At 70.4% G+C, this 115343-nt stretch carries 90 protein-coding genes (2 of these 90 cut by a window edge); 35 read left to right on the top strand and 55 right to left on the bottom strand.

Features of this window, described 5'->3' with window-relative positions; all coding sequences use genetic code 11:
- The 3 genes in view from ACGFJ2_RS44435 to ACGFJ2_RS44425 are tightly spaced (at most 60 nt apart) and all read right to left on the bottom strand, a layout consistent with a single transcriptional unit that may run on beyond the window.
- Window positions 1-7 carry the beginning of a DUF488 family protein gene (locus tag ACGFJ2_RS44435; RefSeq protein WP_357958888.1) on the bottom strand. It extends 356 nt beyond the left edge of the window, so the window shows 7 of its 363 coding nt (coding positions 1-7); the start codon lies at window positions 5-7; the stop codon falls past the left edge of the window.
- Window positions 8-67: 60 nt separating this feature from the next.
- Entirely contained in the window at window positions 68-1309 is a 1242-nt protein-coding gene (locus ACGFJ2_RS44430; protein ID WP_393478868.1) for an NAD(P)/FAD-dependent oxidoreductase, read from the bottom strand.
- The gene (locus ACGFJ2_RS44425; RefSeq protein WP_393479279.1) at window positions 1299-1433 is read right to left on the bottom strand and encodes a hypothetical protein; all 135 of its coding nucleotides are present in this window, start codon (window positions 1431-1433) and stop codon (window positions 1299-1301) included. The genes ACGFJ2_RS44430 and ACGFJ2_RS44425 overlap by 11 nt, the downstream gene beginning before the upstream one ends.
- A gap of 674 nt (window positions 1434-2107) precedes the next feature.
- On the opposite strand from ACGFJ2_RS44425, the gene ACGFJ2_RS44420 reads away from it, so the two are divergent.
- Together ACGFJ2_RS44420 and ACGFJ2_RS44415 are read left to right on the top strand one after the other, a co-directional pair.
- The gene (locus ACGFJ2_RS44420; protein ID WP_393478865.1) at window positions 2108-3220 is read left to right on the top strand and encodes a helix-turn-helix domain-containing protein; all 1113 of its coding nucleotides are present in this window, start codon (window positions 2108-2110) and stop codon (window positions 3218-3220) included.
- A gap of 89 nt (window positions 3221-3309) precedes the next feature.
- Complete coding sequence (locus tag ACGFJ2_RS44415; protein ID WP_393478863.1) at window positions 3310-3870, top strand: GNAT family N-acetyltransferase; 561 nt, start codon at window positions 3310-3312, stop codon at window positions 3868-3870.
- 56 nt (window positions 3871-3926) lie between these two features.
- Here the strand turns inward: ACGFJ2_RS44415 and ACGFJ2_RS44410 are convergent, their stop codons facing one another.
- The 5 genes from ACGFJ2_RS44410 to ACGFJ2_RS44390 form a co-directional block, all read right to left on the bottom strand.
- Complete coding sequence (locus ACGFJ2_RS44410; RefSeq protein WP_393478860.1) at window positions 3927-5966, bottom strand: hypothetical protein; 2040 nt, start codon at window positions 5964-5966, stop codon at window positions 3927-3929.
- A gap of 82 nt (window positions 5967-6048) precedes the next feature.
- Entirely contained in the window at window positions 6049-9132 is a 3084-nt protein-coding gene (locus tag ACGFJ2_RS44405) for a hypothetical protein (protein ID WP_393478858.1), read from the bottom strand.
- Between the two features lie 172 nt (window positions 9133-9304).
- Window positions 9305-10081 carry an ABC transporter permease gene (locus tag ACGFJ2_RS44400; RefSeq protein WP_393478855.1) on the bottom strand — a complete coding sequence of 259 codons (777 nt, stop codon included), beginning with the start codon at window positions 10079-10081 and terminating at the stop codon, window positions 9305-9307.
- On the bottom strand, window positions 10078-11619 hold the full coding sequence (locus ACGFJ2_RS44395; RefSeq protein ID WP_393478852.1) for an ABC transporter permease subunit: 1542 nt from the start codon (window positions 11617-11619) through the stop codon (window positions 10078-10080). Before ACGFJ2_RS44395 ends, ACGFJ2_RS44400 begins: the two co-directional genes overlap by 4 nt.
- On the bottom strand, window positions 11616-12545 hold the full coding sequence (locus ACGFJ2_RS44390) for an ATP-binding cassette domain-containing protein (protein WP_393478850.1): 930 nt from the start codon (window positions 12543-12545) through the stop codon (window positions 11616-11618). Before ACGFJ2_RS44390 ends, ACGFJ2_RS44395 begins: the two co-directional genes overlap by 4 nt.
- A gap of 86 nt (window positions 12546-12631) precedes the next feature.
- Here ACGFJ2_RS44390 and ACGFJ2_RS44385 point away from each other — a divergent pair, with 86 nt between their 5' ends.
- From ACGFJ2_RS44385 to ACGFJ2_RS44375, 3 genes are all read left to right on the top strand, one after another.
- Window positions 12632-13828: a sensor histidine kinase gene (locus tag ACGFJ2_RS44385; RefSeq protein WP_393478847.1), complete on the top strand. Its 1197-nt coding sequence runs from the start codon at window positions 12632-12634 to the stop codon at window positions 13826-13828.
- A gap of 419 nt (window positions 13829-14247) precedes the next feature.
- Window positions 14248-14826 (top strand): hypothetical protein, encoded by a 579-nt coding sequence (locus tag ACGFJ2_RS44380; RefSeq protein ID WP_393478844.1) that lies wholly within the window; start codon window positions 14248-14250, stop codon window positions 14824-14826.
- A gap of 5 nt (window positions 14827-14831) precedes the next feature.
- Window positions 14832-15875, top strand: coding sequence for a hypothetical protein (locus tag ACGFJ2_RS44375; protein WP_393478842.1), 1044 nt, complete (start codon window positions 14832-14834; stop codon window positions 15873-15875).
- Window positions 15876-15919: 44 nt separating this feature from the next.
- On the opposite strand, the gene ACGFJ2_RS44370 is transcribed toward ACGFJ2_RS44375, so the two are convergent.
- From ACGFJ2_RS44370 to ACGFJ2_RS44350, 5 genes are all read right to left on the bottom strand, one after another.
- Entirely contained in the window at window positions 15920-16453 is a 534-nt protein-coding gene (locus tag ACGFJ2_RS44370; RefSeq protein WP_393478839.1) for a hypothetical protein, read from the bottom strand.
- A gap of 294 nt (window positions 16454-16747) precedes the next feature.
- A complete protein-coding gene (locus tag ACGFJ2_RS44365) occupies window positions 16748-17380 on the bottom strand; it encodes a TetR/AcrR family transcriptional regulator (RefSeq protein WP_358196721.1) in 633 nt (210 codons plus the stop codon).
- Window positions 17381-17402: 22 nt separating this feature from the next.
- The gene (locus ACGFJ2_RS44360) at window positions 17403-18773 is read right to left on the bottom strand and encodes an MFS transporter (protein WP_393478837.1); all 1371 of its coding nucleotides are present in this window, start codon (window positions 18771-18773) and stop codon (window positions 17403-17405) included.
- On the bottom strand, window positions 18770-19840 hold the full coding sequence (locus ACGFJ2_RS44355) for a MerR family transcriptional regulator (RefSeq protein WP_393478834.1): 1071 nt from the start codon (window positions 19838-19840) through the stop codon (window positions 18770-18772). The genes ACGFJ2_RS44360 and ACGFJ2_RS44355 overlap by 4 nt, the downstream gene beginning before the upstream one ends.
- Window positions 19841-20019: 179 nt before the next feature.
- Window positions 20020-21033, bottom strand: coding sequence for an alpha/beta fold hydrolase (locus tag ACGFJ2_RS44350; RefSeq protein ID WP_393478832.1), 1014 nt, complete (start codon window positions 21031-21033; stop codon window positions 20020-20022).
- A gap of 221 nt (window positions 21034-21254) precedes the next feature.
- Here ACGFJ2_RS44350 and ACGFJ2_RS44345 point away from each other — a divergent pair, with 221 nt between their 5' ends.
- Window positions 21255-23390, top strand: coding sequence for a BTAD domain-containing putative transcriptional regulator (locus tag ACGFJ2_RS44345; RefSeq protein WP_393479277.1), 2136 nt, complete (start codon window positions 21255-21257; stop codon window positions 23388-23390).
- A gap of 158 nt (window positions 23391-23548) precedes the next feature.
- Here ACGFJ2_RS44345 and ACGFJ2_RS44340 read toward each other — a convergent pair whose 3' ends face one another.
- The 5 genes from ACGFJ2_RS44340 to ACGFJ2_RS44320 form a co-directional block, all read right to left on the bottom strand.
- Complete coding sequence (locus ACGFJ2_RS44340; RefSeq protein ID WP_393478829.1) at window positions 23549-24709, bottom strand: RNA polymerase sigma factor; 1161 nt, start codon at window positions 24707-24709, stop codon at window positions 23549-23551.
- Window positions 24710-24712: 3 nt separating this feature from the next.
- Entirely contained in the window at window positions 24713-25051 is a 339-nt protein-coding gene (locus ACGFJ2_RS44335; protein ID WP_357953957.1) for a YciI family protein, read from the bottom strand.
- Window positions 25048-25620, bottom strand: a complete 573-nt coding sequence (locus tag ACGFJ2_RS44330) for a dihydrofolate reductase family protein (RefSeq protein WP_393478825.1) — start codon at window positions 25618-25620, stop codon at window positions 25048-25050. The genes ACGFJ2_RS44335 and ACGFJ2_RS44330 overlap by 4 nt, the downstream gene beginning before the upstream one ends.
- An 84-nt stretch (window positions 25621-25704) precedes the next feature.
- Window positions 25705-26949: a methyltransferase family protein gene (locus tag ACGFJ2_RS44325; RefSeq protein ID WP_393478822.1), complete on the bottom strand. Its 1245-nt coding sequence runs from the start codon at window positions 26947-26949 to the stop codon at window positions 25705-25707.
- The gene (locus ACGFJ2_RS44320; protein WP_393478820.1) at window positions 26946-27851 is read right to left on the bottom strand and encodes a hypothetical protein; all 906 of its coding nucleotides are present in this window, start codon (window positions 27849-27851) and stop codon (window positions 26946-26948) included. Before ACGFJ2_RS44320 ends, ACGFJ2_RS44325 begins: the two co-directional genes overlap by 4 nt.
- Before the next feature lie 68 nt (window positions 27852-27919).
- On the opposite strand from ACGFJ2_RS44320, the gene ACGFJ2_RS44315 reads away from it, so the two are divergent.
- Window positions 27920-28570 (top strand): TetR/AcrR family transcriptional regulator, encoded by a 651-nt coding sequence (locus tag ACGFJ2_RS44315; RefSeq protein WP_393478817.1) that lies wholly within the window; start codon window positions 27920-27922, stop codon window positions 28568-28570.
- 1 nt (window position 28571) lies between these two features.
- Here ACGFJ2_RS44315 and ACGFJ2_RS44310 read toward each other — a convergent pair whose 3' ends face one another.
- The 7 genes from ACGFJ2_RS44310 to ACGFJ2_RS44280 all read right to left on the bottom strand — a co-directional run bounded on the left by ACGFJ2_RS44310 (window position 28572) and on the right by ACGFJ2_RS44280 (window position 37895).
- Window positions 28572-31148, bottom strand: coding sequence for a DUF4118 domain-containing protein (locus ACGFJ2_RS44310; protein ID WP_393478815.1), 2577 nt, complete (start codon window positions 31146-31148; stop codon window positions 28572-28574).
- A complete protein-coding gene (locus ACGFJ2_RS44305) occupies window positions 31145-31981 on the bottom strand; it encodes a potassium-transporting ATPase subunit C (protein WP_393478812.1) in 837 nt (278 codons plus the stop codon). Before ACGFJ2_RS44305 ends, ACGFJ2_RS44310 begins: the two co-directional genes overlap by 4 nt.
- Window positions 31982-34096, bottom strand: a complete 2115-nt coding sequence (gene kdpB, locus ACGFJ2_RS44300; RefSeq protein ID WP_393478810.1) for a potassium-transporting ATPase subunit KdpB — start codon at window positions 34094-34096, stop codon at window positions 31982-31984. It abuts the gene before it with no gap.
- Window positions 34097-35746, bottom strand: coding sequence for a potassium-transporting ATPase subunit KdpA (gene kdpA, locus ACGFJ2_RS44295; RefSeq protein WP_393478807.1), 1650 nt, complete (start codon window positions 35744-35746; stop codon window positions 34097-34099).
- The gene (gene kdpF / locus ACGFJ2_RS44290; RefSeq protein WP_357953972.1) at window positions 35746-35835 is read right to left on the bottom strand and encodes a K(+)-transporting ATPase subunit F; all 90 of its coding nucleotides are present in this window, start codon (window positions 35833-35835) and stop codon (window positions 35746-35748) included. Before kdpF ends, kdpA begins: the two co-directional genes overlap by 1 nt.
- 235 nt (window positions 35836-36070) lie before the next feature.
- On the bottom strand, window positions 36071-36538 hold the full coding sequence (locus tag ACGFJ2_RS44285; RefSeq protein ID WP_357953974.1) for a cupin domain-containing protein: 468 nt from the start codon (window positions 36536-36538) through the stop codon (window positions 36071-36073).
- A gap of 136 nt (window positions 36539-36674) precedes the next feature.
- Window positions 36675-37895 (bottom strand): NAD(P)/FAD-dependent oxidoreductase, encoded by a 1221-nt coding sequence (locus ACGFJ2_RS44280; protein ID WP_358184405.1) that lies wholly within the window; start codon window positions 37893-37895, stop codon window positions 36675-36677.
- 56 nt (window positions 37896-37951) lie between these two features.
- Here ACGFJ2_RS44280 and ACGFJ2_RS44275 point away from each other — a divergent pair, with 56 nt between their 5' ends.
- Both ACGFJ2_RS44275 and ACGFJ2_RS44270 read left to right on the top strand, forming a co-directional pair.
- Window positions 37952-38494: a TetR/AcrR family transcriptional regulator C-terminal domain-containing protein gene (locus ACGFJ2_RS44275; protein ID WP_393478802.1), complete on the top strand. Its 543-nt coding sequence runs from the start codon at window positions 37952-37954 to the stop codon at window positions 38492-38494.
- A gap of 173 nt (window positions 38495-38667) precedes the next feature.
- A complete protein-coding gene (locus ACGFJ2_RS44270; protein WP_357953980.1) occupies window positions 38668-39138 on the top strand; it encodes a VOC family protein in 471 nt (156 codons plus the stop codon).
- Between the two features lie 36 nt (window positions 39139-39174).
- On the opposite strand, the gene ACGFJ2_RS44265 is transcribed toward ACGFJ2_RS44270, so the two are convergent.
- Both ACGFJ2_RS44265 and ACGFJ2_RS44260 read right to left on the bottom strand, forming a co-directional pair.
- Entirely contained in the window at window positions 39175-39840 is a 666-nt protein-coding gene (locus ACGFJ2_RS44265; protein ID WP_393478799.1) for a M15 family metallopeptidase, read from the bottom strand.
- A gap of 85 nt (window positions 39841-39925) precedes the next feature.
- Window positions 39926-42922 (bottom strand): BTAD domain-containing putative transcriptional regulator, encoded by a 2997-nt coding sequence (locus ACGFJ2_RS44260; protein WP_393478795.1) that lies wholly within the window; start codon window positions 42920-42922, stop codon window positions 39926-39928.
- 175 nt (window positions 42923-43097) lie between these two features.
- On the opposite strand from ACGFJ2_RS44260, the gene ACGFJ2_RS44255 reads away from it, so the two are divergent.
- The gene (locus ACGFJ2_RS44255) at window positions 43098-44828 is read left to right on the top strand and encodes a CHAP domain-containing protein (RefSeq protein ID WP_393478792.1); all 1731 of its coding nucleotides are present in this window, start codon (window positions 43098-43100) and stop codon (window positions 44826-44828) included.
- A 71-nt stretch (window positions 44829-44899) separates the two neighbouring features.
- Here the strand turns inward: ACGFJ2_RS44255 and ACGFJ2_RS44250 are convergent, their stop codons facing one another.
- Window positions 44900-45625, bottom strand: coding sequence for a TetR/AcrR family transcriptional regulator (locus ACGFJ2_RS44250; protein WP_393478789.1), 726 nt, complete (start codon window positions 45623-45625; stop codon window positions 44900-44902).
- A 72-nt stretch (window positions 45626-45697) separates the two neighbouring features.
- Between ACGFJ2_RS44250 and ACGFJ2_RS44245 the strand changes: the two genes are divergently transcribed.
- Complete coding sequence (locus tag ACGFJ2_RS44245; protein WP_393478787.1) at window positions 45698-46540, top strand: NAD-dependent protein deacetylase; 843 nt, start codon at window positions 45698-45700, stop codon at window positions 46538-46540.
- A 21-nt stretch (window positions 46541-46561) separates the two neighbouring features.
- On the opposite strand, the gene ACGFJ2_RS44240 is transcribed toward ACGFJ2_RS44245, so the two are convergent.
- The gene (locus ACGFJ2_RS44240; RefSeq protein ID WP_358184390.1) at window positions 46562-46699 is read right to left on the bottom strand and encodes a hypothetical protein; all 138 of its coding nucleotides are present in this window, start codon (window positions 46697-46699) and stop codon (window positions 46562-46564) included.
- Window positions 46700-46707: 8 nt separating this feature from the next.
- Complete coding sequence (locus ACGFJ2_RS44235; RefSeq protein WP_393478783.1) at window positions 46708-47508, bottom strand: GntR family transcriptional regulator; 801 nt, start codon at window positions 47506-47508, stop codon at window positions 46708-46710.
- A gap of 304 nt (window positions 47509-47812) precedes the next feature.
- On the opposite strand from ACGFJ2_RS44235, the gene ACGFJ2_RS44230 reads away from it, so the two are divergent.
- Together ACGFJ2_RS44230 and ACGFJ2_RS44225 are read left to right on the top strand one after the other, a co-directional pair.
- Window positions 47813-48781, top strand: a complete 969-nt coding sequence (locus ACGFJ2_RS44230; RefSeq protein ID WP_393478780.1) for a nucleoside hydrolase — start codon at window positions 47813-47815, stop codon at window positions 48779-48781.
- Between the two features lie 297 nt (window positions 48782-49078).
- Window positions 49079-50317, top strand: a complete 1239-nt coding sequence (locus ACGFJ2_RS44225; protein WP_393478778.1) for a cytochrome P450 — start codon at window positions 49079-49081, stop codon at window positions 50315-50317.
- 3 nt (window positions 50318-50320) lie between these two features.
- Here ACGFJ2_RS44225 and ACGFJ2_RS44220 read toward each other — a convergent pair whose 3' ends face one another.
- The gene (locus tag ACGFJ2_RS44220; protein WP_393478775.1) at window positions 50321-50734 is read right to left on the bottom strand and encodes an organic hydroperoxide resistance protein; all 414 of its coding nucleotides are present in this window, start codon (window positions 50732-50734) and stop codon (window positions 50321-50323) included.
- A 79-nt stretch (window positions 50735-50813) separates the two neighbouring features.
- On the opposite strand from ACGFJ2_RS44220, the gene ACGFJ2_RS44215 reads away from it, so the two are divergent.
- Complete coding sequence (locus ACGFJ2_RS44215) at window positions 50814-51245, top strand: MarR family winged helix-turn-helix transcriptional regulator (RefSeq protein ID WP_393478773.1); 432 nt, start codon at window positions 50814-50816, stop codon at window positions 51243-51245.
- Window positions 51246-51338: 93 nt separating this feature from the next.
- Window positions 51339-52565, top strand: a complete 1227-nt coding sequence (locus ACGFJ2_RS44210) for an MFS transporter (protein ID WP_393478771.1) — start codon at window positions 51339-51341, stop codon at window positions 52563-52565.
- 58 nt (window positions 52566-52623) lie between these two features.
- Here ACGFJ2_RS44210 and ACGFJ2_RS44205 read toward each other — a convergent pair whose 3' ends face one another.
- Window positions 52624-55983, bottom strand: coding sequence for a S8 family serine peptidase (locus ACGFJ2_RS44205; RefSeq protein WP_393478768.1), 3360 nt, complete (start codon window positions 55981-55983; stop codon window positions 52624-52626).
- 90 nt (window positions 55984-56073) lie between these two features.
- Between ACGFJ2_RS44205 and ACGFJ2_RS44200 the strand changes: the two genes are divergently transcribed.
- Entirely contained in the window at window positions 56074-57105 is a 1032-nt protein-coding gene (locus ACGFJ2_RS44200) for a hypothetical protein (RefSeq protein WP_357954012.1), read from the top strand.
- Between the two features lie 55 nt (window positions 57106-57160).
- Here ACGFJ2_RS44200 and ACGFJ2_RS44195 read toward each other — a convergent pair whose 3' ends face one another.
- From ACGFJ2_RS44195 to ACGFJ2_RS44175, 5 genes are all read right to left on the bottom strand, one after another.
- On the bottom strand, window positions 57161-58330 hold the full coding sequence (locus tag ACGFJ2_RS44195; protein WP_393478764.1) for an MFS transporter: 1170 nt from the start codon (window positions 58328-58330) through the stop codon (window positions 57161-57163).
- 75 nt (window positions 58331-58405) lie between these two features.
- Window positions 58406-58984, bottom strand: a complete 579-nt coding sequence (locus ACGFJ2_RS44190) for a TetR/AcrR family transcriptional regulator (protein WP_358184373.1) — start codon at window positions 58982-58984, stop codon at window positions 58406-58408.
- A gap of 76 nt (window positions 58985-59060) precedes the next feature.
- The gene (locus tag ACGFJ2_RS44185; RefSeq protein ID WP_357954420.1) at window positions 59061-59258 is read right to left on the bottom strand and encodes a hypothetical protein; all 198 of its coding nucleotides are present in this window, start codon (window positions 59256-59258) and stop codon (window positions 59061-59063) included.
- Window positions 59165-59809 (bottom strand): sugar-binding domain-containing protein, encoded by a 645-nt coding sequence (locus tag ACGFJ2_RS44180; RefSeq protein ID WP_393478760.1) that lies wholly within the window; start codon window positions 59807-59809, stop codon window positions 59165-59167. The genes ACGFJ2_RS44185 and ACGFJ2_RS44180 overlap by 94 nt, the downstream gene beginning before the upstream one ends.
- A 32-nt stretch (window positions 59810-59841) precedes the next feature.
- Entirely contained in the window at window positions 59842-60828 is a 987-nt protein-coding gene (locus ACGFJ2_RS44175; RefSeq protein ID WP_393478758.1) for a LacI family DNA-binding transcriptional regulator, read from the bottom strand.
- Window positions 60829-61069: 241 nt separating this feature from the next.
- Here ACGFJ2_RS44175 and ACGFJ2_RS44170 point away from each other — a divergent pair, with 241 nt between their 5' ends.
- The 5 genes from ACGFJ2_RS44170 to ACGFJ2_RS44150 are packed head-to-tail and all read left to right on the top strand — an operon-like array spanning window position 61070 to window position 67576.
- Complete coding sequence (locus ACGFJ2_RS44170; protein ID WP_393478755.1) at window positions 61070-62302, top strand: family 1 glycosylhydrolase; 1233 nt, start codon at window positions 61070-61072, stop codon at window positions 62300-62302.
- A 2-nt stretch (window positions 62303-62304) separates the two neighbouring features.
- Complete coding sequence (locus ACGFJ2_RS44165; RefSeq protein WP_393478752.1) at window positions 62305-64446, top strand: hypothetical protein; 2142 nt, start codon at window positions 62305-62307, stop codon at window positions 64444-64446.
- A 30-nt stretch (window positions 64447-64476) separates the two neighbouring features.
- Window positions 64477-65772, top strand: a complete 1296-nt coding sequence (locus tag ACGFJ2_RS44160) for an ABC transporter substrate-binding protein (RefSeq protein WP_393478750.1) — start codon at window positions 64477-64479, stop codon at window positions 65770-65772.
- Window positions 65769-66701, top strand: a complete 933-nt coding sequence (locus tag ACGFJ2_RS44155) for a sugar ABC transporter permease (RefSeq protein ID WP_358184362.1) — start codon at window positions 65769-65771, stop codon at window positions 66699-66701. The genes ACGFJ2_RS44160 and ACGFJ2_RS44155 overlap by 4 nt, the downstream gene beginning before the upstream one ends.
- A 59-nt stretch (window positions 66702-66760) precedes the next feature.
- Window positions 66761-67576: a carbohydrate ABC transporter permease gene (locus tag ACGFJ2_RS44150; protein WP_357954030.1), complete on the top strand. Its 816-nt coding sequence runs from the start codon at window positions 66761-66763 to the stop codon at window positions 67574-67576.
- A gap of 28 nt (window positions 67577-67604) precedes the next feature.
- Here the strand turns inward: ACGFJ2_RS44150 and ACGFJ2_RS44145 are convergent, their stop codons facing one another.
- The gene (locus ACGFJ2_RS44145; RefSeq protein ID WP_357954032.1) at window positions 67605-68006 is read right to left on the bottom strand and encodes a DUF6223 family protein; all 402 of its coding nucleotides are present in this window, start codon (window positions 68004-68006) and stop codon (window positions 67605-67607) included.
- 274 nt (window positions 68007-68280) lie between these two features.
- On the opposite strand from ACGFJ2_RS44145, the gene ACGFJ2_RS44140 reads away from it, so the two are divergent.
- The 5 genes from ACGFJ2_RS44140 to ACGFJ2_RS44120 all read left to right on the top strand — a co-directional run bounded on the left by ACGFJ2_RS44140 (window position 68281) and on the right by ACGFJ2_RS44120 (window position 77101).
- Window positions 68281-69549 (top strand): sensor histidine kinase, encoded by a 1269-nt coding sequence (locus ACGFJ2_RS44140; protein WP_358184359.1) that lies wholly within the window; start codon window positions 68281-68283, stop codon window positions 69547-69549.
- 35 nt (window positions 69550-69584) lie between these two features.
- Window positions 69585-70244, top strand: coding sequence for a response regulator (locus ACGFJ2_RS44135; protein ID WP_393479274.1), 660 nt, complete (start codon window positions 69585-69587; stop codon window positions 70242-70244).
- Between the two features lie 474 nt (window positions 70245-70718).
- On the top strand, window positions 70719-71777 hold the full coding sequence (locus tag ACGFJ2_RS44130; protein WP_393478744.1) for a lectin: 1059 nt from the start codon (window positions 70719-70721) through the stop codon (window positions 71775-71777).
- A 104-nt stretch (window positions 71778-71881) separates the two neighbouring features.
- A complete protein-coding gene (locus ACGFJ2_RS44125; RefSeq protein ID WP_393478741.1) occupies window positions 71882-73459 on the top strand; it encodes a ricin-type beta-trefoil lectin domain protein in 1578 nt (525 codons plus the stop codon).
- Window positions 73460-73537: 78 nt separating this feature from the next.
- Complete coding sequence (locus ACGFJ2_RS44120; protein WP_393478738.1) at window positions 73538-77101, top strand: protein kinase; 3564 nt, start codon at window positions 73538-73540, stop codon at window positions 77099-77101.
- Window positions 77102-77133: 32 nt separating this feature from the next.
- Here ACGFJ2_RS44120 and ACGFJ2_RS44115 read toward each other — a convergent pair whose 3' ends face one another.
- From ACGFJ2_RS44115 to ACGFJ2_RS44100, 4 genes are all read right to left on the bottom strand, one after another.
- The gene (locus ACGFJ2_RS44115) at window positions 77134-78627 is read right to left on the bottom strand and encodes an MDR family MFS transporter (protein WP_393478735.1); all 1494 of its coding nucleotides are present in this window, start codon (window positions 78625-78627) and stop codon (window positions 77134-77136) included.
- On the bottom strand, window positions 78624-80225 hold the full coding sequence (locus tag ACGFJ2_RS44110; RefSeq protein WP_393478732.1) for a hypothetical protein: 1602 nt from the start codon (window positions 80223-80225) through the stop codon (window positions 78624-78626). Before ACGFJ2_RS44110 ends, ACGFJ2_RS44115 begins: the two co-directional genes overlap by 4 nt.
- Window positions 80222-82042 carry a flavin-containing monooxygenase gene (locus ACGFJ2_RS44105; protein WP_393478729.1) on the bottom strand — a complete coding sequence of 607 codons (1821 nt, stop codon included), beginning with the start codon at window positions 82040-82042 and terminating at the stop codon, window positions 80222-80224. The genes ACGFJ2_RS44110 and ACGFJ2_RS44105 overlap by 4 nt, the downstream gene beginning before the upstream one ends.
- Before the next feature lie 161 nt (window positions 82043-82203).
- Window positions 82204-83472 carry a TetR family transcriptional regulator gene (locus tag ACGFJ2_RS44100; protein ID WP_393478726.1) on the bottom strand — a complete coding sequence of 423 codons (1269 nt, stop codon included), beginning with the start codon at window positions 83470-83472 and terminating at the stop codon, window positions 82204-82206.
- Between the two features lie 185 nt (window positions 83473-83657).
- Here ACGFJ2_RS44100 and ACGFJ2_RS44095 point away from each other — a divergent pair, with 185 nt between their 5' ends.
- On the top strand, window positions 83658-84164 hold the full coding sequence (locus ACGFJ2_RS44095; RefSeq protein ID WP_393478723.1) for a GNAT family N-acetyltransferase: 507 nt from the start codon (window positions 83658-83660) through the stop codon (window positions 84162-84164).
- A 226-nt stretch (window positions 84165-84390) separates the two neighbouring features.
- On the opposite strand, the gene ACGFJ2_RS44090 is transcribed toward ACGFJ2_RS44095, so the two are convergent.
- Window positions 84391-84885 carry a helix-turn-helix domain-containing protein gene (locus tag ACGFJ2_RS44090; protein WP_357954057.1) on the bottom strand — a complete coding sequence of 165 codons (495 nt, stop codon included), beginning with the start codon at window positions 84883-84885 and terminating at the stop codon, window positions 84391-84393.
- Window positions 84886-84985: 100 nt separating this feature from the next.
- Here ACGFJ2_RS44090 and ACGFJ2_RS44085 point away from each other — a divergent pair, with 100 nt between their 5' ends.
- Both ACGFJ2_RS44085 and ACGFJ2_RS44080 read left to right on the top strand, forming a co-directional pair.
- Window positions 84986-86440, top strand: a complete 1455-nt coding sequence (locus tag ACGFJ2_RS44085) for an MFS transporter (protein ID WP_393478720.1) — start codon at window positions 84986-84988, stop codon at window positions 86438-86440.
- 7 nt (window positions 86441-86447) lie between these two features.
- Window positions 86448-86963 (top strand): pyridoxamine 5'-phosphate oxidase family protein, encoded by a 516-nt coding sequence (locus ACGFJ2_RS44080; protein ID WP_357954061.1) that lies wholly within the window; start codon window positions 86448-86450, stop codon window positions 86961-86963.
- A 155-nt stretch (window positions 86964-87118) separates the two neighbouring features.
- On the opposite strand, the gene ACGFJ2_RS44075 is transcribed toward ACGFJ2_RS44080, so the two are convergent.
- The 6 genes from ACGFJ2_RS44075 to ACGFJ2_RS44050 form a co-directional block, all read right to left on the bottom strand.
- Window positions 87119-89338, bottom strand: coding sequence for an NADP-dependent isocitrate dehydrogenase (locus ACGFJ2_RS44075; protein WP_393478718.1), 2220 nt, complete (start codon window positions 89336-89338; stop codon window positions 87119-87121).
- Window positions 89339-89889: 551 nt separating this feature from the next.
- On the bottom strand, window positions 89890-92142 hold the full coding sequence (locus ACGFJ2_RS44070; protein WP_393478715.1) for an SWIM zinc finger family protein: 2253 nt from the start codon (window positions 92140-92142) through the stop codon (window positions 89890-89892).
- On the bottom strand, window positions 92139-96329 hold the full coding sequence (locus ACGFJ2_RS44065; RefSeq protein WP_393478713.1) for a DUF5682 family protein: 4191 nt from the start codon (window positions 96327-96329) through the stop codon (window positions 92139-92141). Before ACGFJ2_RS44065 ends, ACGFJ2_RS44070 begins: the two co-directional genes overlap by 4 nt.
- Window positions 96326-97462, bottom strand: a complete 1137-nt coding sequence (locus ACGFJ2_RS44060; RefSeq protein ID WP_358184328.1) for an AAA family ATPase — start codon at window positions 97460-97462, stop codon at window positions 96326-96328. The genes ACGFJ2_RS44065 and ACGFJ2_RS44060 overlap by 4 nt, the downstream gene beginning before the upstream one ends.
- 38 nt (window positions 97463-97500) lie before the next feature.
- Entirely contained in the window at window positions 97501-102465 is a 4965-nt protein-coding gene (locus ACGFJ2_RS44055; RefSeq protein ID WP_393478709.1) for a DNA-binding protein, read from the bottom strand.
- Between the two features lie 47 nt (window positions 102466-102512).
- Window positions 102513-103379, bottom strand: coding sequence for a DUF4132 domain-containing protein (locus tag ACGFJ2_RS44050; RefSeq protein WP_358184323.1), 867 nt, complete (start codon window positions 103377-103379; stop codon window positions 102513-102515).
- A gap of 331 nt (window positions 103380-103710) precedes the next feature.
- On the opposite strand from ACGFJ2_RS44050, the gene ACGFJ2_RS44045 reads away from it, so the two are divergent.
- Complete coding sequence (locus ACGFJ2_RS44045; RefSeq protein ID WP_357954075.1) at window positions 103711-104034, top strand: hypothetical protein; 324 nt, start codon at window positions 103711-103713, stop codon at window positions 104032-104034.
- Window positions 104035-104226: 192 nt separating this feature from the next.
- Window positions 104227-105540, top strand: a complete 1314-nt coding sequence (locus ACGFJ2_RS44040; protein WP_357954077.1) for a hypothetical protein — start codon at window positions 104227-104229, stop codon at window positions 105538-105540.
- A gap of 141 nt (window positions 105541-105681) precedes the next feature.
- Here the strand turns inward: ACGFJ2_RS44040 and ACGFJ2_RS44035 are convergent, their stop codons facing one another.
- The 6 genes from ACGFJ2_RS44035 to ACGFJ2_RS44010 are packed head-to-tail and all read right to left on the bottom strand — an operon-like array spanning window position 105682 to window position 111339.
- Window positions 105682-106062, bottom strand: a complete 381-nt coding sequence (locus tag ACGFJ2_RS44035; protein WP_393478705.1) for a universal stress protein — start codon at window positions 106060-106062, stop codon at window positions 105682-105684.
- Window positions 106059-107558 carry a tripartite tricarboxylate transporter permease gene (locus ACGFJ2_RS44030; RefSeq protein WP_357954081.1) on the bottom strand — a complete coding sequence of 500 codons (1500 nt, stop codon included), beginning with the start codon at window positions 107556-107558 and terminating at the stop codon, window positions 106059-106061. Before ACGFJ2_RS44030 ends, ACGFJ2_RS44035 begins: the two co-directional genes overlap by 4 nt.
- Before the next feature lie 16 nt (window positions 107559-107574).
- A complete protein-coding gene (locus tag ACGFJ2_RS44025) occupies window positions 107575-108084 on the bottom strand; it encodes a tripartite tricarboxylate transporter TctB family protein (protein ID WP_357954083.1) in 510 nt (169 codons plus the stop codon).
- Entirely contained in the window at window positions 108081-109070 is a 990-nt protein-coding gene (locus ACGFJ2_RS44020) for a tripartite tricarboxylate transporter substrate binding protein (protein WP_357954085.1), read from the bottom strand. Before ACGFJ2_RS44020 ends, ACGFJ2_RS44025 begins: the two co-directional genes overlap by 4 nt.
- 22 nt (window positions 109071-109092) lie before the next feature.
- Window positions 109093-110385: a glucarate dehydratase family protein gene (locus ACGFJ2_RS44015; RefSeq protein ID WP_357954086.1), complete on the bottom strand. Its 1293-nt coding sequence runs from the start codon at window positions 110383-110385 to the stop codon at window positions 109093-109095.
- 15 nt (window positions 110386-110400) lie between these two features.
- The gene (locus tag ACGFJ2_RS44010; RefSeq protein WP_357954088.1) at window positions 110401-111339 is read right to left on the bottom strand and encodes a 5-dehydro-4-deoxyglucarate dehydratase; all 939 of its coding nucleotides are present in this window, start codon (window positions 111337-111339) and stop codon (window positions 110401-110403) included.
- 95 nt (window positions 111340-111434) lie between these two features.
- Between ACGFJ2_RS44010 and ACGFJ2_RS44005 the strand changes: the two genes are divergently transcribed.
- The 4 genes in view from ACGFJ2_RS44005 to ACGFJ2_RS43990 are tightly spaced (at most 47 nt apart) and all read left to right on the top strand, a layout consistent with a single transcriptional unit that may run on beyond the window.
- Complete coding sequence (locus ACGFJ2_RS44005; RefSeq protein ID WP_357954090.1) at window positions 111435-112253, top strand: IclR family transcriptional regulator; 819 nt, start codon at window positions 111435-111437, stop codon at window positions 112251-112253.
- Window positions 112254-112300: 47 nt separating this feature from the next.
- A complete protein-coding gene (locus ACGFJ2_RS44000) occupies window positions 112301-113437 on the top strand; it encodes a mandelate racemase/muconate lactonizing enzyme family protein (protein WP_357954092.1) in 1137 nt (378 codons plus the stop codon).
- Between the two features lie 7 nt (window positions 113438-113444).
- Window positions 113445-114122 carry a FadR/GntR family transcriptional regulator gene (locus tag ACGFJ2_RS43995; protein ID WP_393478698.1) on the top strand — a complete coding sequence of 226 codons (678 nt, stop codon included), beginning with the start codon at window positions 113445-113447 and terminating at the stop codon, window positions 114120-114122.
- Between the two features lie 21 nt (window positions 114123-114143).
- A protein-coding gene (locus ACGFJ2_RS43990; protein WP_393478696.1) for an aminotransferase class I/II-fold pyridoxal phosphate-dependent enzyme crosses the window boundary here: on the top strand, window positions 114144-115343 show its 5' portion. The gene runs 585 nt beyond the window's last position; only the first 1200 of its 1785 coding nucleotides appear in the window; its start codon is at window positions 114144-114146; the stop codon falls past the right edge of the window.

The raw sequence follows: 115343 nt of genomic DNA, 5'->3' as shown, positions 1-115343 counted from the left end.
CTGCCATGGTCGCCTCCTCACGGTCGTGCGCGTCCCTGTATGGCGGGCGCCTTCATCCGTCTCCTGCCTAGGGCGAAGCGCCGACCAGCGAGCCCAGCGGTGTCCTGGGATCGCCCAGCGCGCTGGTGTCCACTCGTTCGCCCGAACGTACGAGATCTTGGATGGCGTCGTTGACGTCCCAGACGTTGACGTTCATACCGGCCAGCACCCGCCCGCCGCGCAGCCAGAACGCGACGAAGTGACGCGTCTGTACGTCACCGCGGAAGATCACCTCGTCATATTCGTCAGGTTCGACGTAGCCGGAATACTCCATTCCGAGGTCGTACTGATCGGTAAAGAAGTACGGCAGCCGGTCGTAGCGGACGTCCTGGCCGAGCATGGCCTTGGCCGCGACCTGCGGTTGGTGCAGCGCGTTGGCCCAGTGTTCGACGCGGATGTGCTTGCCCAGCAGACGGTGGAAGGCGTTGGCCACGTCGCCGGCGGCGTAGATGTCCAGGTCGGAGGTGCGTAGTCGCGCGGTGACCTGGACGCCGTTGTCCACCCTTAGCCCCGCGGAGAGCGCGAGCCCGCTGTTGGGGATGATGCCGATTCCGACGATGATCGCGTCGGCGTCGATCTGGCGGCCGTCGGCCAGCCGGACGCCCACGGCCTGGCCGCCACGGCCGACGATCTCGGCGACCCGCACGCCGCAGCGCAGGTCGACACCGTGCTCGCGGTGCAGCCCGGCGAAGACCTCGGCGACCTCGCGGCCGAGCACCCGCAGCAGCGGCAACTCCGCGCTCTCCAGGACGGTCACCTCGGCTCCGGCGGCGCGGGCGGCGGCCGCGGTCTCCAGCCCGATCCAGCCACCGCCGATGATCGCGACCCGGGACGCGGTTGGGAAGACCGCCTTGAGCCGGTCGCTGTCTTCGACCCTGCGCAAGTAGAGCACACCATCCAGGTCGGCGCCCGGAATCGGTAGCTGCCGCGGGGAGGAGCCGGTGGCCAGCAGCAGCTTGGCGTAGCCGATCCGGCTGCCGTCGGACAGCCTCACCTCGTGCTCGGCGGGGTCGATGCCGGTGACCGCCGTACCGAGGAGCAGATCGACGTCGTGCTCGCCGTACCACGGCTGCGGGTGGACGTAGATCTCCTCCCGCTCGGTTCTGCCCAGCAGGTAGCCCTTCGACAGCGGCGGCCGCTCGTAGGGGCGTTCGCTCTCCTCACCGACCAGCACGATCTGCCCCTGGAAGCCCTCCTCCCGCAGGGTCTGGGCGGCCTTGGCCCCCGCCAGACCGGCTCCGGCGATCAGGTAGGTCATGTCAACGGCCATGTCCAGCACCTCTGTCGGTTGCTCGTGGGGTGGTGGCCAGTTGCTCGCGCAGCCGGTCCCAGCTCGCCTCGAACGCGGCCACTCCCTCGTCTTCGAGCCTTTGCACGACGTCGTCGTAGTCGATGCCCAGCCGTCGCAGCCGCTCGAGTATCTGCTGGGCGTGCTGGTAGTGCCGGACGCTGCGGGCGCGCGCCCGCAGCCTCCAACGCCGTCCAGCGTGGCGAGGCGAGCGCTGACAAATCCCGTCCGGCCCGCAGGGCGCGTTCCATCCCGTCGAGGAAAGCGTTCATCACCGCTTCGTAACGGGACAGGGAGAAGATCAGCGTGACGTTGACGCTGATTCGATCTGCCAGTGGATCGGCCATGGCCTGGCTCCCTTTCCTTTTCGTGCGGTGATGTACATCCACGCCCTTCGTTCAGGACTCCACCAGGGCCGCCATCCCTCTCATGACACCGACGCTACGCCGGGGGACGTCAAGCCGAGTTCTGGTGGTTTCCATGACGATGGAGGCCTTCGTCCACCTCCCGGGAAGCACTGAGGCCTACCGGTCAGCGAGCACTCCGCTGGACGTGACAGGGTCAAGACGTTGGCTGTTCTGCAGAGGTCGCTCGACCGGTATGGATAGCTCCTCCGGTCGCGCGGCAGATGGACGGCGGGGTGGACGTGCCAGTGGTGGCTGTCGCCGGGGCGGCGTCGCGCGTTCCAGGAAGTGGAGCAAATCCACCCCAAGATCAGATGATGTATGCATCCGAATGCCCTTAGTATCCTGTGATCATGGCGGGTACGAAGAGGTCGCGATGGTCAGGCTGACCCGGGCGCAGCAGCAGGAACGCACCAGGGCGGCCGTCCTGGCCGCCGCGCGGGCGGAGTTCGGCGAGCGTGGATACGCCGACGCCAAGGTCGACCGGATCGCGGAGCGGGCGGAGCTGACCCGTGGCGCGGTCTACTCGAACTTCCCGAGCAAGCGCGCGCTCTACCTGGCGGTCCTGGTCGGCTCGATTGAGCACGCGGACGCCCCCGACGACTCGAACGCGCACGCGGACGCCCCTGAGGCGCCGTCGCCACCCGGTCTGGCCGAGGCGATGGGCGCGTTCGCCCGCGGCTGGCTCGAACGCCTGCCGCTGGCCGGCGACACGCCCGCCGACGGGAGCCTGCGGCTGCGCTCGCTGGCCGGGGTCTTCGACGACGAGCCGGGCCGCACCGCGCTGGCGCAGGTCACCCGGCTGGAGGCGCTGCTGCTCGCTCTCGCGCTGGAGTCACGCCCGCCGCACCACACGCGATGCGTACGGCTGGCCGAACTGGTCCTCACACTGCTGAACGGGGCGGGTCACCTGGCCGATACAGCGCCCGGATTCGCCGACCCCTTCGACGTGGCGCGGGCCTGCGAGCACCTGGCCGGCCTCGACCTCGCCGACACGTGGAACCCGCCGCACCTGCCCTTCGTCGCCCCCGCCCGGTCTGTCCAGGAGCGCTGGGAGCCGCCCGCCGAGTTGCCGGATCAGATCACCGGCCGCCGGGCCGGGTTCGGCGCCGACGGTGTGCTCGTGGTCCTCGGGGCCGGCCGGTTGGAGGCGGCGGAGGAAGCCGTCCGCGCCGCCCGGCCGGGCGACCAGATCACCGTGGCGGTGGTGACGGACGACCCCGCCGAGATCGGACGCCTCGTCCGGCTCAGGGTCGGCGACCTCACCGGGTGCCTGCGGCGGGTGTTCGGGCCGGAGGCCCGGCCGGGCCTCCGGCTCGTCCTCGACGACCACGCCACCCTCGCCTCGGCCGTCGGCCTCACGGACATCGGCGACGCCACCGAGGCCGCGGTACGCGTTCAGGCGGGCGAGATCATCGCCCGAGCCCGCGGACGCGGCGCGGCCCACGCTGTCGCGACCGCGACGTCGCCTGACGGTGCCGGGACATGACATCGCCTGACGGTGCCGGGAGATGACGTCGCGCCGCCCGTGAGAGGATCCGTTCACCGTTTGGGCTGTTTCGACCGTTGAGGTGAATTATGTACGCGATATCCCTGGGCGACGACGGCGCGGAGCTGCGGCCGCTGGAGCCGTGGCGGGCGGCGGAGTTCCTTGCCCACATGGACCGGGGGCGGGAGTTCATCGGGCAGCACATCGCGCTGCCGGACGCCGTCACGGACCTGGAGTCGAGCCGCTCGTACCTGCGGGCGTACGCCGAGAAGGCCGCGGCCGACGTGGGCCGGATCTACGGCATCTGGACGGACGGCGAGCTGGTCGGCGGGGTGCTCTTCCGGACGATGGACGTCGAGCAGGGCAACGCCGAGGTGGGCTGCTGGCTGGAGCCGGCCGCGGCGGGCAAGGGCCTGGTGACCAGGGCCGCGCGCGTGATCATCGATTGGGCCGTCGAGGAGCGGGGCATCCACCGCGTGGAGTGGATCGCCTCGGCGGAGAACGCGGCCAGCATCGCGGTGGCCCGGCGCCTCGGGATGACGAAAGACGGCGTGCTACGCGAGAGCTACCCGTATCGAGGCAAGCGGCTCGACATGGAGGTCTGGTCGGTGCTCGCGCCGGAGTGGCGAGCGAGCAAGCAGGCGCCTTAGAGCGGCTGACCTCACTACCCCTCCACGAGCACCGACCACCCGTCCTGCGGCTGATCTCACTGGACTCCCACGAGCACCGGCCAGCCGCCCCGCGGTGTGAAGGTGGCGGCGGACGGCATGCGCAGTTCGAGCCGCTCGCGGCGCGCCCTGGCCAGCAGCCGGAAATCGCCCAGGAGGCGATCCCCCAACGTCACCGAGCGGTCGACCCGCAACGACTCCAGCACCCACATGTGGGCGTCGAAGATCTGCTGGACGGTGAACTCCGCCTCCCGCCCGTTCGGTATCAGCTCGGTGAGCAGGCGGGTCTTGAGGGTGTGCACATAGGCGATGGTCTTTCCCGGCATCTTCGCCGCCACCGCCGGGTTCTTGGGAATCACCATGGCCATGCCCTCGCCCTTCTCGTCGAACGCCGTGCTCACCCGCGGATCGTTGCGCCAGAAACGCTGCTCGAGAATGTGGTCGACCTCGTACAGATCGCCGCGCCCGCGGTTGAGCTTGGACAGCGAGCGGAAGTCCTCCACTCGTCCGGCGAGCCGGTCGTAGTGCGCGATGTCGGCGGTGCTGAGCTGCCTGAGGCGGCTGTCGGTCCGCTTGGCGTGCTTGAGCACCTCGGCCCAGTCCTTGCCCAGCTCGCTCTCCAGTTCCTGGATGAAGCGGGACTTGCCGCGCTGGCTCAGCGCCCACGAGATCGGGTCGAGTGAGCGCACGATGCCCCGGCTCAGCTTCTTGGCGGAGAAGGCGTTGAACCCGGCCGCCAGGCGGGGGTTGCGGAAGGTCTTGAAGTTGGCCGTCAGGAGCCGTTCCACGACGCGCCGGTCCAGCTCCCGCAGATAGGCGTTACCCACGAGGTCGTGGAAGCGCCTGAGCACCTGGTCCATCGACAGCTTGCCCGTGGCGAAGCGGGTCAGCATCCGGGCCAGGTCGGTCGCGCCCTTGACGTCCATGCTGCCCACGGCCTCGAGGAATTCCTGCTCCGCGACGCGGCCCACCTCGCTGATCACGTCCTCTTCGAGGACTCGCGCCAGCTTGGTCGCCTTCAGCTCGGTCCGTACGGACTGCAGGACCGAGCGCGGCAGCGCCTTGGCGAACGGCAGCACCGACGTGATCCCGTAGGCAAGGATCTGCCCCCCGCTCACCTCGTTGCCCCAGAAGTCGCGTCCCGTGGCCAGTTCGAAGGTCAGCTGCGAGAGGTCGTAGAGAACGTTGACGTACGGCACGAACTGGATCGCCAGCTCGAACAGGAAGATCAGGGTCGGATGTTCGGGCGCGAAGTGGACCTCGACCTCCTGCGGCTGGAAGGTCGTGTTGTCGAGCACGGTCCCCTGCGGCGGGAACGACGGTATGAACGAGTCATCCAGTCGCAGGGTCTGCACACTGATGAATCCGGCCATGTCCTGCGCCGCCGTGGCGTGCACGGTCACGTTGTGCGTGTGCACGACGCGTACCGTGACATGGTCTCCGAAGATGTTGTCGTCGTCCTCGCGCGAATCGACGACGATGTCGTAGACGAAGGCCGCCGGTCTCCCGTCCTTCCTGTTGTCGATGTCGATGGTGACCACGTAGCCGTTGAGCACGTTCCGGATGACCACGCCGAGCGGCTTCGTCGTGATGTTGACCGTGGCGGCCTGGGAGAGGAAATCGTCCCGCCGCCCGCGCTCGTCGTCGGTGAAGGGCCCGACCGTGAAGGGCTGGGGCAGCAACCGCCACATCTCGATGACCGACGCGTCGGGCTGCGGGATCAGGTCGTCGTCCTGCGGACGGACGATTTCGATCAAGGGGTTGCGCGGGCCGAGCGCCAGGAGATCGGCCGCGCTCCTCTTGCCCGTGCGCCGGGTGGTCACCGTGACCTGCCGGCCGACCGCGAGCCAGATCTTGGGGAAGGCCCGTTCCGCCGTGGGCGGCAGGTACCTCCAGGTAAAAGGCTGGTGGCCGGTCTCGTTCCAGGGGGGCGCCGTGAGCGTGATCTCCATGGTGGCCCCGAAGACCGGGTCGGCGATGTCGGCGAAGAAGGTCAGCACACCCCGCCCCACCCCCGGCTCGACGTACCCGGTCAGCAGCGGGCCGGTCGCGATGGCCGGCACGACTGGATCTGCCATGTCCGCAATCCTCCATTCATGTCCGCGGACGATCAGGCCGAGGACCGGCGGCGACAGGCCGCCGCCGGTCCATGAGGGGTCGCTAGACCTCCACCCACTCGCCGTCGGCGTCCTGCTCCCAGCGGGGCAGCCGGTCGTCGTCACGCAGCTTCACCAGCGACGTGGGCACGCGCACGATCCACGGGTCCCCCTGCGCCACCTCCGTGCCGGGCCGGTCCAGCCGCTCGGCGATCTCGTCGGCGATGGGCAGGTACAGGGGGTTGGAGATGGTCGGCAGCGGGCCGCCGTTCCAGATCTCGCCGAAGGTGAGGAAGTGGTCGATCGCGCCCTCGAAGCCCGGCCGGGCGGGCACCGAGACCCGGCAGAACCCGGCCCGGAGGAAGTCGGCGAACGCCGGGTCCGGGTCGTCGAAGCCGAGCCGCTCCTCCCACTGGTTCTTGCGCCCCCAGAAGTAGGGGTACGTCACGAACGTCACGTGCTCCCACTCGAAGGCCTGCTCGAAGAAGCGCACGTACGGGCCCTCACCGGCGGCCTCGAACACGTTGATCTCCGGCAGCCCGTTGGCCGGGGAGGTCTCGATGGAGTCGAACAGGTCGTAGTGCTGGTCGGTCAGGATGCTGACGCAGTTCTTCTTCAGCTCCGCCTGCATGAGGGCGAGGTTGGCGGCCGGGTTGCGGCCCTGGATGTCCACCCCGGCCCGTAACTGCAGCGCCGCCAGCTTCTCCTCGTAGTCGGCCACGGCCGCCTTGTGCGCCGTCTCCAGCTTGGCGTGCGTCTCCAGCCGCCACTTGTCCATCGCCCGGTCCGTACGCTGGCACTTGACCTCCACGGCCACCGCGACCTGCGCGACGTGGAAGGTGTCGATGGCCACGGCCACCGTGTCGCGCTCGTCGTCCAGCGTCGTGGTCCACAGCCGGTCACCGCCGGGCATCCGCTGCGTACGCCGCCCGACCACCACCTCCACCGTGTTGTCGCTCTCCCAGATGTTGCGCACCACGCCCACCGAGGCGTAAACGGCCCGATAGCCCTCGTCGATGGCGATCTGGGCCGAGTGGTTGTAGTTGGTGTCGCTGTCGCCGCCACCGGCCTTGAAGTCCAGGGACTTCGTCTTGAACAGCTCGGGCGGCGGCTGCACGTCGGTCGCGCCGGTCTGCTTGACCCAGTACGCGAAATTCATCTCGTTGATCTGGTCCGGGTTGAGGGGAAAGTCCGGGGGCTTGATCAGGTTGCGGGCGGCGGTGTTGGTCTGCTGCATGGAAGCGATGAGGAAGGCCGCCGGCTCGGGCACCATGAAGTCGAACATCGCCCGCAGCCCGTAGTTGAACAACTGGGCCTGGTAGACCTTGTTGACCCACTGGTAGACGCCCGAGATGTTCTCGTTGCCGTGGGTGTTGTCGAGCTCGTGGGTGTTCTTCTCGATCGTCTCGGTCGTGGTCGTCAGCTGGGTGCGGGTCAGCACCCGTTCGGCGATCTTGCGGGAGGTCCGCTCAGTGACGTCCTGCGAGAACCTGGCGGCCGACTTGGTGGCCTCCTGCTTGCTGCGCGCGATGGAGCCCTCGGCGCTGGCGGCGAACTCCACGACCGGGCCGTACCTGCCCGAGATGTTCAGCCCGGCCTTCAGCGCGACGTCCTCCTTGACCGTCTGCTCGGTCTCCCGGGTCATCTCGAACCGGTCGGTGGTCTGCAGGTCGCGGTCCTCGCTGGTGTTGGTCTCCTGCTCGTTGATCGTGATCAGCTCGGTGGTGTCGCGGCGGCTGTGGTCGCGTAACTTGCGCTCGCCGCGCAGCACGCTCTCGATGTGCGCGACGTCGGCCGACTCGTATCCGGTCAGCTGCTGCTTGACCACCAGCAGGTCGGCGATGCCGGCCGGGGCCACCTCGCCCTTGGTGTGCGGGACGCGCCCGTCCAGCGGGAGCGTCGGCAGGGGTACGGAGCCACCCGTGCCGAGCGTTCCCCAGCCGGTCGTCACGGGCGTCCGCACCGTCACGAGGGCGTCGCCGACCCGCAGGAGCGACTGGCGCACCGGATGTCCCGCCACCGCCTCCAGCCGGGCCGCCGTCGCCGCCAGATCCGCCTCCAGCCGGTGGGTGAGCCGGTCGAGCGGCACCGCGGTCAGGTCGAGGCCGCGGTCGGTGAGCAGCGTGCGGGTGGCCGCGGACAGCTGCTCGTTGGCCGTCGGCAGCAGGACGAAGCCGACCTCGGTCAGCGGCGTCGGCTGGAAGTCCGTACGGCCGCGCAGCACCGGGGCGGCCGTCTGCAGCAGCGCCTGGGCCACCGGCGCGTTGATCTCCTCGGTGGTCTCGGCGGCCGTATCGGCCTCCTCCGCGCCTGCGATGGGGATGACCGAGGTCGGGGCGACCCGCTCGCGCAGGTTGCCGTGGAAGGCGCTCAGGGCGGTGGCCACGTTCGTCAGCCGCAGCTGCTCCGGCGGTTGCACCGACCCGCTGCCCGTCTGGGACGTCACGTGGAAGTGCTCGGAGTTCAGCCGGCCCAGCTCCTCCAGCCCGGCCCGCAGGCTCGCGTGCTGGGCCAGCAGTCCGTCGATCTCCTCCTGGCGCGCGGCCACCGCCGCCGCGTGCTGCTCTTGCCGCGCCTGCTCCGCCTCGCGGGTCGACAGCCTGGAGGTCAGGCCGAGGTCGAAGGGCAGGCGGAGCGAACGCCGCAGCCAGCGCCGCAGCTCGTCCAGGTCCTTGGGGAACTTGTCGTCGGCCACGTGGCGGATGATCACCTCGGCGGTACGCAGCTGCCGGGCGAGCTGCTCGATGGGCCGTGAGTGCTCCTCCTGGAGCACCTTGATCGCCACCAGGCTGTCCCGCAGCCTCCTGACCGCGTTCTTGAAGTCCGCCAGCTCGGTCACCTCGTCCGGGTCCATCCCGAACACGTCGATGATGGCCTCGCGCACCATTTCCGGTGAGGTGCTCCCGTCGACCGTCTCCATCTCGTCCAGCCGCGCGGCCAGCTCGTCGAGCTCGGCGCCCAGCGGAGTGTCCGCCGGGTCGCCGATGAACTCCGGTCCCGCCACGAACGCCGTGGCGGCCTCCTCTATGGCAGTACGCCGCTGGGGGGCCTCGACGGCCTCCCGCAGTGACTGCTGAAACGGCGTGTCCTGGCTCAGCGGGATGCTGGGATTATCCGGATCCTGCGCCACGGCCGGCCGTGTGAGCATCAATCGAAAGAGATTCTCCATGGGTTTTTTCCTTCGCCCCGTCCTGAACGTGCCGCTTCCTTGCGGCACATCTCTGTGCTCTTTGGGGCGTTCCACCACGTTCCACGCGGTGTGCGGGCTGGGCGTACGGCGAGGGCCCGAGTCGTGCGGACGGGTGTCGCTCAGGCGTCGTTCAGGCGTCGCGCAGCCGTAGTGACAGCCCGCCGCCCAGGAGCGCCGCGGCGGCCCAGAGGGCCAGGACGCCGAGTCCCGCCCATGGGCTGAGGGGCAGGGTGGACAGATGGGTGGTCGCCTGGATGGCGAGCCCGGCGTTCATCGGGGACAGCTGCCAGAGGAGTTTCTGCCAGTCCGGGTCGGCGATCATGAAGGGCAGGATCGAGAGGACGTAGAGCAGGCCGAGCACGACCCCGATGGCCGTGGCCGAGTCCCGTACGGCGGCGGCGATGCCGAGGCTGAGCAGCGCGATCAGCGCGAGGTACAGGACCGAGCCGAACGCCGCGCGCAGCATCGGCCCCTCCAACAGGGACAGCATCGGGGTGCCCGGACCGCGGGTGAAGCCGTTCTCGAGCAGGACGCGCCGCCCGACCAGCAGGGACGCGAGCACCGCGACGGTCCCCGCGGCCAGCGTCAGCCCGGTGACGACGGCCGCCTTGGCGGCCAGCACGGTGGCCCGGCGCGGCATCGCCGCCAGGGTGGTGCGGATCATGCCGGTGCTGTACTCGCCGCTGATCGCCAGCACGGCCAGGATGGCGACCATCGCCTGGCCCACCTGGACCCCGAACAGGCTGATCTTGGCCGGGTCGTAGGCGCAGCCCGCCGACGTGCAGGACACGGCGGCGGCCGCCACGACGCTCACGGCGACGGTCAGCGCGACGAGCCCGAGCAGCAGCCAGCCGGTGCCGGCCACGGTGCGGAGTTTCGTCCACTCCGCCTGCAGGTGTCGTCTCATGCGTCCCTCCGACGTAGCTGGAAGACGGCCAGGCCGAGCGCGAGCACGGCGTATCCGCAGAGCACGGCGAGCCCGGCCCAGGGTGCCAGCGGGTAGTAGCCGCCCGATGGGGTGTAGTTGCCGAGCACGTGCGCGTACGCCGGAATGCTCTGCTGGATCGCGAAGCCAGCGGCCGGGGTGAGCCGCATCAGCCACTGCGCCGCCCCCGCGGGCAGGACCGAGGCGGTCGCGAGGATGTACGGGACGACGATCAGCACGATGGCGGTGATGACCGCCGCGACGCTGCGCCGGAACAACGTGCCCACGGCCAGGGCGAGGATCGCGGCGGCGGCGAGCAGCACCGCCGTGCCGACGATGACGCGCAGTTCGGTGAACGGCGCCACCGGCAGGACGTAGTTGCCGTTGGCGACCAGGATCCCCTTGCCGAGGGTGACCGCCGCCGTGGCCGCGGCCAGTCCGGCGACGAAGGTGACCGCGCCGATGGCCAGGGCCTTGGCCACGAGCGTCCGGCCGCGTCGCGGGCCGGCGAGCAGGGTGGTGCGGATCAGGCCGCGCCGGTATTCGGTGGTGATGAACATGACCGCCACCACGATCACCACGATGAGCCCGGTCAGCACGCCGGTGAGGGTGTTCTCGATCTGCTGGCCGTCCGAGAGCGGCGCGATGTCGCCGACGCCGGTCACCGTGTACGTGTCGCCGGACTCCTTGAAGCCGCCCGGATGGTGGGCCGACCCGTCGGGGTTCAGGGCGACGCCGACATCGTCTGGGCGCCACGCGCCACCGGCGGCCGAGCCTTGGAGACTGACCTGGTCGAACACGGCCGTGGCCTCGGCGAAGCGGGAGGCCGCGCTGGACCCGCCGAAGTCGCCCGGCGTCACCGTCAGGTCGCCTGGGGAGGCGGCGAAGAGCCCTACCTGCACCGTGTCCGGCAACCCGGCCAGGCGCGCGGTGCCGACGCGGGTCCACTGCCTGCCGTCGGTGGACTCGTACCCGGTGAGGTCCTCACCGGAGCGGGTCAGCCGCAGCCAGCGCGGGGACCGCTGGGAGACGCCGCCGGGCCGGCCGGCCACGTCCTGGGTGAAGTCGTGCTGCATCCGCACCCCGTGCGCACCGGTGACCATCACCGCCGCGTAGGCGGAGCCCTGCTTCATGCTCTCCTTGATCATGACTCCGGCCTTCGCCCAGGGCACGAGACCGGAGACGACGCGCCGGGTCCCCGGCGTGGGGGTGAGGTCGGGCAGGCGCTTCTGGCCCGTCATCGAGGTCACGCGGGCGGTGATGCTGCCGTCTCCGTCCAGCGTCCGGTGGACGAAGTAGAACTTGTCCTCCACCGCCTCGCCGCCCGGACCCACCGGTACGGCGGGACAGGCGCCGCCGCACGAGGTGTGGCTGCCCGAGGCGGACAGCAGCCCCAGCAGCACGGTGACCAGCGCCGCGCCCGCCATGGCGAGCACCCAGCCACGGACCGTCCGGAACTTGGTCCATTCGGCGCGCAGCAGCCGCGCGAAGCCGGAGCGGTGGGCGGCGGTGGCGCTCATCGTGCCGCCTCCTGCCCTGCTGCGCGGAACTCGACGGCGTCGCGGGTCAGCTCCATGTACGCCTCCTCCAGCGTCGCGCGATGCGCCGACACCTCCGAGAACGGCACCGCGGCCCGGTTGAGTACCGCCACGACGTGCTCGCCCGCCAGCCCGGTCACCGTGAGGGTGTCGCGGCCGGTGGCGGCCACGGCGGCGCCGGCGTGTGCCAGCGCCGCCATCGCCTCCGACGGCGCGGTGGTGCGCAGCGCGATCCGGCCGGTGGAGGCGGCGGCGATCAGGCCGGCCACGCTGGTGTCGGCGACGACCCGGCCGCGGCCCACCACCACGAGACGGTCGGCGGTGTCCTCGAGCTCGCTCATCAGATGGCTGGAGACCAGCACGGCCCGGCCCTGGTCGGCCAGCGCCCGCAGGAAGCCGCGCATCCACACGATGCCCTCGGGGTCGAGGCCGTTGGACGGCTCGTCGAGCATGAGCACGGGCGGGTCGCCGAGCAGCGCGGCGGCGATGCCGAGCCGCTGGCGCATGCCCAGGGAGAAACCGCCCGCCCGGCGCCCGGCCGCCGACCCGAGCCCCACCCGCTCGATCACCTCATCGACCCGCCGGGCGCCCAACCCCTGGGAGTGAGCCAGCCACAGCAGGTGGTTGCGGCCGGTGCGGCTGGGCTGCAACGCGGCGGCGTCCAGCAGCGCCCCGACGTGACGCAGCGGGTCGCGCAGGCCCGTGTACGGCCGCCCGCCCACCAGCGCGGTGCCCTCGTCGGCCGCGTCCAGGCCGAGGATCACCCGCATCGTGGTGGACTTACCCGCTCCGTTGGGGCCGACGAAGCCCGTGACCTGCCCCGGCTCCACGGTGAAGGACATCCCGTCCAACGCCATGGTCTGGCCGAACCGCTTACGCAGCCCGGCGACCTCAATGGTTGCTCGCATGGGTTCGGTTCTACGCAAGACGCCATAACGTGGGCCGAACCGAGGCTGTCATGTCGTTGTTAGGTGCGAAACAGCATGCTGGAGTCATGAGGAAACTGCGGGACGGCACCGTACGGCTGCGCTTCACCGCCCTGTACGGCGCCCTGTTCCTCCTGTCCGGCGTCGGACTGCTGGCCATCACCAACCTGGTGAGCCTGGGGACACGGGTCACCTCCCCCGTGGGGACGGCGCCGGTCGAGCGGCTCACGCCCGGCGCCGCCCAGGAGCTCATCGCCCGCCTCCAGAGTCAGCTGTCGGAGGTACAGGCGCTCCAATCACGCCGGCTCCTCATCGGCTCGGCGGTCGCGCTGGCCGTCATGGCCGTGGTGTCGATCGTGCTGGGCCGGATGGTCGCGGGCCGGGTGCTGCGCCCGTTGCGGACGATCACCGCGGCCACCCGGCGGATCTCCGCCGACAACCTGCACGAGCGGCTGGCCGTGCCGGGCCCGGCCGACGAGGTGAAGGATCTCGCCGACACCATCGACGACCTGCTGGAACGCTTGGAGGGCTCCTTCGCCGCGCGGCGCCGGTTCGTCGCCAACGCCTCCCACGAGCTGCGTACCCCGCTGGCGACCATGCGGGCGTCGCTGGACGTGGCCCTGGCCAAGCCGGAACCCGTACCCGCGCAGACGGTCGCGTTGTCCGAGCGGCTCCGCACCGAGCTCGACCGGGTCGACCGGCTTCTGGAAGGCTTCCTCGTGCTCGCCCGCACCCAGCACGGCGCCCTGGCCGACCGGGCGGAAGTCTCGCTCGGCCGTACGGTGTCCGCGGCCCTGGCCGCCCGAGCCGCCGACATCACCGCCAAGAACCTCACCGTCCACGACGGCGACGTCCACGACAGCGCGTGGACGCAGGGCAGCCGGACGCTCCTGGCCCGCCTGGCCGAGAACGTGATCGACAACGCGATCACCCACAACCACGACGGCGGCTGGATCCGCCTGGCCGCCACGGCCGACGGCGCGACCGCGCTGCTCGTCGTGGAGACGGGCGGGCCGGTCCTCGATCAGGAGCAGGTGGCGCGGCTGGCCCAGCCGTTCGAGCGGCTCGGCACCGACCGGACCGGCTCCGGCGACGGCTCCGGGCTCGGACTGTCGATCGTCGCGGCCATCGCCACCGCGCACGGCGGCGGCCTGGAGCTGCGGGCCCGGCCCGGCGGCGGCCTGCGGGTCACCGTCTCGCTGCCGCCGACGTCCGTGCGGGCGGAGGCCCGGCGTGAAGGTGCCGGTGCTGCGGCATCTGCCTGAGCTTGAGGCAGATCTTCACCCAGGGCCATGACCGCGCTCATGTCCGGCGACTGTTCGGCGACTGTTCGGCGACTGTTCGGCGACGCGCGGCAAACCGATGAATCATAGATCACTTGCCGCTGTCTTCGTTCCCCCGCCAGATCCGTGGGCGGCAATTCCCACGTAAGGACAACGACAAGAGCTCTCGGATCCGGGGACGCCGATGCCCTTGTGAACCAGAGTGCAGGGGCAAATCGGCATAACCACCGTTATTCCTCACACATGGCTCCACGCGGTGAATTTCTAATTTCTGATAGTCGTCATCTGATGACCAAAAGTGTGCCAGGTGCCCTCGGGAACGGTTTCCGAAATCTGATCACTGAGGAGAATGTGCTGAGAACGGCCCAGAGAGGGCGGGAAATGCAATGAAGGAGACAGCAGTGCTCAAAAGCCGTCTGGGCCTTCCCCTGATAGGCATCGCCAGCATCATGGCGACCGTGGCGGTGGCCCCGCCCGCACAGGCCGACACCTGTGCCGCGTCCACCACCTGCTCCACCACGGTGACCTTCACCGTGGCCGCCGAGGGCGGGCTGGAGATCACCGTACCCGACACGGCGAACCTCGGTAGCGGCAGCTCGGGAGGCCAGATCAGCGCGCAGCTCGGCTCGGTCACGGTGGCCGACCAGCGCGCCGCGCTCAGCGCCACCTGGGTGGCGTCCGTGGTCGCCGCGGCGGGAGCCTTCACCACGGGCGGCGGCACCGCCGCCGAGACCGTTCCCAACACGGCCGTGCTGTACTGGTCCGGCGCGGCGACCGCTACCACAGGGACCGGGACCTTCGTTCCCGGTCAGGTGAACGCGGCGGCCGCGCAGTCGCTGAGCTCCTCACGCACCGCCTTCAGCAAGACGACCGGCTCCGGCGACAACTCCGCCACCTGGAACCCGACCATCGTCATCAATGTCCCCGACCAAGCGGTGGCGGGCGTCTACACCGGCACGGTGAACCACTCCGTCGCCTAGCCCACATGCCCACTTCACTGTTGCCCCGGCTCGTCCCCGTGACGCTGCTCGCGTACGCGATGCTCAGCGCACCGGCGATCGCGGACTCGAGCCGGGACGCGGCGCGCCCCTCCGGCAAGGACAGCATCGGCATCCGGTTGCTGGAGATCCCCGCCAACCGGATGGACGACCCGCGCGCGCACGCCTTCATCGTCGACCACGTCAATCCCGGCACCACGTTCACCCGGCGCTTCGAGGTGTACAACATCTCGGACAAACCCCAGCACGTGCAGCTGTACACCGCCGGTGCCGGCATCAGCCACGGCCGCTTCACCTTCGAGCCCGAGCGCACGCCGAACGAACTGAGCTCCTGGATCAAGCTCAACCAGGCCGCCACCGACCTGCCTCCGCAGGGCAGGACGTCGGTGAAGGCCACCGTCGGCATTCCCGCATGGGCTCCCAAAGGCGAGCGGTACGCCGTCATCTGGGCACAGATCTCCTCGCCCGGCGCGGGGCAGCAGGAGGGCATCACCCTCGTCAACCGCGTAGGGCTGCGCGCCTACCTCGACGTCGGTCCGGGCGGTGAGCCACCCTCGGACTTCAAGATCGGCGAGATCCTGCCCCAGCGGACCGAGGACGGGCAGCCGAAGATCGTGGCCACCATCGCCAACACCGGCGAACGCGCCATCGACCTCCAAGGGAAGCTGTCGCTCACGGACGGGCCGAGTGCTCTGAGCGCGGGCCCCTTCCCGATCGAGCGGGGCACGACCCTGGCGCCCGGCCAGCAGGGGGATGTCTCCGTACATCTGGGACAGGATCTTCCCGACGGGCCGTGGAAGTTCAGCCTCACGCTCAGGAGCGGGCGGATCGACCGGACGGAGACCGGAACGCTCACCTTTCCGCGCAAGGCTGGGTCGTGGGGTCTGGCCGCCGCGTCGGACTCCCCGCTGGCGCTGATCCTCGTCCTCCCCGGCCTCGCGGCCCTCGCCGCCGGGACGGTCCTGATCATCGCCTTCCGCCGTCTGCGCGCCCGCCGTAAGAGCGCCGCCGGAGCCGATTCGAGCCGCTGAGCGGCGATCGGCTCCGGTACGGCCGGGGGCGGCTGGTCATCGGCTCAGGCGACCGAGTGGCTGATGGTGCCGGTGTAGGTACCGGCCACCGCCTGGGCGGGGACGTCGATCACGATGGTCGGGTTCCAGCTGGCGGAGTTGTCGCCGGCGCCGTTGATCTTGCTGAAGGCCGTGTACACCTCGTCGAGCACCTGCGCGTCGGCGGCGGCGGGCTGGCCGGGCACGAAGGTTCCGGCGCCGGTGGTGGCCGTCGCGGGTCCCGACCAGTAGCTGAGCGCGCTCAGCGGCACGGTCTCGGCGCTCGTACCGCCGCCGGTCGTCAGGGGCGTGCCGTAGACGCTCGCCGTCCAGGTGGCGTTCAGCGCGGCCCGCTGGTCCATGACCGTGACGACGTGGAGCTGCCCGCTGACCTGGTCGCCGGGCTGACCGCTGCCGAGGCTGACCGGCCCGTCGGGCACGCTGATCTCCAGCCCCTCGCCCGCGTTGACGGTGAACGTCACCGTTGTGGAGCAGGTGGTCGACTCCGCGCACGTATCCGCCTGGGCGGAGGTCGCCCAGGCCAGCGCCGTGGTGACCATCGCAGCGGCTGTGCCCGCCCGTATAGCATTAAATCGGCTCATTCCCATGGCCGACCCCCTATCGAATCCGCCCCGCCCCCAGGGCGCCAACATGTCGATCAAATCTTGCTCTGCACGAGACGTCCGGAAACGCCTTCTACAAGCAACTGGCGACTCCTTTGTCATGATCTATTGGCGCTTGGCGGTTACGCTTTACTCGCTCGATAAACAGAACCCGACGGCCCCACTTTCCGCCCGCTAAATGTCGTTATCGGCATTTCTTTAGCGATATGCCCTTTATCGGCATGCCTTTTATCAGTGCGCTTGAGAACGGTCGCCGGACCGCTCTGGGCAGCCGTCGCCCGGCAGGCAGTCCAGCCAAGCGACCAGGCGGGCACCTTGCCGCGTCATGACGTCGGGCTCGCGCAGGGCGTTGGCCAGCAGCGACATGCCCTGATAGGCGCCCACCAGGGTCAGGGCGAGCCCGTCGGGATCAGGCAGCCCGAGGTCGCGAAACTGCCGTTCGACCCAGTCCAGCAGCAGCCGGATGGCCTTGCCCGCCTCCACGTCCAGGCCGCCCTCGTCACGTTTGTCCAGCTCAACGGCCAGCGTTCCGGTCGGGCAACCGTAGCGGGCCGCGAGCTCGCGCTGGCTGACCCACGCCTCCACCAGGCCCTTGAGCCGCTCCAGCGGGCCGCCTAGGCTCTCCAGGTGTTCGGTGAGCATCCCCAGCTGCCGGACGTGCTCGCTGAGCGCCGCCGAGACCAGCTCGTCCTTGGTCTTGAAGTAGTAGTACACATTGCCCACGGGCACGTCGGCGGCGCGGGCGATGTCGGCGATGGTGGTGCGTTCCGCGCCCTGCTGGTGCACGACCCGGGCGGCGGCGATCATCAGCCGCTGCCGCTTGGCGGTCGCCGTCTTCACCCGGGAGCCTTTCGAGTCAGTCACCTAACTAACTATAGGCGCCCGGTCAACCGCCTGGTCCTGCGTCAGGCCCTGGGGCGGCGTAGTGCCACAGCCGAGGCGCCGCTCGTACGATCAGGGCGACGGTCGTCACGGTGAGCAGCCCGCCGACGCAGATCGTCACCCGCGGGCCGAACGCCGCCGCGGCGGTCCCGTGCAGCAGATTGGCCAGCTGGGGGCCACCGATGAGGACGACGGTGAGAGATCCCTGGATCCGGCCGCGCATGGCGTCGTCGGTGTACGCCTGGGAGATGGCGTTGCGGAAGGTGCTGAGCACGAAGTTCACCGCACCGCCGAGCAGGAGGGCCGTCAGCGCGAGCCAGAGCCGCGGCGCCAACCCGAGGACGACGACGGTCCCTCCCCAGGCAGCGGCGGCCGATGCCATCAGGGCACCGTGACGGCGGGCGCGCGTGAACGTCCCCGACATCAGCCCGGCCACGAAGACGCCGGCCGGATAGGCGGCGTAGAGCAGACCCAGCTCCACGCCTCCTCCCACGGGTCCGCCGTAGGTGCGCTGCGCCAGTTCCGGAAGAAGCGCTGACGGCATCCCGAAGACCATCGCGGCGAGGTCCACCGCCAGCACGGCCACGAGCACCCGGCTGCTGAGCAGGTAGCGGAACCCGGCGAACGTCTGCCCGAGAATCGACGACCGCCGCACTGTCGAAGCTTTTGAGCCGCCGTAGGGCTTGGCGGCGCCGTACAGCCCGCCCCCCGACACTGGGCGGGCCGGGTCGGGCAGGATCGGCGGCAACTTGACCACCGCGTATATGACGGCCGACAACGCGACGGCGTCGAACAGGTACAGCGTGCCGAGCCCCACCACCGGAATCAGCACACCCGCCAGGAGCGGCCCCACGACCGATCCGGTGTACCGGGCCAGCGAACTGAGACTGTTGGCCGCCGTCAGCAGCTCGGCGGGCACCAGGCGGGGCACCGCGGCGCCCATAGTCGCCATGATCGCCCCGAAGGCCAGCCCTTGGCACCCCGCCAGCACCAGCAGGACGGCGACGGAGCGATTTCCCAGGCCCGCCTGAGCCCACAAGGCCAGGTAGGTCAGCGCGAGCCCGCAGTGAGCCACCAGCAGCAGCAACCGCCGGTCAACGAGGTCGGCGAGAGTTCCGGCCCCCAGCGAAGCGACGACCAGAGCACCGAACGACACCACGGCCGCACCGCCGACGGCCGCGGACGAGCCGGTCATCGTGAACAGCTGCGTCGGCACCGTGACCACGCTGAACGAGCCACCGACCGCGCAGGCGGCCGCGGCGACCCACAGCCGCCGAAAGGCGGGGATCGCCAGGGGCCGCCGGTCGATCGTGTACGCGCCGAAGGAACGGACCACCGACGCGCCGCCATGGGAGTGAGGGGCCACGCCGGTCACAGCATCACCACATCGGCCACCACGCAGGCGACGTTGTCCGGTGCCCCAGCGGCGTACACCAGCCTGACCAGCTCGTCGAGAACCTGCTCCGGCCCCTCCATACTGCTCAGGACACCGTGCAGTGCCTCTGCCGAGACGACAGTGGACAGACCATCGGAGCACAACAGATAACGGTCGCCGGCGACAGCCGTATGCAGTGAAAGGTCCGGTTGCGCCCCTCCCTTGCCCATGAGCGCACGGGCCAGCAACGAGCGTTGCGGATGCGAGGCGGCCTCCTCCGGGCTGAGACGGCCCTCGTCGACCAGCTCCTGCACATAGGTGTGATCGTGGGTGATCTGGAAGATCTCACCGTCGCGCAGGAGATACGCCCGCGTGTCACCGATGTGCACCAGCGCCAGCTGGGAGCCCGACCACAGCATCGCGGTCAGCGTCGTGATCGCCTCACCGGACAATGTCGACTCGGCGATGCCCTGAAGGGCCCGATCGGCATGGGTCACCGCATCAGCCAGCGCGCCGAGCAGATCCCCGGCGGATACGGCCGCCAGCTCCAGCGGCTTGAGGGCCTCGATCGCCGCCGCGCTCGCCAGGTTCCCGCCCGGCCCGGCTCCGTCGGCCACCGCCAGGAGCCGGGTGCCGGCGTACACGGAGTCATCATTGCTCGTACGAACCAGCCCCGACTCCGACCGGGCCGCATAACGGATCCCGATCATCGCTTCCGCGTCCTCCACGGCGCTGCCCCTTCCCGACAGGTAGTCGACGAGGAAGGTGGCCAGCTGCTCGCGTACGGCGGTGGCGGCCATGACCTGCTCCCAATAGCCGGCGACCTGCTCGGCCGCCGCCTCCGGCTCCAGATCGCACACCTGACGGATGCCGGCCAAGGGCATCCCCAGCCGCCTTAACCACACGATCAACCGAGCCCGCTCCAACTGCGCCGGATCATAGAAGCGGTAACCCGACTCCCCGTCCACCGCGGCCGGGCGGAGCAGCCCGAGCTCGTCGTACAGCCGTAATGCCTTCGGCGACAACCGCGCGGCCCGAGCGAACGCCCCGATCGTCAGCAGCCCCATACCCCGCCCTCCTCGCGCCGGCCAAAGCGACCGGCACCACGATGCTGCCCCTTCACCCAAGGGGAAGGTCCACTCCGGGCGCCAAGACTCTCGCCCCCCAAGCCGACAGGCCAACCGGAACGCACCCAGGCCGTGCCGGACCGGCGGATGCCTTCGGCGGCCCGGCTCTGGCTGGTCGTTCAGCGGGTGAGCAGGTCTCGGAGGGTCTTGGCGATGTCAGCGGGCGCTTCCTCGGCCATGAAGTGGCCGCAGGTGACGGTTTCATGCCGCAGGTCGGGTGCCCACGCGCGCCACAGGGCGGCCGCGTCGAAGCCGAGGGCGGCGCCCCAGTCCTGCTGGAGGACCGTAACCGGCATCCGCAGCCGATTGCCGGCGTCCCGGTCGGCTTGGTCGTGGATGACGTCGATGCCGGCTGAGGCGCGGTAGTCCGCGACGATCGAGGGCACCGCGGCTCGGCAGGCGTCCAGGTAGGCGGTGCGGACATCGGCGGGGATCGCCTGCGGGTCGTTCGTCCAGATGTCGAGGAAGTGGCCGAAGAAGGCGTCCGGGCTCGCGGCGATCATCTGCTCGGGCAGGCCCGGCGGCTGGGCCATCAGGTAGAGGTGGAAGCCGACGGCGGCGCTGGTGCCGCGCATCACCTGCCACATGTCCAGGGTCGGCAGTACGTCCAGGACGGCCAGGTGGGTGATCACCTCAGGGTGATCGAGTGCGGCGCGGAAGGCGACCAGGGCGCCGCGGTCATGGCCGGCCAGCGCGAAACGCTCATGGCCCAGCGCGCGGGCCAGGGCGACGATGTCGGCGGCCATGGTGCGCTTGGCGTATACGGCGTGCTCGGTCTCAGCGGGATCGGTCTCAGCGTGCTCGGTCTCGATGGGACCAGTTCCGGTGTGGTCGGTCCCTGCCCGGTTGGTCCCGGTGTGGCCGGTCCCAGCGCGGTCCGCCCCAGCCCGGCCCGCCCCGGCCCGGTCGGTCTCGGTGGGCTTGTCGCTGGCGCCGTAACCGCGTAGGTCGGGGCAGATCACGGTGTGGTCGGCCGCGAGGTCGGCGGCGACGTGCCGCCACATCAGGTGGGTCTGCGGGAAGCCGTGCAGCAGCACGATGGGCGTGCCCGAGCCCGCGACGGCCGCGTTCAGGGACACGCCGTCGGCGACAGGCACGCGCTGGTAGTCGAAGCCGGCGATGGCAGGCGTCATGGTTCGGTCCTTTCCGATGAGGTGCCTCCAGCCTGCCGGGCGCGGATGAGCATCGGATGAGCGCGCTATAGCGTGAGGCCGGGGTGACGATGACGCGGAAGAGTGGGGTAGTGGTACGGAAGACGTTCGGGGCGCCGGGACCGGTGCCACGGAGGATGGCCGGGGTGCCAGGACCGGTGGAGCGGAAGACGTTCGGGGTGCCGGGACCGGTGGCACAGAGGATGTTCGGGGTGCTGGGGCCGGTGGTGGCCTGGGACGATGCCGGGGGCGCGGTCGCTCTGAAGGGGCCGCGGCACCGCGCGGTGCTGGCCCGGCTGATCGTCGCCCGCCGCCGCGTCGTCCCGGTCTCCCGCCTGGTCGAGGACCTGTGGATCGATCCCCCTCCAGGCGCGGTGGGCGCCGTACGTACCTTCGTGGCCGCCCTGCGCCGCGCGCTGGAGCCCGAGCGCCCGCCCCGCGCCGCAGCCCGGTTGCTGGTCACCGAGGGACCGGGGTACGCGCTGCGCGCGGAGCCGGACGCGGTGGACGCCTGGCGTTTCGAGCAGGCGGTGGCGGCGACGCTGCCGCCCGACGGCGTACTCAAGCGGCTGGAGGAGGCGCTGGGTTGGTGGCGCGGACCCGCCTACGCCGAGTTCGCGGAGGAGGGCTGGGCCAGGGCGGAGCGCTCCCGCCTGGCGGAGCTGCGGCTACAGGCGGTGGAACGTCAGGCCGAGGCACGCCTGACTCTGGGCCTCGCGGCTGAGGCCGTGCCGGATCTGGACGCGCACGTGGCCGAACATCCCTGGCGCGAGGACGCGTGGCGGCTGCTGGCCCTGGCGCTGTATCGCACCGGCCGCCAGGGCGACGCGCTCGCGGTGCTGCGCCGGGCGCGTACGCTCCTGGTCGAGCAGCTGGGAGTGGATCCTGGCCCCGGACTGCGCCGCCTGGAGACGGACATCCTCCACCAAGCCGGCCACCTCGACACGACCGAGACCACAGGCCGGGCGGGCGCGGAAACGACCCAGGCCACAGACCGGGAGCGGGCAGAGACGACCGAGATCACAGGCCGGGAGCGGGCAGAGACTACCGAGGCCACGGGTCGGGTGTGGGCGGCGACGGCCGCCGCCTATGACCGTACTGTGGCGTCCGGCTCGCGAGCGCGGCTGGAGTCGACGGTGGGCCTGCTGCGCAATCTGGCGGTGACCGGGGGCGGCGGTCTGGAGGAGGCCCGCCGCTACCGTGGTGCGGCCGTCGCGGCGGCGGAGGAGCTGGGCGACGCGGAGCTGACCGCACGCGTGATCGGCGCGTACGACGTACCGGCGATTTGGACCCGCTCGGACGACCCGGCACAGGCGGCTCGGATCGTGGCGGCAGCCGAACGCACCCTGACCGCGCTGCCACCCGGCACGCACCAGGCGGCGCGGGCGCGGCTCCTGGCCACGATCGCCCTGGAGTCGCGCGGCACCCGCGCGGCGCGCGGACCCCAGGCCGCCCGGCAGGCGGAGGAGATCGCCCGCCAATTGGACGATCCCGGGCTGCTGGCGTTCGCCCTCAATGGGGTGTTCATGCAGACCTTCCACCGGGCGGGGCTCGCGCCGCGCCGCGACGAGATCGGCGCCGAGCTGGTCGCCCTGTCCGCCCGGCATGGGCTGGTCACCTTCGAGGTGCTCGGCCACCTCATCCGCCTCCAGGCCCGCAGCGCGCTCGCGGACTTCCCCGGCGCCGACGGGCACGCGACCGCCGCCGAACTGCTGGCCCGGCGGCATGAATTGCCGCTGGTGGGGGTGTTTGTCCAGTGGTACCGGGCGCTGCGGCTCGCCGCGACCGGGCAGCCATTCGCCGCAGCTGGACCAGCATCGGTGCCGGAGGCGACCTCCGGACAAGGATCCTGGGCGGCCTCTGTGCAAGCGTCCTTGGTGGAGGCGGCATATCGGGACGCCGCCGCGCGGCTGGACGGCGCGGGCATGCCCGGACTGCGGTCCGGCATACTGCCGCTCGCGCTGCTGTGTCTGCGCCTCCAGTACGCACGGCCCGGCGAGCATCGGCCGCCGGACCTGGTCGACGAGCACGCCGACTGGGGACCCTACGAGCCATGGGCGCGCCCCTGGGTGTCGCTGGCCCAGGATCGCCGCCACGCGGCCGCGGCTGCGCTGCGTCTGACCCCGGACCCGCCCCGCGATCTGCTGTACGAGGCCCTGTGGTGCCTGACCGCGCGGGCGGCCATCGCCGTCGGTGACCGGGAGACGATGGAACGCGCCCACACCGAGCTCACTCCGGCGGCGGCGGAACTGGCCGGGGCGGGCAGCGGGCTGCTCACCCTGGGCCCGGTCGCCACACACCTCGACGACCTCGCCACCGCCCTGCGACGTCGTCCCTGACCTCGCTCCGCGCCTGATAGACGTACTCGCCGCCAACGCACCGCGCGCGATAAACGGCCTCGCCGCTATCGCGCCACACGATCGATGTCCTCACCGACCTCGCATCGGAAGGTAGACGCGCAAGCAGCCGACCACCGCCGTCGAGGTCGCGAGGCGAGTCACAGCTCGGCGAGACGGCGGCCGAGGAAGCGACGCTCGGCCTCGGTGGTGGCGAGGTCGAGTGCTCTGAGGTACGCCGCCCGCGCCGCCACGGTGTCTCCAAGACGCCGCAGGAGTTCGGCCCGGGTGGAGTGGAAGTAGCGGTAGTCGTCAAGGTGGAGCGCGTCGACGATCGCCAGCGCCGCCCGCGGCCCCTCGACCTCGGCGATCGCCACGGCCCGGTTGAGCTCGACGACCGCCGAGCCCGTCAGTTGCCGCAGGCGGTCATAGAGCGCGGCGACGGCCGGCCAGTCGATGCGTTCCTCGGTCTGCAGCTCGGCGATGGCGGCCTGCACCGTATAGGCGCCGGAAGCACCCGACCTGACGGCGCGGTCGAGCAGTGCCCGCCCTTCCTCGAGCTGGGCGGTGTTCCACAGGGTGCGATCCTGGTCGTGGAGCAGGATCATCTCGCCGTCGCGAACACGGGCCGCGCGACGCGAGTCGTGCAGCAGCATCAGGGCCAGCAGCGCCGCCGCCTCGGGCTCGTCGGGCATGAGGTCGAGGAGGGTGCGGCCCAGCCGGATCGCCTCCGCCGCGAGGTCGGCCCGGCCGTCGCCGTACCCCTGGTTGAAGACCAGGTAGAGCACCGCGAGGACCGCGCTCAGGCGGGAGGGCAGCAGGCGTTCGTGCGGAACCGCGAAGGGGATCGCGGCCGCCCGGATCTTGTTGCGCGCCCGGGAGAGCCGGCGCTTCATCGTCTCGTCGTTCACCAGGAACGCACGGGCGATCTCCGGCGTCGACAGGCCGCCGAGCGCGCGCAGTGTGAGCGCGACCTGGGCCTCGGTCGCCAGGGCGGGGTGACAGCACATGAAGAAGAGTTCGAGGCGTTCGTCGGGGATCGTCGTTCCGTCCATCGTGACCTCCTCCGGCATGGGGTGGTCCAGCAGCCGGGTCTTCTCCGCCCGGGTACGGTCGCGGCGAAGGCGGTCGATCGCCCGGTTGCGGCCGGTCACCACGAGCCAGGCCCCCGGATTGTCCGGGAGCCCGTCGCGGGCCCAGCGCTCAGCGGCGATGACGAACGCCTCCTGTGCGGCCTCCTCGGCGAGGTCGACGTCGCCGAGGAAGCTCACCAAGGCCGCGAACACGCGTGCCCACTGGTCGCGGAAGACCTCCTCGAGCACGGCCTACCGCTCCGCCAGCGGCCGTACTTCGACCGAGCCGCCGAAGCGGGCGGCCGGGATCCGGGCGGCGAGCTCCAGCGCGGAGTCGAGATCGTCGGCCTCGACGATGTAGAAGCCGCCGAAGATCTCCTTGGTGTCGGCGAACGGCCCGTCGGTCAGCAGCGGCTCGCCGTTCTGGACGCGGACGGTGGTCGCGGTGTCGGCCGGCTGCAGCCGCTCGCCCCCGAGCATGCGCTCGTCCTTCATGAGGGTGATGTACTCGGCGCTGATGGCGGCGCGCTGGCCCTCGCTCAGGCCGTCGTACGCCCCGGGGCGTTCGTTGATCAGCAGGGCGTATCTCACCGGTGATCCCCATTCGCGGAAGTACGGTCGTAGACGAGACGGACGGCTTGGCCGACCTTTTCGGCGGACGCGAGGTCCAAACCGAGGGGCTGGTCGAACAGGCGCCGGCCCGCGCCGAGCACTATCGGGAAGACCAGCAGCCGGTATTGATCGATCAGGTCGTGGGTCCGCAGCGCATCGACGATGCTAGCGCTGCCGGCGACCACGACATCCTGGCTCTGCCGGCGCTTGGCCACCTCGTCGGCCAGGTCCCCCCGCAGCAGGGTGGAGTTGCGCCATCCCTCGACGTGGTCCAGCGAGCGTGAGGCGACGAGTTTGGGGATGGCGTTCATCTTCTGGGAGAACTCGTCCTCCCTGGGCGCCCAGATGCGCGAGAACAGCTGCCAGGTGACCCGGCCCAGCAGCATGACTCCGGTGTCCAGCACCTCCCCCAGCTCGAACTTGTCGCCGGCCACGCTTTCGGGCCCGTAGCGGAACGCCCACCCTCCCTGCGCCGAGCCGGCCGACCCGTCCGGGTCCTCCATGACCCCGTCGAGGGAGACGAACTGGATGACGATCACCTTGTTCATGACCTTGAACCTCCTCGTAACCGGTTTGTCGGGCATAGGACGAACAGGCCAAGCTTCAGGGGACAGGTGGAAATGTGATCCCGGTCACAGTCGAATACCGGTGGATCGGGGTCGGGCGGGGCCGGCGCCGAAGGCGTCCGCGCACAATTGGGCGAACCACCCCACCCCCGGCAACAGGAGCACCCAGCCGAGCAGCGCCCACCCCAGGTGGAGGTGCTGGGCCGCGTGGGCGAAGGCCGCCACTCCCTGGGCACGCAGCCCGTCTGCACGTTCGTAGGTCATCCGCCGCAAACCCCCCGGATGCCTCTCCGCAGGCAGGATCCGCAGCGAGACGGGCCGACGGCGGACGAACCACCGGCCGACCGCGTCACACCGCTCGCAGGTCGCGGCCACGTGAAGATCGGCGGGCGGCAGGCCGGGATAGGGGCGGATGCGGGGCAGCCAGGCGCGTACCTGATCACGGTAGTCCGTCCACTCCCGGCCGTACCGCGACAGAAGCTGGGTCCCCTCGTGCCAGGCGGCCAGCCCCGCGCCGTAGGCGACGCAGCTCACCGCGGCGGCGGCGAACCGCAGGTCGAGCACCGCGAGCAGCAGGTAGGCGCCCGCCATGGAGGACTGCATGGGATTGCGCAGATAGGCGTACGGACCGCTCGTGACGAGGCGTTTGGGCGGATCGTACGGCACCGGCGTCCCTCCCCCGGCGACGGCGAACTCGCGGACGGCGGCCAGCCCGAACAGCAGCGGCACGGCCACGACCTGCGCCAGCAGCCCGATCACCCACTCGGGCTGCCGCCATACGCCGGTCAGCGCGACGGGCACGCCGAGCATGAGCCCGCCCACGAGGCCCACCTGGAACGACACGCGCCAGGTGAGCCGCCGGTCCGCGGCGGTCCAGCGGGCCAGCAGCAGGCCGGGCAGCAGGCAGAACGCGATCGCGGCGGCCTCCCCGTACAGCCACCCTTGACCCAGCGCCACCACCGGCTCGGCCAGCGGCATCACCCCCAGATCCAGCCAGGCGAACCCCGCCAGGACCAGCGGCAGCGGGTACGCCCGCGCCACGCACGCGGGCAGCGCGCCCCACAGCAACGCCCAGCCCAGCAGAAGGTCGACGGGGACGCCCGCCACCACGGCGCCCTCGGCGGCGAAGCGCCACCAGCCCGCGTACGCGGCGACGGTGTTCACGACCGCGAGGGCTACCAGGTTCCAGGCCGTGGCCAGGATGATCGCGGCGAGGTCCCGCTCCCCCAGCCGCCGTACGGCCGCCGCGATCCAGACGGCGGCCACCGGGACGAAGAGCGCGACGCCCCGGATGAGCGCGGGATCACTCATCCGGCGAACGTCTTGACCAGGTAGCCGGCCGCCTCGGACAGCGCGTAGCTCTGCAGCGGGCCGAAGTACCAGCCCGGATCGAAGGTACGGCGGTATGCCAAGGTCACCGTCAGACGGCCGCTTCGCCAGTCGAACGTTGCCCGGCGCAGGTCCAGCCAGCGGGCGAGCGTGGTGTCCGCCACCACGGCGAACACCACCCGCCCCGGCAGGCGCTCGCTCACCCGCAGGGTCATGGACCGGGGCTCCAAGGGCGCGCCGATGCCCAGCGAACGGCGCGGCGTGAAGATGATCTTGCGGGTGTCGCCGACGGCCAGGCCGGTGCCTTCGGCCCGTAACGGCCGGGGGAAGCCGAGCGACAGGAACCGCGACTCCACGGGCCCGAACCGGGGTTCGGCGGCCAGCGCCCGCTCGACATTCGCCGCCGCCTGTTCGGCATTCGCCGCCGTCGCCCCGGCGGTGACGCTCACCTCGTTGTCCCGGGGCAGCGAGACCGCCGTGCCCTCCAGCGTGGCGGCGACGAGAAGCGGCGCGAGCAGGAGGTTCATCCGGCTCTTGCCCCGGTGGCGCCGGACTTCGTCGACGAGCAATGCGACGAGCAGGCCGACCAGGTAGAACAGCGGCGCGGCCATGAGCAGGCAGACGATCCCCTCCCCGAGCAGCGGACCGGCCAGCGCCAGGGCCACGGTGATGGACGCCATGATCATGCCGATGGTGCCGCGCGGCCGGGCGGTGAGGGCGACGGTGACGGCGATCACCGCCGGGATGCCGACGTAGAACAGCGCCGTCTGCTCCAGATGCCCCTCGTGCAGGACCCTGTCGAGCAACATCGCCGCGAACAGCGCGACCAGCACCCCGGCCAGCGTCCACCGCGCCCTCACCTGCGGCTGGCGTTCAGGCTCCATCCGCCCCCCTTAACCAGTAGATTTAATCAGGCGATTAAACTGTACGATGAGGACGCGGGATTCTGTCAATGGGGGTGCGGGTGGCCGAGAAGCAACAGCAGGGTGCGGAGACCCGAGACCGGCTCATCGACGCCGCGGCCGAGACGATCCGGAGCCAGGGATACGCCGGCACCAGCGCGCGAGCCATCGCCAAGGCGGCGGAGGTCAACTCGGCGCTGGTCTTCTACCATTTCGGCGGCGTCGACGCGCTGCTGCTCGCCGCGCTGGACCGCTCGTCAGAACAACGCATGGCCACCTACCGGCAGGCCGTGGAGCAGGCCAAGAACCTCGAGGAACTCGTCGAGACCGCGAGCGCCATCTACCGGGCCGACCTCGAAGGCGGCCACATCACACTGTTCTCCGAAATGGTCGGCGCGAGCATCGCCCGGCCCGAACTCCGCGCGGAGATCACCGCGCGCTCCGAGCCCTGGATCGACTTCATCGAGCAAGCCCTGGAGCGGGTCATCGGCGGGTCGCCCCTGGCCAGACTGCTGCCGCCGCGTGATCTCGCGTACGCGGCGATCACGTTCTACCTGGGCGTCAACCTCTTCACCCACCTCGACGCCGACCGCACCCGCACCGAGGCCATGTTCAACCTCGCCGAACGGGTCGCGCCCCGCGCGCGGCTGCTCACCATGCGCCTGCCCGGCCGTCGTGGCAGTGACAAGCCCAAAAAATAGCTCACGTCGAGATGGGCAAGGTGAGGGTCATGGTGAGCCCTCCCCCGGGGGTCTCCTCGGGTACGAGGGTGCCGCCCATGGCCTCGGTCAGCCCTCGGGAGAGCGCGAGACCGAGGCCGACACCGGAGTGATTGTCGCGGTCGCCGAGCCGCTGGAACGGCAGGAACACCCGCTCGTGCGCCTCCGCCGGGAGGCCGGGGCCGCGGTCGACGACGCGGATCTCCACGTGCTCGCCGTACGAGCTCGCGGTGATCACCACCTGCTGATCCGATGGGCTGTGGCGGACGGCGTTGGACATGAGGTTGACCAGCACGCGTTCCAGCAGTACCGGATCGGCGACCACCTCGGGCAGGTCGATCGAGATGTCGCCGTCGACGCGGTCGTGCAGCGGCCCGAGATCGTCGACCGCGCGCGGCACGACCTCTTCGAGCGCCACCGGTTGCAGGGTGAGGCCGAGCACGCCGGCCTGCAGGCGGCTCATGTCCAGCAGGTTCACCACCAGGGCGTCGAGCTTGGCCAGCGACTCGTCTGCAGTGGCGAGCAGTTCGGCGCGGTCGGCTTCGGACCAGGCGATCTCGGTGTTGCGCAGGCTCTCGACGGCCGCCTTGGCCGAGGCGAGCGGGGTGCGCAGGTCGTGACTGACGGCGGCGAGCAGGGCGGTACGCATCTTGTCGGCCTCGGCCAGCGGCCTGGCCCGCGCCGCCGCCTCCTCCAGCCGCTGCTGCCGCAGCGCGACGGCCGTCTCGGCGGCGAACGCCTCGACCACGCCGCGGTCGGCGGCGTCGAGCAGCCGGCCGCGCATGGTCAGGACCAGGGCCTCGTCGATGACCACATCGGTGTCGGCGTCCGACGGGCTGGCGCACGGCGTCCCGCCGGAGGTGGCGACGATGCGCCAGGCCGCCGGCCGGAATCGGTCGTCGGGCCCCGGCTCACGCAGCGTGTCGTCCAGACCCGGCTCACGTAGCGTGTCATCCGAACCCGGCTCGCCGACGTGCTCCAGCAGCGTGACCGATGTCAACCCGAACGTCTCACGTAGCCTGGCCAGCAGCGACGGCACGGCGGCCTCTCCCCGCAGGACGTGCCCGGCCAGCGTGGCGAGCACCTCGGCGTCCGCCCGGGCGCGGGCCGCCTCTCTGGTACGGCGGGCCGCGAGGTCCACGATCGTGCTGACCGCGACCGCCACCAGCACGAAGACGACCAGCGCGAAGAAGTTCTCCGGGTCGGCGATCGTGAACGCGCCGAGCGGCGGCGTGAAGAACCAGTTCAGCAGCAGCGATCCGCCGACGGCCGCCGTGACGGCCGGCCACATGCCGCCGACCAGCGCGGCACCGACGGTCATGACCAGGAAGAACAGGATCTCGCTCGGCAGGCTCAGATCCTCACGGAACACGCTCAGGATCGCCGACAACACCGGCATCCCGGCCACCGCCATGGCCCACCCGCTCAGCCGCCGCTCGCGGGTGAGCGCGGCCCGCGAGCGGGCCGGGCGGCGGCCCTTCCTGGCCTCCTCGTGGGTGATCATGTGGACGTCAATCGAGCCGGACCGTGCCGTCGTCTCCATCCCCACGCCCCGCGACAGGATCTGCGCGAACCGGCCCCGCCGCGACGCGCCGAGCACGAGCTGGGTGGCGTTGACCCCCCGGGCGAACTCCAGCAGCGCGCCAGGGATGTCGTCGCCGACGACCTGGTGGTAGCTGCCGCCCATGCTCTCCACCAGCGACCTCTGACGGGCCAGGTGGGCCGGGTCGCCGCCGGCCAGGCCGTCGGAGCTCGTCACGTGGACGGCCAGCAGGTCGGCTCCCGTGGTGCGGGCGGCGATGCGGGCCGCCCGCCGTACCAGCGCGTCGCCTTCGGGGCCGCCCGTCAGCGCGACCACCACGCGTTCGCGCGCCTCCCAGGTGGTGGCGATGCCGTGGTCGGCGCGGTAGCGGTCGAGCTGGTCGTCCACCCTGCCCGCCACCCAGAGCAGGGCCAGCTCGCGCAGCGCGGTCAGGTTGCCCACTCTGAAGTAGTTGGACATGGCGGCGTTGACCTTCTCCGGGCCGTAGACGTTGCCGTGGGCCATGCGCCGGCGCAGCGCCTCGGGCGACATGTCGACCAGCTCGACCTGGTCGGCCCGCCGTACCACCTCGTCCGGCACGGTCTCGCGCTGCGGGACGCCGGTGATCTGCTGGACGACGTCGTTGAGCGACTCCAGGTGCTGGATGTTGACCGTGGAGATGACGTCGATGCCCGCGTCCAGGATGTCGTCGATGTCCTGCCAGCGCTTGGCGTTGCGCGAGCCGGGCACGTTGGTGTGGGCCAGCTCGTCGATCAGCGCCACCTTCGGCGCGCGGTCGATGACCGCCGCCACGTCCAGCTCGGTGAAGGTGGCGCCCCGGTAGACGAGCGTCCTGCGCGGGACCATCTCCAGGCCGTCGAGCAGGGCGGCGGTACGGGGGCGGTCGTGGGTTTCGACGAGGCCCACGACCACGTCCCTGCCGCGTTCCAGCGCCCGGCGGCCCTCGCACAGCATCGCGTACGTCTTGCCGACCCCGGGGGCCGCCCCGAGATAGACCCGCAGGTGTCCCCGGCTCATGGCCCGTCGAGCGCCAGATTGAGCTCCAGGACGTTCACCGCGGGCTCGCCCATGAAGCCGAGCGCCCGGCCGGTGGTGTGCTCCTCGATGAGCCGCTCGACCTCGGCCTGGGCCATCCCGCGCGCCCTGGCCACGCGCGGCGCCTGGAGCTGGGCGTAGGCGGGCGAGATGTGCGGATCGAGCCCGGAGCCGCTGGCCGTCACCGCGTCCGCGGGCACCCGCACCGCGCCCGCGCCACCGCGGATCGGTACGGTCCGGCCCGCCGCGTAGTCCGCACCCGGTGTCGCGCACTCCACCTTGACCCCCTGGTAAGAGGCCACGAAGGGGACAGCCGGGCAGACCTGGTTGACGCTGACGGCCCGGCCGGGGAAGACCTTCAGCACCGCGCCTACCCCGTCCGGCGTGCAGTACGGCCGGGCCCCGCTGACGCCCTCCAGCTCCCCGATCGCCTTGGAGCGGGCGCAGACCTGGGTGAGCAGCGACTGCCTGCCCTTCTGCGAGCCGTTGGGCGGGACGTCCACGATGTCCTCAGGACCCAGGTTGCTCGCGCTCGTCGAGGTCGGGTCGTAGCCGTCGCCGGCCGCCGACGGGCGGGACTGGAAGTACTTCCCGACCGGCTTGCCGTCCGGGCCGGTGAAGCTCTGGCCGATGAGCGCGCTGCCGACGATCCGGCCGTCCCGCTCGATCATCGAGCCGTTGGCCTGGCCGTTGAACAGCGTCTGGGCCACTCCGGCGGCCACCAGCGGATAGAGGACGCCGGTCACCAGGGTCAGCACGAGCAGCGCGCGCAGCGCCGCCACATGCCGTCGGATCCAGCTGGGCAGTCGTTCCATTTACGCCATCCCCGGGAGGAACTGGATGAACAGGTCGATGATCTTGATGCCGACGAACGGCGCGACGATGCCGCCCAGGCCGTACCGGTAGAGGTTGCGGGACAGCAGCTTGGCCGCGCTGGACGGCTTGTACCGCACGCCGCGCAGCGACAGCGGGATCAGCGCGATGATCACCAGGGCGTTGAAGACGACCGCCGACAGGATGGCCGACTGCGGGCTGGCCAGGCGCATGATGTTCAGCGCGTCCAGGCCCGGGTAGACCGCCGCGAACATCGCGGGGATGATCGCGAAATACTTGGCGACGTCGTTGGCGATCGAGAACGTCGTCAGCGCGCCTCGCGTGATGAGCAGCTGCTTGCCGATCTCCACGATCTCGATGAGTTTGGTGGGGTTGGAGTCGAGATCGACCATGTTGCCGGCCTCCTTGGCGGCGGACGTGCCGGTGTTCATGGCCACGCCGACGTCGGCCTGGGCGAGCGCGGGGGCGTCGTTGGTGCCGTCCCCGGTCATCGCGACCAGGCGGCCGCCCTCCTGCTCCTTCCTGATCAGCGCCAGCTTGTCCTCGGGGGTGGCCTCGGCCAGGAAGTCGTCCACCCCGGCCTCGTCGGCGATGGCCTTGGCGGTCAGCGGGTTGTCACCGGTGATCATCACGGTCCGGATGCCCATCAGCCGCATCTCGTCGAAGCGCTCCCGCATGCCCTGCTTGACCACGTCCTTGAGCCGGATCACCCCGAGCACCCGGCCCTTCTCGGCGACGACCAGCGGGGTGCCGCCGGAGCCGGAGATGCCGTCCACGATGTGGCCGATCCCCTCGGTGGGGTGGCCGCCGTGGTCGCGTACCCACTTCATCACCGCGGTCGCGGCGCCCTTGCGGACCTCGCGCCCGCCCAGGTTCACCCCGGACATGCGGGTCTGGGCGGTGAAATGCACCCATTCGGCGCCGTGGATCTCCCGCTCGCGCAGGCCGTACCGCTGCTTGGCGAACACCACGATCGAGCGGCCCTCGGGCGTCTCGTCGGCCAGGCTGGACAGCTGCGCCGCCTCGGCGAGCTCCTGTTCGGTGACGCCCGCGACCGGGACGAACTCCGACGCCTGCCGGTTGCCCAGCGTGATCGTGCCCGTCTTGTCCAGCAGCAGCGTGGAGACGTCGCCGGCGGCCTCGACCGCGCGCCCGCTCATGGCCAGGACGTTGCGCTGGACGAGGCGGTCCATCCCGGCGATGCCGATCGCCGACAGCAGCGCGCCGATCGTGGTGGGGATGAGGCAGACGATCAGCGAGACCAGCACGATCCCCGACACGCCGTCCTTGGTGAGCGCGATCGAGTCGGGCACCCCCGGGTTGATCGACATGGAGTAGATCGCCAGCGGCTGCATGGTGGCGGTGGCGACCAGGAAGATGATCGTCAGGGCGGCCAGCAGGATGTTGAGCGCGATCTCGTTCGGCGTCTTCTGCCGGTTCGCGCCCTCGACCAGGGCGATCATACGGTCGATGAAGCTCTCGCCGGGCTTCTGGGTGATCTGGACGATGATCCGGTCCGACAGCACCTTGGTGCCGCCCGTGACCGCCGACCGGTCGCCGCCCGACTCGCGGATGACCGGCGCGGACTCGCCGGTGATGGCCGACTCGTCCACCGAGGCGATGCCCTCGACCACGTCGCCGTCGCCCGGGATGATCTCCCCGGCCTCGACGACCACGAAGTCGCCCTGCCTCAGCTCGGGCGCGCCGACCGGCTCCCATTCGGCCGACGTACGGCTCTTCAGCCGTCTGGCCCGGGTGTCGGTCTTGGCCTTGCGCAGCGTGGCGGCCTGCGCCTTGCCCCGGCCCTCGGCCACCGCCTCGGCCAGGTTCGCGAAGAGCACCGTCAGCCAGAGCCACACCACGATGGCCCAGGCGAACAGCGACGGCCGCAGGACCGCGAGAACCGTGGTGAAGGCCGCGCCGACCTCCACGATGAACATGACCGGATTGCGCCACAGGGTGGCCGGGTTCAGCTTCTTCAGCGCGTCCGGCAGCGAGCGGACCATCTGCCGCGGATCGAGCAGACCGCCGCCGGGCCGACCGTTCTTGCGCGCTTCGGGGGTACGGCCCGGCGCGTCCAGCACTGGGGCAGGCATCTACGAGAGTCCTTCCGCGAGCGGCCCGAGCGCGAGCGCCGGGAGGAAAGTCAGGGCCACCAGGATGATCGTCACGCCGACGACCATGCCGACGAACTGCGGCCGGTCGGTGGGCAGCGTCCCCGCCGAGGCCGGCACCGGCGCCTGCCCGGCCAGCGACCCGGCCAGCGCCAGGACCAGCACGATGGGCAGGAAGCGGCCGAAGGCCATGCACAGGCCGAGCGTGGTGTTGAAGAACGGCGTGTTCACGCTGACCCCCGCGAACGCCGAGCCGTTGTTGTTCGACGCGCTGGTGTAGGCGTAGAGGATCTCCGACAGCCCGTGCGGCCCGCCGTTCAGCATCGCCGCGCGGCCGTCCTCCGTGGCCATCGCCACGGCCGTGCCCGCGAGCACCAGCACCGGGGTGACCAGGAAGTACATCGAGGCCAGCTTGATCTCCCTGGCGCCGATCTTCTTGCCCAGGTATTCGGGCGTGCGGCCGACCATCAGCCCGGCCACGAACACGGTGAGCACGGCCAGGATGAGGATTCCGTACAGGCCCGCGCCCACGCCGCCCGGCGCCACCTCGCCGAGCAGCATGTTGAAGATCAGCATGCCGCCGCCGATGGCCGTGTAGGAGTCGTGGAAGGAGTCGATCGAGCCCGTCGAGGTCAGCGTCGTGGCCGTGGCGAACACGCCGGAGTTCGACACGCCGAACCTGGCCTCCCTGCCCTCCATGGCCTGACCGATCGCCTGCGGCACCGTGCCGCTCGCCGACAGCTCGGCCACGTTGGTCACGACGAGGCTGACGATCGCGATGATCGCCATGACCGAGACGATCGTGTACCCCTGCCGGTTATTGCCGACCATGCGGCCGAAGGTGCGCGGCAGGCTGAACGCGATCACCAGGAGCAGGAAGATGGTCAGCCAGTTGGTCCAGCTCGTCGGGTTCTCGAACGGGTGGGCCGAGTTGACGTTGAAGATGCCGCCGCCGTTGGTGCCCAGGTTCTTGATGGCCTCCTGGGTGGCCGCGGCCGCCGGGGTGAACGTCTGCTCGCCGCCGGTCAGCGTGGTCCAGGTGAAGTGGCCGCCGAACGTCTGGATGGCGCCTCCGGCGACCAGCACCAGCGCCGCGGCGAACGCGATGGGCAGCAGGATGCGTACCGTGCCGCGTACCAGGTCGACCCAGAAGTTGCCCAGCGTCTCACTCTTCGCGCGGGCGAACCCGCGCACCAGCGCGACGGCCACCGCCATGCCGACGGCGGCGGACACGAAGTTCTGTACGGCCAGTCCGGCGGTCTGCACCAGGTGGCCCATGGTGGCCTCACCCGAGTACGCCTGCCAGTTGGTGTTGGTGGCGAAGCTGACGGCGGTGTTCCAGGCGAGGGCCGGTTCGACCGGCTTCATGCCCAGGCTCAGGAACAGGTGGTCCTGCAGGCGCTGCAGGCCGTACAGGAACAGGATCGAGACCACCGAGAAGGCCAGCACGGCGCGCGCGTAGATCCCCCAGCGCTGCTCGGCATCGGGCTGGACACCGAGCAGCCGGTAGATCACTCGCTCGACCGCGCTGTGCCGGGTCCCGGTGTAGACCCGGTACATGTAGTCGCCCAGCGGCCGGTAACAGACGGCCAGGGCGAGCACGAGGGAGGCGATGAACAGCGGAGCGGCCATCAGAATCGCTCCGGGAACAGCAGGGCCGCGACCATGAAGACCACCAGGCCGGCGACCACGACGAGACCGGCGGCGTTGACCGCGTTCACAGGCGCTCCACCGCCTTGACGACGAACCCGATGATCACGAAGACCGCGATCGACAGGGCGACGAAGATGACGTCGGCCATCCCACTCCTCAAATCCGGAACTGCTCTCGACCATCAGGACAGATGGTCACCAGGCCAGCGAATCCCGAGATTCGGGCGATTCTTCGTTTCTTGACGCCTTCCATACGCGCCGGAGCCCGGCGTTGACGAGATTCCTACGCCTGCGCCCAGTCGGGTCAGTCCGGCAGTCTCATCTCCAGTCCGTAGCGCAGCCCGACCTGCGTCACGGCCTTGAGGCTCGGCAGCGGATGGTCCGCCGGTGGGGCCTGCCGGGTCGGCGCCAGCTCCCCGATCTCGGTGAAGAACCCTTCGATGCCGCCGGGTGCGTAGGCCACGAGAATGCGCGCGTCCGTAAGGGGTTCGAAGCGCTCCCACGTCCTGTCGGGGATGTAGAAGAACGAACCCGGGCCGCCTTCCACCACCTCGTCGTCGATGTAGAGGCGGACCGTCCCCTCCAGGATGTAGAGCATCTCCGTTCCCGGATGCGTGTGCGGCGGGGGGCCCATTCCGGCCGGGACGGTCATCTCTATGACCGTCACGCCGCCACCCGTCTCGTCGCTCGCGGCCTTGACCTCGTAGAGACCGCCGAGCACCCAGAACGCGTCGCCTTCCCCAGGCTTGCGCGCGATCACATTGTCCGCCATGTCGTCCCCCTCCGCTCCGTAATCACCACCTGACCAGGAGTGATCCGGACAGGTCAATCGAACCCCGGACAAGAGTCTCCAGAAGCAGGTAAACAAGACCGCCAGCCCACGTCTCCTGGGGCCGTGGGGGGACGGATCAGCGGGTCTCCTGTGGCCCTGGGGGGACGAATCTCTTCAGCGCCTCCTTGCCGACCCGCACCGCCGCGTTCCCGCGTTCGAGCAGGTCGTCCTGGTACTCCCCCAGCGCCGAGATCAGGTCCCGCTCGCCTCGGTGGACCTCGGCCAGCCGGGCGCTCAGCCGTACGGCGTCCTGCATGGCGGTGTTCGCGCCGTTCCCGCCGCTGGCCAGTGTCAGGTGCGCGGAGTCACCGAGCAGCGTGACCCGGCCCACCGGCCAGGGCGGCATCGGCCGGTCATAGATCTTGGACCGGCCGACGGCGCTCATGTCGGCGGAGCGCACCAGATCCCGCAGGTCGGGATGCCAGCCCTCGAGGAGCTCCAGCACCAGCTCGCGCGCGTCCTCCCCGGCGGACCCCGGATCGGTGGCCGCCGGGTGCTCCGGCGGCACCAGCAGCACCCACCGTACGTAGCTGTCCCGGTGCGGCATCTCCAGCCCGGGGACGAGCTCGGCGGCGGCAGCGGACGGCTCCCTGTCGAACTGCATCCGGCCCAGCATCAGCGTGATTCCGGGACCCTTCACCATGGTGCCGCGCCCCGGCACCAGCCGCAGGAAGCGGTCGGTGATCGTGGTGCGTCCCATCGCGCCGCACAGGTCCGCGTCGACCAGGCCGACCTCGGGCACCAGGTGGCGCCGCACCACGGAGTTGCCGCCGTCGGCGCCGACCAGCACCGCGCCCGTGGCCTCCGTACCGTCGGCGAAACGCGCGGTCACACTCCCGCCCGCCCTCTCCGCGACACCCGTCAGCCGCTTACCGTGCGTGACCCGGTCGCCCAGGTCGCCGAGCAGGATCCGCCGCAATACCTGCCGGTCCACCGCCCTGCTCCCCTCCACCGGCCCCTCCAGGTCGCGGCTGAGGACCGTTAACTGCTCGTCGAACAGCAGCCCCGGCCCGGTCAGGCCCCCGCTGGTGGCCTCGACCAGCTCGTACAGCCGCTGCGGCAGGCTTGCCCGTAGCGCGGTCAGCCCCGGCTCCGCCAGCCCGATCCGGTACCCCTGAAACCGCTCGCCGCTGCCGTCATCCGCCTCGTACACGCGCACGTCGAGGCCCGCTCGGACGAGCGCGTGGGCGAGCGTCAGCCCGCCGAGCCCCGCCCCGATCACCAGCACGCGTCCCACGCCCTGCTCGGTCATGACACCCTCCGTCTCCGACGCCGTTCCGACGTGAACGACGTTCACGTGTACATTGTTCACGTACGGAGAGCCGCATTGTCAACCACGTCTTGGAGGATTCGATGAGTGAGCGACGCGCCCAGGTGCTTCAGGCGGCGATCGAGCTGCTCGACGAGGTCGGCCTGGACGGTCTCACCATGCGGCTCCTGGCGAGCCGGCTCGGCGTGCGGGCAGGCGCGCTGTACCGGCATTACCCGAGTAAGCAGGCCCTGCTGGACGCCATGGTCGCGCACCTGGTCGTCCCGCCGGGCGAGGCCGTGCCGCCGCTCGACGGCCCCTGGGACGAGCGGCTGCGCCTCCTCGCGATCGGTACGCGGGAGCTCATGCTGGCCCACCGCGACGGGGCGCGCCTCATGTCCACCTTCCAGAACCCGGGCAGCGAGGCCGTCGCCTTCTACCACGACCTCATCGCCACCCTGACCGCCGCGGGCGTCCCCGCCGACACGGCCGCCGCGGCCGTGGACACCGTCATGGCCTACGTCAACGGCTACACGACCGAGGAACAGGCCCGCTCGATCGCCACCCAGCCCAGAGACTTCCGCGACCGCACCTTCCGCGCCGGCCTCGAACTGATCATCGCCGGAACCAAGGCATCCCTGCCCTGAGCTGCCCCTGGAGCCGCCTGGAGCCGTCCTGGAGCTGCGACGACACGATCGCTCGACACCGGGGAAAAAATCTCGCTCCGCCGTGTCGAATCGCCGTCGACGTGTTCGACGCGTTAGTGACAGGACAGCCCGGGACTCACCGTTCCGGACTCCCGTACTCGGAGGAGCGCATCATGCAGAAGATCACCACGTTCCTGTGGTTCGACAACCAGGCCGAAGAGGCGGCGGCTTTCTACACCTCGCTGTTCGAGGACTCGCGGATCCTGGAGGTCCAGCGCTACGGCGACGCCGGCCCGGGTCCGGCGGGGACGGCCATGACGGTGTCGTTCGAGCTGGCGGGCCAGCGGTTCGTCGCGCTGAACGGCGGCCCGGAGTTCACCTTCACCGAGGCGATCTCGCTGTACGTCGACTGCGCCTCGCAGGAGGAGGTCGACGAGCTGTGGGCCAAGCTCACCGAGGGTGGCGAGGAATCGCAGTGCGGCTGGCTGAAGGACCGGTGGGGCCTGTCCTGGCAGATCGTCCCCAAGGTACTGCCCGAGCTGCTGAGCAACCCCGACCCGGCCAAGGCGCAGCGGGTCATGAAGGCGATGCTGGGCATGCGGAAGATCGACATCAACGCTCTGGAAGAGGCCGCCCGCCTCTGAGCGGCTGTCCGATGACGGCGCCGCGGTCCTGAACGATCAACCTGCTGGGAGTGGCCAGTCGATCAGGGCGTGCAGGGCCGCGGGAGCGCCGGTGCACAGTGCCCAATAGCGGTCGCCGTACGACCAGTGCCACCACTCCGTCGGGTAGTTCACGAAGCCGGCTTCGCTCAGGACGCCACCGAGGATGCCACGGTTCGAGCGAGCCCGAGCGGAAATGTTGTGCGCTGCCGTGTAGCAGCCGTCATTGCTCTCCTCGGGGCTCGCGTTCACCTCCGTCCCCATGTCCAGCTCCTTGCCGGATTCGGTGCACAGGGTGAGGTCGACGGCCGCGCCGCAAACATGCGGGCCGATGTGGGGCGGGGCCAGGGAACGGCTGGCCTGCACGTAGACGTGTTCCTCAGGCCAGTCCGGGTTGGCCTCGGCGAGCTTGGCCGCGTACGACGAGAAATACCGCTCCTGCAGCGCGGGCGGCCGGTACGCCTCCACGATGAGCAGCCGCAGACCGTCGGGAAGGCCCGCCTGAGCACGCAGGAGGCGTTCGACATGCCCCCGGCGGACGTGGGCGTACGCGCCGTCGGGGTCGGCCTGCCGCTCGTCCACCAGCAGGCCGGGTACGGTTCGCAGGTCCACCAGCGGCTCGCCGCGATCCTCCACCCGGATCTCGGCGACCCGTGAATCCGACATGAGCACGATGTCCGGCACGACGTTCTCCTTAGGGAAGGGGGCAGGTCAAGGAGAATGTTCGGTGGCGGCGCTACAAATCCTCTCCAGGAACGCACTAAGGCGGTCACTCGCCCTGTTCGCGGGTGCCGAACTCGGCGAAGACGGCGACGGCCGCGGCCCGCATGGACGCCGCCGCCGGCCCGTCTCCGGTCGCCTCGCGTACGGCGGCCAGGTCCCTCAAGGTGCGCGCCCGGAACAACGGCAGGTCCAGCTGCTCCCACAGCGCGATGGACCGGCCGAGATGCTCCTCGGCCAGGTCGTACCGGCCACGGGCCAGGTGCAGTTCGCCGATGGTCCGCTCGACGAGCGCCGTGCCGAACCTGTCGCCGTGCCGCCCGCATATCCGCAGCGCGTCGAGGAGTTCGGGCAGGATCGCGGCGTCGTCGACACCGAGCCGGATCCGGGTCTTGGCCAGGGCCTGCACGGCGTACGCGGCCATGAGCGGGTCGCCGGCCTCGCGCAGCAGGACGACCGCCCGCGCGCACAGCGCCTCCGCGCGGTCCAGCTCGCCGACGGCCCGATGCAGCAGCCCGATGGTCCGCAGCGTGATGCCCTCGCCACGCCTGCTGCCCAACCGGCGGAAGGCGGCCAGGGCGTCGTCGAGCATCACGCGTGCCGCTTCGAACTCGCCCTGTTCGAGCAGCACTGACCCGGCCAGCCGGCTGACGTCGCCCACTCCGGCGTCATCGCCGAGCGAGCGGAAGGCCTCGCCCGCCTGCCGCAGGTGGACCAGCGCCTCGACCAGGTCGCCCTGCTCCCGGCAGGCGGTGCCGATGCCGGCCACGGCCACCGCCTGCCCGCGCGTGTCACCGCCCGCGCGCAGCAGTGGAAGCGCCTGGTGGAAGAAGGCCCGCGCCTCGCGGTAGCGGTCCTGGCGGTAGCGGAGCTGGCCGAGTCCCACCAGCAGCGTGGCCTCCGCCAGCGGGTCACCGGCGCGCCGGGCCGCCGCCAGCGCCGACTCATGGGTACGCCGCCACTCCTCGAAGCGGGTGTCCAAGGAGAACGATGAGGAGCACAGGGCGGCGGCCACCTCGCAGGCCACCTCGTGCAGACCCATGGCGGCCGCCCGTTCGACGGCGACGACCAGGGCGGGACTCTCCGCGTTGAACCACGTCAGGAAGTCTCCGGCCGCCCCGTCGGTGACCTCCGGGCCGAGCGGCCTGGCCATGGCGTAGTCGCGCCGCAGGGCCAGCGCGCCCGGCGGCCGCGCGGCGGCGGCGCTGGTGAGCAGCCACAGCCATCCGCCCAGGGCACGGGTCACCGCCGCCGCGCGCTCCTCGGGCGGCTCCTGCGCCTCGGCCCGCTCGGCCGCGTACACGCGCAGCAGGTCGTGCAGCCGGTAGCGGCTCTGGCCGGCCGCGTCCACCGCGATGTGGTCGAGGAGTTGCGCGTCCAGCAGGCGCTCGAGGACCCCCTCGCCCTCGGGATCCGGTACGTCCAGGAGCGCCCCCATCACCCAGGAGGCGAAATCGGGCACTCCCAGCAGCCCGAGCAGCCGGAACGCCCGCTTCGCCGTGTCGTCGAGCCCGCGGTAGCTCAGCCCGACGCTCGCCCGTACCTCCAGGTCGCCCGCGGTGAGCTCGTCCAGGCGGCGGCGCTCGTCGGCCAGCCGCGTGGCCAGAGTCGTGAGCGGCCAGTGCGGGCGGGCCGCCAGCCGCGCGCCCGCCGTGCGCAGCGCGAGCGGCAGGTGGCCGCAGAGCCGCACGATACGCTCACTCGCCTCGTTCTCCGCATGTACCCGCTCAGTACCGGCGATACGGGCGAGCAGGTCCACGCCCGCCTCGGTGTCGAAGACGTCGAGGTCACTCACCTTCACCCCGTCCAGGCCCGCGAGCCTGCGCCGGGCGGTGATCAGTACGGCGCAGGTGGGGCTGCCCGGCAGCAGGGGGCGTACCTGCTGCTCGGTGCCCGCGTCGTCGAGCACCACGAGCAGCCGGCGGCCGGACAGGGCGCTGCGGTAGGCGTCTACGCACTCGGGCACGCTCGCCGGGACGGCCGTCGGCGGCACGCCGAGCGCCCGCAGGAAGCGCCCGAGCACCTCCAGCGCGGGTGCGGGCGAGCCGGTGACGCCGCGCAGGTCGGCGTAGAGCTGCCCGTCGGGGTAGGCCGAGGTCACCTGGTGGGCGACCTTCACCGCGAGCGCCGACTTGCCCACCCCGCCCTTGCCGGAGATGACGCACACCGTCAGCGTGTCGCTGGGGGTGGTGAGCAGCGCGGCCAATTCGCCGAGCTCCTTGTCCCGGCCGGTGAAGTCGGCGATGCCGCGAGGCAGATGCGCGGGGACCGCCTCGGGCTCGGCCTGCGGGGGCGGTGCCGAGGCTAAGGAGGGATCCGCACGTAGCACGGCCTCGTACAACTCCTGCAGCTCCGGTCCGGGATCGACGCCCAGTTCGTCGGCGAGCGCCTGCCGGGCCTCGTGATAGGCGGCCATGGCGTCGGTCTGGCGGCCCAGCCGGTAGAGGGCCTTCATGAGCTGGGCGCGCGGGCGTTCGCGGGCGGGGTGAGCCCGGACCAGTTCGGTCAGCTCGCCGACCACCTCCGCGTGCCTGCCCAGCGCCAGCTCGACGTCGAGGCGCTCCTCCAGGACGAGCAGTCTGGTCTCCTCCAGCCGCGCCGCCTCGCCGCGCAGCGCGTGGCCGATCCCGCCGAGCGCCGTCCCCCGCCACAGCGCCAGCGCCGCGCGCAGGCACTCGGCCGCGCGCTCGTGACCGCCGTCCGCCGCGTACCGGCGGCCGTCGGCGACCAGCTGCTCGAACGCCTCCACGTCGAGCTGGCCGGGCCGGAGCAGCGCGGCGTAGCCGGGCGGCCGGGTCTCGATCACCGGCTCGCCGCCGCCCTCGGCCAGCGTGCGGCGCAGTCCGTAGACGTAGGTCTGGACGAGCGCGTGGGCGCTCCTCGGCGGCTCCTCGCCCCACAGCACGTCCACCAGCCGGTCGCTGGAGACCACCTTCCCGGCGGCCAGCAGCAGAACGGTCAGGAGCGCACGAGGTTTCGGGCCGCCCAGCGGCAGGCACCGCCCGCCGTCCCAGGCTTCGACGGGACCGAGCAGACGAAACTCCATCAATCCCCCTCGGGCCCCCGGGACTTGACCTTGTACCGCAGTGATAGCACCGCGCCCACTCCAACGGAACCCGCGCCGCTACAGAAGTCGCTGGAGCCCGTTTGCAGAGAACTTGGAGCCGCCCATTTCAGCCTTTGTCACGAAGGCGCACCACCACTGCTCCGAGAGGACCACCATGACCACCTCGACCCTTCTTCGCCGCCTCAGCGGCGCGGCCGTCGCCACCGCCCTCGCAGGCGCGGGATTGATCGCCCTGACCGCCGCGCCCGCGGCCGCCGTCTCCCGCGCCGGCATCGTCTCCGTCGCACAAAGCCAGCTCGGCAACGCCTCACGCAACCACGAGGACCCGGCGGGCAGCGGCTGCAACTACTACACCGGGTACTTCCGGCCATGGAAGCCCGCCTCCGGCTGCGCCAGCAGCGACGGAGTCCAGTGGCGCGACAGCGACTGGTGCGCGGACTTCTCCAAGTACGTATGGAAGAACGCGGGAGTGCCCCACGCCGAGGTGGACGAGACCAGCGGGGGCGTGCTCACCGGCTGGGCCAGCTCGTTCAAGGACTACGGCGTCAAGTACGGCACCTGGCACACGCGAGGCAGCGGATACACGCCCCAGCCCGGCGACTCGCTCGTCTTCGACTGGGACCAGAGCGGCGACATCGACCACGTCGGCATCGTGACATCGGCGAACGCGAGCACCGTCTACACGATCGAGGGCAACAGCGGTAACCGCATCAAGGCGAACAGCTACTCGCGCGGCGACATCGACATCGTCGGCTACTCGTCCCCGGTGGACGCGGACGGAGGGGGCGGCACGCCGGCACCGGACGACTCGTCAGTGGCGACCGGGGACTTCAACGGTGACGGGCGAGCGGATGGGGTGATGGTGTATCACTTCGCCGACAATTCCATCGGCCTCTACACCTCACTCGCCGACGCCAGCGGCGGGCTCCAGGCCTTCTCCATCGGCTACTCGGTTCCGGCGGCGGCCGGGTGGGACTGGAACGCGTTCAGGCTGCTGACCGGTGACTTCAACGGCGACGGTCGCTCCGATCTGGCCATCATGTATCACCACACCGACGGCTCGATCAGCATGCACACCTCCCTCGCCGACACCAATGGCCACCTCGGCTCGTTCGCGGGCAGCTACTCCGTCCCGGCAGCGGCGGGCTGGGACTGGAACGCCATCCGACTGCTGTCCGGTGACACCAACGGTGATGGCCGGGCTGACGCAGTGATGGAGTACCACTTCGCGGACAATTCCATCGGCCTCTACACCTCGCTGGCCGACGCCAACGGCGGGCTCCAAGCCTTCTCCATCGGCTACTCCGTGCCGGCCGGAGCCGGATGGGACTGGAACGCCTTCAAGACCGTTGCGGGTGACTTCAACGGCGATGGTCGTTCCGATCTGGCGATCATGTACCGCCACTCCGATGGGTCGATCAGCATGCACACCTCGCTGGCCGACACCAGCGGCCACCTCGGCTCCTTTGTGGGTAGCTACTCCGTCCCGGCAGCCGCGGGCTGGGACTGGAACGCCATCCGACTGCTGCCCGGCGACACCAACGGCGACGGCCGAGCCGACGCGGTAATGGAATACCACTTCGCCGACAATTCGATCGGCCTGTACACCTCACTCGCCGACGCCAACGGCGGGCTCCAAGCCTTCTCCATCGGCTACTCCGTACCGAGCGGAGCCGGATGGGACTGGAACGCCTTCAAGACCATCTCGGGCGACTTCAACGGCGACCACCGCTCCGACCTGGCCATCATGTACCGCCACACCGACGGCTCCATCAGCATGCACACCTCCCTCGCCGACACCAACGGCCACCTCGGCTCCTTCGCAGGCAGCTACACCGTTCCGGCCGCCGCGGGCTGGGACTGGAACGCCATCCGCTTCGTCTGAAACCCCTGGGGGCGTGGACCAGCTTGGTCCGCGCCCCTATTTTCTTGCCACCCGTTGGTGGCTGTCGATCCTCAGGTTGTCGGGCGGAGCACCTGGTCCAGGCCGAGTGGGGTGGCCGGTGGCAGGGGGTCGGCGCCTTCGGCGCGGAACGCCTGGAGCAGGAGGGCCACCAGCCGCCGGGACGCGGCCAGCGCCGCCTCGGGCGAGTCGGTCACGATGCCGCTGTTGGCCATGAGGAGGAGCGTGAGGTCGTCCTGGACGAAGTCGGCCCGCAGTCGCCCGGCTTCCTTGGCTCGCCGGGCCAGCTCGGCGAAACCCCGCTCGGCGCATTCGCGTTCGTGCTCGAAGGCGATCGCGTCCGGGAACTTCGACAGGAACGCCGCGGTGAATCCACGGTCGACGGCCTGCATGGCGCACACCTTCTCGATGACGGAGCGGAAGCCGCGCCACGGGTCGGGGTCGGCGAGTGCGTCGTCGACCACCTTCGCGCACGCGTGGAGATCGTCCGCGAACACCTCGACGACCAGCGACTCCTTCGTGGGAAAGCGGCGGTAGAGGGTCGCGATCCCGACGCCGGAGCGCCGGGCGATCTCGACCATCGGCACGTCCAGTCCGAGCGTGGCGAAGGTCTCGCGGGCGGCCTCGAGGATGCGGTTGCGGTTGTGCCGCGCGTCGGCGCGCAACCCAGGTGCATCGGCGCGCGGCCCAGGTGCGTCGGCCCGCGGCCCAGGCGTTTCGGCGGGCTGCCCGGGTGCGTCGGCGGGCGCGTACGGCATCTGAGGCGGCTCGGTGGACATGCCTCTCACTTTAGCCCAACCGGAGGGCCCTTTCCGGTTACCGGAATACGGCGAGTCGGGCACCATGGTGCTGTGACCGAAAGTGTGGGAACCCGCGGCAGCGCGCTCGACTCCCTGATCGAGCTGGTGGCCAGGGGTGGCGTGGTGGTGCTCAGCGGGGCAGGGCTGTCGACCGAATCGGGAATCCCGGACTACCGGGGACCCACAGGTCGTGCCCGGAAGGCCGAGCCCATGACGTACCAGCGCTTCGTCGGCAGCGCCGAGGCGCGGCGGCGATACTGGGCGCGCAGCCACGCCGGCTGGCGGCAGATCGGCCGGGCCGCACCCAACGCCGGGCATCGCGCCGTGGCCGAGTTGGAACGGCGCGGGCTGATCGAGACCATCGTCACGCAGAACGTCGACGGCCTGCACCAGGCGGCCGGAGCGCGGCGGGTGATCGAGCTGCACGGCGGGCTCGACCGGGTCGTGTGCCTGTCCTGCCGCGAGCGAACCCGCCGCACGGAACTGGAGAGCCGCCTGCGATCGGCCAATCCCGGCTGGGCGGCCAGCGGGCAGATCAACCCCGACGGTGACACCGCGCTCACCGACGACCAGGTCGAAGGGTTCCAGGTGGTGGACTGCGCCGCCTGCGGCGGGCTGCTCAAGCCCGACGTGGTGTTCTTCGGCGAGAACGTACCCAGGACCCGGGTGGATGAGTGCTTCGCGCTCGTCGCGGCCGCGCGGGCGCTCCTGGTCCTCGGATCGTCGCTGACCGTACGGTCCGGCCTGCGATTCGTCAGCAAGGCAGCCGCGCTCGGCATCCCGATCGCCATCGTGAACCAGGGGCCGACCGGCGGCGACGCCCAGGCCGCACTCACCCTGGACGCACCCCTCGGCGCGACCCTGACCCACCTCACCACCCGACTGTCAACTTGACCCGGCTCTGAAGGGCCCGCTTCATCTGTCAAACGGATGCGCCGCCTCGGGACGGAAGGTGATCGGCTTCGCTACGCGATCAACACCATCGTCGGCGAGATCGGCCGCTGGCGCCGCGGGGGCGGCCTTGAGCTCGTGGAAGGTCTCAATCCGATCCACGACGTGCTTCACGGTACGTGCCGGCCTTCATGGGGTGAGGGTGTGCCTCTCCCAGCGTCGCGCCTCGTCGTTCCGGGTGCGGTAGGGGTGCCGTTGGCCGGGTCGGCGCGGGCTGCGTTCGGGGAGGGGCCGGCGGTGGCGGTCGGCGAGGTGCCGAACAGGATGCGCAGCGCGGTCTTCCTGCTACTGGTGACGTGCTCGACGGCGAAGGCGGCGGCTGCCGCCGAATCGCCGGACGCGATCGCCTCGTACAGCCGGGTGTGTTCGGTGCACAGCCGTTCGGGGTCGTCGACCTGACGGAACAGCCAGTCCAGCCGACCGTGCAGGGGCTCCAGGATGGTGCCGAGGAGGTGGTTGCCGGCGATGGCCGTGATCTCGTCATGGAAGGCCACGTTGGCGTCACCGAAGTCGTCGACGTTGCTCGCCGCCGCGGCCCGGCTTGCCTTGTCGAGATGCCGCTTGAGTCGCCGCATGTCGGCCTTGCTCGCTTGCTCAGCGGCGCGGCGGGCGGTGAACGCCTCAAGCGCTTCGCGTACGTCGAAGAGTTCTTGAACGTCGGTCTGCGACAAATGCTTGACGACGACTCCCCGTCGCGGCACGACGTGGACGAAGCCCTCGGACTCGAGCATGCGCAGGGCCTCGCGCACGGGAACTCGGGATACGCCCAGTTCATCTGCGAGCTCGCGTTCGACCATCTTGCTGCCAGGCGGAAGCTGCCCCTTCACGATGCGGTTCCGGATCTCCAGCCGGACCTGATCACGCAGCGACGTATGCGCGAGACCCAGCGGCGTCTTGGGCTGACGTGACATGTTCACCCCCTTCCCTCTGGTATGCCATATCCCAGACAAACATCAATCTACCTCGAACTTCAGGCGAATACTTGACCTTCCGGAAGTTCGACCGATAGGCATACGGTATACCACCAGGAGGAGACGCTGCTGGTTCGCAACGCCCCCTGCCGGAAGTAGAGGCGTCATGAAACGGACTGGGGGTCGCCGTCGCCGCGCTCGCCACCTCGTACCTCATCCCGCGGCCCACCGCCGCCGAGATCCCCCGTCACCAATCCGCCGGCGACGGCCTGCACACCACCATCATGGAAGAGAAGGCGTACTCATGAGCCGGAAGATCATCCTCGACGTCGACACCGGGACCGACGACGCAGTAGCGATCATGTTCGCGGCGTTGCATCCGGAACTCGACCTGATCGGCGTCACCACCGTCAACGGCAACGTGCCGCTGGAGAACACCACGGACAACACGCTGCGCGTACTCGACTGGATCGGCAGGTCGCAGATCCCGGTCTTCGCCGGACTCAGCCGTCCCATCGCAAGGCTCGGCTTCCCCTCCACCAAGCACTTCGAGCGGGACTCCGACAACGACCCACACGGCAGCGCCCTGTCGATCCCGCCACCGCGCAGCACGCGCCAGGACACCGGGGCCGTCGAGTTCCTGGTCGAGACGCTTCGGGCGACAACCGAACAGATCACTCTGGTACCGGTCGGACCGCTGAGCAACATCGCCACCGTCCTCGCCATCGATCCATCCCTGACAGAAGCGGTCGACGAACTGGTGGTCATGGGTGGCGGCCATGCGGTGACCAACGTGACCGCATCGGCCGAGTTCAACATCTGGGCCGACCCCGAGGCCGCGAGCGTGGTCCTTTCCGCGGGATTCGCCCGCACCACCCTGGTGCCGCTCGACGCCACCCACCAGGCGCTGGTCACAAGAAGCACCTGCCTCAAGCTGGAGAAGTCGGGGACACCCGCCGGAATCGCCGCCTCCCGGTTCATCTCGCGGCGGATCTCCGCTTACCACGGCGTCGTGTCCGCCGAGGACGCCGCACCGGTGCACGACGTGGTCTGCACCGCCTACCTCGTCCAGCCCCAGGTCATCACCACACGGAGCGTGCACGTCGCCGTCGAGACCACCGATTGCCTTACCGTCGGCCGGACCGTGATGGACACCCGGCTCGGCGCGGCCCAGAAGCCCAACGCCGACGTCGCCTTTGGAGCAGACGCCAAACTCCTGGCGGAGCTACTGCTCGAGGTCTTCACCCATCATGGCAGCGGCGCACCCGCCTGAGAGACTCTCGCTTCCCCCTCATCGCACCCGACCGGCAAGCCGGTCGTGTGCGAACATCGCCGGGTATCGGCTCGGCAACATCCCCGCTTTCGCGCGTTGTCGCAACCGCGGCACCCGCGGGTGTGGTGGCCGGTGGGGGTGAACGCCGCCGTGCCGAGCCACGCCGTTTCACCGGTCAGAACGGTGTGGCGCGGTCGGTAAGTGTTGCGGGTCCTGGGGTGACGTCTAACTCATCTTTTCCGGATCTTGCCCATCGCGGACAGTTGGGAGGACATTTCACTTTTTGGAGGCCTCTCAGTGACTACCTCTCCGCTACGAATCCCGGTTCCCGGTGAGCGGGCATCCAGCACGATTCATCGCTTTCGGGATGAGCACGGGCCAGTGGTCCCCATCGAGCTCCCGGGCAAGGTCAAAGCGTGGGCCGTGACCTCGTACGACATGGTGAACGAGGTCCTATCCAACGACGACACGCTCTTCAGCAAGAACGCCCGGAACTGCCCCGCGCTGCACGACGGCACCATCCCTCCTGACTGGCCGCTGCGGCAGGTCATCGAGGGCGATCACCTGCTGACCCAGGACGGGGCGGACCACCGGCGGCTGCGGGGCCTCATCAACCGGGCCTTCACCCCGGCACGCGTGCAGGGTCTCGCCGCCCGCGTCCAGGAGATGACGGACGAACTCCTCGACCAGCTGCGCGACGATGGCGAGGTGGTGGATCTCGTCCGCTACTTCACCGAGCCGTTGCCGGTCAACGTGATCTGCGAGCTGTTCGGCGTGCCCGAGGAGGAGCGCTACCAGATCCGCGAGTGGACGAATGTGCTCCTGTCCCACACCGCCACCCCGGAGGAAGCCGGCACGGCCGGGGCCGGCCTGCTCGGTTACCTGGCCAGGTTCATCGACCGCAAGCGCGGCGACATGGGGGACGATCTCACCTCCGGGCTCATCCGGGCGCAGGAGGACGACGGGGACCGGCTGACCGACGACGAGATGGTGGGGATCCTGTGGCTGGTGCTGATCGCCGGCCACGAGACCACCGTGCACCTGCTCGCCAACACGGTCATCGCCTTGTGCGCGGACCGGGACCAGCTCGCCCTGGCGGGTACGCGGGACGCCTGGGCGCAGGTGGTCGAGGAGGGGTTACGCAGCCGGAACTCGGTGATCAACGTCATGTTCCGCTACCCGCTGAAGGACGTGCGCCTCGGCGAGGTGACGATCCCGGCCGGGGAGCCGATCATGGTCGGGATCGGCGGCACGGGGACGGATCCGGCCAGGTTCGGCGGGGACGCCGGGCGCTTCGACATCGCGCGCGGCCAGGAGACGCATCTGGCGTTCGGCCGCGGGCCGCACTTCTGCCTGGGCGCGCCGCTGGCCAGGCTCGAGGCCCGCATCGCGCTGTCCTCGCTGTTCGGCAGGTTCCCCGAGCTGCGTCTGGCGGTCGGGGAGGATCAGATCGTCTACAGCTCGTCGTTCATCACCGAAGGACCGACGGTGCTGCCGGTGGTGCTCGGGCCCGCCAAGGACGGAAGTCGCCGGTAGGACCTATTCGATGACGAGGGTCACCGGGATGTTGCCGCGGGTGGCGTTGGAGTACGGGCACACCTGATGCGTGGCCTCCACCAGGGCGCGGCCGGTCTCACCCTGCAGGTGGTCGGGGAGCTCGACGCGGAGCGCGACCTCCAGGGTGAAGCCGCCGTCGTCGTTGGGGGCCAGGCCCACTTCGGCGGTGACGGACGCCTGTTCGGCCTCCACCTTCATGCGCTTGGCCACCAGGGCGAGGGCGCTGGCGAAGCAGGCGGCGTAGCCCGCGGCGAAGAGCTGCTCGGGGTTGGTGCCGGCGCCGGCCCCGCCCAGCTCCTTCGGCGGGGAGAGCGTGACGTCCAGGCGCCCGTCGGAGGAGACGGCGCGGCCCTCACGGCCCGTCGCGGTGGCAATGGCGGTGTAGAGGGTGCTCATGATCGCTCCTAATCGATTGCGTACAACTTGATTGTGCACAATTTAATTGCCTGCCGTCAACCCCGGGTATGCTGGGGTCATGAACGCGTTGCTGCTGGAGAACCAGGTGTGCTTCGCCGTGCACGCCGCGTCCCGCGCACTCGACGGCTTCTACCGGCGCGAGCTGGCGGAGCTGGGGCTGACCTACCCGCAATATCTGGTGATGCTGGTGCTGTGGGAGCGGGAGCCGGTGACGGTCAAGGAGCTGGGAGTGGCGTTGCGGCTCGACTCCGGCACCCTGTCACCGCTGCTCAAGCGACTGGAGGCGACCGGGCTCGTCCAGCGGGAGCGCAATGCCGGCGACGAGCGCTCCGTGGTGGTGCGGCTGACCGGCGCGGGCGCGGAGCTGCGGCAGTCGGCCCTGCGGGTGCCCGAGCACGTGCTCGGCGCCACCGGGCTGCGCATGAGCGAGCTGGCCGACCTGCAGCGTACGCTCGGCCGAATGACCCAATCCCTGACCGAAGCCACCTGAGGTAGCCTCTCCGGACGAATCGTCGAACAGTCCCGAGTACCACCGGCTGGTCTGTATGAAGAATGCGGAACGCCCGCATCACCGGAGGTCGCCTTGGGGAGTACGTACACGCTCGACGTCAGGAAGACCGCGACCCTCACCGTCGGCCTGCTCATGGGAGTCTGGGTCGTCGACTACATCGACCGGGTGATGATGGCGGTCGCGCTGCCGTTCATCGGGGCGGAGTTCGCGCTCACCAAGACCGAGCAGGGCGCACTGATCACCGTGTTCGCCCTGGTCTACCTGCTGTGCCAGATCCCCGGCGGGCTGCTGGCCGACCGGGTCGGGGCACGCAGGCTGCTCGTCGTCTCGCTCGCGCTGTGGTCGGCGTTCACCGCGCTGACCGGCCTGGCGTGGGGGCTGGGCGCGTTGCTGGTGATCCGGGCGCTGTTCGGCGTGGGGCAGGGGATCTTCCCCGGCGCGTCCTTCAAGGCGCTGTCCGAGCGGACCACGCCCGCCCGGCGGGCCACGGCGGCGGGCACGATGCTGGCCGCCACCCAGCTGGGCGCGGGCCTGGCGCCGCTGGTCGTGGCGCCGCTGCTGCTGGCGTTCGGGTGGCGGCCCACGTTCTGGGTGACGGCGGCCGTGGGCGCGCTGATCGGGCTGCTGCTGTGGGCGCTGCTCCCCCCGCCCCTGCCCGCCGAGCTGAACGGCTCCGGCGACCTGACCCGCCCCGCTCCCCCGCCCGCGTCCGTGCTGCGGGCGCCGGCGGTGTGGAAGTTCGCGGCGCTGTTCTGCGCGACCAACATGCTCGGGTACGGGATGATCACCTGGGTCCCCAGCTACCTGCTGGAGGCGCGCGGCGTCTCACTGCTGAACACGGGCCTGTACGCGGCCATCCCCGGCTTGGTGATGACCGTGACGATCATCCTCGGCGGCTGGCTGTTCGACCGCTACTTCCACGACCGGGGCCGGCTCTTCGTCATCCCGCTGCTGCTCTGCACCGCCGTGCTGCTGGTGCTGATGCTGCGCGCGGAGACCGCGGCCGGGTTCACGCTGTTCCAGACGCTGGCCATGGCGGTGGCCGGGCTGTCGATGATGGGGATCCTCGGCATGCCGGTACGCGCGCTGCCGCCCGCGGTGATCGGCTCGGGAATGGGAGTGGTCAACGTCGGCGGGCAGGTGGCGGGCGTCCTCGCGCCGGTGCTGATGGGGTGGCTGGTCGACCATTACTCCTATACCGCCGCGTTCGGGCTGCTGATCGGCACCACGGTGCTGGGCGCGCTGATCGCGATGGTCGTACCGCAGCGGGTCGACCAGTTCCACCTGACGGCCGCCTGATCAGGACACGAAGACGCCCCGCCGCGCCTGTGCGGGCGGGGCGGGGCGTCCGTGCGGGCTACTTGATCTTGTAGGCCCTGGTGATGGTCTCGGCGAACCCGTTGCCGCCTGTGTCGACGGCCTTGACTCGCAGCGAGGCGAACTTGCCGCGCGCGCTGATCGGGTGCCAGGTCTCAGCGGCCCAGGTGCCCTGGGCCGACGGGTGCACCAGCGTGGGCAGCCAGGTGCGGCCGTCGTCGTAGGAGATCTCCACGGTGAGCGTACGCAGCTTCAGATCGGGCGAGCCGTTCTGACGCTGGACGCGCAGCGGGATGCGCGCGAGCCCGGCCGCGGCCCGGTTGCGATCGTCCAACTCCGGCTTGATCGCGAGGGTCAGCAGCGGCAGCACCTGCCGCTTGCCCGGCTGAGGCGTCTTCGACCTGAATTTCCACTCGGCACTGACCCGCGTGGACACCTGGGTCTGGGCCGGCACACGGTCGGCCGTCATGGTCAGCCGGTACTCGCTCTCCTTCGTCTCCGCGGGCGCGTCGACCGTGCCGGGCAGGTAGTCGGCGGCGTAGATCTCCTTGCCGTCCCGGTAGAGCCGGGCCTGCGGAGCGGTGTACTCGCCGTAGGAGATGCGATCGGACGTGCCGTCCTCGAAGAGGCCGGCCGCGAACTGCAGCGTGTTCTCCTCTCGCCAGGTGTAGTCGCCGCCGGGGTTGAGCGCGGCGGCGAAGACGCCGGTGTTCCACTGGTCGTCGGTCTTCGTGCCGGCGCGGTAGACGGTGGTCTTGCCGAAGAAGAACTGGTCGGTGTCGTTCCAGCCGTCCGGCGGCGTCCGGTACTGGATGAAGGAGGGATACCAGCCGGTGTCGCCGGGCGTGTAGTACTCGGTCCGGTGGAACGGGAGCGAGAACCGGGACACCTGGCCGTACGGCGTCCACGCCAGCTCCGTCCCGTACAGCACGGGCAGGGCGAAATGCTCGCCGAACTTGACGTCGTTCTGCGTGGCATAGGTGGAATTGACCTCGGCGAGGTCGCGCCGACGCGGGCGGTAGCCGGGGTCGGCGGGGATCCGCGGCTCGGCCTTCATCAGGTGGTAGAAGTACGGGCTGTCGTCGTAGCCGCCGTCGCCCTTCGGCTTGGCCCACTGCGTCCACCGGTAGTACGCGAACTTCTTGCTCACCGTACGCGTCGTCGGGATGGCCTTGATGCCCTCGACGCGGTCCGCGCCCCACATGCCGGCCAGATCGACGTCCACGCCGAGGGGCTGGCCGTCGACGAGCTGGAGCATGCCGAGCATGCCGACGGCCAGCCGCGCGGTCGGCTCCTCCGTACGTACGTCCACCGGCTTGGCCTTGCGGGCGTCGGCGGCCACCGTACGGTCGGCGTCAAGGGTGAACTCCGGATCGGAGGACATCACCAGAGTGCCGTCGTGGTCGAACATGAGACCGACGACGGTGTAGCGGTGGCCCCTGTCCAGCCTCAGGTCCAGCGTGCCGCCGGAGATGTCGTAGTTGCGCTGCTCCTCGGTGTCGAGGTCGATCACCCCGGCGAAGGCGTTCTGGACGGGCTGCCCGTCCGTGCCGGTGTAGCGCAGCTTGAGCGCGCGCTTCTCCGGCGCGACCCGCATGCCGATGCCGGTGCGTACGGAGACGTCGGCGTTCGCGGCGATGACCGTACCGCTGAACAGGCCGGTCGGGCCCGCCGTGGCGGTCACCTTGACCTGGGCGGTGCCGTGCGCGGGCACCTCCACTGTCGTGGCGCCGAGCTTGAACGGCGTCACCACCGCGCCCTTTTCGTCCTTGGCGACAACGCTCAGGTTCAGCCGGACGGCGGCGTCGCCGTCGTTGCGGTAGGTGAGCGTCTTCTCCTTGGGCGCGGGGCTGGGCAGCTCGATGTCGCCCATGCTCAGCGCGGCGGGCTCGGCGGTGACCTGCTGAGTGACGGCGCGGGCGACGTCGACGCGGCCGGAGCCCTGGACGTAGGCGCCCAGCTCGTCGCCGGGCGCGGTGGAGGCCATCAGCGCGGCCTTGATCTGGGCGGCCTTCCAGTCGGGGTGCTGCCCGGCGACGATCGCGGCCGCTCCGGCCACGTGCGGCGTCGCCATGGACGTACCGCTCAGCGCCGTGTAGGAGTCGTCGACCGGGGAGCCGGCGGAGGTGCCCGCGGCCCGCGCGGCGACGATGTTCACGCCCGGCGCGATCAGGTCGGGCTTCACCGCGCCGTCGAACGCGCGCGGGCCCGTGCTGCTGAACTGCGCCACCGTGTCGTCGTCGCGGAAGGAGGCGCCGACCGACAGCGCGCTGTCCGCGGTGCTCGGCGAGCCGACCGTCTGCGGGCCGTCGTTGCCCGAGGCGATGACGAACAGCGTGCCGTACTTGTCCGACAGGCTGTTGACGGCCTGCTCCACCGGGTCGTCGCCGGGAGTGTCGGCCTCCCCGAGACTGAGGTTGGCGACGCGGGCGCCGTTCTCGGCCGCCCAGGTCATGGCCTGGATGATCGCCGAGTCCGGGCAGTCCCCGCTCTGCACGCAGACCTTGCCGATCAGCAGCTTGGCGCCGGGGGCGACGCCCTTGTACCGGCCGTCCGACGCGGCGCCGGATCCGGCGATCGTGGAGGCGACGTGGGTGCCGTGGCCGTTGAGGTCGCGGACGTCGGGCTCGGAGGTGAAGTTCTCCGACTTGTCCACCAGCCCCTGGAGGTCGGGATGGCCGGGGTCGTAACCGGTGTCGATCACCGCGACCTTGACGTCCTTGCCGGTCTGGCCGGCCGCCCACGCCTTGGGCGCGCCGATGTGCGGGACGCTGACGTCGAGGGACAGCTTGGCCTTGCCGTCCAGCCAGACCTTCGCGGGTGCGGCCGCCGCCCTGGCCTGCTGCCCTGTCAGGGACTTCCAGAGTGTGCCGGCCGCGGCGTGGGGCTCGCTCTGGGCGATCCCGTTGATCGCGGGCAGCGGGCGCCCGCCCGCGACGCGCAGCGTGGCGGCGGCGGTCTGGTCGAGGTACGTCACGATGAGCGGCAGCGCCGAGCTGGTGGCGTCGTCGTAGCCGAGGGCGGCGAGCCGGGTGACGTTGAACAACCGGGGGTCCAGCCGGCCCGCGGCCAGCAGCGGCAGCGCATCGACGGGGACGATGCTGAGCCCGTCCTTGGACCGGCGGTGAATGAAGTTGATCTTCTCCCGGCCGGGGCCGGACTGGACGTCCAGCTGGGTCTGCTTGTCCGGGAGCGTACGGAGGACGACCTTGTCCCCGGTGAGGAGGGTGATGGTCTTGGGCGGGCCGGCCTTCGCGGCGGACTGGGCCGCGGTCGGGGTGGCCGAAGGAGCGGGGGTCGGGGTGGCCGACGGAGCGGGCGTCGGTGCGGCCTGGGCCGGAGCGGCGGCCGCTATCAGGGCCGTGATCACGACACCCAGGAGCGCGGTTCTCTGAAGCACCTCCGCTTTCTAATTCTTTGTGACTTTTGATGACAAGGTGATTTAAGTGGCCTATTGCGGCAACTGCCGGAAGTGGCCAAGATCATGGGCATGCTTGAGGACAGCCGGGCGCTGGAGGTCGTGGGGATCAGCGCGTTCGATGAGCGGATCTACCGTGGGGTGCTGGCCTGCCCCGGCATCACGGTGCAGGAGCTGGTCATGCGGAGCGGGGAGGGCGCGGGACGTATCCAGGCGTCGCTGAGCAGGCTCCGCGCCAAGGGTCTGGTCAGCCGTCTGTGGGGACGCTCGCCGCGGTGGACGGTGACGAACCCCGGGACCGCGATCCGTGCCCTGGTGCGCGGCCTGCAGAGCGAGCTGGACCAGCTCACCGACACGGCCGACGAACTGGAGGCGGCCTTCCGCACCGTCGGCCAGGACGCGGAGGAGGGTGGCCAGTTCGAGGTCCTGGCGGGCCCCGAGGAGCAGGCCCGCTGGTACGTCCGGCTGCAACAGGAGGCCAAGGAGGAGGTCCTGACCTTCGACTGCCCCCCGTACGTGCTGGACTATCACAACCCCCTGCAGACCGACCTGCTGCGCAGTGGCGTCCGTTACCGGACCATCTACGTGCCGGAGGCGTTCGACCACGCGGGGGCGCTCGACGAGGTGGGCAGCCTGATCAAGGCGGGCGAGGAGGCGCGGGTCCTGCCCCGGCTGCCGTTCAAGATGGCGATCGTCGACCGGTGGCGGGCGGTCATGCCGATGCACATGGACCCGCCGCTGACCCGCGGCGTGCTGATCAGCGGCTCCACGATGGTGGTGGCCCTGGTGGAGCTGTTCGAGCGCCTGTGGCGGGAGGCGCTGCCGGTACGCCCCGAGCTGTGGCAGGACGCGCCCGAGACGCCGAAGCCCGCCGACTCGGCGGGCCCCGACAGCGGGGAGCGGGTCGAGGCGGCGGAGCTCGGCCCCGAGGATCGGCGGCTCCTGGCGCTGCTCGCGGCCGGGCTCAAGGACGACGCCATCGCCCGCCAGCTCGGCACCAGCCCGCGCAGCCTGCGCCGCCGTCTGCGTCACCTCCTGGACCAGTTGAACGCCGAGACCCGCTTCCAGGCCGGCGCCCAGGCCAGCCGCCGCGACCTCGTGTGACCCGCGCGCCTACGAGCGGCCGGGCACGCCCGGCTGGGCGACGGGCGCCCGAAGGTCAGACCTGTTCGACGGCGCGGACCCCACCGCTCGACCGGTCCCGGAACCACGCGTAGCAGCTCACGACGATCCCGGCCACGGTGACGGCGGCGCCGACGAGATACAGCGACCGCAGCCCGAATCCACCGTCGATGACCCGGCCACCGAGCCAGGCGGCGAAGGCCGCGGCCAGCTGGTAGGCGGAGGCGTTCACCGCCATGGCCAGGGTCGGCGCTGCGGACGCGGTGGTCAGGACCCGGGTCTGCATGCCGGGAATGACGGAGAAGCCCAGCGCGCCGATCACGAAGACCAGCACCGCGGTGATCGCCGTACCGCCGCTGACCGCCCACATCAGCACCAGCGTCGCCGCGAGCACGGCGAGCAGACTGAGCTGTGACGACATCAGCGCCCGGTCGGACAGCCAGCCGCCGGCGAAGTTGCCCACCGCGGCACCGACGCCGTACACCAGCAGCAGCACGGCGATCGCGTCGGCGGTGAATCCGGTGACGCCGGTGAGCAGCGGCGCGAAATAGGTGAACACGATGAGCAGCCCCGCGTTGCCGACCGCCGTGACCGCGATGGCGCGCCGCACCTCACCGCCGCGCAACACCCGGAGCTCGGCCAGCGCGGAGGTGCCGGGTGTGGCGTTCCGGACATCCGGTACGAAGCGCAACACCAGCAGCAACCCGAGCACGCAGCACACGGCGATGGTGACGAAGGTGGACCGCCACCCGAAGCCGTTGCCGATGAACGTGCCGATGGGCGCGCCGAGGATCATCGATAGATTCATCCCGAAAACGAGCTTGGAGACGGTGGACGCCTGCTTGCCCGGCGGGGCGGTCGACGCCGCGATGACGATCGCGTTGGCGAAGAACGTGGAGGTCACCAGTGCGGTGATGATCCGGGCCGCGAAGAGGACGGCGTACGTCGGCGCGAGCGCCGAGGCCAGGTTTCCGGCGATCACCACCGAGAGGAGGACGAGGATGAGCGGCCTGCGGTTAAAGCGCGCGGTGAGCGCCGTCAGTACCGGGCCGCCGATGATCATCCCGATGGCATAGGCCGTCACCAGCAGTCCGGCCGCCGGTATCGACACGGCCAGGTCATCGGCGATGTCCGGCAAGATCCCCGCGATCACGAACTCGCCGGTCGTGATGCCGAACACGCACAGCATGAGGGAGAGGACAGGCACGCAGTTCACCTCTAATAGTTGACTGATCAGTACAAAAAATGGGCAGCGTGATACGCGGACCGCCGAACGCGGGCCTTACAGGGCCGCGAGCGCCCCTTCCACGACGTCCAGCAGGGCGTTCCTGTCGTCGGTCACCTTCGCGAGCACGCGCAGGCCGTAGTACGCGCTCTGGAACGTCCGCGCCACCTGGAGCGGCGGCCGGTCGGCGGACAGTTCGCCCGTGCGCTGGCCGACCGCCACCAGGTGGCAGAGCTCCTGTTCCAGGTCGGTGAACTGCCGCCGCACCAGCGCCGCGACGTCGCCGGTGCGCCCGCTCGGCTCGGTCGCGGCGTTCAGGGCCAGGCAGCCACGCCGGCCGGGGTCGGCCAGGTCGGCGTCGATGACGCCCAGCATCATCTCCCGCAGCCGCTCCCGCACCGATCCGGGTTCGGCCAGCATCGCCAGCTGGGCGGCGCCCTTGGTCTGCGCGTATCGGCGGACCGCCTCCTCGTACAGGCGGTGCTTGCTGCCGAACGCGTTGTACAGGCTGCCGCGGCCGAGCCCGGTGCGCGCGCACAGGTCCTGGGTGGTGGCCGCCTCGTAGCCCTTCTCCCAGAACACCTCCATCGCGGCGTCCACTACGGCATGATCACTGAACTCCCGGGGTCTGCCCATGGGCTGAAGCTAGCGGCTTCTGTACAGATCAGTCAAGAACCCCAAGCGCCCGGCTCGAGCAAGCCGAATGAGGACATCAATCGTGGTCGCCGATCCGGCTTTCGACCCTGACCAGCACCTCGACCGGGTCGCAGTCCGGGGCGACGGCGGTCAGGCGAATGTCGCCGGGTGCGGTCGGCTTCACCACGGCGAGCGCGCGGCCCTGGTAGGTGTGGTGCTCGGTCGCGTCGAACCGCTCCTTGTTCGACGGGTCGGCGCTGCCGAAGCCGAGCAGCCTTCCGTCGCCGGAGACCTCCACGCGTACGGGCCGGTCGGCCGCGGGATGTCCGGCGTGGTGACGTGCACGCCGTCCGGGCTGATGCGGACCACCTCGCCGACGAGCAGCCAGGTGTCGCGGTAGATGCCCGCGCCGGAGTACCAGCGCGAGTCCTGATGGGTGCGGCACTCCACCCGGACCTCGTTGTTCTCGCCGAACCGCAGGAACCGGTCGGCGTCGATGAAGAACCGCGAGTATCCGTACGGGCGCTGCCCGGCGTAGTTCCCGTTGACGAACACGGTGGCGTCCCGGTAGACGCCCTCGAACTCCAGCGTGATCCGCTTGCCCCGGTGCTCCTCGGGTGCGAAGAACGTCTTGCGGTACTCGTACGCGCCGCCGGGGAAATAAGCGGTCGCCGCGCCGTCCGCGGTGGCCTCGCGGTCGCGGGTGATCATCGCGTCGTGAGGTACGGTCACCGGCTCGAACGGGGGCGCGATTCCGGCCAGTTCGGCAAAGGGATTGACCTTCGGACGGAACTGCCAGTTGTCGTTGAACGATGCGCGGATCACGTAGCTCCTCGGAGTGAGAGTTTCCCGGAAGATCAAGAGGGAGACGCGGTGGAGCGCCGGACGACCAAGCGGGGAATGACCGAGAAGTGCACCGCCGCCGAGCGGCCTTCGATGCGCTCGAGCAGCAACCGCCCCGCCGTCCGGCCCATGACGTCTCCGTCCTGGTTGACGGTGGTCAACGCGATGCGGGGATGGGCGGCCAGCCTGGTGTTGTCGTAGCCGGCCACGGAGACGTCGCCCGGGACGGACAGGCCGGCCTCGTGCAGCGCGGCCAGGACGCCTAGAGCCGCCTCGTCGGTCCCGGCGAAGATCGCGGTGGGGCGCGGAGAGCGGCTCAGCAGCTCGCGGGCGCCGCGATGTCCGCCTTCCTCGGAGTAGGAGGTCGCGGCGACGGCGATCTCGTCGGCGAACCCGTGATCACGCATCACACGCTCGTAGGTCTCGGCTCTGATGCGCGGCATCTGGTCGGCCGGGCGACCGTGCTCCTGCTGGAAGGTGATGTGGGCGATGCGCCGGTGGCCCAGCGCGATCAGGTGTTCCATGACGAGCTCGGAGCCGATCCGGTCGTCGTCGACGATCGAGTCGTAGGCCGGCGAGCGGTCGTGCCTGCCGAGCACCACGGTGGGGATGTCACGGGCCACTTGCTCCAGCTGGGTGCGGCCGGCCAGCGGAGCGATCATGAGGATGCCGTCCACCTGCCGGTCTGTCAGAGCGTCCAGGGCACGTTTCTCGGTCTTGTCCTGGGTGCCGCCCTGGATCATGATCGCCTGGTAGCCGGACTCGGTGAGCTGCTCCACCAGGCCGGTCATGATCTCGGCGTAGAACGGGATCCCGATGTGCCGCAGGAGCACGCCGATGGTGTACGCCCGTCCACGCAGCGCACGCGCGGCCGCCTGAGGGCGATAGCCCAGCTCGTCGATGGCCCGCTTGACGCGGTCGCGCATGGCCTCGCTGACCCCGTAGTCGTTCCGGATGACCTTCGAGACCGCCGCCTTGGAGACCCCGGCGTGTTTCGCCACGTCGGAAATGGTCACTCGTCGTCGTCGCTCAGGCGCGACCATGGGCATCCCTTCTCGAACCGAGCCTCGCTGAGAACGTAGACCGGTCTATGCAAGATAGCGGAAGATCGAAACTGCGACTGCTCTGGCTGGTAGTAGCCCCGTAGACCGGTACACATTTTTCCTTGACCTGCTCGCGACGTAACGGCTACGTTGGCTCGCATTCCGGGGCCGGCACCGACGGCCACCGCCGCACCGACACATGATCGAGAGACGCATGCACACCTTCCCCGACGGCTTCCTCTGGGGCGCGGCGACCGCACCGCACCAGGTCGAGGGCGACAACGTCAACAGCGACTTCTGGGCGCAGGAGGAGCGCATGCCAGGAGCGGATCGCAGCGGCGATGCCCTCGACAGCTACCACCGATACGCCGAGGACATCCGGCTCGTCGCGGAATCGGGCCTGAACACCTACCGCTTCGGCGTCGAGTGGGCCCGCATCGAGCCGGCCCCCGGGAGGGTGTCCCGCGCGGCGCTCGCGCACTACCGGCGCATGATCGACGAATGCCTGGCCGCGGGCGTCACCCCGTTCGTCACGATCCACCACTTCACCTCGCCGAGGTGGTTCGCCGAGGAGGGCGGCTGGCGCGGAGAACGGGCCGTGGACCGCTTCCGCGCCTACGTCGAGACGGCCACCTCGATCCTCGACGGCGTCGAGTGGGTCTGCACCATCAACGAGCCCAACATGCTCGCGATCATGGTGCGCGAGGCGGAGGCGACGCTCGACCCCGACTCGGGTATGGAGTGGCTGAGCCCCACGCTGGAGGCGGACACGCCCCGGCCGGCGAAGCCGGCTCCGCCGGTGGGGATCGGACGCCGTCTCATCGAGGCCCACCACGCGGCCCGGGACGCGCTGCGGGAGCGCACGGACGCTCGGGTGGGCTGGTCGGTCGCGAGCCGCGCGTTCGAAACCCGCCCCGGTGCGGAGAAAGTGCGCCGGGAGCTGGAGTACGTCTGGGAGGACCTCTACCTCGAGGCGGCGCGTGACGACGACTTCATCGGGGTGCAGGCCTACTCGGCTCAGTGGGTGGGGCTGGACGGTATCGAACCGCACCCCGTGCGCCCGGACAACACCCTCGTGCGTACGGCGTACCGGCCCGACGCCCTCGGCATCGCCGTCCGGCACACCGCCGACGTGCTGCCCGACGTCCCGATCGTCGTCACCGAGAACGGCATCGCGACCGGCGACGACTCCCGGCGCGTCGCCTACACGACCGCCGCGCTCGCCGCGCTGTCCGAGGCGATGGAAGACGGCCTGGACGTGCGGGGATACATCCACTGGAGCCTGCTCGACAACTACGAGTGGGGCCACTGGGACCCGACGTTCGGCCTCGTCGCCGTCGACCGGGAGACCTTCGAGCGCCGGCCCAAGCCGAGCCTCGCGTGGCTGGGTGGCGTCGCCAAGGCCGGCGCGCTCCAAGACGGCGGGACCTGACGATGCCCGAAGCAATCGATCGGCGCCAACTCGTGCGACGGCACAACCCCGTGCTGACGTACGCGCACCCCGCTGACGTCCTCACGGTCGGCAACGGTGACATCGCGCTGACGGTCGACATCTCCGGACTGCAGACGTTCCCGTCCTTCCACGAGCTCGTCCCCGACCCGCACCGCGTCGTTCGCGATGGTGTGTCCGGTCTGCCGGAGCAGTACCCGCGCGTGTTCGACGCCGACGACTTCCAGATCCCGCTGCGCACCCAGTCGACCTGGGGCTGGTACGAGACGCGCACCGACCGGGAACTCCGGCTCGAGGACGCGACCACCCTGTACGAGACGTCCCGCGGCCCGGTCCCGTACCTCGACCGCATGGGTCTCCAACGGGCCGGCGACCCCATCGCCGACGAGTTCGTCGCGGGCGCGTGGTACCACTTCAATCCCCGCCGCGCTCACCTCGGCCGCCTCGCCCTGGTCCGGCCCGACGGGACGGGGCTCGACGATCCGACCGCGTTGACCGACGTCCGCACCGAGCTCGACCTGTGGACGGGATCGGTCCGGGCCGAGTACATCCTCGACGGCGCGCGCGTCCGCGTCACCACCGTCGCCGACCCACGGGATCACCGCTTCGCGGTGCGGGTCGAGTCCGAGCTTCTGCCGCGCGGATGGGGCGTCGCGTGGGTGTTCGACGAGCAGCCGGACGACCTGGCCGCCTTCGAACTCCCGCTCGCGCAAGAGACGGTCTGGGACCGGCGGACGGAGTGCCACTGGAACGCACGGCGCACGGTGGAGGCGCTGACCTACAGCGTAGACGTCCGCACCACTGGCAGCCTGCGGGAGGAAGCCGTCGCGCGCACAGACGCCACTGTCCTCGAAGTGGTGGTGACGCTGAGTCCGGATGATGGCAGGCAGCAGGACGAAGACGGTTTCTCCACCGTCAGTCAGTCCTCGGAGACCTGGTGGGCAGAGCACTGGAATACCGGTGCCGCGGTCAGTCTCGCTGGGAGCACGGACGCGCGCGCCCCAGAACTGGAACGTCGCATCGTTGTCTCGCAGTACCTCATGGCCGTCAACAGCGCCGGCGTCACGCCTGCCGCGGAGTCCGGTCTGACGTACAACACCTGGTCGGGGAAGTTCCACCTCGAGATGCACTGGTGGCATGCGGCGCACTTCCCGATGTGGGGCCGAGGGCGACTGCTCGAGCGCAGCATGCGTTGGTATCGCGGCGCCTTGGAGGCGGCGAAGGCGACCGCCCGCCGGCAGGGGTACCGCGGAGCCCGCTGGCCGAAGCAGACCGATCCGTCCGCGCGCGAGTCGCCGAGCAACATCGGCGTCTTCCTCCTGTGGCAGCAGCCGCACGTGATCTACCTGCTGGAGTTGCTGCGTGGCGAGGGACGCGACGAGTCGTTCCTGCGTGCTCACTACCCGCTCATCGAGGCGACCGCCGACTTCATGGCCGACTTCGCCGAGGAACGCGACGGATCGTTCGGGCTGCCGCCCCCGCTCATCCCCGCGCAGGAGAGCTACCTCGTCGACCGGGCGACGACCACCGATCCGACGTTCGAGCTGGCGTACTGGTCGTGGGCGCTCGGCGTGGCGAACGAGTGGCGAACTCGGCTCGGTCTCGAGCCGAACGAGGAGTGGGACCGGGTGGCGCGGAACATGAGCCGGCCCGCGTTACTGCCCGACGGCACATACGCCGCGATCGCGACGCCTCCGCTGCTCATCCGTAAAGATCACCCGTCCATGCTCATGGCGTTGGGGTGGCTACCGGAGACCGGCCTCGTGGACCCGGCCACGATGTCGGCGACGCTCGACTCCGTATGGGAGCACTGGGACCTGCAGTCCAGCTGGGGTTGGGACTACCCCGTCATGGCGATGACCGCGGCCCGCCTCGGCGACGTCGGCCGTGCGATCGACGCCCTCCTGCTCCCGTCGCCCAAAAACGTGTTCCTGCCCAACGGACACAATCCGCAAATGCCGGGATTTCTCACGATTTATCTGCCGGCCAACGGCGGACTGCTGGCCGCCATGGCGCACATCGCCACGGCGGTCGACCAAGGGGCAGAGCTTCCCGACGGCTGGCTGATCACCTCAGAAGGACTGGGCGCGCTCCCCCGCCCGAGCGCCATGTCCACCCCTGAATAGCTCCTCATGTACACGAAAGAGGCGAGGACCATGGGTACCAACTCCACAGCACGCGGCGCCCGTCGCCGCACCGTCATCGCGGCCGGATCATTGGCGATTGTTGGGGCGCTTGCCCTGGCCGCCTGTTCGTCGTCCGGCAAATCCGCCACCGGGGACGTCGGACTGACTTTCATGAACCAGTCGCGCGGACAAGAGGCCGCGCTCACCCAACTCGCGAAGCAGTACACCACGAAGACCGGCGTCAAGATCACCATTGACACGCCCGGCCCGGTCGACTACCTGCCCAAGCTCCAGGCGAAGGCGCAGTCCAGATCCATGCCCGACATCTATTCGTCGTTCGACGCGACTCAGATGGCGCCCTTCTACAAGGCCGGCTGGGCGATGGACCTTTCCGCCCAGCTGAATGCCGGTTGGAGCAAGAACTTCAGCCCCGCCGTGCTCACGATGTCGACGTTCAAGGAAGGCAACAACCTCGGGGTCAAGCCCGGCGTCTACGCGGTGCACTGGGAGACGCAAACATACGGCCTCCTCATCAACCCGGCGCTGACCGGAATGTCAGCGAAAAAGCCGCCCGCGACGACGGCCGCGTTCATCGACGCGCTCGCCGCTTCGAACGGCGGCAAGTTCTCCATCGCGGCCTCGCAGACACCGAACTTCATCCAGGCCGTCGCCTCGAACTGGCTGACGGACGCCGAGATCGAAGCAACCCTCAACGGGAAATCGACCTGGAAACAGGATGGCTGGCGTAACGCCTTCCAATTCCTGGTCGACCTGAAGAAGGCGGGCGTCATCGCGAACAACTCCATTCCCGGCGGTCAGGACGACCACCCGAACGTGGAGTCGTCCTTCTTCACCAAGAAGATGGGCGCGATCTTCGACGCCGCTCCCGGTGTCTCGGTGGGCCTGAGGACGAACCCGGAGTTCGAGGACTACTTCTCCACCGGGCTGCCCAAGGCTCCCGGAAGCGTCCACGAGCCGCGCTCGCCGGGTATCCCCGGGAAGGGCGCGGTGATCAATCCGAGGGGCGACCATCCTGAGCAGGCGCTGGCGTTCGTGAAGTGGCTGACCGAGCCCGCGCAGCAGGCGGTGTTCGCCAAGGTCGCTCGCATCCTTCCCAGCAACCCGGAACTCCTCGCCGGCGCGGACATCCCCGACCAGCTCGCGGGCTTCGCCGCCGGGGTGAAGGGCATGCAGGTCATGTCGACGACCTTCAAGCCTGACGTGATCACCGCGATCAGGGCGGAGTCTCAGCGGCTGGTGCTGGGCGAGGCGACGGTGGACGACGTACTCGCCAAGATCCAGGCGGCGCAGGATCGCACGTCATGACGACGTCGCGACTCGCGGTTCCCGTGGGGCGGCGAAGGACGCCGCACGGGAGGCGCGCCCTCCGGCGCAACCTGATCGGCTGGTTGTTCCTGGCTCCGGCCATCGCGCTCATCGGGATCTTCACGATCACGCCGTTCGCGCAGGCGATCCTGTTGAGCTTCCAGTCATGGGACGGCGTCAGCCCCGACACCCCGTGGGTGGGGCTGGCCAACTACGACTTCGTCGCGTCCGACCCGATCTTCTGGGCGTCCATGCGCAACGTCGTCTTCTTCGGTGTCGTCGGTTTCTTCCTCGGCAACGGAATCGCCCTGGTCATGGCGCTGGCCGTCAACAGCGTCGCCCGCGGCAAGACGTTCTTCCGCACCGTCTTCTACTTGCCGGGCGTGTTGTCGGTGGTGGTCGTCGGCCTGCTGTTCTCGTTCATCCTGGCCCCTGGGTCCGGCATCCTCAATCGGCTCCTGGGCCTGGTGGGTCTGGGCGCGCTCCAGCAGAACTGGCTCGGCGAGCCGGCCGTCGCACTGCCCGTCGTGGCGGCGGTGTTCGTCTGGTTTCACTGGGGATTCGGCTTCCTGCTCTTCCTCGCGGGGCTGCAGGACGTGCCGAAGGAACTGTACGAGGCCGCCGACCTCGACGGCGCGAACCGCTGGTCGAAGTTCCGGTACATCACCTGGCCACAGCTGGCTCCGGTCACGTCGATCGTGAGCCTGCTGACCCTGCTCGCCGCGCTCCAGATCTTCGGGACCGTACAGGTGCTGACCAACGGCGGACCGGGCCAGCACACGATGGTGCCGACCCTCGCGATCTACAACGAGGCGTTCGTCAACTGGCGCTACGGCAGCGCCGCGGCCATGTCGGTCATCTTCGGCGGCGCCCTCGTACTGCTGTCCGTGATCCAGCTCGCGATCACCAGGCGGAGGTCCCGCGTATGAGCAGCCGGACGACAGGAAGGGCCGACGAGATGTCCATCGCTTCAGAACCTCGTCGGAGGATGCGCCTCGACAAGGTCGGCCTGTACGGGCTGCTGGGCGTCGCCGCGCTGATCGCGCTGTTCCCCCTGCTGTGGATGCTGTCCGGATCACTGCAGAGCCTCACGGAGCTGCTCTCGAACGACAGCTTCCTGCCCGCCGACCCGCAGTGGGGCAACTACGTGACCGCGTGGGTCCAGGGCGAGCTCGGCGTCTATCTGCGCAACAGCGTGATCTACACGGGCTCCGCCGTCCTCGGCATTCTGCTGGTGTCCAGCCTCGCCGGGTACGCGCTCGCGCGACTCGACTTCGCGGGCAAGGGCGTGTTCACGTTCGTCATCCTCGCCGTGATGATCATCCCTGCGCCCGCCATGTTCCTGGCGCAGTACAAACTGCTCATCTCACTCGGCCTGACGAACAATCCCGTGGGCTATGTGCTGGTCCTGATCACCTCGGGCATCCCGATGTCGACGCTCATCATGCGCAGCTTCTTCGTCAGCCAGCCCCGCGCTCTGGAGGAGGCGGCCGCGCTGGACGGTGCCGGTCCGCTGCGCGTCTTCTGGCATGTGATCCTCCCGCTGGCACGGCCCGGCCTCGCCGCCGTGGCGGTCATCCAAGGGCTGGGGGCGTGGAACGAGTACCTCATGGCGCTCGTCCTGTTCGACGACAACTCCCTCATGCCCGTCCAGCGCGGTCTGACCGCCTTCACCTCCGCCGAGACGCCACAGCAGCAGATCCTCCTGGCCGCCACGACCATCTCGATCGTGCCGGTGGTGATCTTCTATCTGATGGCGCAGCGTCACATCGTGAAGGGCATCGGCGCGGGCGCGATCAAGTAGGCCGCGTCAGCTCCTCAGTCGGTGGGCGTCAAGCCTTGCGGCGGGAGCGGGCCAGGGCCAGCCCACCGAGGACCATGGCGATCAACCCGACCACCAGGTCCACGTAGCCCCCGACTATTCCGTAGCCGGTGCCGGGACCACCGTCGGCGGCGGCCACCACCAGCCCGCCGATGACTGTGCAGGCCAGCCCTGCAGCCAGGGCCACGATGGCTCCCCTTCTCCCGGTGCCGGTGCCGATACGACCGGCGGAGCGGGCCAGGGCCAGCCCGCCGAGGGCGACGCCGACCAGCCCCAGCAGCGCGGCCACCAAGGACCAGAGACGTCCGGCGGTCAAGGTGTAAGCATCGACGGGCTGGACCAGAACCTGCGCGGCTGCCGGTGTGGCGAGTGCTGAAATGCCGAGCAGGGCGGCTACGGCGGTGGCTAGCATGCGACGGACGAACATGAGGACCCTTTCGGTCGGATGAAGGGCGTCGGCAGCGTGTGCGGCGCGGTGACTCGGCCTGTGCCGGTCGAGGTGCCGGTGAGGGAGGGGTTTCACGGAATCGATCGTCGCGCCGTCGAGGCAAGCGCGGCCTCCGACAGCGGATGGCAGCGTCTACGCAGTTCTGCGTAGCCGACTCGTGTCTCGGTACGCCCGTCGTCGTAGGCGGCCGCGCGTCTGGGCGGAGTGTTCTCACGCGCGGGAACCGTAGGATCGCGGCATGGAACACCGCGCCGTGTCGTTGCGCCTGCCGGTGCCGGCGCAGGATGTGCTGGTCGCGCTGTTCATCACCGTGATGCAGGTTCAAGGGACGATCGTCCGCAACACCGGCGAGGTGGTGCAGCGCCCCCTTGGCGACCTCGGCAACCTGGGGTATGTCCTGCTGGTCGCCAGTGGTGTGGTCGTCGTCGTCCGCCGCCGGTGGCCGGTGCCGGTGTTCGTCACCGCCGCGCTCGTCAGCCTGGTGTATTACGGCCTTGGCTTCCCGGACGGGCCCGGCTGGCTCGGGCTCTTCGTCGCCCTGTACACCGTCGCCGCCTACGGGGACGGGCGCCGGTCGCTGGTGATCGCCGGCGTGGGCACCTCGGTGCTCGCCATCGCCTGGCTGGTCGCCGCGGCCGACATCGAGCCACGCGCCGCCATCGGCTGGGTGTACTTCCGGATCGGTGCGTCGGTCATGAGCGTGGCCCTTGGCGAGTCCGTCCGGTCCCGAAAGATCATCGCGGCCGAAGCTCAGGAGCGCGCCGAGCTGGCCGAACGGACTCGCGAGGAGGAAGCGCGGGCGCGTGTGGACGCCGAACGGCTCCGGATCGCGCGCGAGGTCCACGACACCGTGGCGCACGCCATAGCGATCATCAACGTCCAGTCCGGTGTCACCGCGCACGTGCTCGACAAGAGGCCGGAAGTGGCGCGCGAGGCGCTGCGAGCCATCGAGCAGACGAGTTCGCGGGCGCTGCGGGAGATGCGGGCCATCCTCGGCGTGCTCCGTGACGACGACGGTGACGACAACGACGGGCGCGTGCCGTACCCCGGGCTGGGGCAGATCGACGAACTGACCGCCAAGGCCCGCGCGGCCGGTCTCGACATCGAGCTCGAGGAGACCTCGCCCGCGGCGCCGTTGCCGAGTGCGGTGGGCAGTGTCGCCTATCGGATCCTTCAGGAATCGATCACCAACGTGATCCGCCACGTCGGTCCGACTCGGGTGACGGTCGCGCTGAACCCCGGAATGGAGGTCTTGGAGATCCGCGTGACCGACGAGGGCCGCCGTGCCGCCTCAGGTGTTGGCCTCGCGGATGCGCACCTACCGGCGCGGCAGCTGACCGGCACCGGCGGCTCGGCCCCCGCTCAGCCGACGCCCGGCCGCGGGATCCTCGGCATGCGCGAGCGCTGTCAACTGCTGGGCGGAGAACTCGACGCCGGCCCGCTTCCGGGCGGCGGGTTCGAAGTCAAGGCACGACTGCCCCTCGCGCCGACCGGGTCGCTTCTGTGAACGCGGCAGCCGCCTCACCGTTGACCAACGCTCCGATCAAGGTGCTGGTCGCCGACGACGAGGGTCTCGTGCGTTCCGGGTTCAAGGTCCTGCTCGACCTCGAGGACGACATCACGGTGGTGGGAGAGGCCACCAACGGCGCCGAAGCCGTCGAGCGGGCCCGCGCCGCCCGCCCCGACGTCGTGCTCATGGACATCCGCATGCCGAAGGTGGACGGGATTCAAGCCACCGCCCAGATCGCCCAGACGCGCGGGTTGGAGCAGGTCCGGGTCATCATCCTCACCACCTACGACACCGACGAGTACGTCTTCGACGCCTTGCAGGCCGGTGCCAGCGGCTTTCTGCTCAAAGACGCCGGACCGGCCGAGCTCCTGCATGCCATCCGGGTGGTCGCCGCCGGGGACGCGCTGCTCGCGCCACGGATCACCCGACGCCTCATCGGCCAGTTCACAGCGCGACGAACAGCCGCGCAGGCCGCGGAGGAACGGCTCGCGGTGCTGACCGGGCGCGAGCGCGAAGTGCTGGCCCTGGTGGGACAGGGCCTGAGCAACAGCGAGATCGGTACCGAGTTGTTTCTCAGCCCGGCCACCGCGCGCACCCATGTCAGCCACGCGATGGCGAAACTGGGTGCGCGCGACCGTGCGCAACTGGTCGTCATCGCTTACCAGACAGGACTGGTCAGCCCCACGATGTAGGACACGGCCACCCCGCCACGGGATGAACGTTTCAGCACCTGCCCCGCTGTGACAGCGGGATCGCACGCCGTCAGGCCAGATCGGGCCACTCCGGGGAGCGGCGGAACCGTGACGGAGGGGGCGGACCCTTGACGGATCTTTCCCCGTCATATTTGCTCCGCCACACCACCATCTCAGTCGGTGTACGTGGAAAGGAGCTCTGGATCCCGATGAGCTGTTAGCGCTCACAATGGCATGCGCTCCCTTATTCGCCAAGTTCCGGCAGATGAGGACGGACGGCCGGCTCGCCCTCGGCTGCCGCATCCGTACTCCGAGAACTCGTTCACGAGGTTAAGGATCCAGTATGTTAGCGCGAACACTACTGATCGACGCTCCCCGCTCGCTGACAGTGGCGAGGCGTTGAGCATGCGTACATGGGGACGATGGTGGGCGGCCGCGCTTACGGCCGTCGCCTTGGTGGTAGCGGGTGTAGCGATGCAGGCGGGGGTCGCCGGCGCGGAGTCCAACGGCGGGGTACGGGTCATGCCGTTGGGCGACTCGATCACCGAGGGCACGCAGGTGCCGGGCGGGTACCGGATCGGGCTGTGGCAGCGCCTGGCCGCCGGCCGCTACACGGTCGACTTCGTCGGGTCGCAGTTCAATGGGCCGGGCAGCCTGGGTGACCACGATCATGAGGGTCATCCCGGGTGGCGGATCGACCAGATCGACGCGAACATCACCGGCTGGCTGCGTACGTACACACCGCGCACACTGCTGCTGCACATCGGCACCAACGACGTCCTGCAGAACTACAGCCTGGCCGGTGCCCCGCAGCGACTGTCCACGCTGATCGACCACATCACCACAGCCGTGCCGGACGCGGATGTCTTCGTCGCGACCATCATCCCGCTGTCCAACTCCGGTCAGGAGTCCGCCGCCCGGACCTTCAACGCGGCGATCCCCGGCATCGTCCAGAGCAAGGTGAACAGCGGCAAGCACGTCCATTTGGTCGACATGCACAGCAAGTTGACCACTTCCGACCTGATCGACGGCATCCACCCCACCGCCGGCGGCTACGACAAGATGGCCGCCGCCTGGTACAGCGCGCTGCAGTCGGTATCCGGCAGCATCGGCCAACCCGGGGGCGGCACCCCCACGCCGGGTGCGGGGGCGATCAGGGGCGTGGGTTCGGGCAGATGCCTGGATGTCTCCGCCGCCTCGCAGGCGAACGGCGCGTCGGTGCAGATCTGGGACTGCAACGGTCAGTCCAACCAGAGCTGGACGCCGACCAGTGCGGGCGAGCTGCGGGTTTACGGCAGCAAGTGCCTGGACGTGTACAACCGGAGCAGCGCCGACGGCGCCCAGGTGGTGATCTGGGACTGCAACGGACAGAGCAACCAGCAGTGGCGCTTCAACTCCGACGGCACCATCACGGCGGTCGGCGCGAACAAATGCCTGGACGTGCCGAACAACGCCACCTCCAACGGCACCAAGCTGCAGATCTGGTCCTGCGGCGGCGCCGCCAACCAGCGCTGGAGCCGTGCCAACCCATGACATCACTCTCGCTGTGACAGTGACCGATCCCTCGACCACTCCCCCGCCCGTCAGGAGCGAGGGCGGACCGAGATCTTCTTGACACCCAGTAGGCAGAGGATCAGATGCGCAGAATTCTTGGCCTGGCAACGGCGGCGGCGCTCGTGGCCGGCTCCATCGTCGCGATCGGCGGTGCGGCATCGCCCGCCGCCGCGCTGGACAACGGTCTGGCCCGCACACCCCCGATGGGCTGGAACGACTGGAACAGCTTCGGCTGCAATGTCAACGACGGCCTGATCCGCCAGTCGGCCGACACCATGGTCTCCAGCGGCATGGCGGCGGCGGGCTACACCTACGTCAACATCGACGACTGCTGGTCCACCAAGAACCGCAATTCCAGCGGCGACCTGGTGCCGGATCCGCAAAAGTTCCCCAATGGCATCAAGGCTCTGGCCGACTACGTCCATTCCAAAGGGCTCAAGCTCGGCATCTACTCCTCGGCCGGAACCACCACGTGTGCGGGGTACCCGGCCAGCCTGGGCAACGAGCGGCGGGACGCGGCCCTGTGGGCGTCCTGGGGGATCGACTACCTGAAGTACGACAACTGCGGTGACCACAAGGGCATGAACGGACAGCAGCGGTACACGGCCATGCGCGACGCCCTGGCCGCCACCGGCCGTCCGATCGTGTACAGCCTGTGCAACTGGGGGCAGGAGAGCGTGTGGACCTGGGGGATGCCGGTGGGCAACTCCTGGCGCGACACCGGTGACATCGGGGCGAACTGGAACTCGATCATGGGCATCCTGGACCAGCAGGTCGGGCTCGAAGCCTACTCGGGCCCGGGCGGGTGGAACGACCCCGACATGCTGGAGGTGGGCGTCGGCGGGGTGACGGGGACCGAGGGCCGCGCGCACTTCAGCCTGTGGTCGCTGCTGAACGCGCCGCTCCTCGCCGGAAACGACATCCGCACGATGAGCGCCGACACGCGCACGATCCTCACCAACACCGAGGTCATCGCGGTCGACCAGGACTGGGGCGGCAGACAGGGCCACAAGATCAGCGACAACGGGAACCTGGAGGTCTGGCGCAAACCGATGTCGAACAGCTCGGTCGCGGTCGTGCTGCTCAACCGGGGCACCTCGACCTCGACCGTCTCCACCACCGCCTCCGCCCTGGGGCTCGGGTCCGCGTCCTCCTACTCGGTACGTGACCTGTGGGCGCACACGACGTCCTCCTCGTCCGGGGCGATCAGCGCGTCGGTCCCCGGGCATGGGGCGGCCATGTACGTCGTGACCGGAGGAGGCATCGTCACGCCGCCCGCGGGCGCGATCAAGGGGGTCGGCTCGGGCCGGTGCCTGGACGTCGTCGACGCCTCGCAGGCCAACGGCGCGCAGGCGCAGATCTGGGACTGCGGCGGCCAGGCCAGTCAGCAGTGGACGCCGACCGCGAGCGGTGAGCTGCGGGTCTACGGCGGCAAGTGCCTGGACGTTTACAACCGGGGAACCGCCAACGGCACCAACGTCATCATCTGGGAGTGCAACGGCCAGGACAATCAGCAGTGGCGCTTCAACTCCGACGGCACCATCACGGCGGTCGGCGCGAACAAATGCCTGGACGTGCCGAACAACGCCACCGCCAACGGCACCAAGCTGGCCATCTGGACGTGCAACGGCGGCCCCAACCAACGCTGGACCCGCACCTGACCTGACTCGCCGTGCGCCGGCCGACCGCCATCGATCCAACGCGGGAACTTTGCCGGCCGGTCGGGCATCTAACACGCCGTGGAAGCGCTGATCGCGGGAGATCCGGAGCACATCGGGGAGTACTGGCTCGCGGGCCGGCTCGGCTCCGGAGGCCAAGGTGTGGTGTACGACGCCTACGATCGTGACGGGCGCAGGGTCGCGCTCAAAGTGCTCCACTCGGCCAGCGACGAGGGCCGCGACCGGTTCGCCAAGGAGGCGACTGCCGCCGGCCGGGTGGCCTCCTTCTGCACGGCCAGGGTGCTGGCCGCCGACATGTCGGGCAGCAAGCCGTACATCGTCAGCGAGTATGTGCCGGGGCCGAGCCTGCGCCAGGCGGTCGGCCAGGGGCGCAGGTTCACCGGGGACGACCTGCACAGGCTGGCCACCGCGATCGCCACCGCATTGACCACGGTGCACGACGCGGGCGTGATACACCGAGACCTCAAGCCGGACAACGTGCTGCTCAGCCCCGACGGTCCACGGGTGATCGACTTCGGCATCGCGCGGACCTTGGACATGTCGCTGACCAAGACCGGCGAGGTGTCCGGTACGCCCACCTACATGGCGCCTGAGGTGTTCACCGGGCAGCGGGCGGGCGCGCCCGCCGACGTTTTCGCCTGGGGTGCGATCGTGGTGTTCGCCTCCACGGGCGAAGACCCGTTCAGAGCGGACAACTTGGGCGGGGTCATGCACCGGGTGCTGTCGGCGCGGCCCGACCTGAGTGGGCTGCCGCCGCGACTGGCCTCGCTGGTGGCCGCCGCGCTGGAGAAGGACCCTTCGGCCCGGCCCTCGGCCCGCGACCTGCTCCTCGCGCTGGTCAGCGGCGGCGACGCGGACATGCGCGGGCTGCTGACCGCGGGCAGCCGTGCGGCCAGCGGCGTGCACGTGCCCGGCACCGCCGATCCGGCGCTCGGCACGATCGCCGAGGACGCCTACGGCGCGCTCGCGCCTGAGGTGCGGGAACTGGCCGCCGAGGTCTTCCTCCGTATGGTGTCCGTCACCGACGACGGGCACGAGAGCGTCCGCTGGGTGCTGAAGGACGAACTGTTCGCCGGCCGCTCGGAGCGGGAGGTCCAGGCCATCGAGCGGATTCTACGGACCTTCTCCTACCTGGTGACGCAGAAGGACGAGGCGGTCGCGCTGGCGCATCCCGCTCTGCTGCGTGCCTGGCCGCGGCTGCGGATGTGGGTGGACGGTGACCGTGACGGCCTTGCCGTACTGGGTCAGATCAGTAACGCGGCGCGCCAGTGGGCCGAGAACGGGCGCAAGGACGGCGATCTGCTGCGGGGCAGCAGCCTGGACCACGCGCTGACGTGGGCGGCCACCGGGCGCAGGAACGTCACGCTGACCCCGAGGGAGCGCGATTTCCTTGCCGCGGGCACGGAGCTGACCAGGAAGAACATCCGCCGCAGGCGGCTGACCACGGTGGCGCTGGGCGTACTGCTGGCGGTGGCGGTGGCTGCGGGAAGTGTCGCGGTGGTGCAGGGCAGGCAGGTCGCCGAGCAGAGTCGCGTGGTGGCCCGGCAGCGCGATCAGGCCGTAGGACGGCAGGTCGCGGCCGAGGCCGACAAGCTGCGTACCACCGACCCGGCCAAGGCGATGCTGCTCAGCGTGGCCGGCTGGCGGCTGGCCTCGGGCCCCGACACCAGGCAGAGCCTGATGACCTCGCTGACGATGCCGGAGAGCATGGCCTTCCGCGACCCGGGCGCCAAGGGGGTCTCCACGGCCGCGGCGGCGGCCGACGGGCGCACGCGGGTCATCGCCGACGAGGACGGGGTACGGGTCTACGACGTCCCTTCGCGACGGCAGACGACCTTCTGGAAGTGGCCGAGCGGATTCGCCGCGCTGCCGTCGGCGGCCGCCCTCAGCCCGAGCGGCAGGACACTGGTGATCGTCAGCCGGGACACGGCGTACTCCTGGGACACCATGACGGGCAAGAAGCTGCACGAGCACCGCGTGGCAGCGGGGTCCCCCGGCGTGGACGTGGTCTTCGACGCGCATGAGAGCCTGGTCGCGGTGATGCGCGAGACCACGATGGAGTTCCTGTGGGACACCCGGACGGGCAGGTCCTACGCTCCGCGGCTGGAGGCCGACTCCGGCCCGGCCATCGCGCCCTCTGGCGCCTACATCGCGGGGATCGGCATCAACCAGGGCGGGCTGAAATTGATCCGCCTGCCTGACCTCACCGTGGACACCCGGATGCCGAAGAAGTGCGGCACCGCCGCGACGTTCACGGCGGACAGCCGGCGACTGCTGTGCGCCAACGGCGACATCGTGGCCTGGGATCTGCGCACAGCCAGGAAACTGCCCGACGAGGATCGGCCGTTCTGGCAGGAGTCGGCCTCGGACGACTTCTTGGCCACGTCTCTGCGGATCAGCCGGGACGGCAGGAGGCTGCTGGGTGTCGAGGGCAGGACGATCCACCTGTGGGACGCCGAGAAAGGCGATGATCTCTACACCTACGTGGCGGAGGGCGAGCCGGACGAGGCCTGGCCGGATCCTGACGGCAAGACCATCCGATACCTGCTCGAAAACTCGATCATCACCCTCGGCATCGGCTCCCGCGTCTCTCGCGGCAGGCTGCCGAGCGGGTACGAGGTCGGCGGATTCAGCCAGGACGGCCGATTGATCGCCGCCGAGAAGGACGACGCACCCACACGCGTCTGGGACATGCGCCGCCTGGGCGTGCCGTTGCCCGGCAGCGAGGGCACCACCGGTGCGCTGTTCGATCCGGCGGGCAAGAGGCTGACCGCCACCGGCGAGGGCTCGGGAGTCTCCGTCTGGGACGTGGCCACGGGCAGGCGACTCTGGCACTATCCCGTTCCCAAGGAGCGGTACGTCGGTTCGACGGCGTTCACTCCCGATGGCGGCAAGCTGGTGCTGTCGCTCGCGGAGGTGAGCCGGCCGGACGCCGGAAACGAGCTGATCGTCCTGGCCGCCGACAGCGGCCGGGTACTCACCCGGCACAAGCTCGACACCGGCACGGAGATCGTCGCCCCGACCCGCGACGGTACGGCCATGGTGACCACCACCGGCAGGGTGCTCGACCTGGACACCGGCAAGCCCGTCGGCACCGGGTTCAACCGGGCGGGCTACAGCATCGCGGTCAGCCCCACGGCGCCGCTCCTGGCCCTCGGCACAGGCACGATCGAGCTGTGGGACAGCGCGAAGGGCGCCGAACTGTCGCCCGCCATGCGCGTGGCGAGCCATGCCGAGGTCGAATCCGTGCTGTTCAGCCATGACGGCACCCTGCTGGCAGCGATCAGCAGGTCCATCGGTGAGACCTTCGATGACGTGTACACCGCCCAGATCTGGGACGTCGCCTCACGGCAGCGGCTCGGCTCGTTCCCCATCGACATCTTCGACCGGCTGGCGTTCAGCGCCGACGACAGCATGCTGTATGTCTCGGGCAACCAATCGGGGACCATCGCCCAGATACCGGTCGCCGGGGACCGCGTCGCCGCGCTCGTGTGCGGGCGGGCGGGTCGCACGCTAAGCCCCCAAGAGTGGGACCAGTATCTGACAGGTGCGCCCTATCGCGACATCTGCCCGCTGCTGACGTCCAAGGGCGCGGGGAACGATGGCACAGCCGTCCCTCGCTAGCCGGGAGGCTCCAGGCCCGCCCACCGTATTGATCATTTCTGGCTTTTCACGGCCTCCATGCCGGTCGCGGACGTGGTCTCAGCCTGCGGCTTAAGCGCGTCCGCTTTCGTACGCAGGGTGATCGGCTTGAGCAGCAGCGCGGCGACCACACCGACGACGGCGACGGCGGCCGAGATGAGGAAGACGTGACCGGTGGCGTCGCCGTAGGCGCTGGCCGGTGACACCCCGCCGGCCGTGCCGGCGCCGACCTGGCGGGCCAGGACCGCGCCGAGCACGGCGACGCCGACCGTGCCGCCGAGGGAGCGGAAGAACACGACAGTAGCGCTGGCGGCGCCGATGTCGGTCAGCGCGACGGCGTTCTGCACGACGAGGACGAAGTTCTGCAGGGTCAGGCCGACGCCGGCACCGACGAGCACCATCGCGAACCCGATGAGCGGCATCGGCGTGTGCTGGTCGAGCAGGCCGAGGATCACGAATCCGGCGGTAAGAGCGATGGTTCCGGTGATGAGGAACGGCTTGAGCTTGCCGGTACGGGTGACCAGCCGGCCGCCGACGATCGAGGAGATCAGAATGCCGGCCATCATCGGGATGGTGAGCAGGCCGGCCTCGGTGGGGGTGTGGCCGCGGCTGATCTGGAAGTACTGGGTGAGGAAGACGGTCGCGCCGTACATGGCGGTGCCGGCGGCGAGGCTGCCGAGGATCGCGAGGGCGGTGGCGCGTTGCCGGATGACACGCAGCGGCACGATGGGCTCGGAGACCCGGGATTCGACCCAGAGCGCGACGCCGAGCAGCAGTATCGAGCCACCGACCATGGCGGCGGTCTGCCAGGAGGCCCAGGCGAAGGCGTCGTCGACGAAGGAGACCCAGATCAGCAGGAGGCTGACGCCCGCGGTGATGAGCGTGGCGCCCCAGTAGTCGATCTTCACGTTGTCGCGGCGGTAGATCGGCAGTCGCAGGGTCAGCTGCAGGATGATCAGCGCGACGATCGCGACAGGAATGCCGACGAAGAAGCACCAGCGCCAGCCCAGCCACGAGGTGTCGACGATGAAGCCGCCCAGCAGCGGGCCGCCGATGGTGGAGATCGAGGTGACGCTGGACAGGTATCCGGCGTAGCGGCCACGTTCCCGGGGCGACACCAGCGCGCCGATCGCGATGTTGACCAGGGTCTGCACCGCGCCGACGCCGACGCCCTGCAGGGCGCGGGCGGCGATCAGTTGCCCGGCGTTCTGGGAGAGGCCGGCGGCGATCGAGCCGGCGATGAAGATCAGGACGGCGATCTGGATCAGTGCCCGCTTGGAGAACAGGTCGGCGAGCTTACCGAAGATCGGGGTGGCGACGGTGGCGGCCAGCAGGGTGGCGGTCACCACCCAGGTGTACTGGGTGGGGGAACCACGCAGTACACCGAGCATGCGCGGCAGCGCGGTGGAGACCACGGTGCTGGCCAGCGTCGAGACGAACAGGGCGAGGAGCAGTCCGCTGAGCGCTTCGAGGATCTGCCGGTGGGTCCTGTCGGGGCTGGAGCTCATGGTGCGCTCTCTTCGGGGTTCACGCGCAGAACGCTGCCGTCGCCGTTCGCGGCGATGATCAGGGAGCCGTCCCCCGCGGCCGCGATTCCGGCGAACGGCCGCGGTATTCCGGGCAGGCCGGGCGGGATGAACAGGTCGGGTTCGGGGCGGGTCAGGCCGGCCGCGGACGCGACCGGAAGAGAGTCGGCTTCGATCTCGACGTCGCCGGTGGCGAGGTCGATGGCGAGCAGCCGGCGGTGGGTGGTCTCGACGACGTACACGGTGCCGTTGTTGACGGTGATGCCTTGCGGGGTGCCGAGCCCGTCGGCGAGCAGCCGGGGTACGCCGTCCTCGACGTGGTACACCGCGGCGAGCCGCTCGTCGCTGATGTAGCAGCGCTGGTCGACGTCGACGGCCACGTCGACCGGGCGGCCGAGGCCCTCGACCAGCACACTGACCTGGTCGTCGTGGTCGATCGCGACGACGCGGCCGGCGCCGGATTCGGCGACCACCAGGGTGCCGTCGGTGCGCACGGCGATGCCCAGCGGACGGTTCAGGCCGCTGGCCCTGGTGCGCACCGTGCCGGAGCGCCGGTCGTAGGTGCGTACGTGCCCGTACTGGGAGGTGGTGTGGAGCAGGTCACCGTCGGCGGCGACGCCGTGCACGAAGTTCAGCAGCTGGGTGGTGGTGACGTCTTCGCCAGATTGATCGGCTTCGCTCTGTTGGTCGGCTTCGCCCTGTTGGTCGGCGGGCTGGGTGAGGCGGTAGTGGTCGGCCACGTGGATGCCGCCACCGAGATCGATGGTCACCCCGAAGGGGCCCCCGAGTCCGCGGGGCACGATCTGGCGGGTACGTCCGTCTGCCATGAGCTCGGCGACGCCGCCGTGGGCGTAGCTGGAGACGAACATCCGGTTGTCGGCGTCGAAGGCGGCGTTGTCCAGGGCGTTGAGTTCGCTGACGATGGCGGACCGGTCGCCTGTGCCGGCCAGGTCGACGCGCGTGACGATCCCGCTCGCGCCACGGGAGAGGACCAGCAGGGCGCCACCGCGATCGAAGCGCACCGCGACCGGATCCGGGACATCCGCGGCCACCAGTTCCGGCTCGCCGCCGTCGAGCGGGATGCGGAACACCTCACCGGTGAGCATGTGGGGGTAGTAGAGCTGCCCGTCCGGGCCGAGTTGCATGGCGTTGCCCATGGCCAGGCCGGTCGTGAGCACCGTGGGTTCGTCGCCTGCCGGGGACAGCTCCAGCAGGCGTCCACCCGGGATCATCTCGTTGGCGAACACCCGGGTGCCGACGCAGGCGATGCCGTTCGGTGCGGTGATCTCGTCGGTGACCAGCGCGAAGCCTCCGGCCGGGTCACGTCGCCACACCCGGCCCGGGACCAGGTCGGTCACGTACATCGCGCCGTCGGTGTCGAAGGCGAGGTCGTCGGGGGCGTGCAGTGGCCCATCCGATGGCACGACCACCTCGACGTCGCCGGTGGCCAGGTCGACGGCGCTGATCTGCCCGGCGAGGAACTGGGCCACGTACAGGCGTCCGTCGGGTCCGAAGGCCATGCCGTTCGATCCCCACAGCGGGCGCGCCTGGATCAGTTGCTCGACTTTCCGGCGGTTCATCGGTCGCCCGCCAGTACCTCGTCCATGCCGCCCTCGGTGCGCCAGCGGCGCAGCAGGTCGTGGAAGGCGACGGGGCCGGGCCCGTACGTCTGGCTGACCGCGCGTGGTTTGCCTTCGTTGTTGTAGTAGCCCGGCGTGCATTCGGCCTGGAACGCCCTGTTGTCCGGTGCCAGCTCCCGGATGGTGGTGACCCATGCGTCCTCGGCGTCTCTGGTCGGCTCGACCGACGCGATGCCACGCCGGCGGGCCTCGGCGACCACGGCACCGATGTGGGTGGCCTGCTCCTGCAGGATGTGCACGAAGTTGACCGCGGCGGAGTTCTGCAGTGAGCCCAGGTGGAACAGGTTCGGGAAGCCGTGGCTGTAGAAGCCGTGCAGCGTACGAGGGCCCTGCCGCCGCCAGGTGTCGAGCAGGGCCGCGCCGCCCCGGCCGTACACCGGCAGGGAGCCGGTGAGGATGCCCGAAAGGCCGACCTCGAAGCCGGTGGCGAAGATGACGCAGTCGACCTCGTACTCCTGCTCGCCGACCACGACCGCCGACTCCGTCATCCCGGTGATGCCGCCGTGGTCGGCGGTGTCGACCAGAGTGACATTGGGGCGGTTGAACGTCTGCAGGTAGTGGTCGCTGAAGGTGGGCCGCTTGCACATGTAGCGGTACCAGGGCTTGAGCAGTTCCGCGGTGGCCGGGTCGCCGACGATCTCGTCGACGCGGGCGCGGATCTGGTTCATCTTCTGGAAGTCGGCGATCTCGTCGAGGTACTCGCGTCGCTCGGGTGACAGGTCGGTGTCGACGGTGCCGGCCATCAGGTGACGTTGCAGCCGTGCGGTGCTGGTCCAGCCGTCATCGATCAGGTCCTGTTCGGCGAGCCCGCCGGTGACGACGGTGAGGAAGTTCCTCATCCGTTCCTGCTGCCAGCCGGGTTTGAGCGAAGCTGCCCAGGCCGGGTCGGTGGGGCGGTTGTCGCGCACGTCGACCGACGAGGGGGTGCGCTGGAAGACGTACAGGTGCTGCGAGTCGCGCCCCAGGTGCGGGATGACCTGGATCCCGGTGGCGCCGGTGCCCACCACCGCGACGCGCTTGTCGGCGAGCTTGTGCAGGCCGCCGTTCTGGTCGCCGCCGGTGTAGCCGTAATCCCAGCGACTGGTGTGGAAGGTGTGCCCGCGGAACGTCTCGATGCCGGGGATGCCGGGCAGCTTCGGCTGTACCAGGGTGCCGGCGGACATCACGACATAGCGGGCCCGGAAGTCGTCGCCACGGTCGGTGCGCACCTGCCATTCGGCCGCGGCGTCGTCCCAGCGCAGTTGCGTGACGCGGGTGTGGAACAGCGTGTCGCGGTACAGGTCGTAGAGTTCGGCGATCGCGACGGCGTGCCGGCGGATCTCCTCGCCGGGCGCGTATCGCATGGTGGGCAGGTGGCCGGCCTCTTCGAGCAGCGGCAGGTAGATCGATGATTCGATGTCGCAGTGGATGCCCGGGTAGCGGTTCCAGTACCAGGTGCCGCCGAAGTCGCCGGCCTCGTCGAGCATCCGGATGTCGTCCACGCCGGCCTCACGGAGCTTGGCCCCGGTGAGCAGCCCGCCGAAGCCGCCACCCACCACCAGTGCCTCGACTCGGTCGCGGACCGGTTCCCGCTCGGCGCGTTCGGTGTACGGGTCGGCGGCGTAGTAGCCGAACTTGCCGCGGGCGCCCTGGTACTGGGCGTTGCCGTCGGGCCGCAGCCGGCGATCGCGTTCGTGGCGGTACCTGGCGCGCAGCTCGTCCGGGTCGAAGCCCAGTTCCGCGACTGTGAAACGCGCAGGCGGCGAAGAGAGGTCCATGCATGCCCTTCCGATGCGGGAGCCGCTGAGTCATTGCCGCGCCCGGGGAGATGGCACGGGACATCGTCCGGCGCGGAGCCGATCGGACGAGGCGGCGACACGTTTGCAGCGGCGAATGATCGCCCCGTCCGAGAGAAGCTAACCGAATGCGGAAAATTAAGTCAAACGACTGCCTTAACGCTCGACTGCGGGGCCAGGTACAGCCCTTCGACGGCATCGATCAGCTCGGCGGCCGTGGCCGACCATGCCTCCCTGGCCGCGTCCTCGTCGGGCGGCAGCGTGCGCTCGCGATGGGCGCAGATGTGCACGAGCAGCGTGCGTGCCATGTCGTCACGTCGGCGGCGCAGCTCGGGGGAAAGCGCCGGAAGACAGCGGTGCAGACCGCCGACGACCGTGTAGAAGTTGGGCGCGTCCTGTAGTCCCGCGGCCGCCAGCTCGCGTAGCTGCGGTTCGGTCATGATCTGAGCGGCGAGCCTGGCATACCAGGTCGGGGTTTCCAGGCTGCTCAGATGCTCGGTGAACGGCAGCACGACGCAGGCGACCCAGTCGCGCAGATCCGTGCTGTCACCCCTGGTCCGCAGCAATCGTTCGCGGATCCGCTCCATCAGCGTGGTGTGGTGCTCGACGATCGCGCGCAACAGGTCGGCCTTGGTGCCGAAGTGGTAGCCGACCGCGGCGTTGTTGCTCTGCCCTGCGGCCTCGCTGATCTGGCGGTTGGAGACCGCGAACACCCCGTGCTCGGCGAACAGACGTTCGGCGGCCAGCAGGATCCGGCTCCGGGTCTGACCCGCCTTCGGTGTGGTTTTGCCGATGGCGGTGTCCGTGCGTGCGGCCGGCGCCGCGCAGATGGCCGCTGTACCGGCAGCGGCCAGCGCGAACATCTGGTCGAGGATCTCGAACAGCCGTGCCGGGCCGCCCTCGGAGTCCCACGCCATGACGCTTTCCCGGACGCAGGCGAGCGCCATGCTGCTCATCGTCCTGGCACTCAGGCCGGTGATGCCGCGGCTGCCGAGCCAGTCGAGGATGGACTCCTCGAGATGAGCGTTGGCCCCCGGGAGGAAGCGGTTCAGCTCGGGCTGACCGGCCAGGATGCGCCGCCGCGCGGACACCGTCCGGAACTCCGCGGTCAGAAATGCCTTCAGAGCCCTGGTCAGGGCGACCCACGGGTCGGCGCCGGCCTCCCGTACGAACAGATCCGCGAGCTGGGCCGCTTCGCCGGGGGCCGGGTCGAACAGGGCGCCCGCCTTGGTGTCGAAGTGGTTGAAGAAGGTGCGCCGGGACACACCGGCGGCCGCCGCGATGTCGTCGATCGACACGGCGGCGAATCCGCGCTGCTCGAACAACGTCAGGGCGGCCTGACGCAGCCGGCGCCGGCGTTCGGTCTTGTCCGCGCCACCTGTGGTCCGGGCGCCAGGGGACGTGGGGCTCACTCCTAGACAGTAGGGCCTCGGCATGGAAGGGTGCATCTGCACTAAGTGCAAGCAACTCTCTGGAGTTCGGGCCCGACGAGCAGGTCAGCCGCCAAGACGGCGGGCGGACGGCTCGCCCGTGTGCCACCCGGCCGTCAACGGGTGAAGATCGCCTGTTCCACGTCCACGCGGCTAGGCTCTGGCCGATGAACGAGGCACGCAGGGCGACCGCGGCCGACGCCGCGGAGCTGGTCCGCTTGCGCGGAGTGTTGATGACTCAGCTGGCGGGGCACCGGTCGGCCGACGGAGGCTGGAAGGCGACCGCGGAGGTGATGCTCCGCGAGCGGCTGGCCGAGCCGGATCCCACACTGGTCGCCTTCGTCGTGGACCGACCGGACCTGGTGGGCCGGGCGGGCCTGCTGGCCGCGTGCGCGGTCGGCACCGTCGAGTGCCGGCTCCCGGGGCCGGGCAACCCCAGCGGCGAGGTCGGGTACGTCTTCAACGTCGTGACCGACCCGGCCCACCGGCGACGCGGCTACTCGCGCAGGTGCATGGCCGCGCTGCTCGACTGGTATCGCGACCGTGGCATCAGAACGATCGACCTGCGCGCCTCCTCCGAGGGCGAACCGCTCTACCGGTCCCTGGGCTTCACCCTTTCGCGCGACCCCGCCATGCGGCTCCGGCTGCGGCCACCGGAGCAGTCCCCTTCTTGAGGAGGAGGCCGGAGGTCTCGATCGGCGGATGTGAGCACGGTGTCGCCGCGGTGACGATGCGGGCATGACTTTCGCCGTACATGCCAGAGGTCTGACCAAGACCTTCAGCTCAGACACCGTCCGAGTCGTCGCCCTCGACCACGTCGACGTGGAGTTCACCCGCGAACGGTTCACCAACCGAGCCGCGGCACGGCCGGCGTCTGGGCGTGGTGCCGAACCGTCGGCGTCAGTGGATGGCCGCCAGGGCGTTGTGGGCGATCTCGGCCCGTTCGGCGGCTGCCGCTTCGGCGGCCTGCTCCTCGGCCCGCACGCGGGCGTCGTAGGCGGTGCGGGCGGCGGCGATCTCGTTCTGATGCGTCTCCGTCCAGGTGACCAGCGCGCGGATGGTGGAGTGCAGGGTCACGCCCAGCGAGGTGAGCTCGTAGTCGACACGTGGCGGGACGGTCGGGTGCACGGTCCTGCTGACCAGCCCGTCGCGCTCCAGATGCCGCAGCGTCCGCGTGAGCATGCGCTGGCTGACCCCGTCGATCATGCGGCGTAGCTCGGTGAAGCGCAGGCTGCGCCGGTCGAGCAGGGCGATGACCAGCAGCGACCACTTGTCCGCCACGCGGTCGAGAATCTGCCGGACCTCGCAGTCCTCCCGCGTGTCCCACTGAAGGACGTCGTAATCGCCGTCGGTATCCCCGCAGTAACCGAGGGACTTGAGAGTGCCGTCTTCCATGACATCCCATGATGCACGACGATTTGGCCGGTTACCAGAAGGAACCGGCACGCGGTTGAGGAACCATGGCCGGTCCTGTGCTTTTCGAGAGGAGTGGACCATGTCCATATCGATGCCCGCATCGAACAACCGCATGAACGCCCGCGCCTGGGGAGTGCTCTTCGTGCTCGCCGGAGCCGTCTTCCTGGAAGGGATCGACGTGGCGATGCTGAACGTGGCACTGCCGTCGATCCGGACCGATCTCGGCCTGTCCACCGGCATGCTCAGCGGAGTCGTCAGCGCCTACGTGCTCGGCTACGGGGGATTCATGCTGCTGGGCGGCAGGGCGGCCGACCTGCTGGGCCGCCGGCGGATGTTCCTGCTCTGGCTGACGGTCTTCCTGGTCTTCTCCGGCCTGGGAGGCTTCGCGACCGAAGGGTGGATGTTGCTGGTCGCCCGCTTCGTGACCGGGGTCGCGGCCGCGTTCATGGCGCCCGCCGGGCTTTCGCTGATCACCGGCAACTTCCCCGAGGGGCCGCAACGTACCAAGGCGCTCGGGGTCTACGCCGGCACGGCCGCGGGCGGCTTCTCGCTCGGCCTGGTCGCCGGCGGGCTGCTGACCTCGATCGGATGGCGATGGGTGTTCTTCGCGCCGGTGCTCATGGCGGCGGTGATCCTCGTCGCGGCGGTGATCCTGCTCAAGGAGAGCGCGGTGCACGAACGCCCGTCGGGCGGCTTCGACCTGGCCGGCGCGTTCAGCATCACCGGCGCGATGCTGCTGCTGGTGTACGGCGTGGTCCGCCTGGAGCACCCCGGCAACGGCCTGGTGGGCACGCTCGGCGTGTTCGGCGCGGGCCTCGCCCTGCTGGCGATCTTCGTGCTGATCGAACGGCGAACGGCCAACCCCCTGGTACGGCTGGGCATCCTGCGCTCCCGCGCGCTCGTCCGGGCCAACGTGGGAGCGCTGCTGTTCCTCGCCTCTTTCGCCGGATTTCAGTTCGCGGCCACCCTCTACCTGCAGGAGGTACGCGGCTGGAGCAGTCTGCAGACCGGTCTGGCCATGCTGGTGATCGGCATGGACACGATCCTCGCGCCGACGCTCACCCCGCGGCTGGTGAACCGGTTCGGCAACGCCCGCGTGCTGTTCGGTGGGCTGGTGGTCGCCGCCCTGGGGTACGCGCTCTTCCTGCCGATCGGAATGGACTGGACCTACGCCGCCATGCTGCCGACCATGCTCCTGCTCGGCCTGGCCTTCTCCCTGGCGTACGGCCCGCTGACCATGGCCGCCACCGACGGGATCGAGGAGCACGAGCACGGCCTGGCCGGCGGCCTGCTCTACACCTCCTTCCAGTTCGGCACCGCGCTCGGGCTGTCGGCGGTGACCGCGGTGAGCGTGGCGGCGCTCGGTGACGCCACCACACCTGAAGCGATGCTCGACTCCCTCCGGTTCGCCCTCGTCGTCCCGGTCGCGGCCGCGGTCGCCGGTGCCCTGGTCACCGCCTTCGGGATCGCCCGCCGCACCGCCGGTCCCGAAGCGCCGCAGAACACCCCTGTGTCCGCCCCGACCTCGGTGTGAGGACCTCATGACCATCAAGGTGACCTCGTTCAGCGAGATCGAGGATCAGTTCGCCGCTTACATCGGCGACATCGTGTACGCCACCATGACCACCGTGGACGCCAAAGGACGCCCCCGGGCGCGCGTCCTGATACCGATCTGGGAGGTCGTCGACGGCCGCCCGATCGGCTGGCTGGCCACCTACCGGACCCCGGTAAAGGCGGCGCACCTGGCCGGCAACCCGCACACCACGTTCTCGTACTGGAGTCCCCGGCAGAACGCTGTGAGCCTCGACACCGTGGCCGAGTGGGTCGACGATCTGACGCTCACCCGCCGGGCCTGGAACCTCTACCGCAAGGGCAGCCCGCCCGGCGCCGGGTACGAGCTGGGCAACTTCTGGACCAGCCCCGCCGACCCTCAGCTGCACATCCTGCGGCTGACCCCGTGGCGCGTCCAGGTCATCCGCGGCGCCGACCTGCAGGGCAAGATCTGGCTGGCTGCGACCGCGAAAGCGCCCCATCACCTCGTTGAACCGCCGCCGTAGATCCGGAGCTGCCGGACGGCCCGCTGAGCGGCGGGCCCTTGTCCTTTCGTCTACCGGAACCCGCCTTGCGGATGATCTCTGGCCTACCGGGTTCTACCGGACGGCAGCGCCGGCCAGATCCCCCGAGCTTCGGCCAGAGACCATCTGCGCGACTGTCAGGCGAGGGTCGAGAGCGCCTTGTTGAAGGTCTCCGACGGGCGCATGACCGCGGCGGCCTTCGCCGGATCGGGCTGGTAGTAGCCGCCGATGTCGGCCGGCTTGCCCTGGACGGAGATCAGCTCGTCAGCGATCTTCTGCTCGTTGGCGGCGAGCGTCTCGGCGAGCGGGGCGAACGCCTTGGCGAGGTCGGCGTCGGCGGTCTGGCCGGCCAGCTCCTGTGCCCAGTACAGGGACAGGTAGAAGTGGCTGCCACGGTTGTCGATACCGCCGACGCGACGGGCCGGGGACTTGTCCTCGTTGAGGAAGGTCGCCGTGGCGCGGTCGAGGGCGTCGGCGAGGACCTGGGCACGCTGGTTGCCGGTCGTCTTCGCGTACTGCTCGAAGGCCGGCACCAGCGCGAAGAACTCGCCGAGCGAGTCCCAGCGCAGGTAGTTCTCCTTGACCAGCTGCTGGACGTGCTTCGGGGCGGAACCCCCGGCGCCCGTCTCGAACAGGCCGCCGCCCGCCATCAGCGGGACGCTCGACAGCATCTTGGCGCTGGTGCCCAGCTCCAGAATCGGGAACAAGTCCGTCAGGTAGTCGCGCAGGACGTTGCCGGTGACGGAGATGGTGTTCTCGCCGCGGCGGATGCGCTCCACGGACAGCTTGGTCGCCTCGACCGGGGACAGGATGCGGATGTCCAGGCCTTCGGTGTCGTGCTCCGTCAGATACCGCTTGACCTTCTCGATGAGCACGGCGTCGTGGGCGCGGTCCTCGTCCAGCCAGAACACGGCCGGGTCGCCGGTGGCGCGGGCGCGGGTGACGGCGAGCTGCACCCAATCCTTGATCGGGGCGTCCTTGGTCTGGCAGGCGCGGAAGACGTCCCCGGCGGAGACCGTCTGCTCGATCACGACGTTGCCGGCCTGGTCGACGAGGCGGACGGTACCCGTGGTGGGAATCTCGAAGGTCTTGTCGTGGCTACCGTACTCCTCGGCCTTCTGTGCCATCAGGCCGACGTTCGGGACGGAGCCCATCGTGGAGGGGTCGTAGGCGCCGTTGGCGCGGCAGTCGTCGATCACGGCCTGGTAGACGCCGGAGTAGCTGGAGTCCGGGAGCACCGCGAGCGTGTCGTGCTCCTGGCCGTCCGGACCCCACATGTGGCCGGAGGTGCGGATCATGGCCGGCATGGAGGCGTCGACGATGACATCGGACGGCACGTGCAGGTTGGTGATGCCCTTGTCGGAGTCGACCATGGCCAGTTTCGGGCCCTCGGCGAGCTCGGCGTCGAAGGATGCCTTGATCTCGGCGCCCTCGGGCAGGTTCTCCAGGCCCTTGTAGATGCCGCCCAGACCGTCGTTCGGGGTCAGACCGGCCGCGGCGAACGTCCCGCCGTACTTCGCGAATGTCTTCGGGAAGAAGGCGCGCACCACGTGACCGAAGATGATCGGGTCGGAGACCTTCATCATCGTGGTCTTCAGGTGCACGGAGAACAGGACGCCCTCCTCCTTGGCACGGGCGACCTGCGCGGTGAGGAACTCGCGCAGGGCGGCGACGCGCATCACCGAGGCGTCGACCACCTCGCCCTCGAGGACCGGCACGGACTCGCGCAGCACGATGGTGGAGCCGTCGTCCCCCTTCAGCTCGATGCGCAGCGAACCGGCCTCGGAGATCACAGCGGACTTCTCGGTGGAGCGGAAGTCGTCCACGCCCATGGTCGCCACGTTGGTCTTGGACTCGGTGGTCCAGGCGCCCATCCGGTGGGGGTGGGTCTTGGCGTAGTTCTTGACCGAGGCGAGAGCGCGGCGGTCGGAGTTGCCCTCGCGCAGCACGGGGTTCACAGCGGAGCCCTTGACCTTGTCGTAACGGGCGCGGATCTCCCGCTCCTCGTCGGTCTTCGGCTCGTCCGGGTAGTCCGGCAGCGCGTAGCCCTTGGCCTGCAGCTCGGCGACGGCCGCCTTCAGCTGCGGGACGGAGGCCGAGATGTTGGGCAGCTTGACGATGTTGGCCAAGGGGGTCTTGGCCAGCTCGCCCAGCTCCGCGAGGTCGTCGTTGATCCGCTGGTCTTCGTTGAGGTATTCGGGGAAGACCGCGAGGATGCGCCCGGCCAGCGAGATGTCACGGGACTCCACAGCGACACCCGCCTGCGAGGCGTACGCCCGGACCACTGGCAGGAAGGAGTACGTCGCCAGGGCTGGGGCCTCGTCAGTGTGCGTGTAAATGATGGTCGGATCAGTCACCGGATTGCTCTACTCCCACATTTGCGAACATTTCATCAACTACATATCTATCGGGCGTAGGCAGGGTGCTGATCACTGCCTACAGGCACAGGCCGCAGCCGCAGCTCAGCGCCTGGTGGGTCCTTCCAGCGCGGACTTGGTTGCTCCGTATATCGACATTCCCAGCATGGCGATCTTGGCGGCAAGCGAGCTGATGATGCTGCCTTTACCCTCGGCGAGCATGGTGGGGGCCCGAGCCGCCGCGGGGGAAGTACGGCGCACGCACGTTGACGGCGAACGCCTCTTCGTAGGAGGACCGGTTCCCGGTCCCCCTCGAGCCCATGGGCAGGGCGGCGGCGTTGCCCTCAGCGATGCCTGCTGCCCCTACCCTAGCGTCCTGGCCTGGTGCTGCTGGCCGGGGGCCCGCCTGGAACCGGACCTGACCCTCACCCTGCGCTGAGACGCCACCGCCGCGCAAGAGCCGACCAGAGCGACGAACCCGAGGCTGTGGTCCGCACGTCGGCGCGGCGTAGCAGATCGGCGGCTCATGACCGAAACTGCGACGCACCCGATCACCTGGCGTGATCCGTCTGCCAGGAGGCCTGGATCATGGCCCGTTCCGTGGCGACGAGGTGGGTGGCCGCGGCCAGCCACGCCCACGCGTACCGGTCGGGGCCGGAGTCCGCCAACCGGCCGAACACGTCGCGCGACCTGCGGTCGGCCTCTGCGGTGAGCTTGGTGGCCAGGTCGGCGGCGGAACGGAACCCGGCCCGGTGCAGCGGGGCGTGGGAGTCACCGTTGCGCGCCGACTCGGCCACCGCGCGTCGCCCGCCGGAGACGCCCAGCTCGACCAGCCGCCGAACCCGCCAGAGCGGTGCGCTCGCCACCGGGTCCACCTCGGTCCCGGCGCCCGGCTGCCCCGGCAGGCACGCCTCCTGCGGCGGGAGATGGGAGCCCTGCAGGCGGTCGTACCCGAGGTCGGCCCGGTCGTGCCATTCGGCCGGGAGGCGGAGCGTCGCCTCGGCGCCCGGCACCGGGCCCACCGCGAGCGGGCGCAGGGTGGCCGCCCGGTCGGGATCCACCCTGCCCACCACTCGCACCAGCAGACCGGGGCGGGACGCGAGCCGCTGGAGGTTGGCGACATGGGCCAGGTCGGGGTGGCTGGTGGCCGGGACGAGCCGGATCAGCGGGCCGTGCGCGCGTACCGGGCTCGGGGGATCGGCCGATGGTACGCCGTCGGGTATCACCCCGGAGGCGCCCAGGTGGTCTCCTTCGGGTCTTGGGACGTCCGCGTGGTCGCTTTCGGGTGGCAATTCGCGGGAGCCCAGGTGGTCACTCACCGGTAGTAGTTCGCGGGCGAGTACATGGTCGCCCGCCGCACCGATGATCACCAGGTCGCATCCGACTGGTTCGCGAGCCTTGTCCTCCGTGTCTGACTCGCTCCAGGCGTGCCCGGATAGCCGGGGGCCGGCCGCCTCCGCCAGCGGGCGGGCGAACAGGGCCGCCAGCGGCCCCTCCGTCCACGGCAGCCCCTTCACCGGGGTAGCCCGTACGCCGCCGCCCGCCCCCAGACGCCCGTCCGGCGAGATCGTGGCTCCGGTGATCAGCAGTCCCGCCCGTACCAACTGGGCGTGGTTCAGCATGGCGGGGCCGATCGAGACGGGCGCGGTGGCGGCCCCGCGGGCGCGGGCCGGACCGCCCGGTTTGACGTCTGCCACCGAGAACCATCGGCCATCCTCCGTGACGAGGTGGGTGACCACCCCGCCATAGCCGGTGGCACTGATCACCGGCTCCCGGAAGACGCCGTACACCCGCAGGCTCCCGCCCGGCTGATAGCTTCGGCGTACGCTGCCGACCAGCGCGGGGTCGGGGTCGGCCCCCGCCAGCCGGCCCGCGATGAGCAGGAGCTCGCGCAGCGCGGACACCAGGTCGGCGAGGCGGTGGCCCTCGTGTCGGGCCCGGGCCGCCCGCAGCCCGCGTACGACCCGCAGAGCGGCGGCCTCGGCCTTGGGCAACCCGGCCAGCCTGGCCGAGTGCGCGGCCCTGAGCAGCTCGGCCTGCGGCACCGCACCGGCCGCCGGCACTCCGGCCGACAGGATGGCCGCGGCGGCGGCCCACAGACTTGACGCGGCCGCCACCTGCGCGGAACCCGGCGCGGTTGCCGGCACTTGCCCGGCGCCTGGTCCCGCAGCCCCCTGAGCGACGCCTGCTCCCAAAGTGCCCTGAGCGGGGTTCCTCCCTGCGGCTTGAGCGGCATCCGTCCCCGATGCCTGAGCCGCGTTCGGACCTGCGGCCTGAGTGGCGTTCGGACCTGTGCCCTGAGTGGTGTTCGGGCCTGCGGCCTGGGTCGCGCCTGGCGCTGTGGTGCTCGCCTGCGCGGCACTTGGTCCGGCAATCGCCGCGTGCGCGGGCTCTGCGGCCGAGTCCGTGGGAGTCCCAACGGGCGCGGACCCCGCGACCATGTCGGTGCCGAGCGGGTCGGCACCTGCGAGGGAGCCGTCGGAGGTGTCCGCCTCCGTTAGCTCCGGGTCCGCCACCGGGCAGGCACTCAGTACGGCCGCGCGGTGCAGACACCGGGGGGCCAGGAGGCAGCTGCACCGCGCCTGGCCGTCGTCGGCGATCGCGCCGGACGGTCCCGGCGAGAGCGTGACCACGGCGTCCTCGCCACAGCTGATCCGGATGCCCTCGGCGTCGGCGACGACGGGCACGGCGGCGTACTGCTCGATCGCCGCGTCCAGCTTCTTGCGCAGCCGGGACGTGAGGCTCTCGACCGCGGCGGCGACCACCTGCGGCGCCACCGGCGGTAGCGAAGTGGGGGCGTTCATCGGTTCTCTCCCCTGAGGCGGTCGCCGACCCATCGGGCGAGGGCGAGCGGGCTGAGAGCGGCGACGGGCATGCCGGCCGCCACGAGCTGCTGGGCGACGGGAATCGAATAACGGGGTACGCCACTGTCGTCCAAGGCCGCGCACCCCAGCAGGTGGACACCGGACCCGGCCAGCGCCCGCACCTCGCCGAGCAGGCCCCCGATCGGGTAGCCCTCCTCGAAGTCGCTGACGACCACGACGAGCGTACGGCTCGGCACCGTGACCAGCGACCGGGCCCGGGCGAGTCCCGCGGCGATGTGCGTACCCCCGCCGACCCGCACTTCGAGCAGCAGGGACAGCGGATCGGCCACCCGGTCCGTCAGGTCGATCACCTGTGTGGAGAACGACAGGAAGTGGGTGGACAGTGTGGGCACGCCCGCCAGCACCGCGGCCGTCAGCGCGGACCACACCACCGACGCCTCCATCGACCCGGACACGTCGACCACCAGGATCAGCCGCCAGTCGGCCTCCTGACGGGAGCGGGTGCTGAACACCGGCCGTTCCGGGACGACCACGATCCGGCCGTCGTCGAGGCGGCGCGTGTGCGACAAATTGGCTCGCAGGGTGCGCGGCAGGTCGAGCCGCCCACCCGGACGGCGAGTCGGACGGGGGGTCGCCAGCCCGGTCATGGCGGGCCGCATTCGCGTCGCGAGCTCCTTGGTGAGTTCTTCCACCAGGCGGCGTACGAGTGGCCGCAGCTTGGCCACCTGTTGCTCCGGCAGGCCGCCCGCCAGCGAGAGTACGGAGGTCAGCAGTTCGACGGACGGCCGTACCGAGGCGGGGTCGAGCTCGCTGAGCACGTCGATGCGCCCGGCATCGGCTGCCTTGGCCAGCACCTCCTCCCGTACCTCGGTGCCGAAGAGGGCTTCCAGCTCCTCACCCCACTCACGGGCGGTGGGGAACGGGTGCTCCCTGCCGCCGGAGTCGCCGCCCGGCCCGAAGTCGTTGGCGCCTTCGCCGCGCCCCGCGCCGTACAGCTCGTCCAGGGCGCGCGCGTACGCACGAGCGTCGGCCGGGAGCCGCTCGGACTCCCGCCCGAGCAGCAACCGCCACCGGTCGGCCGGCAGCAGCCTCCGCTCAGCCCGCCCGTCCTCGTCGACCGGGAGCGGGGGTTCGGAGAGAGCCGCGCCGTCCAGCGACGACGGGAGTTCCGGATGAGCCGCGTCCACCTTGCCGCCCAGCGACGACTGCGGCTCGGAAAAGACCGCGTCCGCCTCCTCAGGGTGAGCTGTCTCCGGCTCCTCACGGTGAGCCGCCTTGGCCTCCCGCCCAGCCGGTACGGTCTGCCCGTCCGGCTTGTCGGATGCCACCGCCGCCACGGCGGGCATGGGGAGTCGGAGTGCGTTCAGGGCGGCCAGGCCGGCGGAGTCGGCGGCGGTCCAGAGGGCGAGGAGTGCGGGCGGCGCGTCCAGTGCCAGGTCGAGCCGGTCGCCGAGCCGCTCCGACACCGCCCCCAGCAACCGCGTACGGCCCGCCGGGCTGAGTGTGTCGAACCCACCGCGCAACGCCGGCAGCCGGTCGAGGAACTGCTTGTCCGACAAACCGTCCACACGGTCCATCAGCGGGTCGAGCGCCGCCGGCGCCGACTGGAGCAGCGGCCCCGCCGCCGTGAGTACGCCGGTCAGCAGGCGGATCAAACGCAGGCGCCCGTCCGGCCCGGTGGCGGTGTCGACCCAGCCGGCGGCCCGGTCGCCGAGCGCGTCGGCGCTGTCAAGGTCGAGCAGCACCCGGGCGGCCAGGGCCGCGCCCTGCATGAGCGGGGACGCGGTACGCGCCAGCACCGCCAAGGCGTCGTCCATCCGCAGCCCGAGGCGCTCTTCGCCGACCCGCGAGGCGAGGGCGACCAGCGCGACCGCGTCCTCCGGCTGGTCGCTGCCCGCCAGGCCGGGCAGGGCGCGGACCGCGGCCTCCAGCAGGGTGCCGACCAGTTCGGTGGCGTGCTGACGGTCTTCCGGCGTGGTGCCGGGGAGGTGCTGCCGGCGCAGCGCCTCCAACAGGTCGAGGGCATCGAGCAGTTCGGTGAGCGTGGCGGTGGCGGGCAGCGCGACGGCCGCGTCGGCGAGGCGGTCCGCGACCAGGTCGGGCAGGTCACAGCCGGCCGCGGCACGGAGCCCGTCGAGGATCAGGGCGCAGGTGGGTCCCCCTTCCGCGGATTCGCGGCGGAACGTCTCCCGCAACGTGCCGGCCGCCGCCTGGGCGAGGGTCACGCCGCGTACACCCGCCAGGTCGAGCAGGGCCGGTACGGCCGGGGTCCAGGCCATCCGCCATCTGGTGGTGAGCGCGGTTGAATCGCCCGTACCCACCACCTCGATCGGCTCGCCGTATCCGACGCCGCAGACCAGCAGGCGCCGCAGGAGAACCTCACGGCGCGCGTCCAGGTCGGAGCGGAGCGGGTCGAGGCGTAGCTCACGGCGTTCGGGATCGTCCGGGCACGGGAGCCTGAGCGCGGCGAGATCCGCCTCCACCGCTGGGCCGAGCCCCGAACGTGGTGTGCCAGGCGCGGTCCGGCCGCGTTCGGTGCCGACGAACACGATGTCGAGCGCCTTGGCCAGAGCCCGTCCCCTCCCCAGGGGCTCGCCCTGGCCGAGCACGGTCGTCACCGCCTCCAGCAGCTCGCCCCGGCCTGGGGCGGGCAGGCCGCGCAGCCGGGCCAGGTCGCAGGCGAGCCGCAGCGTCTCGACGGCCTCCCCGGTGCCCGCGGTGTGCCCGGCGGCGCGCAGCTCCCGGCACAGGTCGGTGATGGCGCGGGCGGCGCCGTCCCTGACCCGCTCGGGATCGCCACCCGCCACGAACACCGCCTGCTGCCAGCGCGGGTCACGGATCCCCGCCGGGTAGCCGGACCGCGAGTCCAGCAGGTCGAAGGCGTACGGCACCAGCGAAGTGACCGACGACGAACCGTCGCCCGCGGACGGGCTGATGATGCCACCGCCCGCGGACGAAGGAGTTGTCCCGCCGCCCGCCGACGAAGCAGCGGTTCCACCGCCCATGGACGAGCCAGGACCACCGCCAGCAGGCGAGCCAGCGGTACCGCCGCCTGCAGCCGAGCCAGTGGTGCCGCCGCTCGAAGGCGAAGGAGCGATACCGCTGCCCGAAGACGAGCCGGCACTACCGTGACCTGCGGACGGGCCGGTGTCACTATCCGTGTCGGGCCAGGTCAGCGCGGGTGCGTGGAAGGCGCCGACCACGGCGACGACTCGCCGGCCGCCGGTCGCGGCGCCCGCGATGACGCGGCGCATGTGCGCCTCGCGGGCCAGGTCCATGGCCGGGACGCCGCCTGCCGCCGCCGCGTCCCGGCGCAATGCCCAGCCGACGCCGAGGGCGGCGCGGCGGACCGCTTCGGGTTCGCAGCCGGGGGCGAGGACCTCCACGGCCCGGTCCCACATGTCGTCCCCATCGCGGCCGGTCCCTGCTGCGGCCAGTGCCTCGGCGAAGGACATACCTCGTGAGACCGCCCCACCCGCCGACGCCCCCGGCTGTGTGCCGGACTCCTCCGCTGAATCCGACGCCATGCCGGACTGATCCGCCATATCCGACGACGTGCCGGGTTCCTTGGCCGTACCCACCGGCGTCTCCTGCGACGTGCCGGAGCCCTCGGACAGGCCCGGCAGTGGGGCCTGATCGGTGGCGTGCCAGCCGGGGTCGGACAGCGGGAGGTCGCAGCAGAGCACCTCGGCGCCGCGCTTCCAAGCCCATCGAATGGCCGCCAGCTCCGGCGAGAAGTCGGCGAACGGGTAGAAACCCAACCCCCCGTCGCCACGTGCCCCCGCGAGGGCGACCGGTGCGACGGTTCCGGGGTCGGCCAGGTACGTCAGCCACGGCTGGAAGTCCGCGGGCAGTTCCACGCAGACCACTTCGGCGTCGGCGGCGTCCAGCAGCGCGGGCATGACCACCGCCAGCGCCGGGCTGTGGTGCCGCACCCCCAGCAGGTACGGCCGGGCGGAGGCAGCCAGTGCGTCGACCACTCGCCTGGGATCATCACCCCAGTCGTCGTCGGCTCCCTGAACGGACTGCGTAGCCTGTACGGATCGCACGGTCTGGGCGGATCGCACGGAGTCGGCGGTCTGGGCGGACCGGACAGACTCCACGGTCTGGCCCGCCTGGACGGCGCCCACGGACTTGGCGGGCGGATCGATGTCCTGGGTGGTCAACGGAGGTTCTCCCGCAGGTCCCAGAGGCGGCGCCACATCGCGGAGCCGTCCTCGGCCCGTCGTCGCACCGGCCCGTCCCAATAACCGAGGAGCCGCCCGTGATCAGCGGGATCGTCCTTGCGTACGACGCCCAGCAGGTGCCCCGGCACCAGGTCGAGGACGTCCCCCCTGGGCAGGTACGCCGCCGCGACCCCCAGCGAGGCCGCGACCTGTACGGCCTCGGCGGTGGACATGACCGTGCCGGGGCGCTCCACGTCCCAGCCCTCGGCCGAGCGCCCGGAGCGCAGGTCGCGGAAGACCGTGACCAGCGCGTCGAGCACGGCGTCGTCCACGCCGAAGGCGGCGCCCGCGCGCTGGACCACGGCGGTGGCCTGGCGGCGTACCAGGGTGGTCTCCGCTTCGGCGTCGGAGATGGGGTCGACGGTCTCGAAGTTGAACCGGCGCTTCAGGGCGGCCGACATCTCCGAGACGCCGCGGTCGCGCAGGTTGGCCGTGGCGATCACGGTGAACCCGGGCGAGGCCGCCACCTGGGCGTCCTCGGTGCCGGCGAGTTCGGGTACGCTGACCCGCCGGTCGGACAGGATCGACACCAGGGCGTCCTGTACCTCGGGCAGGCAGCGGGTGATCTCCTCCACCCGGGCGACGCGGCCGGAGCGCATGGCCGTGAGCACCGGGGAGTCGACCAGTGCGGCGGGGCTGGGGCCTTGGGCGAGGAGGAGGGCGTAGTTCCAGCCGTAGCGGAAGGCGTCCTCGGTGGTGCCCGCGGTGCCCTGCACGGTGAGCGCGCTGGTGCCGCAGACGGCGGCGGCCAGTAGCTCCGACAGCATCGACTTGGCGGTGCCGGGCTCGCCGACCAGTAGCAGGCCGCGTTCGCCGGCGAGGGTCACCACGCAGCGTTCGACGAGGGCGCGTTCGCCGACGAACTTGGTGGCCACCTTCATGCGGGACGTGGGCCCTTGCAGGGTCTCCTCGCCGCTGCCGCAGATGAAGGTCACCACCGCGCGTGGGGTCAGCGCCCAGCCGGGCGGGCGGGGGCCGTCGTCGTAGGAGGCGAGGAAGGCGAGCTCGTCGGCGTATCGCTCTTCGGCCGCGAGCACCTGCCGGGCCGGAGCCCGGTCTTCGGTCAAAGTCATGAGGTGAAGTCCTTAAGAGAGTCGGGGAGGGTGCGGGCTCAGCGTCGCCGTCCGCGCTTGACCTTGAGCTCCTCGAAGCGCGGAACATCGCCGTCGCGCACCCGCTGCCACGCCTTGGCGTAGAGGTCGGCGACGGGCTCGATCGGGATGCCGTCAAAGGTGGTCAGGTCGAACATGGCCAGCTTCCACTGCTCCAGCGGAAGGAGCGGCGCCGACTGCTCCGCCCACCCGCCGGGCAGGAACAGCGTGCGCGCCGCCCGGCTGCGGCTCGCCTCGACGACGAGGTCGGTCGCGGCCAGCTCGGCGCGGGCCGCCTTGAGGCGGGCGGGCTTCCAGCCCGTCCACCGGGCGATGTTGCGGTCGGTGGGGTCGGGCAGGGCCAGCAGCATCAGGTAGTGGGCCGCGGCGTCCTCGCCGAGCCCGTACTCCTTCGCCACCTCGATGACCAGATCGGGCACGGACCGGGTGGGATCCTGCGGCCACCACGTCCCGTCCGCGTCCCGCTCCCCCTGCACCGGGTCGCCGGGGTCGGCGAGCAGTGCCGCGAACCGCGGGTCGCGGGCGGTCCGGAACGCGATCTCGACGGGGAACGGCTCCTCGGTGCCGAGCAGGGCGCGCAGGTACGGATCCTCACCCGCCGCGTCCAGCAACGCCACGCGGATGCCGGGAGCGGGTCTGTCGTCATGGGTGGCCATGACGACGGCGCCGTATCTCTCGTAGCCCTGGCCGGTCTCGGTCGGGGCTCCCGCTGCCTTCCTGAACGCGGGCAGGTCGACGTAGCGGCCCAGGTCGAGCATCAGGTCCGGGTTGGCCAGCCGGTCGCGGACCGCGGCCAGCGCCGCCGGCAGCGCGGCCCGGATCGGATCTCCGGCGGGCAGCCGGTACGCCAGCCACCGCGCGGTGGTGACGGCCGCGACCAGCGAGCTCGTGGTGAACCCGGTGGCGTTGTCGTCGACGGGTGCGACCCGGTCACCGCGTACGGTCCAGGCCAGGTCGTGGCTCAGCTCCGGCGAGGTGGCCGGGTCGAGCAGGGCCCGCAGTGCCCGGCTCGTGTCCCAGCCGGTTCGCACCGCGCGAGCCGCCTCCCCGAGCAGCCATTCGGGAATCGCCGCCTGCGACCCGACCTTGTCGTTCCACAGCGCCGCCCCGGCGGCCACGTCCGGGCCGTCGCTCCAGAGCCGGGCCGGGTCGCTGGGCAGGAGCGCCGCGACGACCGCCCGCCGGATGCCGGCGTCCGTCTTGCGCAGCTCGTCCCTTGCCACGGTGGCATCGGCTAGTTTCACGCCGATCGTGGTACGGATTTCCTTGGTGAGGAAGTTGCGCTCGTGCGTGTCCACGGACGGCAGACCCGCCACGATGAGCCGGGCCATCGTCTCGGAGACGCCGGTGAGCCGGGCGAACTCCTCGGCCGCCTCGGGCCGCCAGGGCGCCGGTCCCCGCGCGGCCAGCTCGGTGAAGAGCGCCTCCAGCCAGCCCGCCTCCCGCGCCACCCCGACCGGGACCGAGGACCGGGCCGTATAGGGGTGGGGGACGTCGAACCGCCCGGCCGGGTCGTGGAACAGCACCGTCCACACGCAGCCGGAGTCGTCCGGGGATCCCGAGCTCACGAAGGCGAGGAACGCGCCATCCTCCAGCGGCAGGGCCCCGAGCCAGTTGCCGTCGCGCCAGTTGCCGTCGGGCTTGATCAGATGGCGCTTGTCGAGGTGCAGGTCCATTCGTCGCCAGCGGGACGGATCGGACGTGGTGGGCAGTCCGAGCTCGCTCAGTACGCGGAGCAGCTCGTGCAGCGTGGCGCGGTGTTCCTGCTCGACCGTCACCGTCGCGACGCGGAAGGCCAGGGCGGCGGTGTCGTCGAGCACCAGATCCCATCGCAGACCCGAGTCCGGCAGGGCCGGCAGGTCGAGGTGAGTGCGGCCCAACCTCGACGAGGACGAGGCCGCCAGTGCGGGGCCCGGCTCCAACCGCCCCGACGCCAAGCCTCCGGACGCCGACACTCCAGACGCCAGGGCTCCCGGCTCAGACGGAGCCGATGCCGACGCCAGCCGCCGCCCGATCGTCTGGATCTGCTGGAAGGCGCCGTCGGCCCGCAGGCGCCAGGAGTATTCGACGAAGTCGCCGAGCCCCCGGAGCGCCTGGTCGAGCAGGGAGTCCGCGGGACCGGCGGGCGCCTGCTCCTGGTGTCCGCCGGCGAGCGCCTCGGCGAGCCTGGCCGCGACGGTGTGCAGCGAGGTCTGCTGGGTCCCGGCGAAGCGGACGACCCCCGCGATGCCGGCCACGAGCGCGTCATGGCTGACCTGCGGAAGCAGGGTACGGATCCGCGCCTCCAGGTCTTCCTCCCCGGCGACCGCCAGCAGGGCCGCCGCCGTGTCCAGGTCGAGGGCGCGCAGGGCCGCGGAGCCCTCCGGATCCCTCGGGCGCAGGTAGCACCAGTAGCGCACCGGCGGCAGGATGAGGCTGCCCATGGCGAAGTGGCCGGGGGCGTCGTCCGTGCGGGCCACGGCCGTGACCACGCCGTCCGGATCGACCAGGTTGAGCCGGTAGCCCCCCTTGACGATGGTCCGCGGCCGGTCGTCCCCGGGGAACATCAGGACGCGCGCCGGCGTCCCGGCGTCGGGCGCCAGGGTGAACGTACGGCCGGAGATGTCCTCACCGCGCATCGACCCGTCGGGCAGCCGCACCACGCGCCAGCCGAACAGCCCGCCCACGGGAGTGCCCACGGGGGTGGCCTCGTCCGAGGGCGCGGGAAGCACCCATCCCGCGTGGAACTCGGTGCCGGCCGGGGCGTCGCGGAGCGCGTCGGCGAGGAAGGCGGGCATGCCCTTCCTGCCCACCTGTCCGCCGGCCGGGTCGTACTCGTACCAGTCTCTGGTGCCGTGATCGGAGCCGTCCCAGGTCCACACCCAGTAGGAGGTGCCGTCGGTGATCACCGACGACTCCTCGGGGAGTGCCGTGTCGCCACGGTGCAGCACCCCCTGACCGGTGGTCCGTCCGCCGCCGGGCAGGGGCAGGGTGACCGCGTCGTCGCCGCGGTACCAGTCCATGCGCGTCCCGCGGGTGTTGGTGGCGCCCTCCATCGGGTGGAGACGGTCAGGGGCGGTGTGCCAGTAGCCGCGCAGCCGATAGTCGAGGTCGCGGGACTGCCAGTAGACGAGCAGCTCGCCGTCCACATAGTGCAGGCCGATGTCGCTCCAGGTGTCTCCGGACGGGATGCGCAGGTCATGAGTGAGCACGGTGCCCTCGGGACCGAGCACCCGGGCCTGCGCGGCGCCCGCCGTGAGCAGGTACGGCCAGGCGTCGGCGACGACGATGTCGTCGACGTCCTTCTTCGGTACGAGCGACGCGGCCGCCTCCTCCCAGGCCGGCCAGCCCAGCTCGTCGAACAGCCCGGCCCGCAGGGTGCGGGCGAGCACCGGCGCGATCTGCGCCGCCGCCGCCCGGCGTACGTCGTCCTCGGCCAGGACCAGCGCCTCGCCCGGCAGCCAGGCCAGCCGCCGCAGGGCGTCGGGCAGGTCCGGCAGCCCGGCGGCCGTGGAGCGCAGGGCCACCTTGCGGGTCCATTCGGCCAGCATCGGCCGGCCGCCGGGGGAGGCGGCCAGCAGGCGGACGGCCCGCCGGCCGTCCTCGTCGTCGCTGAAGCCGTCGGCCGCGCGCTCGAAGGAGGGCCGGAACCGGGCGTCGGCGGCCAGGGCGACCAGGTCGCGCTGCCCCTCCCCCTTCGCCCAGGGCTCCAGCCGCAGCGAGTCGCCGTCATCGGGATCGCGTACCGGAATGTCGAGGGCCAGCAGCAGGTCGAGCAGGTCGACGTCGTAAGCGACCGTCAGTGTCCGCCGCTGCGCGGTCAGTTCGGCGCGCAGTTGATCGGCCGCCCGCTCCACCAGCGTGTAGAGGGCGGGCAGGCGGGACGGCACCCGCCAGCCGTAGTTGCGCGCCTTCAGGAAGCGTTCGAGCCAGCCGGCGGTGCCGTCGCCGGGCCGCTCCGGCACCTGGCCGGAGACCAGCCCGGCGGTGGCGCCGGACGCCTCGAGGATCTCCAGCCACAGGCCCGCCAGCTCGTTGTCCCGGGCCTGCGGCATGATGTTCAGCAGCGTCACCCGCACCTCGGGCTCGCGCGACGCCAGTGCCGCGATCCCCGTACGGTGCGCCTTCCACCAGCCCGTCGCGGCCCGATGGGCGGCCGGCAGGGCGAGCAGCTCGGCCAGGTAGGCCTGCTCCCCCGCGTCCACGTCGACTCCGGCGGCCTTGGCCAGGCGGCGCAGGTCCGTCGTCATCTGCGCCGACGGCGGCAGCCCGCCCGCCGTGCGCCGTACGCACAGCCGCGTGAAGCGGCGCAGCGCCTCGTCGGCGGTCACCCGGGTGGCCAGCTCCTTCGCGTAGCCGGACAGCACCTTGACCGGCAGCGCCCCCGCCAGCGCGAACTCCAGGAACACCTCGTCGAGCCGGTCCTCGTCCACGGCGAGCCCGTGCTGCGCCTCGGCCCGGCGCGCGCTGGCGAACATCTGCGCGGCGTAGACGGCGTTCTCGACGCCCAGGAACACCCGGCCGCTCTGCTCGTAGAACGTGGGCAGGAAGTGGGGCACGGAGGCGGCCAGCTGAGCGGCCAGCTGCTGGTAGGCGTCGAGCGCGGCCTTCGGCTTGGACTTCGCCTGCCGGGCCGCGCGCTCCAGCTCCGGCACGACGGCGAGCGCGTGATGCCCGTCTTCGGGGTGGTGCACGAGCACCCATTCGGGGAAGCCGAGCGAGCGCCGCAGGCCCAGGCCGACCTCGGCGGGCTCCCCGTCGGGCGCCAGGCCCAGGAAGCTCGCGGCCAGGTCCTCGGCCGAGCCGAGCTCCCCGGCGACCAGCCGCACGACCACCCGGTCGTCCAGCCCGGGATGGCGGTAGGTACGGGCGGTCATCGGCACCGCCCGCTCGCCGCCCCCCTCGGTGCCGAGCGGCAGCACGGCACCGGCCTTCAGCAGCTCCGCCGCCTGAGACGCCGTCTGCGGTTCTGTTGCCTGAGACATGGTTGCCTGAGACATGGTGGCCTGAGACATGGTGGCCTGAGACATGGTCACGCGTCCTTCCCCTCTTCGACCCGCCGCCCGGCGTAGAGCGCCGCGGCCATCCGCATCCCCTCCGACCAGGCCACCGGCCCGACCTCGCGCAGCGGCAGTGTCCTGCCGTCGAGGTCCTGCCAGCTCAGGTCGCCCGTCGTCATCTCGCCGTCCCAGTAGGGCTCGCCGATCCAGACGGTCGCCTCCGACAGGCTGCCGCCGTCGCGGACCCGGCAGGTGGCGTAGCCGCCGGAGACCCGGTAGCCGAGCGCGGTGGCCCGCGCGGCCAGGCCGAACCTGGAGTCGTAGGTGCCGCCGGAGAACTCCGACACGGCCGTCTCCGTCGCCTTGAGGTCGGCGGGCTTGCGCCAGGTGGCCCGGTGGATCTGCTCGACCTTCTGGACCACGCCCAGCTCCGCGGCGAACTCCCGCAGGTCGTCCAGGTCGGGCAGCAGCACGGGATGCGGCAGGGTCACGGTCCGCGGCGACAGGCGTACGGTCTCGCCGTCGAGGTTGACCACCCGCAGCTCTCCGGTGTCGGTGGCGTCCCGCAGGAAGCCGACCTCGTCGGGGTCGTCACCGACCACGGCCAGGTCCCGCAGGGCCGACTGCCACGCCTCGTCCGGCCACACACGGGCCAGCAGCCCGGTCGGCACCGGCAGGGAGGAGACCATCCAGAGGTCCACCTGCGCCACGCACGCGGTGGCGTGCCGGTCGAGCCACTCGGCGAAGCGGCGCAGCCGGTCCACCTCGGGGTGATCGCGCAATGCCTTCGGCAGCGACTTCAGCTGCCGTCCCGCCGCCCGGCCGGAGGTGGCTCGCGCCGCCACCCGGCCCTCTATGAGGGCGACCTCATACCCGTCGCCCGCTGCCAGCCAACCCAACGGTCCCCGCCTTTCACCGTGCACGAACGTCGAATGAGCAGGGGTTTTCCAGCCCCTGCTGTGCAACTGCGCCGAACGTTAGCGACCCCGACCGACAAACCCGTTCGCGGTCCTCCAGAGGCTCCGACGGCGCGCACGGGGGTGGGGTGGCGAGCCGTTCGCGGGCTGTTTTGTCGCCCTGCGAAATGCGGTGATCCGTCAGAGATGGCTGGTACGGTACCGGTTTTCTGCTGAATACCGGGACTTTTCCCATGCGCGGACATATTGCATAGGAAACTTTCCTAATAGATACTCCGGATGAAGCGTCCAACCCCCCGAATCTGGAGTCGCCGTGCTTCGTCGTGTCCTCACCCTGACCTCGGTCGCCGCCGCCACCCTGATCACCCTCGCCCTGCCCGCCCAGGCGGCCGAAGTGGACGTCACCTTCGGGCCGACGTCGATCGGCGACTACTGCCACGCGAAAGTCAGCTCGGCCTCGTGGATCGGCTTCTACGAGGCGGGCGGCCTCAGGTGCTACGCGAGCGGCACCGGCGGCCCGCCGCAGTACGCCGGATCCGGCGACCCCTACCTGGCGTGCAAGTTCCTCACCACGGAGGTCGTCATGAGCGCCAGGCGGGGCACGTCCGACGCCCTGGTGTGCAGGGTGATCGTCTAACGCCCCTTTGGGGAGGGTATTCGGCTTCCTTACATGTTCCGGATACAAAATGGTCATTTTGGGTGTCGAAATTATCCAGGCATCGCGGTTACAGTGACCCCGCAAGCCAGATGATCTTCATCTGGCTTCTTCGTCACCGCGATCAGGAGGCTGAGAACTCAGTTGCGCGCCTGGAATTTATCGACCCGAAACTTGACGTCGTACGCGGCGGGTGTGGCGGCCCTCGCGTTAGCGTTCGCGGGGGCCGTCGCGGCCCCCGCCTCCGCGGATGACATCGACACCTACTACCTCGACAGCGTCAACGGCAACGACTCGGCCGCCGGCGACTCCCCGGAAACGGCGTGGAAGACGCTGGCCAAGGCGTCCGCGGCGAAGCTGGAGCCGGGCGAAAAGCTCATGCTCAGCCGCGGCAGCACGTGGTCCGGGCAGCTGGAAATCACCGAGTCGGGCGACGCGGACAACCCGATCGTCGTCGACGCCTACGGCACGGGCGCCCGTCCGGTGCTCAAGGACGACATCGAGGCCTGCCTGTACCTCGGAGGCAGCCACATCGAGGTCTACAACCTGCAGGTCGGCGTGGACTCGGACCAGGGCCGTTGCTCGTGGGCGGGGATCAAGGTAGGCGGCAGCAACAACGTCATCGAGCAGAACTACATCACCGGCGCGGCGGCGGGCGTCTACATCGAGACGAGTGCCCGGTACACCGCGGTGACCAGCAACGAGTTCGTCAACAACAACTTCATGAGCAAGCTCACGCCGCAGGAGGAGAACGACAACGACGACTCCGGCGCGTTCGCGATGCTGGTGCAGGGCGACGACTCCAACATCGGCTGGAACACCATCACCGGATCGGTGGCCTTCAGCTACGACTACGAGTTCGACGGCGCGGCGGTGGAGATCTTCATGGGCTCCCGCAACTACGTCCACCACAACCTCGCGCTCGACAACGACACCTTCACCGAGCTGGGCACCAGCCGCAACGACGACGGATCGACGAACGACCCCGACGGGACCTCCGGCAACGTCTTCGAGTACAACGGCATCTACGGAGACAGGACCCGCTCCGGCATCGTCACCCGCGGCCCGGTCAAGGACAACGGCGAGATCGAGACGAACGGCCCGGTGTTCAGCACCGTGTTCCGCAACAACTCGATGAACCTGCCCAACTCCGACGCCGAGGGCGTCGTCTGCTACGCGAGCTGCACGAACGCGCACTTCAAGCTCTCGCAGAACATCGTCGTGGCCGGGAAGAAGAGCGCCTACGCTGACTCCACCTTCACCGCCAACGACCACAACGTCTTCTACGGCGGCCAGTACCAGATGACGGCCGGCACCGCCAACGTGCGCAAGGACCCGAAGTTCGACACCGACCCGAGCAGGCCCCTGCGGCTGCTGAGCGGGAGCCCGGCGATCGGTCTGGGCGTCAAGAAGTTCAACCCCATCGACCTGGACGGAGCCCCGGTGGGCGGGAACGGCACCATCGAAGCCGGGGCCTACGAGTACTGAGGCCGTTACTAAGGCCGATCGCGCACTACGGCCGTCAGAAGGCCGCCATCGAGGCGCATTTGCTCGACCGCGCCCACCGTGACGGCTTCCCGGCCACCGTCATCCATCCCGGCCACATCACCGGCCCGGGATGGATGCCGGTCAACCCGGCTCCTTGACCGCGAGCACCGGACAGTTCGCTTCGAGCAGGATCCGCTGGGCGCTGCTGCCCATGATCAGTTTGCCGACCGGTGAGCGCCTGCGCAGCCCGATGACGATCAGGCTCGCCGAGGCCGCCTGCGCCGCCGCGAGCACGGCCTCGGCGACGTCGTCCTCGGCCACCTGCTCGAAGTCGTACGCCACCTCCTCCGGGACCAGGCGCTTGATCTCCGCCGCGTCCGCGGTCGAGGCGTCGACGTAGGCGCCGGGCCGCGAGACGTTGAGGATCTTCAGCGGCGCCCCTCGGAGCGCGGCCTCCGCGATCGCGTGCTCGAGCGCGACCCGGCCCAGCGGGTTGGGCACATATCCCACGATGACCGTCATGCTGTGGCCTTTCTGCGTTGCTTACGGAGAGCCCGGCTCAGGGGCGGGACGACGATGATGAGCAGGATCGCCACCAGCAGCGTCGCGGCGATCGGCTGGCCGAAGAAGCCGGTCAGCTGGCCGTCGAACAGGCGCATCGAGCGCCGGAAGGACGACTCCAGCAGGCTGCCGAGAACGAAGGCCAGCACCAACGGCCCCGGCTCGAAGCCGACCTTCTTCATCAGATAGCCCACGATCCCGAGGCCGACCATCAGGAACATGTCGAAGACGTTCAGGCGGACGGTGTAGACGCCGATCATGGTGATCAGGATGGTCAGCGGCGCCAGGATCGCCGCTCGGATGCGCAGGATCTTGACGAAGATCCCGATCAGCGGCAGGCTCATGGCCAGCAGCAGGATGTTGCCGACGTACATCGAGTTGACGACGCCCCAGAACAGGTCCGGCTTCTCCTGCACCAGCAGCGGCCCCGGCGTGATGCCCTGGAGCAGCAGCGCGCCGAACATGATGGCCATGGTCGCGTTCGCCGGGATACCCAGGGTGAGCAGCGGGATGAAGGAGGACGTGGCGGCGGCGTTGTTGGCGGTCTCGGGTCCGGCGACGCCCTGGATGGCGCCCTTGCCGAACCGTTCGGGGTGCTTGGCGGTCTTCTTCTCCACCGCGTACGCCACCATCGACGACATGGTCGCCCCGCCGCCCGGCAGGATGCCGAGGATGAAGCCCACCAGCGAGCCGCGGGTGATGGCTCCCTTGGACTCGCCGAGGTCCTTGCGCGAGGGATAGACCGAGCCGACGCTGGGAGCGGGGGCGCTCTTGCCGCGCAGCGACTCCAGGCTGTAGAGGATCTCGCCGACGCCGAACAGGCCCATCGCGACGATCACGAAGTCGATGCCGTCGAGCAGCTGGTCGCTGCCGAACGTCAGGCGCGAGGTGCCGGCCAGCGGGTCCTGGCCGATGGTCGCCAGAAGCAGGCCGACGGTGGCCATCAGGATGCTCTTGGTCGTGGAGCCGGTGCCGAGCGTCGAGACCAGCAGGATGCCCAGCAGCGCCAGCGCCGTGTACTCGGCGGGGCCGAAGTCCAGCGCGAACCCGGCCACCAGCGGCGCGACGAAGGTGAGCGCGATGATCGCGACCGTGCCGCCGATGAAGGAGCCGATCGCCGCGATGCCGAGCGCGGAGCCGGCCCGCCCCTGTCTGGCCATCTCGTGGCCGTCGATCGCGGTCACCACGCTGGACGCCTCGCCCGGCAGCCGCAGCAGCACCGAGGTGATCGTGCCGCCGTACTGGGCGCCGTAGAAGATGCCCGCGAGCATGATGATCGCGGCCGTCGGCTCGATGTTGTACGTGACCGGCAGCAGGATCGCGATCGTGGCGGCGGGCCCGAGGCCGGGCAGGACGCCAACGAGCATGCCCAGCGTGACGCCGAGCAGGCAGTAGAACAGGTTCTCCGGTTGGAAGACGACCCCGAACCCGGCGATCACCGGGGAGAAGAAATCCATGGTCAGCCGATCTGGTTCAGAAGGGCAGGATGTGCGGAAGTGACACGCCCAGCCCGGTGACGAACAGCAGGTAAAGGACGGCGGTCGAGCCGAGCGAGATGATCACGGTCATCCGCCAGCCCTCTCGTCCGAGTCCCTTCAGCCACAGGACGAGCAGCGCCACCGTGGGGATCTCGAAGCCGATCCGCTCGAACAGCAGCGCGTAGCCCACGAGGGACACCGCCGCGACGACGACGATCAGGGCCTCGCGGGTGAAGGTCTCCTCCTCGCCGGTCGGCCCGGACCGCAGCACGAGCACCGCCGCGGTCACGACCATGGCGACGCTGACGGCCAGCGGCCACAGCCCGGGGCCCGGGTTGGACAGCGTGCCGACCCCCAGGCTCCACGACATGATCCCGGTGATCACGCCGATGGCGAGCGGGATGAGCGCCGCGACGATGTTCTGCCGGCGGGCGTAGGCCGGAGTCGGCGGGGTGGGAAGCCCGTCCTCCTCCGGCACGCCTTCCTCGGGTACGACGCTGGTCATTGCTGGCCCGTGAGGTCGATCCCGAGCTTCTTCGTCAGCGCGGCGAACTCGCCCTGGGCCTTGGTGAGCTGCGTCTTGACCTCATCGCCGCCGACCTCCCAGCGGCCGATGTAGTTGGACTTCAGCAGCTCGCCGTACTCGGGCGTGGCGATGGCCTTGTCGATGGCGCCGGCCAGCTTGTCGCGTACGTCGGCCGGCAGCCCGGCGGGCGCGGCCACGAACCTGCGCTGGTCCACCACGACGTCATAGCCGGACTCGGTGGCCGTCGGCGTGTCGGGCAGCGCCTCGACGCGCTTGGTGCCGAACACGGCCAGCGCCCGGAGCTTGCCGGACTGGACGTGCTTGGCGGCCTCGGCGATCTGCACGGACGCCGCGTCGACCTTGCCGCCCAGGACCGCGGTGATCGTGGGGGCGCCGCCGTCGAACGGCACCGGCGTCGCCTTCACCTTCGCCACCCCGAACAGCAGGGCCTGCGACAGCTGGCTGCCCGTCCCCGCGCCGGTGGTGCCGTACTTGATGCCGTCGGCCGCGAGCAGGTCCTTGAGCGACTTGTACGGCGAGGTGGCCGGCACGACCAGGGCGTAGTCCTCGACGGCCAGTCCCTTGACGAAGGTCATGTCCTCGAGCTTGATGGCGTCGGGGTCCTGGACCATGAGCGGCCCGATGGCGAACAGCGACTGCGGCATCACGGCCACCCGGTAGCCGTCGGGCTTGCTGCTGAAGACGTCCTTACCGGCGATCTTGCCGTTGGCGCCCGGCTTGTTGACCACCACGGCGGGCTTGCCGAGCGGCTTCTCGATGCTCTTGGCCAGGGCGCGGGTGACCAGGTCGGTGCTGCCGCCCGGCTCCGTCGGGACGGTGAACTCCACGGCCTTGCTGGGGTAGGCGGCGCCATCGCCGGCACCGCCGCCCTTGACCGAGCAGGCGGACATGGCGACCACTGCCAGCAGGGCGCCACCGATGCGCAGGCCGATCGTGGATGACATTCTCATCAGAGTGTTCTCTCTTTCACCAGCGTGGAAGCGGGGGCTGGACCCACGTGGGGTCGGCCACGCGCATGGCGGCCACATCGTCCCTGTCGCGGAAACCGCTGAGCTCGCTCCAGCGTTCGTGCAGGGTGGCCAGGGCGTCGCGGTCGAGTTCGACCCCGAGGCCAGGGGCGTCGGACACCTCGAGGGCGCCGCCGACGAAGCGGTGCGGCTGGGTGATGACGTCCTCGGTCTGCCAGGGCCGGTGGCTGTCGCAGGCGTACTCCAGGTCCGGAATGACGCTGGCGACGTGAGTCATCGCGGCGAGGCTGATGCCGAGGTGGGTGTTGGAGTGCATCGACAGCGCGACCCCGTAGGTGCGGCACAGCGCCGCGAGCTCGCGCGTGGCGTGCAGGCCGCCCCAGTAGTGATGGTCGGACAGCACCACCTGGACGGCGTCCTTGGCGAACGCCTCGGGGATCTCGCCGAACGTGGTGACGCACATGTTGGTGGCCAGCAGCGCGCCGGTCCTGGCGCGTACCTGCGCCATGCCGTCGATGCCGGTGGTCGGGTCCTCCAGGTACTCCAGCAGGCCGTCGAGCTCCTCGGCGACGCGCACGCTCGACTCCAGCGACCAGCCGCCGTTGGGGTCCAGGCGCAGCGGGTGGTCGGGGAAGGCTTCGGCCAGCGCCTTGATGGCCGCGATCTCCTCTTCGGGCGGGAACACGCCGCCCTTGAGCTTGAAGGAGCGGAATCCGTAGGTGTCGGTGAAGCGCCGCGCCTGGCGTACGACGCCTTCGGGGTCGAGGGCGGCACCCCAGTCGTCGCGCGGCGCGTCCTCCATCGGGTGCTCGGCCCAGCGGTAGAACAGGTAGCCGCTGTAGTCGACCCGGTCGCGCACCTTGCCGCCGAGCAGCGCGTGCACGGGCAGGCCGAGCGTCTTGCCGAGCGTGTCCAGGCTGGCGACCTCGAAGGCCGAGACCACGCTGCGGACGATCTTCTCGTTGGTACGGCTGCCGCGCAGCCCGGCCGGGTCGAACTCGTTGATCGTGCCGGGCGTCAGCCCCGCCGAGTCGTAGGCCAGCTCGTGCAGCCCGTTCAGCGCGGTGAGCGGCCGGCCGATGACGGCCTTGGCGAGGTTGCGCGCCACCTCCAGGTATTCGGTGTCGCCGTAGGTCTCGCCGACCCCGGTGGCGCCGCTGTCGGTCTCGAGCTCGACGATGGTGCGCGGGGTGTACGGCTGGTGCACGCCGAGGACGTTGAGCAGCGGCGGGTCGCTGATCAGGATCGGCGTGACGGTCGCCTTGACGATCCGAGGGATGGGTTGCGACATATGGGGATTCCTTCCTTACCGGACGAGGTCGAGGCCAGTGTCCAGCAGGGCGCGGAGCTGTTCCAGGTGCTCGGGCGGGGGGTCGGCGAGCGGGGCGCGTACGGAGCCCACGGGCACTCCCCGCAGCTTAGCCGCGGCCTTGACCAGCGAGACTCCGTAACCGATGCCCTTGTCGCGCAGCTCGACCAGGGGGACGTAGAAGCGGCTCAGCAGCAGCTCGACCCGCTCGTGGTCGTCGGCGTGGAAGGCCTGGAAGAAGTTCTTGGCGATCTCGGGGGCGAAGGCGTGCACGGCGGAGGAGTAGGCGGGCACGCCGATGCTCCGGTAGGCGCGGGCCTGCATCTCGGCCGTCGCGGCGCCGTTGAAGAACAGCCACTCCGGCGGCGCGGCCAGCTTGAGCCGCTGCAACTGGTCGAGGTCGCAGTGGCCGTCCTTGAGGCCGATCACGTTCGGTATCGCGGCCAGCCCGGCGATGCTGCCCACCGCCACCTTCATCTGGGCGCGCTGGTAGACGATCACGGGCAGCGAGGTACTGGCGGCGACCCGCCGTACGTGCTCGACCAAGCCCTCCTGGGGCGCCTCCACCAGATAGGGCGGCATCAGCAGCAACGCGTCGGCCCCGGCCCGCTCGGCGATGGCGGCGAACCGGGCGGCCTGGGCCCAGCCGTAGCCGGCCCCCACGACGACCGGCAGCGCTCCGGCCGCCTCCTCGACCGCGGCCGTGACGACCCTCTCGTACTCGTCCTCGGCCAGGGAGAAGAACTCCCCCGTCCCGCAGCATGGGAACACCGCGCCGGGACCGGCCGCGATCTGGTCGCGGAGGTAGGCGCGGAAGGCGTCGATGTCCAGGGCCCCGTCGGCGTCGAAGGGCGTCAGCGGGAACGACAGAACGCCGGTCTCCATACCCCGCCGAAGCCTGGCGCGTACATCATCACTTGTATACGTATCGGTCATCCTGTCTCCATATGTAGATGCCTGTTACGTGGCGAGCAGTCTCGCTCCAAAATTGGTAATGTGTCAACAGGCCGTCCCCCGACAGATGAGGTGCGATGACACTCCCCCTAGACGAGGCCGAGGGCACGGCGCAGAGCGGCGTGCGGGGCGTGAAGTCCGCCGCCCGCACGGTCGAACTCCTTGAGCTCCTCGCCTCGCGACAGAACCGGCCGGCCCGGCTGCGCGAGCTCAGCGACGCGCTCGGCGCGCCGCGCAGCAGCATCTACGCACTGATCCGCACACTGGTCGAGCGCGGCTGGGTGCGCACCGACGCGAGCGGGACGCTCTACAGCATCGGCATCCGCGCCCTGCTGGCGGGCACCACCTATCTCGACACCGATCCCTACCTGCGCATCGTCCAGCCGCACATCAACGACCTCAGCGCGCTGCTCGACGAGACCATCCACTTCGGCCGCCTGGACCGGGGCGACATCGTCTACCTGGCCACCAAGGAGTCGAGCCAGTATCTGCGCCCCTTCAGCCGGGTCGGGCGCCGGCTGCCCGCCTTCAGCACGGCGATGGGCAAGTCGCTGCTGGCCGAGCGGCTCGGCACCGGCCTGGAGGTGCCGATCCCCGCGCAGCTCACTCCCCTGACGCCCAAGACGCTGGTGGACCGCGACGCCCTGACCCGGGATCTGGAGCTGACGCGCCGGCGCGGCTACGCCATCGACGACGAGGAGAACTACGCCGGCGTCATGTGCTTCGGCTTCGCGCTGCGCTACACCAGCCCGCCGACCGACGCCATCAGCTGCTCGGTGCCCATCGCCAACCTCACCGAGGAACGGACGAAGGAGATCACCGACGCGATGGAGCGCACCAGGCTGGCCATCGAGCGCATGGCCCCCATGGACCTGTCCGGGACCGCCGAGTTCTAGACGACCAGCAGTTGTATGACGACATGGCGAGTTGTACGATGACTGCCATGACTACCTCCGACCGCATCTCCTGGATCCGGCTCTCCTCGGTCTATCTGCCGCTCGCCACCCCGATCAGTGACGCCAAAGTGCTCACCGGGCGGCAGCGGCCGATGACCGAGATCGCCTTCCTGTTCGCCGAGATCGGCGCCGAGAGCGGGCATCGGGGCTTCGGCTTCGGCTACTCCAAGCGCGCCGGCGGCCCCGGCCAGTACGCGCACGCCAGGGAGATCGCCTCGGACCTGCTCGGCGAGGACCCCAGCGACATCGCCCGCCTGTGGGAGAAGCTGGTCTGGGCGGGGGCGTCGGTCGGGCGCAGCGGGCTGTCCACGCAGGCCATCGCGGCCCTCGACGTCGCGCTGTGGGACCTGAAGGCCAAGCGCGCCGGACTCCCCCTGGCCAAGCTGCTGGGCGCCCACCGCGACTCCGTACGCTGCTACAACACCTCCGGCGGCTTCCTGCACACCCCGATCGAGCAGGTCATCGAGAACGCGAGCGCCGCGCTCGAACGCGGCATCGGCGGCATCAAGCTCAAGGTCGGCCACCCCGACTCCCGGATCGACCTGGCCAGGGTCGGCGCGGTGCGCGAGCATCTGGGCGACGGCGTACCCCTCATGGTGGACGCCAACCAGCAGTGGGACCGGCCGGCCGCCCAGCGCATGGGCCGGGCCATGGAGGAGTTCGGGCTGGTCTGGATCGAGGAGCCGCTGGACGCCTACGACAGCGCCGGCCACGCGGCGCTCGCCGCCTCGCTCGACACGCCGATCGCGACCGGTGAGATGCTCACCAGCGTCGCCGAGCACGCCGAGCTCATCCGCCTCGGATCCGCCGACGTCATCCAGCCCGACGCGCCGCGCATCGGCGGCATCACGCCGTTCCTGCGCCTGGCGGCGCTGGCCGAGCACAACCGCCTGCAGCTGGCCCCGCACTTCGCGATGGAGATCCACCTGCATCTGGCCGCCGCCTACGGGCTGGAGCCCTGGGTCGAGCACTTCGAGTGGCTGGAGCCGCTGTTCGAGGAGCGCCTGGAGATCCGCGATGGCAGGATGATCGTGCCCGACCGCCCCGGCCTCGGGCTGACCCCGAGCGAGCAGGCCGCCAAGTGGACCGCGGACCAGTGCGAGTTCGGCACCAGAAAGGACTGACCCCGCGATGGCGAGCCTGACCCAGACCCTCGTCGACGACCTGACAGCGCGCATCCAGGAAGGCGTCATCCACCCCGGCGACAAGCTGCCGACCGAGAGCAGCCTGGTGGAGACGTACGGCGTGAGCAGGACGGTCGTGCGCGAGGCCATCTCGCGGCTGCAGGCCGCCGGGCTCGTCGAGACCCAGCACGGCCGCGGCAGCTTCGTCCTGGCGCGGCCGGGCTCGGCCAGGTTCGAGTTCGGCCAGAGCGGCGAGCTGACCGTCGATGACGTGGTCGACCTGCTCGACTTCCGCATGGCCTTCGAGGTCGAGGCCGCCGCCCTCGCCGCCCGCCGGGGTGGGGGACCCCGCCTGGACGACCTGCGGGCGGCCCTCGACCGGTTCGCCGCGAGCGCCGACAACCCGAGCACGGCGGTGAACGCCGACTTCCAGTTCCACCTCCGCATCGCGCTGGCGACCGGCAACCGCTACTTCGCCGACCTGATCACGTCGTTCGGCCCTTCCATGATCATCGTGCCGCGTGACCGGCTGTCGCCCGCCGGGCAGGGGCATTTCGAGCAGATCGTGGTCGAGCATGCGAACATCTACGCGGCCATCGAGCGCCAGGACGGCGAGGGCGCGCGCGCCGCGACCCGCGTCCACCTGAGCAACAGCCGCGCCCGCCTGCTGGCCGCCCACCCCTAGCATTCACCAGGAAACCGACTGGTGTCGGCGTACGTCGGACTAGACATGGTCATGCTGGAGATCCGCCCCGGGTCCGCGTCCGACAGAGAGTGGATCTACCGGCTGCGGCACGAGGTCTACGCGCACGAGCTCGGCCAGCACCCGCCCAACCAGGCCGAACGGCTGAGCGACGCCCTCGACGACGGCAACGTCTACATCGTCGCCGCCCACGGCGACCGGCCGGTGGGGTTCGTCAGCATCACGCCGCCCTGGGCGGGCCGCTATTCGATCGACAAGTACCTCAGCCGCGCCGGGCATCCGGTCCTGGGCAGGGAGGACCTGTTCGAGATCCGCATCCTGACCGTGGACCCGCGCTGGCGGGGCTCGGCGGCGGCGCCGCTGCTCATGTACGCCGCGCTGCGCTGGGTGGCCGCGCACGGCGGCCACGTCATCGCGGCGCTGGGCCGGACCGAGATCCTCGGGATGTACCTGGCCGCCGGGCTGACCGGCACCGGTACCCGGGTACGCGCGGGGGCCGTCACCTTCGAGGTGCTGTCCGGGCAGGTGAGCGAGCTGGCCGAACGGGCGCGGCGGCACCACGGCCCGCTGCTGCGCGCCCTGGAGCCGCGGGTGCGCTGGAGCATGGAGATGCCGTTCCTGCCCGGACCGCCCGCCTGCCAGCACGGCGGCGCCTCGATCGGGGTGGTGGGCCGCCGGTTCGACAGCCTGCCGGCGCGCGACGACGTCGTGCCCGCCGACGTGCTCGACGCCTGGTATCCGCCCGCTCCCGCCGTGGTCGAGCTGCTGGGCGGCGACCAGGGCTGGCTCGCCCGCACCTCTCCCCCCGCCTACCCCGAAGGGCTCGTCGAGGAGATCGCCGAACGCCGCGACCTGCCCCCGGACGCCGTCGCGACCGGGGCGGGCTCGTCGGACCTGATCTTCCGCGCGTTCCGCGGCTGGCTGGACACCTCCTCGCGAGTCCTGCTGCCCGACCCCGTCTACGGGGAGTACGCCCATGTCGTCGAGCAGGTGATCGGCTGCCGCGCCGACCGGTTCCCGCTGCGCCGGGCCGACGGCTGGCGGCCGGACCTGGACCGCCTGCGGGACACGCTGCGCGAGCGCTATGACCTGGTGGTCATCGTCAACCCCAACAATCCGACCGGCGTCCACACCGATGCCGGTGAGCTGCGCCGGGTGATCGCGGACGCGCCGGGCGGGACGCGGTTCTGGATCGACGAGGCG

Origin of the sequence: Nonomuraea sp. NPDC049028 (assembly GCF_043197735.1) — a bacterium.
GTDB lineage: Bacteria > Actinomycetota > Actinomycetes > Streptosporangiales > Streptosporangiaceae > Nonomuraea.
Note: the sequence above shows the minus strand (reverse complement) of the source record. Positions and strands in the feature narration are given on the sequence as shown.

Coding starts and splice junctions, on each gene's coding strand:
- ACGFJ2_RS44430 (WP_393478868.1), bottom strand. CDS start 1,309: ATGGCCGTTGACATGACCTACCTGATCGCCGGAGCCGGTCTGGCGGGG.
- ACGFJ2_RS44420 (WP_393478865.1), top strand. CDS start 2,108: ATGGTCAGGCTGACCCGGGCGCAGCAGCAGGAACGCACCAGGGCGGCC.
- ACGFJ2_RS44415 (WP_393478863.1), top strand. CDS start 3,310: ATGTACGCGATATCCCTGGGCGACGACGGCGCGGAGCTGCGGCCGCTG.
- ACGFJ2_RS44410 (WP_393478860.1), bottom strand. CDS start 5,966: ATGGCAGATCCAGTCGTGCCGGCCATCGCGACCGGCCCGCTGCTGACC.
- ACGFJ2_RS44405 (WP_393478858.1), bottom strand. CDS start 9,132: ATGCTCACACGGCCGGCCGTGGCGCAGGATCCGGATAATCCCAGCATC.
- ACGFJ2_RS44400 (WP_393478855.1), bottom strand. CDS start 10,081: ATGAGACGACACCTGCAGGCGGAGTGGACGAAACTCCGCACCGTGGCC.
- ACGFJ2_RS44395 (WP_393478852.1), bottom strand. CDS start 11,619: ATGAGCGCCACCGCCGCCCACCGCTCCGGCTTCGCGCGGCTGCTGCGC.
- ACGFJ2_RS44390 (WP_393478850.1), bottom strand. CDS start 12,545: ATGCGAGCAACCATTGAGGTCGCCGGGCTGCGTAAGCGGTTCGGCCAG.
- ACGFJ2_RS44385 (WP_393478847.1), top strand. CDS start 12,632: ATGAGGAAACTGCGGGACGGCACCGTACGGCTGCGCTTCACCGCCCTG.
- ACGFJ2_RS44375 (WP_393478842.1), top strand. CDS start 14,832: ATGCCCACTTCACTGTTGCCCCGGCTCGTCCCCGTGACGCTGCTCGCG.
- ACGFJ2_RS44370 (WP_393478839.1), bottom strand. CDS start 16,453: ATGGTCACCACGGCGCTGGCCTGGGCGACCTCCGCCCAGGCGGATACG.
- ACGFJ2_RS44355 (WP_393478834.1), bottom strand. CDS start 19,840: ATGGGGCTGCTGACGATCGGGGCGTTCGCTCGGGCCGCGCGGTTGTCG.
- ACGFJ2_RS44350 (WP_393478832.1), bottom strand. CDS start 21,033: ATGACGCCTGCCATCGCCGGCTTCGACTACCAGCGCGTGCCTGTCGCC.
- ACGFJ2_RS44345 (WP_393479277.1), top strand. CDS start 21,255: ATGTTCGGGGTGCTGGGGCCGGTGGTGGCCTGGGACGATGCCGGGGGC.
- ACGFJ2_RS44330 (WP_393478825.1), bottom strand. CDS start 25,620: ATGAACAAGGTGATCGTCATCCAGTTCGTCTCCCTCGACGGGGTCATG.
- ACGFJ2_RS44325 (WP_393478822.1), bottom strand. CDS start 26,949: ATGAGTGATCCCGCGCTCATCCGGGGCGTCGCGCTCTTCGTCCCGGTG.
- ACGFJ2_RS44320 (WP_393478820.1), bottom strand. CDS start 27,851: ATGGAGCCTGAACGCCAGCCGCAGGTGAGGGCGCGGTGGACGCTGGCC.
- ACGFJ2_RS44315 (WP_393478817.1), top strand. CDS start 27,920: ATGGGGGTGCGGGTGGCCGAGAAGCAACAGCAGGGTGCGGAGACCCGA.
- ACGFJ2_RS44310 (WP_393478815.1), bottom strand. CDS start 31,148: ATGAGCCGGGGACACCTGCGGGTCTATCTCGGGGCGGCCCCCGGGGTC.
- ACGFJ2_RS44305 (WP_393478812.1), bottom strand. CDS start 31,981: ATGGAACGACTGCCCAGCTGGATCCGACGGCATGTGGCGGCGCTGCGC.
- kdpB (WP_393478810.1), bottom strand. CDS start 34,096: ATGCCTGCCCCAGTGCTGGACGCGCCGGGCCGTACCCCCGAAGCGCGC.
- kdpA (WP_393478807.1), bottom strand. CDS start 35,746: ATGGCCGCTCCGCTGTTCATCGCCTCCCTCGTGCTCGCCCTGGCCGTC.
- ACGFJ2_RS44285 (WP_357953974.1), bottom strand. CDS start 36,538: ATGGCGGACAATGTGATCGCGCGCAAGCCTGGGGAAGGCGACGCGTTC.
- ACGFJ2_RS44275 (WP_393478802.1), top strand. CDS start 37,952: ATGAGTGAGCGACGCGCCCAGGTGCTTCAGGCGGCGATCGAGCTGCTC.
- ACGFJ2_RS44270 (WP_357953980.1), top strand. CDS start 38,668: ATGCAGAAGATCACCACGTTCCTGTGGTTCGACAACCAGGCCGAAGAG.
- ACGFJ2_RS44260 (WP_393478795.1), bottom strand. CDS start 42,922: ATGGAGTTTCGTCTGCTCGGTCCCGTCGAAGCCTGGGACGGCGGGCGG.
- ACGFJ2_RS44255 (WP_393478792.1), top strand. CDS start 43,098: ATGACCACCTCGACCCTTCTTCGCCGCCTCAGCGGCGCGGCCGTCGCC.
- ACGFJ2_RS44250 (WP_393478789.1), bottom strand. CDS start 45,625: ATGTCCACCGAGCCGCCTCAGATGCCGTACGCGCCCGCCGACGCACCC.
- ACGFJ2_RS44235 (WP_393478783.1), bottom strand. CDS start 47,508: ATGTCACGTCAGCCCAAGACGCCGCTGGGTCTCGCGCATACGTCGCTG.
- ACGFJ2_RS44230 (WP_393478780.1), top strand. CDS start 47,813: ATGAGCCGGAAGATCATCCTCGACGTCGACACCGGGACCGACGACGCA.
- ACGFJ2_RS44220 (WP_393478775.1), bottom strand. CDS start 50,734: ATGAGCACCCTCTACACCGCCATTGCCACCGCGACGGGCCGTGAGGGC.
- ACGFJ2_RS44215 (WP_393478773.1), top strand. CDS start 50,814: ATGAACGCGTTGCTGCTGGAGAACCAGGTGTGCTTCGCCGTGCACGCC.
- ACGFJ2_RS44200 (WP_357954012.1), top strand. CDS start 56,074: ATGCTTGAGGACAGCCGGGCGCTGGAGGTCGTGGGGATCAGCGCGTTC.
- ACGFJ2_RS44190 (WP_358184373.1), bottom strand. CDS start 58,984: ATGGGCAGACCCCGGGAGTTCAGTGATCATGCCGTAGTGGACGCCGCG.
- ACGFJ2_RS44170 (WP_393478755.1), top strand. CDS start 61,070: ATGATCGAGAGACGCATGCACACCTTCCCCGACGGCTTCCTCTGGGGC.
- ACGFJ2_RS44165 (WP_393478752.1), top strand. CDS start 62,305: ATGCCCGAAGCAATCGATCGGCGCCAACTCGTGCGACGGCACAACCCC.
- ACGFJ2_RS44160 (WP_393478750.1), top strand. CDS start 64,477: ATGGGTACCAACTCCACAGCACGCGGCGCCCGTCGCCGCACCGTCATC.
- ACGFJ2_RS44155 (WP_358184362.1), top strand. CDS start 65,769: ATGACGACGTCGCGACTCGCGGTTCCCGTGGGGCGGCGAAGGACGCCG.
- ACGFJ2_RS44150 (WP_357954030.1), top strand. CDS start 66,761: ATGCGCCTCGACAAGGTCGGCCTGTACGGGCTGCTGGGCGTCGCCGCG.
- ACGFJ2_RS44145 (WP_357954032.1), bottom strand. CDS start 68,006: ATGCTAGCCACCGCCGTAGCCGCCCTGCTCGGCATTTCAGCACTCGCC.
- ACGFJ2_RS44140 (WP_358184359.1), top strand. CDS start 68,281: ATGGAACACCGCGCCGTGTCGTTGCGCCTGCCGGTGCCGGCGCAGGAT.
- ACGFJ2_RS44130 (WP_393478744.1), top strand. CDS start 70,719: ATGCAGGCGGGGGTCGCCGGCGCGGAGTCCAACGGCGGGGTACGGGTC.
- ACGFJ2_RS44125 (WP_393478741.1), top strand. CDS start 71,882: ATGCGCAGAATTCTTGGCCTGGCAACGGCGGCGGCGCTCGTGGCCGGC.
- ACGFJ2_RS44115 (WP_393478735.1), bottom strand. CDS start 78,627: ATGAGCTCCAGCCCCGACAGGACCCACCGGCAGATCCTCGAAGCGCTC.
- ACGFJ2_RS44110 (WP_393478732.1), bottom strand. CDS start 80,225: ATGAACCGCCGGAAAGTCGAGCAACTGATCCAGGCGCGCCCGCTGTGG.
- ACGFJ2_RS44105 (WP_393478729.1), bottom strand. CDS start 82,042: ATGGACCTCTCTTCGCCGCCTGCGCGTTTCACAGTCGCGGAACTGGGC.
- ACGFJ2_RS44095 (WP_393478723.1), top strand. CDS start 83,658: ATGAACGAGGCACGCAGGGCGACCGCGGCCGACGCCGCGGAGCTGGTC.
- ACGFJ2_RS44090 (WP_357954057.1), bottom strand. CDS start 84,885: ATGGAAGACGGCACTCTCAAGTCCCTCGGTTACTGCGGGGATACCGAC.
- ACGFJ2_RS44085 (WP_393478720.1), top strand. CDS start 84,986: ATGTCCATATCGATGCCCGCATCGAACAACCGCATGAACGCCCGCGCC.
- ACGFJ2_RS44080 (WP_357954061.1), top strand. CDS start 86,448: ATGACCATCAAGGTGACCTCGTTCAGCGAGATCGAGGATCAGTTCGCC.
- ACGFJ2_RS44070 (WP_393478715.1), bottom strand. CDS start 92,142: ATGAACGCCCCCACTTCGCTACCGCCGGTGGCGCCGCAGGTGGTCGCC.
- ACGFJ2_RS44060 (WP_358184328.1), bottom strand. CDS start 97,462: ATGACTTTGACCGAAGACCGGGCTCCGGCCCGGCAGGTGCTCGCGGCC.
- ACGFJ2_RS44055 (WP_393478709.1), bottom strand. CDS start 102,465: ATGTCTCAGGCAACAGAACCGCAGACGGCGTCTCAGGCGGCGGAGCTG.
- ACGFJ2_RS44035 (WP_393478705.1), bottom strand. CDS start 106,062: ATGACGGTCATCGTGGGATATGTGCCCAACCCGCTGGGCCGGGTCGCG.
- ACGFJ2_RS44030 (WP_357954081.1), bottom strand. CDS start 107,558: ATGGATTTCTTCTCCCCGGTGATCGCCGGGTTCGGGGTCGTCTTCCAA.
- ACGFJ2_RS44025 (WP_357954083.1), bottom strand. CDS start 108,084: ATGACCAGCGTCGTACCCGAGGAAGGCGTGCCGGAGGAGGACGGGCTT.
- ACGFJ2_RS44020 (WP_357954085.1), bottom strand. CDS start 109,070: ATGTCATCCACGATCGGCCTGCGCATCGGTGGCGCCCTGCTGGCAGTG.
- ACGFJ2_RS44015 (WP_357954086.1), bottom strand. CDS start 110,385: ATGTCGCAACCCATCCCTCGGATCGTCAAGGCGACCGTCACGCCGATC.
- ACGFJ2_RS44010 (WP_357954088.1), bottom strand. CDS start 111,339: ATGACCGATACGTATACAAGTGATGATGTACGCGCCAGGCTTCGGCGG.
- ACGFJ2_RS44005 (WP_357954090.1), top strand. CDS start 111,435: ATGACACTCCCCCTAGACGAGGCCGAGGGCACGGCGCAGAGCGGCGTG.
- ACGFJ2_RS44000 (WP_357954092.1), top strand. CDS start 112,301: ATGACTACCTCCGACCGCATCTCCTGGATCCGGCTCTCCTCGGTCTAT.
- ACGFJ2_RS43995 (WP_393478698.1), top strand. CDS start 113,445: ATGGCGAGCCTGACCCAGACCCTCGTCGACGACCTGACAGCGCGCATC.